A 112,124-nucleotide genomic window follows, 5' to 3' on the forward strand; every position below is an offset into this window, starting at 1 on the left:
GCCGTGAAGGTCATCTTCGGCGAGCCGAACATGTCGGGCATGAAGGTGATGGAATCCATCGTCTTGACGAAGCTGTCGGTCGACAGATTGGTGCCGGTCTTCTGCGCCGCCTGGATGAAGGCATCGATGATCTCGTAGCCGTAGGCGCTGAACACCGTCGGGTCTTCGTTGAACTTGGTCTTGTACTTGTTGGCCCAGAAGCGCACGGGTTGCGACTGGTCGTCGGTGTAGGGGTTCTGCACCGTCATCGTGGCGTAGACACCATCCATCGCCTTGCCGCCCAGCTTGTGGATCAGGTCGGTGTAGGCCGCGCTGGAGCCCAGGAAGATCGGGTTGAAGCCGGTCTTGCGCGATTCGCCCACGGTGCCGATGGTCTCGCGGATGATGGTGCCGAGCACCACGAGGTCGCAGTTCGCGGCCTTGAGCTTGGCGACCTGCGAGCTGAAGTCGGTGGCGCCGCGCTTGAACGAGGTCTTCTCGGCCACTTCCATGCCGATCGTCTTGAGGCCGGCCTCGGCGCCGCGCTCCACTTCCAGGCCGAATTCGTCGTCCTGGTAGATCGAGCAGACCTTCTTCACGCCCTTTTCCTTCACCATCTTCGGCAGTGCCTGGCGGATCTGGTCGTAGTAGGTGGCCGCGAAGGAGTACTTGAGCTTGTGGAAGGGCTCGTACATTTCACGCGCGGCGGTGATCGGCAGGAAGTTGATCACGTTCTTCTCGAACTGCACGGGCATCGCCGCCATGTTCTGCGCCGTGCCGATGTGGCCGGCCATGATGAAGATCTTGTCCTGGTTGACCAGCTTCTGCGCCGCGAGCACGGCCTTCTTCGGGTCGTAGCCCGAGTCCTCGACGAAGAGCTTGAGCTTGCGACCATTGATGCCGCCCTGCTCGTTGATCTCGTCGATGCGCAACTGCATGCCGTTGCGCGACTGCTTGCCGAAGGCCGCCAAAGGGCCTGACAAGTCCTGGATCGTGCCGATGCGGATCTCGTCCTTGGTCACGCCTTGCGGTGCTTGCGCGAACGCGGCGCCGACACCCAGCGCGAGCGAGGCTGCAAGGGCCAATGCTGTCAAAGTCTTCATCACAGTCTCCTTCGGTCAATAAAACAGTTGTGTTTCAACGGGACTCGCGCGGAACCAGTTACTCCGAGCGGGTTCATGCATACATCGCGTCGATGCGCTCGGCGTACTTGGTCTGCACCAGCTTGCGCTTGAGCTTCATCGTCGGCGTGAGCTCCTCGTCTTCCGCGCTGAGCTGCGTCTCCAGCAGGAAGAACTTCTTGATCTGCTCCACGCGCGCGAACTTGGTGTTGACGCGCTCCAGCTCCGACTGGATCAGGTCCAGCACTTCCTTGGCACGCGTCAGGCTCTGGTAGTTGCTGAAGGGCACGTCGTTGTCCTGCGCGAACTTCTCGACGTTCTCCTGGTCGATCATGATGATCACCGTGAGGTAGGGCCGCTTGTCGCCAATGACCACCGCATCGGTGATGTAGGGGCTGAACTTGAGTTCGTTCTCCAGCTCGCTCGGCGTCACGTTCTTGCCGCCGGCCGTGATGATGATGTCCTTCATCCGGTCGGTGATGCGGAAGAAGCCGTCCTCGTCCATCGAGCCCACGTCGCCGGTGTGCAGCCAGCCCTCGGCATCGATGGTCTCCGCGGTCTTCTCGGGCTGGTTGAGGTAGCCCATGAACACGTTCTGCCCGCGCACCAGGATCTCGCCGGTCTGCGGATCGATGCGCACCTCGTTGTAGACGGTCGCCGGCCCGATCGAGCCAGGCTTGATGCGCGTGGCCGGCACGGCCGTCGACGCGCCGCAGGATTCGGTCATGCCCCACACCTCCAGCATGGGCACGCCGAGCGCGAGGTACCACTTGACCAGCTCGGGCGAGATCGGCGCCGCGCCGGTCACGAGGAAGCGTGCGCGGTGGATGCCGATCAGCTTGCGCGCGTTGTCGAGCGCGAGCATGCGGGCGATGCGGAACTTGAACTTGAGCGCGCCGCTGACTTCCTCGCCGGCCAGCACCTTGGCCGCGATGGCCTCGCCGATGCCGATGCTCCACTTGTACGCGGCCTGCTGCAGCGGACTCGCTTCCTTCAGCGCGATCATCACGCCGGAGTAGAACTTCTCCCACACGCGCGGCACGGCGGTGAACACGGTCGGCGCGATCTCGCGCACGTTCTCGGGCACGGTCTCGGGGTTCTCGACGAAGTTGAGGATGGAGCCGGTGTACATCGCGAAGTATTCGCCGCCCATGCGCTCGGCGATGTGGCACAGCGGCAGGAAGCACATGCGCTCGTCGCGCTCGTCCTGCGCGATCAGCGTGTTGTAGCCGCGCGCGGTGAAGACCAGCCCGCCATGGCTGTGCATCGCACCCTTGGGCTTGCCGGTGGTGCCGGAGGTGTAGACCAGGATGGCGAGGTCTTCGGGCTTGCAGGCGGCGACCGCGGTTTCCACGGCGTCGGGGTGCGTCTTCAGGTACTCCCGGCCCAGCGCGCGCAAGGCGTCGAGACTCATCACGTCGGGGTCGTCAAGGTCGCGCAGGCCTTCCATGTCGGCCACGATGATCTTGCGCAGCAGCGGCAGGCCCGACCGCACTTCGAGCGCCTTGTCGAGCTGCTCGTCGTCCTCGACGAAGAGCACGGTGGTGCGCGAGTCCTCGCAGAGGTAGTGCACCTGCGACGCCGCATCGGTCGGATAGATGCCGTTGGCCACGCCGCCACAGCTCAGCACGGCCAGGTCGCACAGCACCCACTCGATCACGGTGTTGGACAGGATCGACGCGCACTGTCCCGCCCCGAAGCCGATGGCCATCAGCCCGCCCGCGATCTCCTTCACCGCGGCGGCGGTCTGGTTCCAGCTCCAGCTGCGCCAGATGCCGAGTTGCTTCTGCCGCATCCACACGGTGTCGCCGCGTTGACGCACCGCGTTCCAGAACACGGCGGGAATGGTGTCGCCGGGCACGACGATGTCGAACTTCGGCTGGATGGCGGCGGTGTCCCAGAGTCCTTGCATGGTCCTTATCTCCAGGTCTTCTTTTTCTTCCAGCGCCGCTCGCCGCGCACGCCGTCGTCCTTGAGTCCGAGGTAGAACTCCTTGATGTCGTCCTTCTCGCGCAGCCGTTCGCAGGTGTCTTCCATGACAATGCGGCCGTTCTCCAGCACGTAGCCGTAGTCGGACGCGTTGAGCGCCATGTTGGCGTTCTGCTCGACCAGCAGGATGGTGGTGCCGCGCTCACGATTGATGCGCACGACGATTTCGAAGATTTCCTTGGTGAGCTTGGGCGACAGGCCGAGGCTCGGCTCGTCGAGCAGGATCAGCGCCGGTGCGGCCATGATGGCGCGGGAGATGGCGAGCATCTGCTGCTGGCCACCCGAAAGGAGGCCGGCATCCTGCGTGGCGCGCTCGCGCAGGATCGGGAAGTAGTTGAACACCGTCTCCATGTCGCGCCCCACGCCGTCGCGGTCCTTGCGGGTGTAGGCGCCCATCAGCAGGTTGTCCTTCACCGACAGAAGCGGGAACACTTCGCGCCCCTCGGGCACATGGCTCAGGCCCTGTTGCACGATGAAGGCCGGGTCCTTGGCGGTGATGTTCTGGCCCTTGAACTCGATGCTGCCCTTGCGCGGGTCGATGATGCCGGAGATGGTCTTGAGGATCGTCGTCTTGCCGGCGCCGTTGGAGCCGAGGACGGTGGCGATCTCGCCGGGGCGCACCTTGAGGCTCACGCCGCGGATGGCCTTGATGGGGCCGTAGGCGCTTTCGACGTTGAGCAGTTGGAGGACGGGTTGGTCTTCGCTCATGCTTGTCCTTCACGCTGCGTCGAGACGGCACCATTGGTCAGGTTCGGGGTGCGTCGGCGAGCGGCATGCGGTACGGCGCGTGCGACCCTACTGCACCGGTCGCTACGCGACTCCCCTGCGCTGCTCACGTTTGGCGGGGTCCACATGAACTCGCTTCGCTCAAACAGCATGTGGCCCTGATCCGGCATGCGATGCGCGCCGGGCGCCGCCTCTGTGCCGCCGAGCAGCGCAGCCTTTTGCGGATCAGGGCTGGCGATTGTCTGAGCGAAGCGAGTTCGAGCCAGACCCCGCGAAAGGCGAGCAGCGCAGGGGAGTCGCGAAGCGACCGGCACAGTGAAGGCGCCCGGCGCGCATCGCATGACGGGCGCTCTCACCAGCGAACACGGCAACAACCCAATCACGCCGAAACCCTCCGCAAACTGCTCACATCATCCACAGTCCCCAAATACGCCTCGACCACTTTCGCGTCCGACTGCACCTCGCGCGGCGTCCCCGTCGCGATCTCCTCGCCCTGGTTCATCGCCAGCACGCGATCGGACACCTTCGACACCAGCGACATGTCGTGCTCCACCATCAGCACCGACACGCCCAACTCCTTCTGGATGTCCTGGATCCAGAACGCCATGTCCGCCGTCTCCTCGACGTTCAGCCCCGACGACGGCTCATCGAGCAACAGCAGCTTGGGCTCCGTGCACAGCGCACGCGCCAGCTCCACCACCTTGCGCACGCCATACGGCAGGCCCGCGACCATCGAATCGCGGTGGTGCTGCAAGTCCAGCAAGTCGATCACCTGCTCCGCCTTCTCGCGCGCCGCGATCTCCGCGCGTCGCGTCGCCGGCGTGAAGAACACCTCGCTCCAGAAGCCGGTCTGGCGATGCGTGTGCCGGCCGATCAACAGGTTCTGCAGCACCGTCGCGTACTCGAACAACTCGATGTTCTGGAAGGTGCGCGCAATGCCCAGCGCGGCAATCGAATGCGGCGCCTGCTGCGTCAAGGCCAGCGGCGCGGCCTCGCCATGCCACATGATCTCGCCCGAGGTCGGCGTGTAGATGCGGCTGATCAGGTTGAACACCGTCGTCTTGCCCGCACCGTTGGGTCCGATCAAGGTGAACACCTCGCCACGGCGCACATCGAAGCTCACCTTGTTGACCGCAAGCACGCCGCCGAAGCGCACGCTCAGGTCCCGGGCGGAGAGAAGGATGTCGTTGCTCATCTCAGCCTGTCCGACTTGGTGAACGATTTCTGCCGCTTGAACAACCCGCGCCGATAGAACGGAAAGAGCTGCAACCAGGTCCTGATCTTGAGCCAGCGGCCATAAAGCCCCAGCGGCTCGAACATCACGAACGCGATCAGCACCAGCCCGTAGACCAGCGCCTGCAACCCCGGCGCCTGCCCCACCATCGCCGGCAGGTAGTCCTTGCCCATCGAGATCAGTTGCGGCATCGCGATCAGGAAGATCGCGCCGAGGAAGGCGCCATGCACCGACCCCAGCCCGCCGATCACCACCATCAGCAACAGGTCGATCGACTGGATGATGTTGAACTGATCCGGCGAAATGAAGCTCAGCTTGTGTGCATACAAGCCACCGCCCACGCCCGCGAGCGCGGCCGAGATCGCGAAGGACATCGTCTTGTAGCGCGCCAGGTGGATGCCCATGCTCTGCGCCGAAATCTCCGAGTCGCGGATCGCCACGAAGGCGCGCCCCGTCGGCGAGCGCAGCAGGTTCAGGATGCCCAGCGTGGCCAGCACCGCCACCACCAGGCACAGGTAGTAGAAGCCGTTGCCCGAGCTGAGTTCCAGTCCGAACAGGGTGGCCGACTTCACGTGCAAGCCCGAGTTCCCGCCCGTCACGCTCTCCCACCGCGCAAACACTTCCTCGACGATGAAGCCGAAGGACAGGGTCGCGATGCCGAGGTAGATGCCCTTCACCCGCAGCGCCGGCATCGCCACCACCACGCCCACGCCAGCCGACAGCGCCGCGGCACCCAGCAGTGCGATCGGCAAGGGCACGCCCATGTTGCTCAGGACGGCCTGCGTATATGCACCGGTGCCGAGGAAGGCGGCATGCCCGATCGAGAACTGCCCCGTAAAGCCCGCCAGCAGCATCAGCCCCAGCCCGACGATGCCGTAGATCAGCACGAAGGTCAGTTGCGCCATCCAGTATTCGGGCACCACCCAGGGCGCGAGCAACAGCCCGACGCACAGCAGCCCGTACCAGAAGGTATGCCCGCCATGCTTGGCCAGGGCAACGTCTTGCGCGTAGGAGGTCTTGAAGAGGAACCGCATCAGACTTTCTTCCGCAGCTTTTCGCCGAACAGACCGTTGGGCTTGAACATCAGCATCAGCAACACCACGATGTACGGCGCCGTGTCCTTGAAGCCATCGGGCAGGTAGAAGCCGGAGAACGACTCCACCACGCCGATCACCAACCCGCCGACGATCGCGCCCGGCAGGCTGCCGAAGCCGCCCACCACCGCGGCCGGAAAGGCCTTGAGCCCGATGAAGCCCATGTTCGCGTGCACGAAGGTAATGGGCGCGAGCAGCATGCCCGCGATGGCCGCGACCGCCGCCGCCAGTCCCCACACCAGGCCGTTGAGCCGCTTAACCGGGATGCCCATGTAGTAAGCCGCCAGCTGGTTCTGCGACGAGGCCTGCATCGCGATGCCGAGCTTGCTGTAGCGGAACATCGCGAACAGCAGGCCGCACAGGATCGCCGTCGCCACGATGATCACCATCTGCTCGACGTTGAGCACCAGCGCGCCGAGCTTCCAGATCTCGTCCTTGTACGGAACGGGCAGCGTGTTGGTCTCGGTGCCGATCACCGGCAGCATCGTGATGACGCCGCGCGCCACGTAGGCGATGCCGATGGTCAGCATCACGATCGAGAACTGCGGCTGCCCCAGGATCGGCCGGATCACGACCAGTTCCAGCAGCACGCCGAAGGCGGCCATCGCCACCACCGCCAGCACGGCCGCCATCCAGAAGGGCATGCCCATCATCGAGATGCCGACGAAGGCCGCGAAGGCGCCGAGCATCATCAGCTCGCCCTGCGCGAAGCTCACCGTCTCGGTGGCCTTGTAGATCAGCACGAAGCCGAGCGCGATCAGGCCGTAGATGCAGCCCTGCGCGATGCCGGAGATCAGCAGTTGGATGACTTGCACGAAGTACCTCCCCGCTTCACAGCACGACGCGCCCGGCGTCGTGCAACGCGAGGCGACGTGAACCGGCGAATATGTCGCTCGGACGCAGGCCGTAGACCTGCCGGATCGAATGACTGAAGTGCGTGGAATCGGGATAGCCCGTGTCCAACGCGATGTCGGTCAGCGTGGACGACTCGCGCACATGGCGCAGCAGGCTGCGTGCGCGCTTCCAGGCACGGAACGCGCGGAAGGGAACGCCGGTCTCCTGCTTGAACAGGTGCAGGAAGCGCGAGAAGGAAAGATGCACCAGTGCAGCGCAGGATTCAGCCGATGCGGGGCCGGCCGGGTCGGCATTGATGCGGTCGACGACCTCGCGGATGCGCGCATCGAAGGCGCGCGGCTTCAGCACCGCGCCGAAGAACAAGGTGTCGAAGTCGAAGCTGCTGAAGCATTCGCGACCGGATGCGGCGAGCAGCCGTGCGTGACCGTCGCGCACGCGCTGAACGAAGGCCGGCGCGTCTTCGACCGGTCCGCAATGGTGCATGAACGAAGGCAATGCACCAGCATCGACGGAGTCGGCCTCGATGAGCAGGTTGAGGATCAAGGGACTGGTGCTCTGCACCTGGTGCGGCACCTGTGGCGGCACCACCAGGAGTTCGCCCTCCTGCCATGCACCACCGCCGATGCAAATGCGATTGGGTGGCGCGCCTGCAGGTGTCACATACACCGCATGCCCACCAAAGGTGCGCTCACCGGCGGCGCCAAGAAGGCCCGCATAAAAGACGCGCTGCGTCGTGATCCACATGAGTCGCTCGCCCCTCTTCACAGGTCGTGCGCTGCGGGTTGAGTCCTGCATGCCCTGGTTGCCTCCTGCGTGTGTGGAATCGGTTGGCTGCCGCATGTTGTTGTAGTGATTGCAGTTGCTGCTCTCGCTGCGCCGACCGTTTCGCGATCGGGGCATGGTAGCGGCGCAAATCGACGCGCGCGGTTGATTTGCGCCGGGACTTTCCCCTAAGGGGGCGCCCTAACCAAGCGCTAGGCACGCAAGGCGCGACGCAATTCGGCCGCGCAGAGTGCGACGGCGGCGTTCGCTTCATCGAGCACCTTGCCCATCGTGATGAAGCCGTGGATCTGGCGCTCGAAGCAGACGTACGTTGCGCGATTGCCGGCGGTCGCCAGCGAGTCCGCATAGTCGAGGCCTTCGTCGCGCAAGGGGTCGAAGCCGGCGGTGATCACGAGGGCGGGCGGCAGCTTCGACAGGTCCTTGTGCAGCAGCGGCGACGCGCGCCAGTCGAGGTCCTGCGCCACGTCGGTGATGTAGTGGTCGTGGAAGTAGGTGATGGTGTCGGCCTCGAGCAGGTAGCCCTTGCCATTGGTGGTGTGCGAGGCATGGCCGCGGCGCATGTCGGTGCCGGGGTAGATCAACAGCTGGAAGGCGATCGACAGGTCGCCTGCATCGCGCGCCATGATCGACATCACCGCAGCGAGATTGCCACCCGCGCTGTCGCCGCCGACGGCCAGCCGGCTGGCATCGATGCCGAGCGAAGCCGCTTCCTGGCGGATCCATCGCGTGGCCGCCCACGAGTCGTCGACGGCGGCGGGGAAGCGATGCTCGGGTGCGAGCCGGTAGTCGACCGCGATGACCGCGCAGCCCGAGCCGTTGCTGAGCTCGCGGCACAGCACGTCATGCGTGTCGAGGTCGCCGATGACCCAGCCGCCGCCGTGGTAGTAGACGAGGACGGGGAGCACGTCGCCAGGCTGGCTGCCCATGGGACGATACATGCGCAACGGGATGGCGCCTGCCGGGCCCGGCGCGCTGAGCTCACGGACTTCTGCGACGGCGGACGGTTCAGGTTGGGTGACGGCGCGGCGCTCGCGATAGAAGGCGCGGGCTTCGACGGCCGGCAGCGTGTGCGTGGGAGGTACGTTGCGCGATGCGATGAAGTCGAGCAGGCCGCGGGCTTGGGGGTGGAGCATGAGGTTCCCTTGGGGTCGGTTGGAAACGCTCAGTTTGGGGCGTGGACCGACGTTCGGGTATCAGCAGGCACCCGAATCAATGTGCGCGCAGCGCCGCTGCCGGGTCGCGCAGGCGACATACATTGACCGCAATGCAGATGACACGACCCACCGGGGCGATGGTCGACGCCCGCCCGGTGGACCTTGTTCGAGGCCGCTATCCCGCCACGCGCGGCTTGACGCAAGCCGCAGCCTCGCGCGCCCGGCTGCGCGCCGTGTCCACGTCCTTCGCATGCACCAGCGCCACGCCCATGCGCCGCTTGACGAAGCTCTCCGGCTTGCCGAACAGGCGCACGTCCGCACCTGGCACACGCATCGCCTCGGCCACGCCATCGAACACGATGCCCTTGGCGTCAACGCCGCCATAGATCACTGCGCTCGCACCCGCGCTCTTGAGCGTGGTGTCCACCGGCAATCCCAGGATGGCGCGCGCATGCAGTACGAACTCGTTCTGCCACTGCGTCGCCATCGTCACCATGCCGGTGTCGTGCGGGCGCGGGCTGACCTCGCTGAACCAGACTTCGTCACCCTTGACGAACAACTCGACGCCGAAGAGCCCCTGCCCGCCGAGGTCCGCCGTCACGGCCTGCGCGATCTGCTGCGCCTTTTGCAACGCCAGCGGTGACATCGGATGCGGCTGCCAGCTCTCGACGTAATCGCCGCTCACCTGCAAGTGCCCGATCGGCTCGCAGAACGAGGTCTGCACCTGGCCGTCGGCGCCGAGCGAGCGCACCGTGAGCAGCGTGATCTCGTAGTCGAAGTCGATGAAGCCTTCGACGATCACGCGGCCGTGGCTCACGCGGCCGCCGGCCATGGCGTAGTCCCAGGCCTTCTGCACGTCAGCCGGGCCGTCGATCTTGCTCTGGCCTTTGCCGGAGCTGCTCATGACGGGCTTGACCACGCAGGGGTAGCCGATGCCGCCATCGATCGCGGCCTGCAACTCGGCCAGCGAATCGCAGAACTTGTAGGGGCTGGTCGGCAGGCTCAAGCTTTCCGCGGCCAGGCGGCGGATGCCTTCGCGGTCCATCGTGAGGCGGGCGGCGCGCGCGGTGGGGATCACGCGCACTACGCCGGCGTCTTCCAGTTCCTGCAGCATCGGCGTGGCGATCGCCTCGATCTCGGGCACCACGAGCATCGGCTTTTCCGCCTCGATCAGGGCCTTGAGCGCGGCCGGATCACTCATCGTGATGGTGCGCGCATGGTGCGCCACCTGCTGGCCGGGCGCGTTCTCGTAGCGGTCGACCGCAATGGTCTCGACGCCGAGGCGCTGGAGGGCGATCAGCACCTCCTTGCCGAGTTCGCCGGAGCCGAGGAGCAACACGCGGGTTGCGGAGGGGGAAAGGGGGGTGCCGATCGTCGTCATGGGGACGGACTTTAGTCCACCGCGTGGCACAAAATGGCGGGTTTTGCGGGGTCAGCCCCCGACTCCCCCCTTTCAACAACTCCAGGAGCTTTTCAAATGGCTATTCAAACGGTCGGCATCATCGGCGCCGGCACCATGGGCAACGGCATCGCGCAGGCTTGCGCGGTGGTGGGCGTCAATGTCGTGATGGTCGACGTCGCGCAGGCGGCGGTCGACAAGGGGTTGGCCACGGTCTCGGGCAGCCTCGACCGCCTCATCAAGAAGGAAAAGCTGACCGAGGCGCAGAAGGTGACGGCGCTGGGCCTGATCAAGGGCTCGACCAACTACGAAGACCTCAAGTCCGCACAGCTCGTGATCGAGGCAGCGACCGAGAACCACGCACTCAAGCTCAAGATCCTCAAGCAGGTCGACGAACTGGTTGGACCCGAGGTCATCATCGCGTCGAACACCTCGTCGATCTCGATCACGCAGCTGGCCGCCGCCACCTCGCGCGCCGACCGCTTCATCGGCATGCACTTCTTCAACCCGGTGCCGATGATGGCGCTGGTCGAGATCATCCGCGGCTACCTCACCAGCGATGCGACGCACGACGCGGTGAAGGAACTGGCCGTGAAGCTCGGCAAGTCGCCTATCACGGTGAAGAACGCGCCCGGCTTCGTGGTCAACCGCATCCTGATCCCGATGATCAACGAGGCCTTCTTCGTGCTGTCCGAAGGGATCGCCACCGCGCAGGACATCGACGACGGCATGAAACTCGGCTGCAACCAGCCGATCGGCCCGCTGGCACTCGCCGACATGATCGGCCTGGACGTCTGCCTGGCCGTGATGGAGGTGTACCTCGAACAGTTCGGCGATTCGAAGTACCGTCCGTGCCCGCTGCTCAAGGAGATGGTCGCGGCGGGGCAACTCGGACGCAAGACGAAGCGTGGGGTGTACAGCTACTGAATTCGGACAGCGAACGCAGAAGTCGCAAAGGTTACGCAGAAGTCGCAGAAGGAAAACCAAAATGATTTGTCCGGAAGTCCTCTGCGACTCCTGCAAGACCTCTGCGTTCTGAATTTATTGTCAACGGAGACAACGAGACAATGACCGCCACCCCCACCACCCCGCCCGCGGAAGGCTGCATCGACACCCAGGTGCTCGGCCACGTGCTGCTGATCGGCATCAACCGCCCGGCCAAGCGCAATGGCTGGACGCCGCCGATGTTCAAGCAGCTCGCCGAGGCCTACACGCGGCTCGACGACGACCCCGAACTGCGCGTAGGCGTGCTGCATGCGTTCGGCGACCACTTCACCGCGGGCCTCGACCTGCCGGCCGTGGCCGAGTACATGCGGCGCGGTGAGAAGGCCATTCCGGCGGGCCTGGTGGAACCGCACGACTTCGGGCTGCCGGACTACCGCCGGCGCACCAAGCCGATGGTGGTCGCGGTCAAGGGCATCTGCTTCACGGTCGGCATCGAACTGATGCTGGGCGCGGACATCGTGGTCGCGGCCGACAACTGCCGCTTCTCGCAGCTGGAAGTGCAGCGCGGCATCATGGCCACGGGCGGCGCCACGCTGCGCATGGCCGAGCGCGCAGGTGTCGGCAACGCGATGCTGCACCTGCTGACCGCCGACGAGTTCGACAGCGCCGAAGCCTATCGCCTCAACTTCGTGCAGAAGGTGGTGCCGGCCGGGCAGGAACTCGATGCGGCGCTGGCGATCGCGCAACGCATCGCGGCGCAGGCGCCGCTGGCGGTGGTCGCGACGCGGCTCAACATCATCAAGGCGGTGGAGCATGGACCGCTGGCGGCGGTGGCCGAGTTCATCGAGACGCAGAAACGCCTGTCGAACAGCGAGGATGCGGCCGAAGGCATCCGTTCTTTCGTGGAGCGCCGGCCGTCGCGGTTCACCGGGCGATAGGCGGCCTGCGCAACGGCGTTGCGGCGGGCGCCGCATCGGAATGCAGGGCGTTCCGCATCGGTGGGGGCGCCGCCAGGCCAGTGCTGACAGGAAACGTTGGCTGACAAATGGGACCCGTGCCTAGAATGCCCCTCTGTGCCACCGAGGAGCCGCCGTGATCACGTTGTCGCCCGCCTTTCGCGCATTCGCAGCCTTGTGCATCACTTGCCTGGTCTCGGCTTGCTCTTCGCTGCCCGGCAAGGTTGAGCGCACTCCCACCACGGCGCTCACGCAAACGGCAGACACCCGTCTCGGCCAGGCCCTGCGCCAGCGCGTCGCGGCGCATCCGAACCAGTCCGGCATCCACGGGCTGCCGGTCGCGCAGGACGCCTTCGCGGCCCGCATCGCACTGGCGCGCGCGGCGCAGCGCAGCCTCGACATGCAGTACTACATCTGGCATGCGGACACCACTGGCCAGCTGCTCTGGGAGGCCGTGTGGGAGGCCGCCGAACGCGGCGTGCGTGTTCGCATGCTGATCGACGATGCCAACACGAAGGGGCTCGACCCGACGCTGGCCGCCCTCGATGCACACCCCAACATCGAGGTTCGCCTCTACAACCCCTTCGCCAACCGCAAGGCGCGCCTGGCCGACTTCGCCTTCGACTTCACGCGCGTCAACCACCGCATGCACAACAAGTCCTTCACGGCCGACAACCAGGCGGCGATCGTGGGCGGGCGCAACATCGGCGACGAGTACTTCGGCGCCAACACGCAGGTCGGCTTCCAGGACCTGGACGTGCTGGCGATCGGCGCGGTGGTACCGGAGGTGTCGAGCGAATTCGACCTGTTCTGGAACAGCCCCTCCGCCTATCCCGCGGCCAGCGTGATCCCGCCATCCGATGCCGGTGGGCCGGCGCTGCTGCGCGCGGGCTGGCAGAAGGTGCACGAGAGCGAAGAGGCGAAGCGCTACGTGGACGTTGTCCAACGGACGCCGCTCGTGTCGCAGATCGCACAGGACCGCATCCCCTTCGAATGGACCACGGCTCGCGTCATCAACGACGACCCCGCCAAGACGCTGTCGACCTCCGACCGCACCGAGTTCCAGCTTCTGCCGCAGCTCGAGAAGGCCATGGGCCGGCCCGATCGACAGCTTGACCTGGTCTCGCCCTATTTCGTTCCGGGCAAGGAAGGCACGGAAGGCCTGACGACGCTGGCCAAGCGTGGCGTCAAGGTGCGCGTGCTGACCAATTCGCTCTCGGCGACCGATGTGTCGCCGGTGCATGCCGGCTACACGAAGTACCGCAAGGACCTGCTCAAGGCCGGCGTCATCCTCTATGAACTCAAGCCCGGCGCCGCCCTGCCCTCGGTGAAGGACAACGAGGACGTGCCGCGCGGGCTTCCGGGCAGCGGCAGCGGCACGACCAAGGCGGCGGCGCTGCATGCCAAGACCTTCTCGAAGGACCGCAACCGCATCTTTGTCGGCTCCTTCAACCTCGACCCGCGCTCGGCGCGCCTGAACACCGAGATGGGCATGGTGATCGACAGCCCCGTGCTGGCCAATGCGCTGTCCAGCAAGCTCGACGGCCTGTTGCCCAACGAGGCTTACGAGGTTCGTCTTCTGCCCGACGGCGACAGCCTGGAATGGGTGGAACGCGGCGCGCAGGGCGAGACGCGCTACACGACCGAGCCGGGCTCCACCGCGATGCGCCGCGGCTGGGTCGACTTCCTGCGGATCCTGCCGATCGAGTGGATGTTATGACCCACCCCCGAAGCGCCTGCGGCGCCTCCCCCTTCAAGGGGGCGCACCCAGCGGCCCGGCAAAGCCGGTTCCGCGGGTGCTCACGAAAGAGACTCCGCTGAAGCCACGCGGGCAAGACCCAGCGCGCATATCCGCCCTCCCTGCGTGGTTTTCCAATTAAATTGCACGCAATTCAATTGGACCCTAGAATTCAGCCCATGCGCAACGCCCCCACCACCGACGAGATGCTCAAGCTGGACAACCAGCTCTGCTTCGCGGTCTATTCGGCGTCGCTGGCCATGACGCGGCTCTACAAACCGCTGCTCGACAAGCTGCACCTCACCTACCCGCAATACCTCGTCATGCTGGCGCTCTGGGAGCAAGACGGCTTGATGGTGTCGGAGCTGGGCACACAACTCTCACTCGATTCCGGCACGCTCACGCCCCTGCTCAAGCGGCTGGAAGCCAATGGACTCGTCACGCGGCTGCGCGACGTGGCGGACGAGCGGCGCGTGCACATCACGCTGACCGCCGCCGGTCGCAAGCTCAAGGCCAAGGCCGCGAGCGTGCCCGCCTGCCTGATGGCCGCGAGCGAGTGCTCGATCGACGAACTGGTCGGGCTCACGCGCCAGCTCCAGACATTGCGGGACCGCATCAAGGCCGCAGCATAGAGGTACTCAAGGATTTCTCACCCGCTTCGCCAGAGAAGCATTTTTTTTCACCAACCCAAGGAACGAAAGACATGACCACCGCACTCGACAAGGTTCTCTACACCGCTGAAGCCCACACCACCGGCGGCCGCGACGGCGCAGGCAAATCCAGCGACGGCGCCATCGACGTCAAGCTGAGCTCGCCCGGTTCGGGCAAGGCCGGCACCAACCCCGAGCAGCTCTTCGCCGTCGGCTACGCCGCCTGCTTCATCGGCGCCATGAAGGCCGTCGGCCCGAAGGTCAGCGTCAAGGTGCCGGACGACGTGGCGATTGACTCCAAGGTCTCGCTCGGCCCGATCAACGGCGGCGCCGCCTACGGCATCGCGGTCACGCTGGCCATCACGCTGCCGGGCCTGGACGACGCGCAGAAGAAGCTGCTGGTCGAGACCGCACACAAGGTCTGCCCCTATTCGAACGCCACCCGTGGCAACATTGACGTGAATCTCGAAATCGTCTGATCCAGCGCTGCGGGTTTGCATTCGAGCGCAGGACAAGGCGGGGCGCCGCAGACAGTGCTGTACCACGGCAAGGCGCACCAACGCAGTCATGCGTTCGAATGCGAAGCCGCAGGATTTCGATGCCCCGGTCGTCGCCCTCGAGACGCCCGGGGCTTTTTTTCGTGCGCTTGCAACTCGCCTGCGCTATGGTTCGGGCCATCGCGGAGACCACTTCATCATGACCACCACCCTGCTCGCCCGCAAGGACGCCCTGCCCACCGCCCGCCTGCGCACCAGCGCGGACGTGCCCCTGGCCCCCGGGCAGGTGCGCGTGCGCATCGACACCTTCGCGCTCACGGCCAACAACATCACCTACGCCGCCTTCGGCGCGGCGATGAGCTACTGGAACTTCTTCCCGAGCGGCGAAGAGGGCTGGGGCGTGATCCCGGTCTGGGGCTTCGGCACCGTGGTGCAGTCGCTGAACCCGGGCGTGGCGGTGGGCGAGCGCCTGTACGGCTACTTCCCGATGGCCGACCAGGTGGTGCTCCAGGCCGACCGTCTCAAGCCCGACAGCTTCGTCGACGCCGCACCGCATCGCGCCGAACTGCACGCCGTCTACAACCGCTACATGCGCTGCGGCGCCGACCCGATCTACACGGCGGACACCGAGGACGTGCAGGCACTCCTGCGACCGCTGTTCACCACCTCCTGGTTGATCGACGATTTCCTGGCGGAGAACGATTTCTTCGGCGCCGACACGGTGCTGCTGTCCAGCGCATCGAGCAAGACCGCCTACGGCACCGCCTTCATGCTGGCGCAGCGCGAAGGCATCGAGGTGATCGGCCTGACCTCGCCCGGCAACAAGCTGTTCTGCGAAAGCCTGGGCTGCTACAGCCGCGTGGTGGGCTACGACGAGCTGGACCAGATCCCGACCGACGCCGCCTGCGTGTACGTCGACTTCGCGGGCAACGCGGCTTTCCGGCTGGAGGTCCACACGCGTTTCGTCAACCTGAAATTCAGCAGTTCGATCGGCGGCACGCATGTGGAGCAACTCGGCGGTGCGAAGAATCTCCCGGGGCCGAAGGCGACGCTGTTCTTCGCACCCGCACAGATCAAGAAGCGCAGCGAGGACTGGGGCGCGGCGGAACTCAACCGCAAGTTGCTGGAGGCCTGGCATGCCTTCACGGCGCAGGTGACCGACGAGGCCGGGCCCTGGCTGGTGGCGGACCACCATCGCGGGCCGGAGGCCGTGCATGCGGCCTACCTGGAGGTGCTGGGCGGCAAGAGCCACCCGCGCGTGGGTCACATGCTATCGATGATCAAACCGGCCTGACCCAGCCTTAGACCGGCGGCGACCTGAAGTCGAAGACCTTCTGCAGCTCGATCCACTTGCTGCCCTTCGGCGTCCACGGCGTAGGCGCCTGGAACTTCCACATCAACGCCTCCCACTCGACCAGCACCGGATCGGACTCGCTCGCGGCCTGCATGCGCGCCGCGTCGTAGACCGCGTCGTCGGTGTGCATCACCATGACCATGCGCGTGCCGAGCCGGTAGATCTTCATCTCCGTCACGCCGTGGCGCCGCAGGTGCGCCTGCACCTCGGGCCACACCGCGCGGTGATGCGCCTCGTACTCGGCGATCAGCGCCGGATCGTCTTTCAGGTCGAGTGCGAGGACGTGCTGCATGCGGATCGCTGATCAGTCGTACAGGACAGCCGCGATCTTCGGATCCGCGATGTTGCTCTTGTCGTACCAGTAGAAGCCCGTGTCGATCACCTTCGGCAGCGTCTCGCCCTTGAGCGCCTTCACCGCCGCCTCGACCGTCTTGTAGCCGATGCCCACCGGGTTCTGCGTGATCGCGCCGGCCATGGTGCCGTCCTTGATCGCGTCCTTCTGCTGCTTGCCCGAGTCGTAGCCGACGATCACGATCTTTCGCTTGGTCTCCTTGGCCGCATTCACCACGCCGATGGCCGAGCCCTCGTTCGCGCCGAACATGCCTTTCAAGTTGGGCGAGGCCTGCAGGATCGACTTGGCGATCTCGGTCGACTTGAGCTGGTCGCCGCCGCCGTACTGCACGCTGACGATCTTGATGTTCGGGTAGGTCGACTTCACGCGCTCGAGGAAGCCGTCGCGCCGGTCCACGCCGGTGCGGCTGGTCTGGTCGTGCACCACCAGCGCGACCTCGCCGGACTTGCCGATCAGTTCCGCCATCTTGTCGGCGGCGAGCGCGGCAGCCGCCTTGTTGTCCGTCGTCGCGGTGGTCACGGGGATGTCGCTGTCCACGCCCGAGTCGAAGGCCACCACCGGGATCTTCGCGGCCTGCGCCTTCTTCAAGAGCGGGATCGCGGCCTTGCTGTCGAGCGCGGCAAAGCCCAGCGCCTGCGGCTTCTTGGCGAGCGCGGCGGACAGCATGTCGATCTGCTTGTCGACCATGGCCTCGGTCTCGGGGCCTTCGAAGGTCACCTTGACCTTGTAGTCCTTCGCGGCCTGGTCGGCACCCTGCTTCACCGCTTGCCAGAACTGGTGCTGGAAGCCCTTGGAAATCAGCGGGATGTAGGTCTCTTGTGCGAATGCGATGCCACTCAGGCCCAGCGATGCCACCAGCACCGCGGCGATGTTCACTGCTCTTCTCTTCATGCTTCGTGTCTCCAGGTGATGAAAGAAAACGCGCCGGCTATTGCTTCTTCCGGCGCAGGATGTCCATGTACACAGCGAGGATGATGATGACGCCGGTGACGACGGTTTGCCACTCCTGCGCGACCGACATGATGCGCAGCCCGTTGGTCAGCACGCTCATGATGAACGCACCGATGATGGTTCCGATGATCGTGCCCGTGCCCCCGCTCAGCGAGGTCCCGCCGATCACCACCGCCGCGATCGCATCCAGCTCGTAGCCCTGCCCCAGCGCCGGCTGCGCCGAGTTGAGTCGCGAGGCGATCAGGAGGCCGGCGATGCCGCAGATCGCGCCGCTCACCGAATACACCACGATCTTCCAGAAGTCCACGTTCACGCCCGACAGCCGCACCGCCTCCTCGTTGCTGCCCAGCGCGAAGGTGTAGCGCCCGAGCACGCTCTTGTTCAGAACGATGCTCGCCACGATGGCCACGATGAACAGGATCAGCACCGCATTCGGAATCGGCAGCGCCGGGATGAGGTCACCGATCAGCGACTCCTGCGAGATGTAGGTGAAGCCCGGCGTGTCGTTGAAGTAGATCGGCTTGGTACCCGAGATGACCAGCGACAGGCCCTTCAACAGCATCATCATCCCGAGCGTGGCGATGAAGGGCGGCACCTTGAGCTTGGCGATCAGCACGCCCGACACGAAGCCGCACAGCGCGCCGAAGAAGATCGCCGCCGCGATGCCCAGCCACAGCGGCAGCCCCCAGTACGTGAGCACCACGCCGGCCATCACCGCGCAGAAGGTCATCATCGTGCCCACCGACAGGTCGATGCCGCCCGTCACGATCACGAAGGTGCAGGCAATCGCCAGCACGCCATTGACGGCCGTGGCCTGCAGGATCGCGACCATGTTGTCGGTCTGCATGAAGTTCGACGAGGCGAAGCTGAAGAAGATCATCAGCACCAGCAGGCTCGCGAACGCCAGCAGCTTCTGGCGTGTGGCGGGGCGGAACAGGCGCGCGGCGATGCCGGACGTAGACGCGGCGGGTGTCGTCGATACGGTGGTGGTTGAGTTGGCCATGAGGGCGCTTCAAGCGGTGGTGGTCGCGCTTTCGCGCAAGGTGGCCAAGTGCATGATCTTTTCCTGTGTTGCCTCGTGGGCCTTCAGCTCGCCGGTGATGCGGCCCTCGCACATCACCAGGATGCGGTGGCTCATGCGCAGCACCTCGGGCAGCTCCGAGGAGATCATCACGATGGCCTTGCCTTGCGCGGCCAGCGCATTCAGCAGCTTGTAGATCTCGCTCTTGGCGCCGACGTCGATGCCGCGCGTGGGCTCGTCGAAGAACAGGATGTCGCAATCGCGCAGCAGCCACTTGGCAATCACGATCTTCTGCTGGTTGCCGCCCGACAGCAGCCGCACCAGTTGCTGCGCCGACGGTGTCTTGATGCTGAGCTGCCGGATGTAGTCCACCGCGGTCTTCTCGATCGCCGCCTGGTCCAGGAACATGCCGGCCCGGGTGAAGCGCTTCAGGCTCGACAGCACCACGTTGGTCTCGACATCCAGGCCCGTCGCCAGGCCGAAGTGCTTGCGGTCTTCCGAGAGATAGCCGATACCGTGGCCCACCGCGTCCTGCGGCGAGCGGATGCTCACGCGCTTTCCATGGATCTCGATCTCGCCCGCCTCGATGGGGTCCGCGCCGAACACCGCGCGTGCTACTTCCGTGCGTCCGGCGCCCATGAGCCCGGCAAAGCCGAGGATCTCGCCCTTGCGCAGCGTGAAGCCCACGTCCTTGATGACCGCGCCGCGCCGCAGTCCCTTGACCGTCAGCACCACCGGGTGGGCCGAGGTATCCGGAATGTCCGGCGCCTCCTGGTTCAGCTCGCGCCCCACCATCATGCTGATGATCGACTGCATCGGCGTGCTGGCCATCGGCACGGTCGCGATGTACTGCCCGTCGCGCATGACCGTCACGCGGTCGGCGATCTGGCGCAGCTCGTCCATCTTGTGCGAGATGTAGACCACACCAACACCCTCGGCCTGCAACTGCCGCACGACGCGGAACAGTTCCTCGATCTCCGCGTTGTTGAGCGCGGCCGTGGGCTCGTCCATGATCAGCACGCGCGAGTCGAAGGACAGTGCCTTGGCAATCTCCACCATCTGCTGCTTCGCCACCGTGAGGTCGCCGACCAGCGTGCGAGGGTCGAGCTTGAGGTGCAGGCGCTGGAAGATCGTGTCGGCCTTGGCATTGAGCGCATCCTCGTCGAGGAACATGCCGAAGCGCCCGCGCGGCTCGCGGCCGATGAAGATGTTCTGCGCGGCGCTCAGGTGGTTCATCAGATTGAGTTCCTGATGCACGATGCCGATGCCCAAGGCTTGGGCCGCACGCGGGCTGTCGATGTCGACCGCTTGGCCGTCGACGAGGATCTCGCCTTCGTCCTTTTGGTAGACGCCGGCCAGCACTTTCATGAGCGTCGACTTGCCCGCGCCGTTCTCGCCCATGAGCGCATGCACTTCGCCTGGCAGCAGCTCGAATTGCGCACGGTCGAGCGCGCGCACGCCGGGGAAGGACTTGCTGAGGTTGCGGATGACGACGATGGGCGTCATGGGGGAAGCTCCGCACTGGACGCTGCGGCGCGAGCGCCTTCGCACGGCCGCATCTCCAGGCCGTAGAAGCGTGCGGCGGTGTCGTGCCAGACGCTGGCTTGTTCGTCGGGCGACAGTTCACCGATCAGGCTGTTGGCCACGCCGATCCAGTTGGCATAGTCGCTCGCCAAATTGAGCACGGGCCAGTCGCTGCCCCATAGGAGGCGGGTGGGTCCGAAGCATTCGAGCAGGTGGTCCCACACGGGCCGCAACTGCGCCGCCCCAGCCGAATCGGGCGCCTCGGTGAGCAGGCCGGAGAACTTGCAGACGACCTGGGAATGCGCGGCCAATTCGGCCATCTGGCGGCGCCATGGGCCAGCCCAATCGACATCCCAGCCTGCGCGAAGTTGCGGCTTGGCCGCATGATCGATGACCACGGGCAAGTCGGGCCAAGACTGCACGAAGCGCAGCAACGCGCCCAGGTGCTGCGGCTTCACCAGCGCGTCGAACCGCAGGCCCAGTCGCTGCATCGTGCGCACGGTGTCCGCATGCGGCGCATGGGCGATCCATTCGGTGTCGGCAAGGTCCTGCAGCATCGGCCGCACGCCCTTCAAGTGCAGATGCCGCTCGACCCAACGCGCCAGCGTCGTCGAAGATTCCGCAAGGCTCACGTCGACCCAGCCCACCACGCCGCCGATGAAGGGCGTCGATTCGGCCAAGCCCAACATGAACTCGGTCTCCGCCTCGCTCTCGGCGGCTTGCACCAGCACGGTCTGCTCGACGTGATGGGCCTGCAGGGTGGCTTGCAGGTCCGCCGGCATGAAGTCCCGGTACAACGGCGCAATGCCGGGGTCGTCCGCACGCAGCCATCCATAGTCGCCCCTTGAAGGTCGCCAGAAGTGCTGATGCGCGTCAATCCGCTGGATCGTCATGGCCGGCAAATTATTGAGGAACCCTCCTCGGCGCGGTGGGCCGATGCGCTAGGACTTACCCGCGCCGGTACGTCGGTACGGTTGGTTCGTGGTCGGCGGCGACAATCGGCCCCATGTCTGCATCCCACGCGCTCGCGCACCCCTACGAGTCACTCACGCCCGACGTGGTGCTCGACGCCCTCGCGACGCTTGACCTGCACGGCGACGGCCGCCTGCAGGCGCTCAGTTCCTACGAGAACCGCGTCTATCAAATCCACCTGGAAGACCGCAGCGTGGTGGTCGCCAAGTTCTACCGGCCCGGCCGCTGGAGCGAGGCGCAGATCAGGGAGGAGCATGGCTTCTCCGCGGAACTCACGGCGGCCGAAGTCCCCGCGGTGGCGCCTCTGGAACTCAAGGGCGGGACGCTGCACGAGCACGCGGGCTTTTCATTCAGCGTCAGCCCGTACCGCGGCGGCCGGCCACCGGAGCTGGACGATTTCGAAGTGCTCGAATGGGTCGGCCGCTTCCTCGCGCGCATCCACACGGTGGGCGCCAAGATGCCATTCGTGGCACGGCCCGCGCTGGACCTGAAAAGCTTCGGCACCGCCTCGCGCGACTGGCTGCTCAAGCACGACAAGGTTCCGCTCGACGTGCAGGGCCTGTGGGAGAAGCACTGCACCGAGGCACTCGACATGATCGCCAAGACCGCGCTCGCAACGGATGCCAAGGGCGCCTTCGGCAACGAGTTCAAGAGCCTGCGCCTGCACGGCGACTGCCACCCCGGCAACATCCTCTGGACTCCCACCGACCGCCCCGACGGCGGCCCGCATTTCGTCGACCTCGACGACGCACGCACCGGCTTCGCGGTGCAGGACCTGTGGATGCTGCTCTCCGGCGATCGCGGCCAGCGCACCGGCCAGCTCAGCGGCCTGCTGGAAGGCTACGAACAGTTCCGCGAATTCGACCGGCGCGAACTGGCACTCATCGAACCCCTGCGCACCTTGCGCCTCATCCACTACAGCGCCTGGCTCGCGCGCCGCTGGGAAGACCCGATCTTCCCGATCAACTTCCCGTGGTTCGGCAGCAGCGACTACTGGATGGGCCAGGTGCAGATGCTGCAGGACCAGTGCGAGGCGATGGCGGAGGAGCCGCTCTACGCCTGATCACCCCGCAATCGGCAGCTGCGTCGTCGACAGCACCTGCTTCAACGCCATGAAGGTCCGCACCTGCCGCACGCCCGGCAGGTAGAGCAGTTGCTCGGCATGCAGGCGGTTGTAGCTGTCGTTGTCGCGCGTGCGCACCAGCATGAAGTAATCGAACTCGCCGGTGACGCAATGGCACTCGAGGCAGCCCGACACCTTCTGCACGGCCTTCTCGAACGCGGCGAAGGACTCGGGCGTCGAGCGGTCCAGCACCACGCCGATCATCACCAGCGTGCCGGCGTCCAGCGCAATGGGGTCGAGCAGTGCCACCACCTTCTTGATCAAGCCCATCGACTTGAGCCGCTCGACGCGTCGCAGGCAAGCAGGCGCACTCAGGTTGACCTTGGCAGCGAGCGCAACGTTCGACACCGAGGCGTCGCGTTGCAGGGCGCGGAGGATGGCGCGATCGGTGCGGTCGAGTTCACCCTTGGCTTGCAATTTTGTTGCGCGCATTCCAGTTCTTTCAAAATAACAGGCTGCTGATCTGACTTTTCATCAAGTCCAGTATCGCCAACCGCCCCATCTTTGCAACCATCGATCAGCCGATTCTTCCTACGATTCCTCCCACGTCTTCAACAAGGAATCGCCAAGTGAACCTGCAAAAATTCCCGCGCCATCCCCTGACCTTCGGCCCCACGCCGATCCAGCCCCTGCGGCGGCTCAGCGCCCATCTCGGCGGCAAGGTCGAGCTCTATGCCAAGCGCGAGGACTGCAACAGCGGCCTCGCCTTCGGCGGCAACAAGACCCGCAAGCTGGAGTACCTGATTCCGGAGGCGCTCGAAGGCGGGTACGACACGCTGGTGTCGATCGGCGGCATCCAGTCGAACCAGACGCGCCAGGTCGCAGCGGTGGCCGCACACCTGGGCCTCAAGTGCGTGCTGGTGCAGGAGAACTGGGTCAACTATTCCGATGCGGTGTACGACCGGGTCGGCAACATCGAGATGTCGCGCATCCTGGGCGCGGACGTGCGCCTCGATGCCGCCGGCTTCGACATCGGCATCCGCAAGAGCTGGGAAGACGCGATGGAGAGCGTGCGCAAGGCGGGCGGCAAGCCGTTCCCGATCCCGGCCGGCTGCTCGGAACATCCGAAGGGCGGCCTCGGCTTCGTGGGCTTCGCCGAGGAAGTGCGCCAGCAGGAAGCCGAACTGGGCTTCAAGTTCGACTACATCGTGGTCTGCTCGGTGACGGGCAGTACGCAGGCCGGCATGGTGGTGGGCTTTGCGGCCGATGGACGGGCCGATCGCGTGATCGGCATCGATGCGTCCGCCAAGCCGGAGAAGACGCACGACCAGATCCTGCGCATCGCGCGCAACACGGCCAGCCTGGTCGAACTCGGGCGCGAGATCGCCGACACCGACGTGGTGCTCGACGATCGATTCGGCGGCCCGGAGTACGGGCTGCCGAACGAGGGAACGCTGGAGGCGATCCGCCTGTGCGCGCGCATGGAAGGCATGCTCACCGACCCCGTGTACGAGGGCAAGTCGATGCACGGAATGATCGAGAAGGTGCGACTTGGCGAGTTCCCAGCAGGCTCCAGGGTGCTCTACGCGCACCTCGGCGGCGTGCCGGCGCTCAATGCCTACAGCTTCATCTTCCGCAACGGCTGAAGCGATCGCAATGGGGTGGCGACAGCGAGGTCAGCGCCCCTCCTTCACCGCCTGCAGGAAGTTCCGCACCACCGCGTTGTCCGGCCCGCTGCGCCACACGCAATACGCATCCGACCCGGCCACATCCTCCTCCAATGGCCGGAACACCGCGCCGCGCAAGGCCGCATGCTGCAACGCGCTCGGCACCAGCGCGACCCCCATGCCCTGCGAAACCAGCGACACCACCGACAGCCAATGCCGCACCTCGTGCCGAACCTCGGGCCGGAAGCCCGCGCCCGCGCAGATCGACAGGATGCGCTCGTGGTAGTCCGGCGAAGCCTCCCGCGAAAACAGCACGAAGGGCTCGTCGCGCAGGCTCGCCAGGCCCACTGTGCGGCGCCGCGCCAGCCGATGCGAGGCCGGCACGCACACCATGAAGGGCTCCGACAGCAGCAGCACCTGCTGCAACTCCGCCGGCATGCGGCTCGTGTGGACGAACCCGACGTCCATGCGGTCGTGCATCAGCTCGGTGATCTGCTGCCCTGAATTCAGCTCCGACAGCGACACGCGCACCGCAGGATGCGCCGCCTGGAAGCTGGCCAGTGCCTGCGGCAAGCCCCGGTACAGCATCGCGCCGACAAAGCCGATGCGCAGGCGCCCCGCCGATCCCTTCGACACGTCGCGCGCCTCGAGCGCCGCCTCCTCGGCCTGGCGCAGCAGGGTCTGCGCCGACGCACGCAGCGCATCGCCCGCCGGCGTGAGCCGCACCTCCTTGCTGTTGCGCTCGAACAGCCGCGCGCCCACCGACTCCTCCAGCTGCCGGATGGCCACGCTCAACGGCGGCTGCGAGATCGACAGCCGCCGCGCGGCACGCCCGAAGTGCAGCTCCTCGGCCAGCACCGTGAAGTAACGCAGGTGGCGCAATTCCATCGATAGCCCAATCAAATCAGACAAGTCAAATTCGATATTAGACAGATATCGTCGCCGCGCCAACAATCCGCGCCAGACAAGGAGACAAAGCATGGCCCCCACCGCTACAGCAGCCGCCCATCCCGTGCCCGACCGCCACGGCCAGAACCTCTTCACCACCGACACCGAACTGCACAGGCTGCTCGCGCTCTACCTGCCGCCAGACCTGCTGCGCCACATGCAGCCGCACTTCCAGCGCCTCGGCGCACTGGCCGGCGGCCCGCTCGACGAACTCGCGCATACGGCCGACACGAATCCGCCCACGCTGTCGCTGCGCACGCGCGCCGGCATCGACCAGCAGCGCATCAACAAGCACCCTGCCTACGTCGAGATGGAGCGCCTCGCGCTGAGCGAATTCGGCCTGGCCGCGATGTCGCACCGCGACGAGACGATGGGCTGGAAGGGCCGCATGCCGCCACTCGTCAAGTACGTGCTGACCTACCTGTTCGTGCAGGCCGAGTTCGGCCTGTGCTGCCCGGTCTCGATGACCGATTCGCTCGCACGCACGCTGAAGAAATTCGGCAGCCCAGAACTGGTCGAACGCTTCCTGCCGCGCTTCCAGTCGCTGGACTTCGATGAACTGGCGCAAGGCGCGATGTTCATGACCGAGCAGGCGGCCGGCTCCGACATCGCGGCCACGCAGACCAGCGCCACGCAGGACGACGAAGGCCGGTGGCGCCTCAGCGGCGACAAGTGGTTCTGCTCCAACCCCGATGCCGATTTCGCAATGGTGCTGGCGCGCGTCGAGGGCTCGGCTGCCGGCATGAAGGGCGTGTCGCTGTTCCTGCTGCCGCGCGAACTCGAGGACGGCACGCACAACCATTACCGCATCATCCGCCTCAAGGACAAGCTCGGCACGCGCTCGATGGCCAGCGGCGAGATCCGGCTCGAAGGCGCCATCGCCTACCTCGTCGGCGAGCAGGGCCGCGGCTTCGTGCAGATGGCCGACATGGTCAACAACTCGCGCCTGTCGAACGGCGTGCGCGCCGCCGGCCTGATGCGCCGCGCCTGCGCGGAAGCGGAGTACATCGCCAGCGAGCGCCGCGCCTTCGGCAAGCGCCTGGCCGACATGCCGCTGATGCAGAAGCAGTTGCAGAAGCTGCGCCTGCCGGCCGAGCAGGCCCGCACGATGGTGTTCCAGACGGCGCAGGCGCTGATGCGCTCCGACGGCGGCGAAGCGGCTGCGTATCCGCTGCTGCGCATCCTCACGCCGCTCATCAAGTTCCGCGCCTGCCGCGATGCGCGCAAGGTCACCGGCGATGCGATGGAAGTGCGCGGCGGCTGCGGCTACATCGAGGAATGGGCCGACCCGCGGCTCGTACGCGACGCGCACCTGGGCTCGATCTGGGAAGGCACCAGCAACATCGTCGCGCTCGACGTGATCCGCGCCGTGACGCGCGAGAACTCGCTGCCCGCCTTGCAGGCGCACTTCGGCGCGCTGCTCGACGATGCGCCGCTGACGCCTGCCTTCACGAAGGCGCTGCGCGACGCGCTGGACCGAGCCTGCGCCCTCACCGCCAGCGCTTCGGCCGCGGCGAAAGACGGCGACGTGATCGCACGCCAGGCCGCCTCCGCCCTGTACCACTGCGCCAGCGCCATCGCGATGGCGTGGGAGGGCGCACGCGGCGGCTCGGCCCAACGCATCGAGTGGGCGCAACTCGTGCTGCTGCACCGCGTGCTGCCGCGCGACCCGCTCGCGCCGACGGGCATCCCTGCCGACTGGACCGCTTCCGCCCCCATCGCCGCCACCGTCCCCGCCTGACGACCGCACACCAAAGAGAGACAAGACATGAAACTGATCCAGACCCTCGCCATCGCGCTGGCCTTCACAACCGCCCTGCCGCTCGCAACGACGGCCCATGCCGACGGCTTCCCCGACAAGCCCATCATGCTGGTCATCCCCTTCCCGCCCGGCGGCCCGACCGATGCCATGGCGCGCACCCTCGCCGCCGAGATGAAGGACCGCCTCGGCCAGCCCATGATCGTGGAGAACCGCGCCGGCGCCGGCGGCAACATCGGCGCCGAATACGTCTCGCGCGCCGCACCCGATGGGCAGACCCTGCTGTTCGGCACCTCGGGCCCGCTGGCCATCAATTCGAGCCTCTACCGCAAGGTCAACTACGACCCCGTCAAGAGCTTCGCGCCCGTCATCCAGGTCGGCCACCTGCCGAACATCCTGGTCGTGAACCCGAGCGTGCCGGCGAAGAACGTGAAGGAGCTGATCGCCTATGCCAAGGCCAATCCGGGCAAACTGAGCTATGCGTCATCGGGCAACGGCGCCTCGTCGCACCTGGCCGGCGTGATGTTCAACACCCTGGCAGGCGTCGACCTGCAACACATCCCGTACAAGGGCACCGGCCCGGCGCTGACCGACCTGCTCGGCGGCCAGGTCAGCATGAGCTTCACCGACGTGCTCACCGCCCTGCCCTACGTCAAGTCCGGCAAGCTGCGCGCGCTCGGCGTGACGACGGCCACGCGCTCGCAGGCCTTGCCCGATGTGCCGACCGTCGCCGAGCAGGGCGTGCCCGGCTACGACGTGAGCGTGTTCTTCGGCATCGTCGCACCGGCCGGCACGCCGCCCGATCGCATCGCCAAGCTCAACAAGGCTTTCGTCGAAGTGCTGGCCACGCCCAAGGTCAAGGAGCTCTTCGCATCGCAGGGGCTGGAACCTGCACCGTCGCACGCGCCGGATCAACTCGGCAAATTCATCGGCTTGCAGATGACGAAGTGGGCCGGAGTGGTCAAGCAGTCCGGCGCCCAATTGGACTGAGCGCGCAATGAACACCATCCCCAACACCGGCGCGCTCGCGGGCATCCGCGTGCTCGACATCTCGCGCATCCTCGGCGGCCCCTACTGCGGCCAGATCCTCGGCGACCACGGTGCCGACGTGCTCAAGGTCGAGCCGCCGCAGGGCGACGACACGCGCACCTGGGGCCCGCCCTTCCGCGACGGCGTGGCCTCGTACTACCACGGGCTCAACCGCAACAAGCGCACGATGGCACTGGACCTCGGCAGCGAGGAAGGCCGCGACGCCTTGCTGGCCCTGGTGGCCGAAGCCGATGTGCTGATCGAGAACTTCAAGACCGGCACGATGGAGCGCTGGGGCATCGGCTACGACGAGTTGTCGAAGCGCTTTCCCGGACTGATCTGGTGCCGCGTCTCGGGCTTCGGCGCGGATGGTCCGCTCGGCGCGCTGCCGGGCTACGACGCGGCGGTGCAGGCCATGACCGGCATCATGAGTGTCAACGGCGAGGCCTCCGGCGATGCGCTGCGTGTGGGCCTGCCGGTAGTGGACATGGTGACGGGGCTCAATGCCGTGATCGGCGTGCTGCTCGCACTGCAGGAGCGCCAACGCAGCGGTCGCGGCCAGTTCGTGGAAGCGGCCCTGTACGACAGCGGCCTCTCCCTGCTGCACCCGCATGCCGCCAACTGGTTCATGGACGGCCGCAAGCCCAAGCGCACCGGCAATGCCCACCCGAACATCTACCCCTACGACGCACTCAACACCGGCACCGACCCGATTTTCCTGGCCGTCGGCAATGACCGCCAGTTCGCGAGCTTCTGCCGCGTCGTCGGCGTGGCCGGACTCGCCGAGGACCCGCGCTACCGCGACGCCGGCGCACGCTCGGTCAATCGCGTCGCGCTGAAGCAGGAACTCGAAACCGCGCTGGCCTCCTTCGACGGCCGCACGCTGGTCGATGAACTGATGGCCGCAGGCGTGCCCGCCGCGCCGGTGCTGCCGGTCGATGCCGCGCTCGAGCATCCGCACACGGTGCACCGCGAGATGGTCGTCGAGATGCCCGGCGGCTATCGCGGCATCGGCGCGCCGGTGAAGCTGAGCCGCACGCCGGCCAGCTATCGCCATGAACCGCTGACGCCGGGGGATGGCTTCCTGGTGACGCCCGGCATCGCCGACTGATCGCCCAGTCCTACGCCGGCGCGACGCGCCTCATCGCGGCAAAGGTCGCGGGTGCTTGCATCGGGGCGCTTCGGCGTCGAACTTTTCCATGAACGAAAAGGAGTAAATTCCGCCTCGACGAGGAACATACCTCGCAACTTCAGGGAATCCACCATGTCAATTGCCATCGCGGCGCGCACGGCGCTGGTGCTCGAAACCAACAACCTGAGAGGCGGCCCCGGCATGGAGTTGGTCTCCGCCAGCCTGCAGCGGCTCATCTTGCTGCTGGGTCAGCAGACGCTCCCACTCACCGCTCTTGGCCAAGTCGTCATCACGCACGACGGACTCCCACCCCACATCTGCAAGAGCATCGAGCGGCTCGCGCACCGGCGCATCGACTTCGTCGAGATCGACCCCGACACCGGCTACTACGACGCCAAGAACGTCGGCTTCGAACTCACCGATGCGTCGCGCTGCGACTACGTGGCCTTCGCCGATGCCGACTGCCTGCCGGCGGCCGACTGGCTCGAGCGCCTGCTCGATCCGCTCGACGGTCCCGACGGTCCCTGCGTCGTGGCCGGCCGCACCAGCTACGACAACAGCCTGACCGGCATCGCGCTGACCACGCTCGACTTCATGTACTTCCCGAGCCCGCTGCGCCCCGGCGGCACGCGCAACTTCTACGCGAACAACGTGGTGTTCCGGCGCGACGTGTTCGAGCGCTACAGCTACCAGGCGCTGGACGGCGTCTACCGCGCCCATTGCCAGGTGCTGGGCCTGCGGCTGCAGGCGGCGGGCGTGCCGGTCTTCTATGAGCCCCGCGCCCACACGCAGCATCGCCTGCCGGACACGCGCCGCGAATGGTTCAAGCTGCGCTGGCTGCGCGGGCAGGACAGCCACGGCCTGACGCCGCTGCTGGTCAAGACCTACATGCCCGCGCCGATGCAATGGCTGGCCCGCAGCGGCCCCATCGGCCCGCTGTGCGTGCTGGCGTCACGGCTGGTGTTCAGCCTGCGTGCCATCAACCACCAGGACCTGCCGCGCGTGCGCGGCCTGCGCTGGCTGGGCACGGCCTTCCTCGTCATGGCCTATTCGGCGATCGACATGACCGGCGCGCTGTTCCGCGGCCTCGGCGTGCACACGCTCGGCCATACCAAGGCGGACGCGCAGGCCCTCTCGTACCACCGCTGAACCCGCGCCAGCGAGTTCGACCTTGCGCCAGGACTCGATGTCATCAGGGAGCGATGGGATTCCCGGGTGAACCCAGTGCAGCGGTGCCAATCACCGGACCGTTGACCGGTACGGTCCGCGGGTCGTGAAGCAGGACGCTCTTGCCGACCCCGATGCCAACGCCGGCACCGCCGGCCCCCACACCCACGCCAGCGCCGGCACTCGCAAAGACCTGACCCAGGTGGTTGAGGCTGACGCCGGCGCCCAACGGGCCCCAGCCGGTGCTGACGCCAATGACCGGACCGCCCGGCCCGACGCCGAGGTTCAACGAGACGCCCGGCACGATCGGCACGCCGATGCCGGCGCCCACGGCACAACCGCCCAGCACGAGGCCGGCGAGGAGCAGCGTGCCGCCAGCGGCAAGCCGCCGCAAGGATCGGATGAGGGGGCTCTGTGGTGAGCTGGCAGGTGTCAAGATGCTCCTCGGTAAAACCGCAAAAGTGCCTCGTCGCGACAGCTCAACAATCAATCTACGCTTCCGTGCAAAGCGCAGCGAGCACGGAAAGATTCAGCACCGCCCCTGAAGGCGTGAAGATTCCGTAGCGAGGGCGCCGAGGTCGGGTTCGCGGCGCGGAACCGCACTCCCGTGCGGTGAGCACCGCGGACCCGAGATCGGCGTCCGCAGTAGGAAGATTCGCGCCTTCAGACCAGGAGCGCGTTGACGCGGCGTACATAGGCAGCCGGATCTTGCGGCAGCCCACCCTCGGCCAGCAAGGCCTGGTCGAACAGGATGTTGGCCAGGTCGTCGAAATGTGCCGAGCTTTCGAGCTTTTTCACCAGCGGATGCTCGGCGTTGACTTCGAGCACCGGCTTCAGCTCTGGCGCGGGCTGGCCGGCCTGCTTGAGCATGCGCGCGAGTTGCGTGCTCATGCCGCCGTCCTTCACCACCAGGCAGGCCGGCGAGTCGACGAGGCGGGTGGTGACGCGCACGTCTTCGGCCTTGTCCTTGAGAGCTTCCTTGAGACGCTCGAGCACGGGCTTGAAGGTCTCGGCGGCGACTTCGGCGGCCTTCTTTTCTTCCTCGTCTTGCAACGTGCCGAGGTCGACCGCACCCTTGGCCACGCTTTGCAGCGGCGTGCCGTCGAACTCGTGCAGGTAGCTCAGCGCCCATTCGTCGACGCGGTCGGTCATCAGCAGCACCTCGATGCCCTTCTTCTTGAAGAGCTCGAGCTGCGGGCTGTTCTTCGCGGCGGCGAGCGTGTCGGCCGTGATGTAGTAGATCGCTTCCTGGCCTTCCTTCATGCGGGCCTTGTAGTCGGCCAGGCCTACGCTCACGGTGTCGCTGGTGCTCGACGCGAAGCGCAGCAGCTTGGCGATGCGGTCGCGGTTGCCGAAGTCCTCGCCCAGGCCTTCCTTCAGCACGGCGCCGAACTCGGCGTAGAACTTGGCGTACTTGCCGGCGTCCTCGCTGTTGGTTTCGGCGGCGGCTTCTTCCTTCTTGTCGACGACGTCGGTGACTTCATCGCTCGAAGCGGCCGGTGCGGCTGCGGCCGCGGCCTTGTTCGCCATGTCCTCCAGCATCGCCAGCACACGCTTGGTGCTGCCTTCGCGGATCGCCTTCACGTCGCGGCTTTCCTGCAGCAGTTCGCGGCTCACGTTGAGCGGCAGGTCGGCCGAGTCGATCACGCCCTTGACGAAGCGCAGGTAGCTCGGCAGCAGCGCCTCCGCATCGTCCATGATGAAGACGCGCTTGACGTAGAGCTTGAGGCCCGCGCTCTTGTCGCGGTTCCACAGGTCCATCGGCGCCTTCGACGGGATGAACAGCAGCTGCGTGTATTCGGTGCTGCCTTCGACGCGGTTGTGGCTCCAGGCCAGCGGCGCCTCGTAGTCGTGGCTGATGGTCTTGTAGAACTCGCTGTACTGCTCGGGCGTAATGTCCTTCTTGGCGCGGGTCCAGAGCGCGCTGGCCTTGTTGACCGGCTCCCATTCGCCGGTCTTCACCATGTCGCCGGGCTGGTCGTTCTCGCCTTCTTTCCATTCCTCTTTTTCCATGAGGATGGGCAGCGAGATGTGGTCGGAATACTTGCCGATGACCTGCTTGAGCTTCCAGGCGTTGAGGTAGTCGTCGGCATCCTCACGCAGGTGCAGCGTGACGCTGGTGCCGCGTTGCGGGCGCTCGATGGTTTCGACTTCGAAGTCACCGGCACCACCGCTGACCCAACGCACGCCCTCGCCCGCCACCATGCCGGCGCGGCGCGATTCGACGGTGATCTTGTCGGCCACGATGAAGCCCGAATAGAAGCCCACGCCAAACTGGCCGATGAGCTGTGCGTCGGCTTTCTGGTCGCCGCTGAGCTTGCTCATGAAGTCCTTGGTGCCGCTCTTGGCGATGGTGCCGAGGTTGTCGATGGCTTCCTGCTTGCTGAGGCCGATGCCGTTGTCGGCGATGGTCAGCGTGCGGGCGGCCTTGTCGAAAGTGACGCGCACTTCGAGGTTAGGGGCGTCTTCGTACAGGCCGCCGTCGTTGATGGCTTCGAAGCGCAGCTTGTCGCACGCGTCCGACGCATTCGAGATCAGCTCGCGCAGGAAGATTTCCTTGTTGGAGTAGAGCGAGTGGGTGACGAGGTGAAGCAGCTGGGCGACTTCGGCCTGGAACGGGAGTTTGGTGCTGGCGCTGGTCATGGGAGAAAAAACGGGGTTTGGAATGGTCAATAGCCGGCGTGGAGCCGGCCCGGACCTCAGTTGGTCACGGGTCCGGCATTTTCAACTGTCGCAAGGCCGCGAACATGTAATCCAAATCACCGACATCCGGGAAATCGCGCTGCGCCGGTGCCACGGCATATCGTGATTTATTGATCGATGTGGGCAATTGGCCGCGCAGCCCAGCCACTTTTTATGGACGGTGACATACATTTGTCGCCCAGAGGACCTGTCACCCTCTATTCACTTTTGTAGCCAACAGGGACGGATCATGAAAAAGTATTACATCGCTCCGGTGATTGCTTCGCTCGCGACGCCGCTCGCTGCGATCGCCGAGTCGGAGCAAGTCACTCCCATCGGCGCCCAGACCGCGGCCACGGCCAGCGCCAAGCTCGATTTCCAGATCACCATACCGCGCGTGCTGTTCCTGCAGGTCGGCTCAGGCAGCAACCTGGCCAACAACACGAAGGTCGATCTCATCGACTTCACGGTTCCGGTGGGCAACGTCGGTGATGGCTCGGTGGTGGCGGCGAGCGCCGCAAGCGGCGACCTCGGCACCGGCGCGGTGACGGTGCGCCTCATGGCCAATGGCGCCAGCACGGTCTCGCTGAACTCCAACGTCACACAGTTGAACAATGGCTCGGGCAGCAACGTGGGCTGGAACCGCATCGCGGTCGCCTCGGCGCCGCTCACCACGGGCATGACGGCCGGCTACAACAACACCGGCATCACCCATCCCGCGTTTGCGGCAAGCAACACCGGCGATGGGCAGCCCACCAATATCGCGGCCGTCAACGGCACGGTGCGCGAAGAAGGCAAATGGACCTTCACCTACCGCAACCAGGACATCCTGGCGGCAGGCACCTACGGCGGCGTCAACACCAAGGGCGGCCGCGTGATCTACACCGCCACCATGCCCTGAGCGCTTGACGCGCAGCAGCCATGCGCTCCCATGCGCGGTGGCGGCCGTGGGCCGGGCTTGTTGCCGGCTCGGCCGCCTTGACGGCGTCGGCCCATGCCGAATCGAACTATGTCACTGCCCTGATCGGTTCCATGAGCGCGACCGCGCATCTGGATTTCGTCGTGACGATTCCGCGCGTGCTGTACCTGCGCGTGGGCACCGGCACCGACGACGCGAGCGCAGGCGCGGTCGACCTCGTCAGCTTCACGGTGCCGGCCGGGTCGATGGGCAACGGCACGCCGGTCGTCGCGACGGGCGGCGACCTGGGCGCGGGCGCCGTGACCGTGCGGGTGCGCGGCAACGGCGGCGACATTACGCTCAATTCGAACACCAGCGGCCCACTGCACAACGGCATCGCGGCCCGGCAGATCGGCTGGAACCGCATCACGGTGACGCCAGCGCCGCTGCCAACGACGACGAACGGATTCACCAACGGCGTCATCACGCACCCGGCCTTCAATGGTGCTGGCGGACCGGGGTCGGCCGTGCTGCTGACCAGCGCGGGCAACCGGGTCCAGCGGGAGGGCAAGTGGACCTACGGCTATGCCAATGTCGATGTGCTTGCCGCAGGCACTTATGGCGGCGCTGGCGTCAACAACGGGCGCGTGACCTACACGGCTGTCATGCCGTAGCTGCCGGAGACCCACCATGCCACTTCATCGACCTGTCGCCGGCCTGTCGGCCACCGCGCTGCTGGGCTTGGCCGTGCTGTTGGCTTGCAGCGAGGCGTATGCATTCGAAGCGGTCATCTCGGTCGGCCTGCGGGCGCTCTACCTGCAGGTGGGCGCCGGCGCGTTCACCAGCCCCTACGACAGCGGCGGTACGCCCGGCGACAACGCCTTCACCAACACCGTGAGGGCCACCATCGCCGCGGGCGCCGTCGGCACGGGGCCCCGGACGATGAGCACCGACAGCACCGTCAACAACAGCCCGCTCGACAACGCCGCACGTTGCAACTCCAGCGCCGGCGAGGTCTATGTGGGCGGGTTCTATCGCACACACGGCCTGCTGACGGGCAACACAGCGACGCTGAGCGTCAGCACGCCGGCCAACCTGAGCGGCCCTGGGGGCGCGACCCTCCCGTTCAGCACGATCTCATGGGTCTCCGGCGGCGACAACAACGGTGCCTCGTCGATCCAGAGCGGCACCTTTGGCGGCACCCAGACCATCGCATCGATCCCCCGCAACACCTGGTTCGAGAACTGCCTGACGTTCAGCTACGCCAACAACCAGATGGTGCCGGCGGGCAGCTACACGGGCCGGGCCACCTACCAGTTGTACGCGCCATGAGACGGTCGATGGTCCGCGCCGTGTTCATGCGCTCCCTGGCCCTTGCCCTGGCTTGCGCGGGCGCACAGGCCGCGACCTTTCGCGTGAACGACACCGGCACCGTGGTCAGCCAGCCCGTCACGCCGATGCACTGGCGGCAACTGGTGCCTTCGCGCCATGCGGACCACACGGTGGAAGGCCGGCTCGACGTCGCGCTGCGGCTGAATCTCTCGGCATGGGTCAACCGGCCGGCGCGCATCTACATGGTGCTGGCGCCGACCGAGGGGCAACGCCTCACAGCCACCTGGCGCACCCAGGGTCGCTTGCTGCCGGGCGCCTTGCGCGGCGGCGATCGCACCGTGGTGTTCGACGGCCTGGTGCGCGACGCATTCCTGAGCGAGACCCTGGCACTCGACCTCGTGGCCGACGGCCGCCTGTTGACGCGCATGCAGTCGCTTCATTTCCATTTCGAGATCGAGGTTTCGCCGTGAGCGCCCGTCCGCACTCCTTCACGCCTTCCGTCGCAATGCGGTCCTTGCTGCTGTCATGGGGCCTTGGCCTGGCCTGCCCTGCGGCCCTGGCGCAGTTCGCGCTGGCCGTGTCGCCACCGCGCTTCGAGATCCGTGCGGAGCCGGGCAAGCCGACGCGCCAGGTGATCGAGTTGTCGCAGGTGGATGCCAGGCCAGGCACCTACCGCGTGCGCACGGCGGACTGGGTGTTGCGACCCGATGCATCGGTCGATTTCAGCGACGATCTGGCGCAAGGCAGCTGCCGCCCGTGGGTGGCCATCGAGCGCAGGGAGGTCGTGGTGTCGCCGGGGCGGCCCCATCGCTTTCGCATCGAGGTCACGCCGCCGTTGGACACGCCGCCGTCGGAGTGCCGCCTCGCGGTCCTGATCGAGGGCAAGGAGCAGGCGGCGGGGCCGGGCATGCCGATCGGCCTTGCAGGACGCATCGGCGTGATCGTCTACGTGGCCGTGGGCCAGGTGCAGCCGGCGCTCGCAATCGTCGGCAGCGCGGTGCAACAAATCAACGGCCAGCGCATGCCTGTTCTCAAGGTGCGCAATGACGGCAGCGCGCATGGACGCCTGGCCGGCTTCCTGGGCGGCACTGACGCCAGCGGCACCGCGCTCGAGTTCACCGCAGCCAGCGCACCCATCCTGCCGGGCGAAACGCGAGATATTGCGCTCACCGCGACGCGCGCCGGCAATGCGGATGCACAGGTGCAGGTGCGCTTTCCGGTGACGGTGCGGGGCACGCTCGAATGGGGTGAGTCGGGGTCGATGCCCGTCGACGAGCGCTTCGGCCCATGATGCCGCGCTGGCCCTGGGTCGCGCTGGGCCTGCTCGGTACAGGCAGCCACGCCTCCGAGGCCGTGCGCGCTCCCTATGAAGACCGCGTGCTGGACGAGGTGCCGCAGGCCGTCGAGGAGGCGGAGCCCGTCACGCCGGACACAGGCTGGCGACGCGGCGGCAGCATGGAACTGCAGTCGCTGCGGCAAGGCGGACTGAACCGCATCCGCAACGAGACGCTGCAGCTCGACGGCTACCTCGACACGCCCAACCACGGCACCTTCTCCGCCGACCTGAACATCAATCGCTATCGCAACCGGATCACCGGCGACCCACTGGCGGGCCGCACCGGCAACCCCTACAGCCTCTCGTACCGCGACGGCAGCACCGGCCGCATCGACCAGCGCGCAATGCCCTTGGGCAACGACTGGTTCGCCAGCAACAGCATCGGCGACATCAACAGCGCCGCCACGCCCCTGTCGCGCGGCATGGGCCGCGTCTACCTGGCTTCGCTGCCGATCGAAGGCCTGTCCTCGAGCCTGGAACAGGGCAACCGCACGCTGCTCAATGTGTCGGCCGGGCGGCTGGGTTTCTTCGAGGGCCTGGATTCGCAGGGCTTCGCGCTCGGACGCGGCCGTGCAATGACCTTCGGGGCGCAGCAGCGCATCGGTGGGGATGACAGCCTGCTCGGCATCGGACGCAGCGACGCGGCCTTGCAGTGGGTGGAGACGCGCGATGCCAACCTGAACGGCCTGCCCGGCTTCGCGCAGGACACGCGCTCGTTCTGGGGCGCCGTGTCGTGGCAGGGACAGGCGCCCTGGGCCGAGTCGATCGGGCAAGGAATCGGCCCGGTGCAGGAGCGTCCGGGCGGCCTGCGGGTGCAGGCCGCCTATGCGCACAGCACGGGCCGGCCCTCGGACAGCCACTCGCTTGCGCCAAGGGATTCGGCCAGCGGCTTGTGGCTCGACGCATCATGGCGCGGCGATTGGATACAGCAGGGCGTGAGCGTCTTCCACTTCGACCCGGCGCTGCGCTGGGGCAGCAGCCCGATCGCGGCCGACCTGCGCGGCGCTTCCTGGCGCGGCGACATGTCCACGCGCCAATGGCAACTGAGCGCCAATGCCGAAGCGAGCGAGAGCGTGAGCGGAATGCAGGGGCGGTCGGTGTTCGGCAACCTGTACGGGCGCTACCGATTCGACTCGCGCGATGCCCTGGCGCTCACGCTGGCGGCACGCAGCGGCAGGCAGGCTGCTCAATCCTTGCAACTGAACTGGGAGCACATCTCGCCGCAATGGGGCCAGAGCCAGTGGCGCGCCGACTTCGCGCATGGCGAGCGCCAACGCCTCGCGCGCGTCGGGGTGGACCACCAGTGGCCGGTCGGCGAATCGAGCTCGCTCTCGACCACGCTGGCCTTCGAACAGTCGCGGCAATTCGGCCTTTCGACGCATTCGGTGATCTGGGGCGTGCTCGGCAGCCTGCCTTTCCTCGCCGGCGGCCGCCTCGACCTGAGCGCGCGCGGAAGCCACGGCATCGGCGACAGCCCCAGCCGCTACCTCAATGCCAACGCGCGGGTGATGTGGCCGCTGGGCGCGGGCTGGTCGCTGATCGCGCAATACACGGCGGCGCGCGGGAGGGAACCGTTCAACCCGGCCGTGGTGTCGGCGCTCACGACCGCAATGCAGGCGCCGGTCTACATGACGCCATCGAACCGCTCGATGCAGGTCGCGCTGCGCTGGGAGGCCAGTGCCGGCGTCAACCTCGCGCCGATCGGCGGCGCCGCGGGCGTGGGATCGGGCCGGCTCGAAGGCCATGTGTTCTTCGACCAGGACGGCAACGGCCAGCGCGAGGCCGGCGAAGGCGGCGTGCCCAACGTGACGGTGACGCTGGACCGCAGATACGTGGCGCGCACCGACGCGCAGGGCTACTACGCGTTTCCGGCCGTGGCCGCTGGCAGCTACCGGATCGAGGTGGTGCCCGACAACGTGCCGCTGCCCTGGGCCGTGGCGTCGCGCGACGGGGTCGTCGCGCAGGTCCATGTGCGCAGCACCGCGGTGGCGGATTTCGCGGTGCAGCGGGAAAGGTAGCCCCTGGTCAGGCTGAGGTGAGGTTGAGGGGGCAAGCTGTCTGCGTTGACTCACAACTTTCTTTCAGGGAACCCCATGAACTTTCATCCTGCCCGGGCACTGCTCGCAAGTTCCTGCCTCCTCCTCGCCGCCTTCACCGCGCAAGCGCAGGCACCCTCCGCCGCACCGACACCGCCGGCAACCGTGAACAAGGCCGCGATGGCGCCCGGCACCGGCACCCCGGCCAAGGCAGCCCACGCCGACAAGACCGCGTCCATGCCGCAGGCCCCGGGCGGCGGCGCGGGCAAGGTATGGGCCAATGACGAGACCAAGGTCTACCACTGCATGGGCGACAAGTACTACGGCAAGACCAAGAAGGGCGAGTACCTGAGCGAAGCGGACGCCAAGGCGAAGGGCATGCACGCATCGCACAACAAGGCCTGCGCCGCCTGATCGCTCGAGCCGCGTCGGCTCTCGGCGTCAGCGCGGTTGCGACTCCACCTCGGTCGTCCACTTGTCAATCAGCCGCTTGCGCTCGGCCGCCTTGCCGTACTTCTCGAAGTCGTACTTGATGAGCTTGACGCCGTCGGATGAGGGGATGCGCGGGTCGGGCTTGAAGGTCTTGTTGGCGGGGGTCTGGAAGCTGCCGGCCTTGGCGCCGATGGACTGCCCCGCCGGGCTCATCAACCAGTCGTAGTACTTGACGGCATTGGCCTTGTTGCGCGCGCCTTTCACCAGCGCGATGCCGCCGATCTCGTAGCCCGCGCCTTCGCAGGGGGACGCGGTCTTCACCGGGAATTTGTCGTAGCGCCACCTCTCGAAGCCAAACAGGAAGCTCACGCCGATCGCCACTTCGCCCTTGGCCACGTTGGGCGCCTGCGCCTGGCCGCTGCGGGTGTAGCTGGTCACGTTCTTGTGCAGCTTCTTCATGTAGTCGAAGGCGGCGTCCTCGCCCATCAACTGCACCAGGCCCGCGATGATGGTGTAGGCGGTGCCGCTGGTCGCAGGATGCGAGATCTCGATCTCGCCCTTGTACTCGGGCTTGATCAGGTCGGCCCAGCACTTCGGCTCGGGCAGTTTCTTTTTCTTCAGCACGTCGGTGTTGAAGCCGAAGCCGATGGTGCTGGTGTAGAAGCCGCCGACCTGGTTGCCGCTCATGGCGTACTGGCGCACGGACCAGTCGAACAGGTCGTTCAGGTAGGCCGGCCTGTAGGCATCGAGCAGGCCCTGCTCGGCCGCCTGCAGAAAGGGGTCGCCGGTACCGCCCCACCAGATGTCGGTCTTGGGGTTGGCCGCCTCGGCGCGAAGCTGCGCCCCGATCTCGCCGGTGCCCTTGTGGGCCTGGTTGACCTTGATGCCGGTGGCGCGCGTGAACTCGGTCGCGGCGGCCTCGCACCAGCCTGCATCGGTGCTGCACAGCGCATTGACGCTGCCCTGCTGCGCCCACGAATTCATGCAAAGGACGGCCACTCCGACAGTCACCGCCGAGCGGATGGCGATGGCCCTGATTGCGATGGGAGACATGCGGTAACCCCGTGAAAAGAGATGAAACCGCAGGATAGCCGCGCTTGCGCGGGAAAGCGGATGGATTCGTGAACAGGTTCCGCGCCGACGCTGCCCACAGGTCGTAAGCCCTCGCCAAAGCGGCGAGATCGCTTCCACAATCCGCCCCGCCCGACACCGTTCGGGCGTTTTTTCGACCTCACAACAAGGACTTCAGGGATATGGAACACAGCACTTTCAAGAAGTGGTCAGCCGAGTTCGCCGGTACCTTCTGGCTTGTCTTCGGCGGCTGCGGCAGCGCAGTCCTCGCGGCCGCCTTTCCTCAACTGGGCATCGGCTTTCTCGGCGTGTCGCTGGCCTTCGGGCTGACCGTGTTGACCGGCGCCTATGCCTTCGGCCCGATCTCGGGCGGGCACTTCAACCCCGCCGTGTCGGTGGGCCTCGTGATCGGTGGTCGCTTCCGTGCATCGGAACTCGCGGGCTATGTCATCTCGCAGGTGTTGGGCGCCATCGCGGCGGCCGGCGTGCTCTACGTGATCGCCACCGGCAAGGCCGGCGCGGACGTTGGCGGCTTCGCGACCAACGGCTTCGGCGAGCATTCGCCGGGCAAGTTCAACATGACCGCGGCGCTCGTCACCGAGATCGTGCTGACGGCCATCTTCCTGATGGTGATCCTCGGCTCCACCGCCAAGCGCGCAGCCGCCGGCTTCGGCGGCATGGCCATCGGCCTGTGCCTGACGCTGATCCACCTGGTGTCGATCCCCGTGACCAACACCTCGGTGAACCCAGCGCGCAGCACCGGCGTCGCGCTGTTCGGCCCCGGCTATGCGATGTCGGAGTTGTGGCTGTTCTGGGTGGCGCCGATCATCGGCGCCATCCTGGGTGCGTTGATCTACAACGTGCTGCTCAAGGAAGACTGAAGCCTTCAGCCGCCCGAGCCCGGCAGCCGGTGGGCCATCGTTTCCCCGACGGATTCGCTGCCGGTGGTGTGCGCGGCGGTGACCGCCGCCTTGTAGGCATCGTCGGCCGACATGCTGGAGTTCATCGCCGGTGCGGCGGTCGACTGGCCGATGGCCTCGCTGCTGCCGCCGGCATGGGACGTGGCGATGGCTTCGCGCCGCACGTCATCGGGATTCACCGTCGAATTCATCGCTCGGGGGCTGGTGGACTGCCCGATGGCCTCGGTGCCACTGGCCTCGCGTTCGTCCTGAACCTGCGCCTGCGCAAAGGCGGATGCCGCACCGAGTGCGGCAATGGCGGTGATGGCGGCAGTCACGACGTGACGGAAGTTTGCTTGCATGGTGGGATGTCTCCTGGAAAGCTTCACTCTAGGCAGGCAGAGTGAGCGCCCCATGAGCAAAGTCTTAGGCGGGCGTGAGCAGATGCACCCGCGCGATGAGTCCTCGCGTGCCCTCGCCATCCTCCAACCGATCCCGCAATTCGATGCGCAGGCCCTGACGTGCCGCCGCGGCCCGCGCGATCGCCAGCCCCAGCCCGCTGCCGCCGGGCGGCGTGCCCGGCACCCGGAAGAATCGATCGAACACCTGGTCACGCCATTCGGGCGCGATGCCGGGGCCATCGTCGACCACGTCCACCACGGCGCGGCCCTCGATCGCATGCAGGCGCACATCCACCGCGCCGCCTTCGGGCGTGTGGCGCAAGGCGTTGTCCACGAGGTTGTCGAACACGCTGTGCAGGTCTGCCGGCGACGCATCGAGCACCGGCGCGATGCGGCCCTCGAAGCCGACATCGACGCTGCGCTGGTCGGCCAGCATCATGCGCTGGCCCAGGCTCTCGCGCAGCAGCGCCGCCACGTCCACCGGCTTGCGTGCCTCGTCGACCGCCCCTTCCTGGCGCGACAGGTGCAACAGTTGCTCGATCAGGTGCTGCGCGCGGGTGACGCCAGCCTCCAACTGCGCAAAGCGCTCGCTCGCCTCTCCCGGCGGCACATGGCCGCGCAGGTTCTCGAGCTGAAGGCCGATGGCGGCCATCGGCGTGCGCAGTTCATGCGCGGCGTCCTGAACGAAGCGGCGCTGCGAGACGAAGGCGTTGCGCAGCCGCGCGAGCAGGCTGTTGAAGGCGGCGACCAGCGGTCCGATCTCGTCGGGCACGCGTGCCAGCGACAGCTCGGCCATGCTGCGCTCGTCTTGCGCGGCCACCTCTCGCGCGACCCCGCGCAGCGCGCGCGAGGTGGCGCTGACGATGAGCCACAGCATCAGCAAGGTGGCCGGCAGCATCAGCGCCAGCGGCAGGCTTTCATACAGCGTGCGCCTTGCGATGCGCTTTTGCCGGAAGGCTTCGCTCTGGAGCACCTGCACGCGCGGACGCTCTGACTGTTCCGCGTCAGCAGGCACCGTGAAGACGCGCCAGTGCTGCGCCTCGCCCGGCCCGGAGCGCACCTCGGCGAAGCCCGGCGCCTGCTGCAGCGGGACGGCAGCCACCGGATAGGCGCTCGCGAGCGGCATGGCGCCGTCGGCCGACCACTCCTGCACGACGATGGCGCCGTGCACCTGCACGTCGGTGGCATCCAGCGACTGCAAGGGCCCCGGCTTGCGATTGCCGGCACGCGACTCGGCCACCAGCCGCATCTGGTCATCCATGAAGGTGTGCACCATCCGCCCATAGGCGCCCAGGGAGAACCAGGCGGTGGCGGCCGCGGCGATCACATGCAGCGTGATGAGCCACAGCAAGAGGCGCGTGCGCAACGAGCGCGGGCGCCAGCGGCTCGCGTTCATTGCCAAACCTCCGCGCTGCGCGCTGCGGTGCGAGCTTGCTTGAGGCGGCCCGGCGCGGCGCCCCCGGGCCCCCACGCTCGGCACTTCGTGTCCTCGCTGCCCCCCAAGGGGGTGTGAGCTTGCTTGGGGCGGCCCGGCGCGGCGCTCATGCGGGCACTGCGACGCGCCAGCCCAGCCCTCGCACGTTGCGGATCGCGTCCGGCCCGATCTTGCGGCGCATGCCGTGGATCAGCACGTCGACGGCATTGCTGGTGACTTCCTCGCCCCAGCCGTAGATGCGGTTCTCCAGTTGCTCGCGCGACAGGATGGCGCCAGGCCGTTCGAGCAGCGCATGCAGCAACGCGAACTCGCGTGCGGTGAGCATCTCGCGCACGCCGTTCTGCAGCACCTCGCGCGTGGTCAGGTCGAGCTGGAGCGCACCGATCCCGATCAGCGAATGAGCAGCCCCGTCGCGCCGCCGCACGATGGCACGCATGCGGGCCAGCAACTCGCGGAAGGCAAAGGGCTTCAGCAGGTAGTCGTCCGCCCCGAGGTCAAGCACGTGGATGCGGTCCTCGATGTCGCCACGCGCGGTGAGCACCAGCACCGGCGTGGCATCACCGCTCTCGCGGGCGCGGCGCAGCACTTCCGTGCCGTCCCTGCCGGGCAGCCCGAGGTCGAGCAGCACACAGGTGTAGTCGCCATCGTCCAGCGCGCTTTGCGCCAGCGGTCCGTCCCGCACCCAGTCGACCGACCAGCCCGCGCCTTCGAGGGCCTGGCGCAAGCTGCGCCCGATCATTTCGTCGTCTTCCACCAGCAATGCGCGCACGGATGTCCTCGGTCTGCAAAAACCCAGGCGGGAGGCTACGCCTGAATTGTTAGGCGTGCATGAGGAGGGGTCAGAACTTTTCGTGCGGGCCCAGATAGCGCCACTGGCCGGCCGGCAGGTTGCCAAGCACCACGCGGCCGATGCGGATGCGCTTCAAGCCGACCACCTTCAGGCCGACCTGCTCGCACATGCGGCGGATCTGACGCTTCTTGCCTTCGGTGAGCACGAAGCGCAGCTGCTCGGGGTTCTGCCAGTCGACGCGCGCGGGCTTCAGCGGCTGGCCGTCGAGGCTCAGGCCGTGGCGCAGGCGCGCGAGTTGCGCGGGCGGAAACACCTTCTGCACGTCGGTCGCGATGTCGCCCTTGTCACCGGGGCCGCTGCCGGGGGGCGACCAGGTCACGCGCACCAGGTATTCCTTCTCGATGCCGGAGTCCTCGCCGATCAGCTGGCGCGCCACGCGGCCGTCCTGCGTCAGCACCAGCAGGCCGACCGAATCGATGTCGAGCCGGCCGGCCGGCGCCAGGCCGCGCAGCTGCGGCGGCGAGAAGCGATTCGTGCTCGGATCCTCGCGCCAGTGGGTGCGCGGGTTGATCAGCATCACCGCGGGCTCGTGGCCGTCCTCGGCCTGGCCGCTGACGTAGCCCATCGGCTTGTGCAGCAGGATGGTGACTTGCGTGGCCTGGTGGCCATGCGCCTTCCTGTCGACCTCGACGCGGTCCTCCGGCGTGACCTTCACGCCCATCAGCGCGACCTGGCCGTTGACCTTGACCCAGCCCTGCTCGATCCAGAGATCGGCCTCACGGCGCGAGCACAGGCCCAGCTCGGCCATGCGCTTGTTGAGGCGCACGGCGCCGGGGGCGGACGAGGATGGGGCGTCGGTCATGGTGGTGGCGATTATCCCGAAGCGCGCCAGGGCGCCCCAGTGTTGGCCGACGCGTGCTGCCTTGACATTCCTACACACGGCCTGCCGCGCCGTCGCACGCTGGGCTTTCGTTCAACGCGGAGTCAGGAGCCAACCATGCCAAGAGGTGACAAGTCCTCCTACACGGACAAGCAGAAGCGCCAGGCCGAGCACATCGAAAAGGGCTACGAGCAGCGCGGCGTCAGCGAAGACGAGGCCGAGCGCCGCGCCTGGGCCACGGTGAACAAGGAAACCGGCGGCGGCAAGAAGAGCGGCTCCGGGCGCGGCAAGCCTGAGAACCATGCGCCCTCGCGCAAGGGTGGCCGGCTGGGCGGCGCGGCCTCGGCATCACGCAGTGCAGCGGAGCGCTCGGCCTCGGCGAAGAAAGCCGCCGCGACGCGCAAGCGCCACGCGGCCGCGCGCCAGCAATAGCTTGCGCCTGTGCGGCAACGGGCCGCGTCAAGCCCGCAAGGAAGCCGGGGGTTGCTCCGCCGCAAGGAGCGCCCTGCGCATTGCCTCCACATCCACGCGCTCCAGGTAGCGCGGAATATTGCGCCAGAGCGTGTGGTAGCCATAGCCGCCGCGGAACATCTCGTGGCGCGCCGCATACTTGCTCCAGCCCTGCACCACCATGCGATAGAGCGCGATGACCACGCCGGTGCGATCTGCGCCATGCCAGCAGTGGACCAGCACGGGGCCCTTCTTCTCGGCTTCGCGGATCTCGATGAGCGCTTGCAACACCTCGTCGTCGTTGATCGACCAGGTGTCGATGCGTACGCGCCGGCGCTCGATGCCGGGATGGTCGCGAAACGCCCGCTCGTCGCTGTTGAAGGAGCGGAAGCTCAGCACCGTGCGAATGCCCAGCGCCTCAATCGTGGGCACGTCCTCGCGGCGCGGCTGGCCGCTGCGATAGAGCGTGGGCGTGACGCGGTGCAGGTTCTCCGGCGCCACGCTCGGCAGTTGGCCATGCAGCCGCTCGGCCCAGTGTCCGGGCCGCTCTTCGAGCACGGCGTAGTGCCGACGCGAACGGCGCTTCATTGCCGGGCGCTCCCACCACGGCGATGCAGCAACCAGAGGATGAGCGCGGCACCACCCAACCCGATCCAGTAGTCCACCGGCGCACCGAACAGCCAGTGCGGATGCCAGACGGCATGCCCCGGATCGAACTTGGCCCAGCCATAGGCCGGATTGGCCACGAACCAGACGAAGTCCTCGACCATCCAGAAGGTCATGACCCCGGCCAGTGCGAGCGCGGCATCGCGCCAACTCCACCGGCCGTTGAAGGCCAAGGGCGAGAAGAACACCAATGCCATGAAGGAGAACACCCAGGCGTGATAGCCGGTCATCGCGCGGCCACCCCAGAAGATGTCGAGCAGCCAGTGCTTCTCGACGCGCCAGGTGGGCAGGTTGGCGGCCCAGCCCGCGCTGCCTTCGATCTGGATTTCCACGTTGGCGAAGAAAAACGCCATCAGGAGTACCCACGCGAGGTACCCCGCAGTCCGACGAACGCTCATGCCTACCAGCAGTTCGCCTGGGTCAGTTCATTGCCGGCCAGGTCGTTGTTGGTCTTGGTGCCATCGGCCTTGATGCGGAATTCGAGGCAGGCGGTGTCGGCGGTTTGCCGGGTCCCTGTCTTGGGCTTTGCCTTGGCGAGGTATCCCGTGGCATCGGTGACCACCGTGAGCTGGTAGAAGGCCGACCCGCTCGAGTTGATATCCAACGGCCAAGTCGACCCGGCGCCGTAGCCGAGCGTCGGCGGATCGAGTGTGTATGAATTGGTATTGCTGAACACGCGTTCCTCCCTTGCTGCCAGATCCAACAACGCATTCTTGGCGTCGGCCCTGCGCGACTTGAGGATGTACGACTGATAGGACGGATAGGCGATGGCGCTCAGAATCCCGATCACGGCCACTACGATCATCAGTTCGATCAGCGTGAAGCCTCGCACATGCTTGCGTCGCGACACCCGGCCGGCTTGACAAGAAAAAGTGGCCTTGATCATAGCGGCGTCCTCGCGTTGCATGGGTTTGCTGAAGTCCTGCGTTGTCGACGACAGCACATCAGCGCAGCTTGATCCAGGTTTGCCTACCATCGCCGCCAAAATACCTGAGCAGTTGCGGCTCAGGCGGCGTGGTGCCATCGCTTCTTTGTGTGAGCAGGTACTTCTGCTTACCAACGCTCACGATCGACGGCGAACCGACGCCGCTCAGGCCTATGCCGGCCACGATCTGGCCCGTGGGCGAAACGAAGTTGTCCGTGGCCGTGAAGTACGACTGTGCTGGCGGACCGCCGGTGACCGGGTCGATCGCCATCGTGAATCCCGAAGCCGGCTGCTGGTCGCAACTCAATGCCTGGTTCACCGCCGGCAACGTGGTGTTGACCACGAACAGGCCGTCGGAAATCACGGGGTTGTAGACGATCTGTTCGTTGGTGCCGGGCAACTCCACTGACCATCCGAACTTGTTATTGCCGCTGGTGCATGCGGTAGAGCCAGCCCAGCAAATTGGCGTCCGGGTCACCGTACGAGCCCCGGAAATCAGGCCATTAGAGTAAGTGGTGTCAGTAACCACGGTCTGCGACTGAAGCGTCGACAAGCTCACCGTCTGCGGCGCAACGAGGCTGGCGAGTTGTAGCGATCCCTTGGCGTTCCAGTTGGCCATGTCCCAGTCCCAGACACCAAGCATGTACTGCGTGCCAGTGGTGGGCGTGGCGGCGGAGGTCAGGGTTTGCGGAAAGATCTGACCCGTACCGAAGGTCAGCAACATACGCGGCGCGGTCGAGCCCGCAAGCACCGTGACGCCCGTGATCTGAGAGGTGATCGGCCGCCCTCCTGTGGAAAAGATCGGCGTCGAGCGGACGCTCCATGCGCTCGCCGTCGCGCTCGTGAGATCGAAGCGCCAGACATTGCCGAACACATCGCCCGCGTACACGTAGTCGGCCACATGGTCGCTGTCCAGGTCGGCCGAATTCACATACGAAATTCCGTTTCGGGCAGTGACCGTCGCACCGGAGGTTGTCGGGCCCGAGCCGGTGCCGGCCGGCAGGTAGCGGAAGGTCTTGGCGCCGGACGTCTGGTTGACCGTCATGATGAAGATGCCGGCGCCGCCGGTCTTGCTGTTGAGGCCGTTGCCGAAGATGACCGCCCAGTTGCCGTCATGCAGGCGCCGGATGATCGGGGTGCCATAGGTGCTCCCCAGGCTGTCCTTGCAGTTCACCGCCGGCACAGCGGGGGTGCTGCCGCTGGCGGGGACGGCGGCGGTGTCGGTCGTGCAAGTCAGGGTGCTCGAACTCCATTCGCCCAGCACAAGATTCGCCGCATTGGCCTCCGTGAAGTTGGCTGCGGTGGGCGTTGTGATATCGAGCGCGTAGATCGCGCCGTTGGCGATGCTGGTTTTGTCACCGATCACTCCGCCCGCATTGCCACCCGCGCCGAGTCCGCCCACGAGCCAGGTATGCCACTGGCCGCCGTAGTACAGGTCGCCGGTGCCGGGCGTGGCGTCGACGAAGGCGTTGTGGGCATATTGCGGCGATGAAAAATCGAGTGCCGACGTGGTGGAGTGAATGGTGTTGAGGACCGTCGCCGGCATGTAGGCAAGCAGTTCCTTGCCATCGTTGAAGGCCGTGGCGTCGAAAGTACCGCTGGCGGAGTAAGCCCCCGCGCGGAAACCATGCAGCAGGCCAGCGTTGCTGCCCACGTAGACCATGTTGGTCCGGGTCGCGTTGGCGGTCGCGAAGGCGGCATAGCTTGAGCCCTCGGGCATGGAGGTCAAGGGCGCCAGCAGGTCTTTCCAGGCGCCCTTGAACGGGGATTGCGGCGGCCCGACCCAGGTCGGACTCGAGTTGATGATGTCACCCAGCACGCTGTCGCGTGCGCGGTAGAGGCCGGTGCCGCTGGAAGTCCGCTCGTTGCTGCGGTCCCCGCGCAGGTAATTGAGGCGATTCGCATTGGCAGTGGCGTCGCCCGCGGTCAAAAGTGCCTTCTGACCGCCCGTGCCGCCGCCCAGGCTGTTCCACTGAAACGGGATGCCGACCGAGTTGTTGGAGGTGAGGATGGTGCGCGCCGAGGAGCCTTGTGCGGTGGTCGCGACGCCGGTGCTGGAACAGGCGCCACCCGTGAGAACGCAACTGGCATCCCAGTTGGCCGTCGGACTGATCGACAGAGCCTTGGTAGTGGAGTCGACAAGCAGGTTCTTCGCGGTGAGTTGCCCCCACCAGTTCACCGGGTGGTAGAACGCCAGGTAGATCTGCGACCCCACCTGCACTTGCGCCGACTGCTGGATGTTGATGCCGACGGAGCTAGCGGCCACGTTGACCGGCGCTGCCTTGAAGCAGACTATTTCGTGAACATTGCTGCCACCACCTGTGCCGGAGCTGAAGCCGAAGCGGAATTTGGACGGCAGCGGACCGTTCGACGCCGTGATCTGCTGCTTGTCGATGACGGTCTGCGCGGCGCCGCCGTCATAGCTGTAGCGGAGGCTGAGAAGGCCGTCCTGCGTGATCTTCAAGCCATACGTGATGGCCTTCGCGTCGCCCCGCCTCGGGTTCGCGGCGCCCTGCTGGCTGAAGATGGGGGACTGCACCGTGAGCGCGCTGGTCGCTATGAGCGGGTAGTCCAGCACCGTTTCAGTGGTCTGGCTCAGGGTCGGGATCCGATTGCCGTTGCGATCCCTGATGGTGCCGCTGCTGTAGTTCCAGAGGTACCCGGTGCGGCAGGTATTGCCGACGGCGATCTGCTGGAAGGTCGCGCTCAGGCTTGACGGGTAGTAGCTCGGGTACTGGCTGTTGAGCCAGGTCCAGTTGATATTGCCCGCACCCCGAAGGCTGACCCGGCCCGGCGCCGGACCCGGGCCGCTGGCGGTGTTGTCCAGCGGGTTGGGGAAGTTGCCGAATTCATCGATGCCCAGGCCCACATAAGCGCCCTGCAGGCCGTCATTATTGGGCTTGCCGTTGGCGCAGCTGTAGCCCAGGCTGCCGCCGAAGGCTCCGGTCTTGGTGTTGGCATCCACGCTCGTGACCAGGTCCCCGTTGACCAGGAAGAAGGCGATCCCGTCCGCGCCCGAGGCCTGCCCCCCCGGATTCACATAGCCATTGCCGCCATAGGTGACCGTCTTGAAGGTCACCTCGACGCCCTGGTTCGACGGAAAGTCGAACTTCGAATAGATGGCACCGGTCTGGTCGTTACCGTTGAAGCCGCCCAACTGGGTGTCGCCGTTAGTCAGGCGCAGCGCGCCGCTTCCGACCGGATCACCCGTCGTGCCGAGGCGCCCGGTGACGCCACCCACCAATGTCTCGCCCGCGTAGTACGGCAGCCCGACGCACTTGGGAATCGTGCCAGTGCCGTTGCCGGCGGTCAGGCAGGCTCCGGCAAGGCTTTGCCAAGGATACTGCGACGAGGCGCCGGTCAAGGTGTCGCTGATGACTGTCTGGGCCTGCGTGGTCAGCGCCCACCACCCCAGTGCGGGCAGCGCTATGAGTCGAAGGAAGTGTCTGAAAGTCATGGGATGGCGTTTCGGGTTAACAGCGGGTGTCGAAAGGGGGATAGCACCCATCCGACTTCGCATAGACGCTTTGCACCACGCTGACAGTGGACTCACGCCCGCCGTAGCCGACGGCTGTCACCTGGAACAGCCTCTTGCCGTACGCCTGTCCCAGCAGCGCGATGTGCAGGGCCGGACTCTTGGCATAGTTGACGTCGCTGACGGTGCCCTTGGTCGAATCGGTATTGATGTTGCCGGTGGCGGCTACCGGCATCTGTGGCGGCTTGTAGGTGATGCTGCTGCTCCAGGGAAGCGTCGCCGGAGTCAGCAGCTTGCTGTTGGCGCCGATGCAGACCCGCATGTTCAGCGGGTCGTTTCCATCGTACGTTCCGCTGCAGGATCCATCGAAGATCACATCCGTGTTGTTGTCCTTGTTCTGGCGGCTGAGCCAATCCTCGCCATAGCGCAAAGCGCTCTCGGCCGCTTGCAACGAGCGCTGCTTTTCCAGTGTGTTGCCGGCGATAGACTCTTGCGTGCCGAAGCTCCGGTACATGCTCACCGCCACCAGAGAAACGATGACCAGGATGAGCAGGCTGGTCAGCAATGCCACACCGCGTTGCACGCGGCGCCGTGTGACTGGAGTGTGTTGTTTCATTTCTTGTTCATCAAGTTGATGACCTGGACGACGGTGGCGGTTCCAGCCGAGCCGTCGGCGTTTCTCCGCGCGAATTGGAGCGTGACCCGTGCGGTGTAGACGCGACCCCAGAGCTTTGGACTCGCTGCCTCAATGCCGGAGGCCGGCATGTAGGTGTCGAGCGTTCCATCGTCATTGGTGTCGACGCCGTAACGGACGCTGAAGCCACTCACGTTGGTTGCCAACGCCACTGGCGCGTTCGCGCCCGTGCCGTCGTCCAGCGTGCATGTGAGCTCGTTGTTTGCGTTCAGGCGAAAGGTATTGACCGTGACGGCGCTGGTGCCCCCGCTGTAGGTGCCCCCCTGACAGTTCATCAGGCCGTCACCGCTCGCACGCTGGTAACGCACCGTGACGGAATCAGACGCTGCGCCCGTGCCGGTGCCAGTCGTTCCGGTGATGACCTGCTCTTTCGCAAATGTGTAGCTGGAGCCGTCAGCGCGGGTTACCGTAGGCGGATCGTCGAAGACGACGTTGCGCAAGGTATTCAGCGGGTCGACGAAATAGCCGGCCGACTGGATGGTGGTCGTCAGCATGGTGAGCGCAAGGCGCTGGCTGTCCTGCAACTGCGCAAGGTCGTCCTGCGCATTGAAGGTGTTCTTCATGTTCAGGTAAACGTTGAGCACGGCCGCGAGCAGGAACAGCGCGATGGCGATGGCCACCATCAGTTCGACCAGCGTAAAGCCGGCTTGTTGGACGGCGCGCAGGATGTGTCGGCTTCGCATGGACGTCGCCTCAAGGTTCGATATAGAGGGTGAACGACCGCCCGCCGCTCGTGCCAAAGCCGGTGCCCGCCGCCGTCTTCGTGGAATTGATGTACCTGTCGTTCCACTGGATCGTGAGGACGCAACTCACGGGCGTCGTCGTGGTGCGAGTCGAGCAATTGACGAGCGAAGTCGCCCCGGGGAGCAGGGCGTTGAGGTTGAATGCCCAGAGGCCGACTTCGCGCGTTGCGATTTGCTGCGGGGTGCACATGCTCTCGATCGTCGGCTTTGTAGCCGACTCGCAATTGTTCGGCCCCGCCGTCGTCAATACCCCGGTGGCGTCCGTTACGGTGGCGCCATTGGTGCTGAAGGTTCTCGCCACCACGCCCTCGCCCCAGAATTCCCTGCCGCCGTGCATCGCCGCCGCCAGGCTGTTCGCCTGCATCGCCACGATCGAGCGGCTGCTGGCCGTCTGCGTGCTGGAAATGGCCAGCGCCTGCATCTTGGCAAAGCCGAAGATGCCGATGGTGAGCAGCAGCACGGCGACCATCACCTCCAGCAGGGTGAAGCCGCGTTGCGCGAGTCGCGGACGACGCGGATGCGGCAGTGCCATGTGCATCATGGGCAGGTCCCAGTGAAAACCTGCTGCCGCCCGGCCAGGTTCAAGAGCACGCAGCGCGTGGCCTTGGCATTGACCGGACTGGTGTTGAGCGTCAGTCGCGCCGAGCCGCCCGGCAGGTTCAAGGCGAATCCATCGCGGCTGTAAGTGATCACGGCCAGGCCGCCGGTGGCGGTGAAGGTGTCGGTGTTGCTCCACTTCGCCTGCCTGCGAATGACCGTCTCTCCGGTGTCGACGGTGATGTTCGACGCATCGCCGTTGTTAAAGACCAGCCAGCCGTTCTGCCAGGCCGCGTCCGGGTTGGTCCCGTTGCAAACCGCGGAATTGGTGGCCGAGACCGCGCACACGGTCACGTTTTCTCCGCGACGGATCGCTTCGGCCCGCGCGAACTGCAAATCGCCGACGAAGGCATTGACCTCCGTGGCCACGCGGTTGCGCTGGGTCAGGTCAATGAAGGACGGCGCCGCGACGGTCGCGAGGATCGCGAGAACCGCGAGGACCACCATCAATTCGACGGCGGTCACGCCGCGCAGGTGGCGCGCTTCACGGGCGTTTGTCTGGAAGGTCGTGCGACGGGAGGCAACGACGCGGATCGGGCAATTCATCGATCAGGTACAGGTTGCTGGCGTTCTTCACCTGTGGCCTCCCTGGCCTGCTTTCCGCCCTGCACGAGGGCGAAAAGTAAGCCGATAGATTGCACTTTTTGAAGCCGCTTGAGTGAGTGCGCACGCACTTTCTCCGACAAACGGCACCCTGACGAGGATGGGCGGCGTGACTACAACTTCAGGGGTAGAGCACGCGGTCGAGCACGCGGCGCGCTGCGTCGGGCTTGCCCAACCGATGGCTGATCCCCGCCATGCGGGCGAGTTGTTCCGGTGCACCCATGAGGCGCGCGATCTTGTATTCGAGGCCGATGGTGTCGTAGGCCAGCCAGGCCGCGCCCTCCTCCATCAGGAAGCCGGCGTTGTGCTCCTCCTGGCCGGGAATCGGCGACACCAGCAGCATCGGCTTGCCGAGTGCGAGGCATTCGGAGATGGTCAGGCCGCCGGGCTTGGTGACCACCAAGTCGGCCGCGGCCATGAGCCGTTCCATCTCGTGGGTGAAGCCGATAGCGACCAGCCTTCCGGCCGCGCGCTGGCCCAGGCGCTTCAGAGCTTCATGCGCGGCTTCGTTGCGGCCGGCGACGGCGATGACCTGGAAGTCGCAGCCCGGTCCCTGGAGCGCCAGCACGCGCTCGACCATGCTCGGCAGGTCGCCCACGCCGGCGCCACCCGAGACCATGAGGATCACCTTGCGCGCCGGATCGAGGCCCAGCCGCGTGACGCTGGCGTCGCGCGCCAGCTCGGGCGCATCAGGCTGCGAGAACGCCGGCATGACCGGGATGCCGGTGACATGGATGCGATCGCTTGCGAGGCCACGTGCCCGCATGCGCACCGCCACTTCATCGGTGGCGGCGAGGTAGCCGGCCATGCCCGGCACGATCCACATGTTGTGCAGGTCGTAGTCGGTGACCTGCAGCCAGACCGGGCAGTCGATCCGGCCCTTGTTCTGCTCGCGCATCAGCAGTTCGGCGGGCAGGAAGTGGGTGCAGATGATCGCCTTGGGATCGACCCGGTGCACCTCGCGCAGCAGCGCGCCGGCGCTCACGCGCTCGATGCCACGGCGCAGGCGCTGCGATGTGGCGCTGTGCGGCGTGGTGTCGGTCAACTGGTGCAGGTAGGACCAGACCTCGGGCGCGCGGTTGACGAGCTTGATATACCAGTCGGTATAAATCCTGCGGAAGCCGCTGGGGAAGTGGGCCATGGCATCGATGTGGGTCGCGCCGCAGGGCGGTGTCATCGCTTGCGCGGTGGCGGCGAGTGCCTGGGCGGCGCGGACGTGGCCGTTGCCGGCGCTGACGCTGAGGATGAGGAGTTGCTGGGGTGTCATGGGCGTTGAAGTGGATCTTGACCGGCCGGCTTGTCGTGGGCTGCACCTCGATCGTGCCACGAGGCCGCTCGCACCCGCCCTAGTCGCATTGCAGTCCGTGCTCCCGCTGGAAGGCCTTGGCTTGCGCGGGCGGCTCCTTCGTGAGCAGAGCGCAGCCGGTGTAGTTGCCCAGCATGCGCCCCCTGTTCTCGTCGCGGAAGACCCAGTCGACCACCTGCGCACGCGAGAACTCGAAGCGCTCGCCGTTGTAGTACTTCTTGACCAGGCGCGGCTCGTTGGACAGCGTGCCCTCGAAGCCCTGGGCGGTGGGGAGAAAGTCGCCGACCCAGAAGTACTCCGTGTTCTTCTTGTCCGACACGGCGACCTTGAGCGCGAAGCCGGTGGTGCCGGGCGGCGGCGCGCTGGCGATGCGCAGGAAGTTGTCGAGGGTCGCCTTCGCCTGGTCCATGGCCCGGCGCATGGCGGGCTCGTTGGCGGCCATGTGCTTCACTTCATCGCGCTTGGCGCGCTCCGACAGGGACTGGGCCGCCTGGGCTGGCGCGTGGGCGGCGAGAAGGAAGGAAATCGCGGAAACAACGAGGGCGGCGGCGCGCATGGCATCAGGCTGGCAATGGATCGGTGAAATCGAAAGGCCGCGGCCCGCAGGCCCCGGTCGGTCGAAAGGTACCCGACATGAGGCGCGCGCCGACTTGCGCAAACTCGCCGATCGCAAGGATTGCACGAATGCGGAAAGTGAGACGACGGTGGCCACGGGGCGGGCGCACTGTCGAAGGCCGGATCAACAGCCGGGACGCAAATGTCGCGAAGGTTTCGCGAAGGTTGAAAGAACGAAAACCATACCTGGCCTCGACGAGGTGTCCCGCTTCGCCGGCTCCTACACCACCAGCCTGTAGCCCACCGCCGTCTCGGTCAACAGGTGCCGCGGCTGCGCCGGGTCGGCTTCCAGTTTCTGGCGCAAGTGCCCCATGTAGATGCGCAGGTAGTGGCTCTGTTCCGAGTGCGATGGACCCCACACCTCGCGCAACAGTTGCCGCTGCGTGAGCACGCGGCCGGGGTTTGCGGCGAGCGTGGCGAGCAGGCGGTATTCGGTGGGCGTGAGGTGCACTTCCTGGCCGGCGCGGCGCACGATGCGGGCGGCGCGGTCCAGTTCGATCTCGCCGAAGCGGAAGGTGGATTCGGGCTCGTCGCCACCACCGGTGGCGGCACGCGGGCGGCGCAGGTTGGCCCGTACGCGCGCGAGCAGTTCGCCCGAGCCAAAGGGCTTCGTGAGGTAGTCGTCCGCGCCGGCATCGAGCGCCTCGATCTTGTCGGTCTCGTCGGTGCGCGCAGAGAGCACGATGATCGGTACCGCCGACCAGCCGCGCACGTCGCGGATCAGCGTGACGCCATCGCCATCGGGCAAGCCGAGGTCGAGCACCAGCAGGTCGGGCTGGCGTGTGCCTGCCGCGGCGAGCCCGTCGCGCAGGTTGCCCGCCTCATGCACCTGCCAGCCCTCGGCCTCCAGCGCGCCACGCACGAAGCGACGGATCTGTGGCTCGTCTTCGATCACGATGGCGGTAGGTTGGGTCATGGCGTCGGGAGATCCGAAGGGCGCGAAGATGCACAGGAAGGGACGGGAAAGAATACATGGAAGTCCTGTCTTCTTTCGCGTCCCTCGCGGAAGCTTCACGCCCCCCTGGGCTACAGCACCTTGGTGATCGCGGCGATGAAGCGGGGCTTGTTCGGCGAGAGGGTCTTGCCGTCGGTGCCGGTGACTTCGTAGCTGCCCTCGTGGTTCGCGCCCTGGACCATGCCTTGCACGGACAGGCCGCTGCCTAGGTCATAGGCCAGGCCCACGCTGTAGTCGAGGTAGTTCGTGTAGCCCAGGCTGCGGATGTCCGGGGACATGAAGGTGTAGCCGACGCCGGCGTTCAGCGTGAGCCGGGTCACGACTTCCTTCGAGTACGTCAGGTTCAGGTAGCCCGTACCCGCGCCTTTCAGCCCCGAGCCGGCCTTGTTGCCGGCATAGTTGAAGTAGTCGTCCGACACGGTACCCGAGTACTTTGCCTTGAAGGTGCCGGCCACTTCGCTGGTGTAGCCCACAGAGCCGTAGAACTCGACGGTGTTGCCGGCGGTGTTGCCCGGATAGAGGTAGCTCCACATGCCGACGTCGAGGTCGAGCACGCCGGCCTTGAACTTGTAGCCGCCGTAAATGTCGCTCTCGATGCTGTTGCCCTTGAGCCAGTTCACGCTGGAGTTCCAGTTGCCGACGTAGAAGCCGCTGTCGCCGAAGGCGTAGTCGAAGCCACCCTGGATGGCGGGCTTGAAGCCCGAGGTCTTGAAGGTGCCGTCGTTGCGGCCGATCTGGTCCTGGTCCTGGCCGCGGAACTTGTAGTTGGTGGTGAGCGTGACGTTGCCCGTCAGCTTGGGCGCGGGCGCCGGTTCCGCTGTGGGCGCGGCGGCCGGCGTCTCCGTCTGCGCGATGGCAGAAGCCGGGACGGACAGGGCGGCGGCCAAGGCGGTCATGGCAGAGAAGGACAACGTTTTCACGAGAGCGTTTTGCATGAATTGGAAGCGCATTGAAAAGGAGCGCAGAGCGTAGGTGCGGGGGCGTAAAAGTCCCGTAAAAAACATCGACGCGCGCATAAAAGATTTGTGCGCATCGAAGGCACCAACGCTGTGCGGCTTGCTGTTGTTTGGCAATATGCGCAGCCTCGACAACGGTTCACATCCCTATGCTCATCAATTGCGTTGCATATGAAGACGGCATCAAGCTGGCGGACATCCAGGTCGATGAGATCCACGACTACGCCACACTGCCGGGTTGCTTTGTCTGGGTCGCGTTGCACGACCCGTCGCCCGAGGAACTCAACCGGCTGCAACCGGAATTCGGCTTGCATCCTCTGGCGGTCGAGGATGCGCATCAAGGACACACGCGGCCCAAGGTGGAGGAGTACGGCGAGTCCCTTTTCGTCGTGCTCCACTTGCTGGAGGCCGAGGCGGAGCAACCCTCCATGCTGCAGGTCGGGGAGGTGGACATCTTCGTCGGCCCGAACTACATCGTCTCGGTCCGCAATCGAAGCGAGCATGGTTTTGCCGACGTGCGCGAGCGTTGCGAGCGCGAGCCCGAGTTGCTGCGCAATGGCCCCGGCTTCGTGCTCTATGCGCTGATGGACGCGGTGGTCGACCGCTACTTTCCGATCATCGAGACGCTTGAGGCGGAGTTGGAAAGCATCGAGCAGCAGATCTTCACGCAGAAGGCGGCGCGTGCCAGCATCGAGCGGCTGTATGGTTTGAAGCAGCGCCTCACAGTGCTCAAGCACGCGGTCGCGCCCTTGCTCGAAGGGGCAGGCAAGCTGCATGGCGGGCGCGTGCCGCAGATCTGTGCCGGCACGCAGGAGTACTTCCGCGACGTGGTGGATCACCTGAACCGCATCAACAACACGATCGACGCGATCCGCGATTCCATCAGCGTGGCGATTCAGGTCAACCTCTCGATGGTGACGATCGACGATGGCGAAGTGGTCAAGCGCCTGGCATCGTGGGCCAGCATCTTTGCGGTGTGCACCGCGTTCGCCGGCATCTGGGGGATGAACTTCGAGGCGATGCCGGAGTTGAAGTGGCGGTACGGCTACCCGGCGGCCTTGCTGCTCATCAGCAGTATCTGCGGCTACTTGTATTACCGGTTCCGCCGCGCCGGCTGGCTCTGACGTCCTGACGCGCAATGCGTTCCCCGCCTGGGGCGAGGGGCGCATTTTTTACGCTTTCTTTACGGCGCCCTTCTCAGTCTCTGCACCGTTTTTACGCCCGGATTTCCAGAATCACAGCCTTCTCTGAGTATCAGGAGTGTGATGGATGGACATCGTATGGGTCGCCGCCACGGCGGCATGTTGGATCGTGATGTGCTGGGCCGTGGTCGGCCTGCACAAGCTCGAATCGCCCCGGAAGGAACGCTCATGATCGGCCTCGAAGCGCTCTACGGATTCGCGGGCCTGGTCACCGTGATCCTCTTCGCGTACCTGGTGTTCGCGCTGATCTGCGCGGAGGAGTTCTGAGATGAGCACCTCCGCCTGGGGCCTGTTGGCCCTTTTCCTCGTCGTGCTCGGCGTGCTGGCATGGCCGCTTGGTCGCTATCTGGCGGCGTTGTGCGAAGGGCACCTGCCGCGCTGGATTCTGCGCATCGAAGCGCCGCTCTACAGGATCGCCGGCGTGAAGCCGGATGAAGCGATGCACTGGAAGCTCTACGCTTTCGCACTGCTCGCATTCAATGCGGTGGGTGCGCTGGCCGTCTACGGACTGCAACGCCTGCAGGGCCTGCTGCCATTCAACCCCGCTGGCATGGCGGCCGTGTCCCCGGACTCGTCCTTCAACACCGCGGTGAGCTTCGTGACCAACACCAACTGGCAGGGCTATGCGGGTGAGTCGACGATGAGCTATCTGACGCAGATGCTCGGCCTCTCGGTGCAGAACTTCTTCTCGGCCGCCACCGGCATCGCCGTCGCTTTCGCGCTGGCGCGCGGTTTTGCGGCGCGCCGCACCGACGGCAAGGGTTTCGTCGGCAACTTCTGGGTCGACATGACACGCATCACCGCGTGGCTGCTGCTGCCGATCTCGTTCGTGATCGCCGTCTTCTTTGTCGGCCAGGGCGTGATCCAGAACTTCGACGCCTACAAGGAAGTCACCACGATCGAGGTGAATGCCTACCAAGCGCCCAAACTGGATGCGCAGGGCCAACCGCTCAAGGACGCGCAGGGCAACGCGGTCACCGAGGATGCCAAGACCAACACGCAGACGCTGGCCATGGGGCCAGTCGCGTCGCAGGAAGCCATCAAGATGCTGGGCACCAACGGTGGCGGCTTCTTCAATGCCAACTCGGCACATCCCTACGAGAACCCGACGGCGCTGTCGAACTTCGTCCAGATGCTGGCGATCTTCCTGATCCCGGCCGCCCTGTGCTTTGCGTTCGGGCGCCTGGTGGGCGACCAGCGGCAAGGCTGGGCCATCTTGGCCGCGATGACGGTGATGTTCGTCGTGGCGGTGATCGCGGGCACGCCCGCCGAGCAGGCCGGCAATCCATTGCTCACGCCACTTGGTGTGGATCAAGGCGCCTCGGCGCTGCAGGCCGGCGGCAACATGGAAGGCAAGGAACTGCGCTTCGGCATCACTGCCTCGTCGTTGTTCGCGGCCATCACGACGGCCGCCTCGTGCGGCGCCGTCAACGGCATGCACGACTCCTTCACGCCGCTGGGCGGCATGGTGCCGCTGGTGCTGATGCAACTGGGCGAAGTGGTTTTCGGCGGCGTGGGCACGGGCCTCTACAGCATGCTGATCTTCGCGATCCTGGCGGTGTTCATCGCGGGGCTGATGATCGGCCGCACGCCGGAATACCTGGGCAAGAAGATCGAGGTCTACGAGATGAAGCTCACCTCGATCGCGATCCTGGTCACGCCGATCCTGGTGCTGGCCGGCACGGCCATCGCGGTGATTGCGGATGCGGGCAAGGCGGGCATCGCCAATCCGGGTGCGCATGGCTTCTCGGAAATCCTTTATGCGCTGACCTCGGCCGGCAACAACAACGGCAGTGCCTTTGCGGGGCTGTCGGCCAACACGCCCTTCTACAACGCGCTGCTGGCGGTCGTGATGTGGTTCGGCCGCTTCGGCGTGATCGTGCCGGTGCTGGCGATCGCGGGTGCGCTTGCTGCCAAGAAGCGCCTGCCGGTCACCGCCGGGACCATGCCCACGCATGGGCCGCTGTTCGTCACGCTGTTGATCGGAACGGTGCTGCTGGTGGGCTTGCTCAACTACGTGCCGGCATTGGCCTTGGGTCCGATCGTCGAGCACCTGATGCTGTGGAAATGAAGCACCGCTTCATTGGGAACAACTGATATGCAAACCAAAACCTCCCTGTCGCTGTTCGACGCGACACTTCTGCGACCCGCGCTGTGGGCTTCGGTCACCAAGCTGAGCCCGCGCGTGCAATGGCGCAATCCGGTGATGTTCATCGTCTACATCGGCAGCATCCTCACCTCCGCGCTGTGGTTGCATTCGATGAGCTTCCCGGGCGACACCGGGATGTCGCCGGCCTTCGTGCTGGCGGTGTCGATCTGGCTGTGGTTCACGGTGCTGTTCGCCAACTTTGCCGAGGCGCTGGCCGAAGGCCGCAGCAAGGCGCAGGCCGCGTCGCTGCGCGGGCTGCGCAAGGACACCTGGGCCAAGAAGCTGGAAGAACCCTTCCACGGCGCCAAGTGGCTGCCGCAACAGGCGCTCGACCTGCGCAAGGACAACGTCGTGCTGGTCGAAGCCAACGACGTCATCCCGCTTGACGGCGAAGTGATCGAAGGCGTGGCCTCGGTTGACGAAAGCGCGATCACCGGCGAATCCGCTCCCGTGGTGCGCGAAGCCGGTGGCGACTTCTCGGCCGTGACCGGCGGCACGCGCGTGCTGTCGGACTGGCTGGTGGTGCGCATCACGGTCAATCCCGGCGAGTCCTTCCTGGACCGCATGATCAGCATGGTCGAGGCGGCCAAGCGCCAGAAGACGCCCAACGAGATCGCGCTGACCATCCTGCTGGTGGCGCTGACGATCGTGTTCCTGGTCGTCACCGCCACGCTGCTGCCCTACTCCGTGTTCAGCGTGAGCGTGGCGGGTGCGGGCACGGTCGTGTCGCTCACGGCGCTAGTGGCGCTGCTGGTGTGCCTGATCCCCACCACCATCGGCGGCCTGCTGTCGGCCATCGGCGTGGCCGGCATGAGCCGCATGATGCAGGCCAACGTGATCGCTACATCGGGCCGCGCGGTGGAAGCTGCGGGCGACGTGGACGTGCTGCTGCTCGACAAGACCGGCACCATCACGCACGGCAACCGCCAGGCCAGCGCCATGCTGCCGGCGCCCGGCGTCACGGCCGAGCGCCTGGCGCGCGCGGCCTTGCTGGCCTCACTGGCCGACGAGACGCCCGAGGGCCGCAGCATCGTCGAACTCGCACGCCGCGGCGGCGCCGACGACAGCGCGGTCGAGGGCACGCATTTCGTGCCATTCACGGCGCAGACGCGCATGAGCGGCGTCGACCTGCCGGCCGCGCCGAACAGCCTTGACGTGGCGCCCATCATGCTGCGCAAGGGCGCGGTCGATGCGGTGCGCAAGCACGTCGAAGCGCTGGGCGGCAGCCTGCCGCCGCAGATGGCGCGCGCAGCCGAGGAAGTGGCTCGCCGCGGCAGCACGCCGCTGGCCGTCGCGGAAGGCCAGCGCGTGCTGGGCATCGTCGAGCTCAAGGACATCGTCAAGGTCGGCATCAAGGAACGCTTTGCCGAACTGCGCCGCATGGGCATCAAGACGGTGATGATCACCGGCGACAACAAGCTCACGGCAGCGGCCATCGCGGCCGAAGCCGGGGTCGACGACTTCCTGGCAGAGGCGACGCCCGAGGACAAGCTGGCCCTGATCCGCAAGTACCAGGCCGACGGCAGCCTCATCGCGATGACTGGCGACGGCACCAACGATGCGCCTGCACTTGCGCAGGCCGACGTGGCCGTGGCAATGGGCAGCGGCACGCAGGCCGCGAAGGAAGCCGGCAACATGGTCGACCTCGACTCCAACCCGACCAAGCTGCTCGAAGTGGTGGAAACGGGCAAGGCCTTGCTGATGACGCGCGGCTCGCTCACCACCTTCTCGATCGCGAACGACGTGGCGAAGTACTTCGCCATCATCCCGGCGATCTTCGTGTCGACCTACCCGCAGCTGGGCGCGCTCAACGTGATGAAGCTCGCCAGCCCGTCGTCGGCCATCCTGTCGGCGGTGATCTTCAATGCGCTGGTGATCGTGTTCCTGATCCCGCTTGCATTGAAGGGCGTGCGCTACCGTCCGATCGGCGCGGCCTCGCTGCTGCGCCGCAACCTGGCCATCTACGGGCTGGGCGGCCTCATCGTGCCCTTCATCGGCATCAAGCTCATCGACTGGCTGCTGGTCGCGGTCGGTCTTGTCTGAGGATCTTTCACCATGAATCAAATTGTTCGCCCTGCCCTCGTGCTGTTCGTGCTGCTCAGCGCGCTCACCGGGTTTCTCTATCCCCTGGCCGTGACCGGCACCGCGAAAGCGGTGTTCCCGGAGCAGGCGGCCGGCAGCCTCATCGTGCGCGATGGCAAGGCGGTCGGTTCGACCCTGATCGGCCAGAACTTCAGCGACCCGGCCCACTTCTGGGGCCGGCCGTCGGCGACTGCGCCGATGGCGTACAACGCGGGCGCCTCGGGCGGCTCCAACCAGGGGCCGCTGAACCCGGCCCTGGTCGACGCCGTCAAGGGCCGCGTCGAAGCATTGCGCGCGGCCGATCCGGGCAACACCGTGCCGGTGCCGGTCGACCTCGTCACCGCGTCGGCCAGCGGGCTCGATCCGCACATCAGCGTGGCCGCGGCGCGCTACCAGGCGGCACGCGTGGCACGCGAGCACAAGCTGCCGGTCGATCGCGTCGAGCAGTTGATCAACGAGCAGACCGAGCGTCCGTTACTCGGCTTCCTCGGCGAGGCTCGCGTGAACGTGCTGGCGCTCAACATCGCGCTGGATGCGCTGGCGCCAGCGCCTTGAAGCGTTGCGATGTTCATAGACGTTCTCCATGCGCTGTGCGCGCTCGCCGTGGTATTCCTGCCGATGGGCATGGCCTGGTTCATCGTGCGGTGGACGACACGGGGTCAGCGCCGCGCGAGGAAATCTCGGGTCGGGCCGGGTGTCGACCCATTCAAGGAAGCACCAGTATCGAAGGGACGCCGACATCGGCATCACCATCGGCGCCCTTCGCGTCTCTAAGCTCCTAGACTCCGGCCGATGAACGATTCCTTCCGCCCCGACCCTGACGCGTTGCTCGCGCAACTGCGCGCAGAGGGCGAGCGGGCGCAGCGCGGCAAGCTGCGCATCTACTTCGGCGCGAATGCCGGCGTGGGCAAGACCTGGGCGATGCTCAGTGCGGCCCGGCGCGAACGCGCGGCCGGGCGCGACGTGCTGATCGGCGTGGTCGAGACGCACGGCCGCAGCGAAACCGCGGCGCTTCTGACAGGCCTGGACACGCTGCCGCTGCGCGAGGTGCCGTACCGCGGCCGCAAGCTCGCCGAGTTCGATCTCGACGCTGCCCTGGCGCGCAAGCCCGCCGTGCTGCTGGTGGATGAACTCGCCCACACCAACGCCCCCGGCTCACGCCATGCCAAGCGCTGGCAGGATGTGCAGGAACTGCTGGCCGCGGGCATTGACGTCTGGTCGGCCATCAACGTCCAGCATCTCGAGAGCCTGAATGGAACGGTGGGCGCCATCACCGGCGTGCGCGTGCATGAAACCGTGCCGGACACCGTGCTCGACGACGCCGACGAAGTGGTGCTGGTCGACGTCACGCCTGACGAACTCACGGCGCGGCTCGCGGCCGGCAAGGTCTATCTGCCGCAGCAGGCCGAGCGCGCGGCGCAGAACTTCTTCCGCAAGGGCAACCTCATCGCCCTGCGCGAGATCGCATTGCGGCGCACGGCCGAACACGTCGAGGACGACGTGCGCGGCTGGCGCGTCGAGCAGTCGGGGCCGCAAGGCGACGCGGGCCCGCCGGCCTGGAACACCTCGGGCGCCATCCTCGCCTGCGTCGGGCCGCACGAGGGCGCGGGCCAGACGGTGCGTGCGGCGGCACGGATGGCCGGCCAACTCAACGTGCGCTGGCATGCGGCCTATGTCGAGACACCGCGCCTGCAACGCCTGGACGCGACCCAGCGCGACCGCATCCTGGCGATGCTCAAGCTGGCCGAGGAACTCGGCGCGGAGACCGCCGTGCTCACGGGTGACGACGTGGCGGCGCAACTCGCCGCGCAGGCGCAACGGCTCAATTGCGCCACGCTGGTGGTGGGGCGCGCCGAGCCCGCTTCCGGATGGCGGCGCTGGTGGCCCTCGGCCGTCCTGACGCGCGAGCTGGCGCGCCAGGCACCCGGCATCGACATCGTCGAAGTCGCCCGTGCGGACAAGTCCCGCCGCCTCGCGCAGGCACGCCCTGCGCGGCGGGACGATGGCGGTGCGGAAGACGTCGGTCGCTCGCATGCGGGATGGCCCGGCTACGCATGGGCTGCCGGCATCAGCGTGGCGATCACGCTGCTGGCCATGCCGCTGGCCGGCGTGCTGGAGCTCACCAACATCGTGATGCTGTTCCTGCTGGGCGTGGTGGGCGTGGCCATGCGTCTGGGTCGCGGCCCGGCGGCCCTTGCCGCTGTGTTGAACGTGGCCGGATTCGACTTCTTCTTCGTCTCCCCGCGCATGTCCTTCGCGGTCAGCGACGTGCAGTACCTGGTGACCTTCGCGGTCATGCTGGGCGTCGGCCTGCTGGTGGGGCAGCTCACCGCGGGACTGCGCTTCGCGGCCGGCGTGTCGACCAGCCGCGAGCGGCGCGCGCAGTCCTTGTTCGAGCTGACGCGCGAACTGTCGGCCGCGCTGGAAAGCGCGCAGGTGGCCACGCTCGGCGCGGCCGCGGTGCAGGGCCACTTTGGCGGCCACGCCGTGGTGCTGGTCACCGATGCCAGCGACCGCCTGGTGATGCCCGAAGCGCCGCCGCCCGGCTTCGATCGATCCGTGGCCGACTGGGCCTTCCGGCACGGACAAGCCGCCGGCCTCGCGACATCGACGCTCGCGGCCCAGCCGTGGCACTACGTTCCGCTGAAGGCGCCGATGCGCGTGCGGGGCGTGCTGGCACTGGAGCCAGCCCAGCAGCGCTGGCTGCTGATTCCCGAGCAGGCCCAGCAACTCGACACGCTCGCGCGCCAGATCGCCATTGCGCTGGAACGGGTGCACTACGTCGAGGTGGCGCAGCAGGCGGTCGTCGAGATGGAGTCGGAGCGGCTGCGCAATGCGCTGCTCGGCGCGATCTCGCACGACGTGCGCACGCCCTTGACCGCGCTCATCGCGCTGGCCGAATCGCTGCAGGCGCTGCCCGAGGCCGCAGGCCAGATGGGCGAGACGGCGCGTGCCATCGTCGCGCAGGCGCACCAACTGCATGCGCTGGTCAGCAACCTGCTGGACATGGCACGCCTGGAAAGCGGCATCGCAGGCGGCGCCGTCAACCTGCGGCGCGACTGGCAGTCGGTGGAAGAGGTCGTGGGATCGGCCATCCGCGCGGCGCGGCCTGCGTTGGCAGATGCGCTGGTGCAGACGCAGTTGCCCGCGGAACTGCCGCTTGTCGAATTCGATGCGGTGCTGATCGAGCGCGTGCTGGTCAACCTGCTGGAGAACGCGGCCAAGTACGGCAAGCCCCCCGTGGTGGTGGCGGCCCATGTCACGCCCAGGAGTCTGGTGATGAGCGTGCGCGACCATGGTCCGGGGCTGCCCGCTGCCATGCAAGGCCGCGAGCAGGATCTGTTCGAAAAATTCACGCGTGGGCAGGCCGAATCGGTCACACCGGGCGTCGGGCTGGGCCTGGCGATCTGCAAGGCGGTGGTGAACGCGCATGGCGGCGAGATCGCCGCGCGCAATGCCATGGGCGGCGGCGCGGAATTCACGGTGACGCTGCCGCGTCGCGATGCGCCGTTGCCTGTCGACGAAGCCAACAAATAGCGGAGGACTTCTCCATGCCAAGTCGCGTTGCCATCGCAGCGCGTCTGGCCGATCGGTTCTGCTGCCGGGCGGCGAGCGCGCCGCAACAGGCGCCATGCGCCATCGGGTTTGCGGACCTCGCGCCACGCGAGTACTGTGCGGTCTGCCTTCGTGTCTTCGATGCCTGGATCACTCCAACAAGCCCACGACCATGACCGACTCCACCCCACCCGACCTCAAGGCCGGCGTCCCGCTCGAACACATCGCCGATGGCGCGATGCTCCCCGGGCAGATCGACGGCGAAGACGCGCTGCTGCTGCGCCAGGGCGATGCCTTCTACGCCATCGGCGCGCAGTGCACGCACTACCACGCGGCGCTTGCCGACGGCCTGCTCTGCGGGCACGTGCTGCACTGTCCGATGCATCACGCGCAGTTCGACATCCGCAGCGGCGCGTCGCTGTGCGCGCCGGCCTTCGACGACCTGCCCTGCTGGCGCGTCGAGCAAGCCGGCGGGCGCGTGTTCGCGCGCGAGCGCATCGTCGCGGCGCCGCGTTCGCGCAAGACGAGCGACGCGCCGCTGGACGACGTGGTCATCGTCGGCGGCGGCGCGGCCGGACTGGCCGCCGCCGACAAGCTGCGGCGCGAAGGCTACGAGGGCCGCCTGACGATGCTCAGCGCCGACGGCGATCCGCCCTGCGACCGGCCGAACCTGTCGAAGGACTTCCTCGCCGGCACGGCGGAGCCCGACTGGATTCCGCTGAAGCCCGACGACTGGTACCGCGAGCAGCGCATCGACCTGCGGCTGAACACGCGCGTCGAGACGATCGACGTGACCGCACGCAAGCTGCGCGTGGCCGGCGGCGAATCCATGCCCTTCGGCGCGCTGCTGCTCGCCACCGGCGCCGATCCGGTTCAGCTTGAAGTTCCGAGCGCAGCGCCGGGGCAGGTGCTGAGCCTGCGCAGCTTCGCCGACAGCCGAGCGATCGTGGCGCAGGCTGCAACGGCCCGCTCCGCGCTGGTGATCGGCGCGAGCTTCATCGGCCTGGAGGTTGCCGCATCACTGCGCACGCGCGGCCTGGAGGTGCACGTCGTGGCGCCGGACGCGGTGCCGATGCAGCGTGTGCTGGGGCCGGAGCTCGGCGCCTTGGTGCGCGACCTGCATGCCTCGCACGGCGTGAACTTTCATCTGGGCACGAAGGTGACGCGCGTGGATGGCCGGCGCGCCACACTGGCAGACGGCACGGTGGTCGAGGCCGACCTGGTCGTCGCAGGCGTCGGCGTGCGGCCGTCCGTCGCGCTGGCCGAACAGGCCGGGCTCGCGATGGATCGCGGCATCAGCGTTGACGCGTACCTGCAGACCAGCGCACCGTGCATCTACGCGGCCGGCGACATCGCGCGGTGGCCCGATCCGCATTCGGGCGAAAGCATCCGCGTCGAACACTGGACGCTTGCGGAACGCCAGGGCCAAGTCGCCGCGTTGAACATGCTCGGCCGGCAACAGCGCTTCGACATCAGTCCGTTCTTCTGGAGCCAGCATTACGACCTGACGCTGCAGTACGTGGGGCATGCGGAGCGGTGGGATGCGATCGAGATCGATGGCTCGCTGGAGGCGCGGGATTGCACCGTGCGCTATCGGCTGAGCGGGCGGGTGCTGGCTGTCGTGACGATCGGGCGCGACCTGGACAACCTGCGTGCGGAGCGCGAGCTGGAAGGCGATGTGGCAGCCGGACAGCCTGTGCCGGTCGGCACGCCGGGTGCCTGACCTGCGACACGCCGATCGAGCAACGCACTCAACCCGCGATCATGTCTTCGACCTTGAGCGATCCCATTCGCTGGAGGATCAGGTCGTGCAAGGTCTGCGCCGCGATGGAAAGGCTGCCCTCCCGCCGTTGAACCAGATGGATCGTGCGGCTCAAGCCTCGTGCCGAGAGCAGGCGGGTCACCAGCGATTTGCGCTGGAAGTGAAACAGCGTGAGCGTGGGCACGACACTGATGCCGACGCCCGCTTCGATCAGGCCCGTGACCGTCGCCAGGTGTTCCACTTCGAAGACGGTGTTCAGCCGCAGCGGATGCAATGCGGCATCCAGCGCCTGGCGCACGCTGCTGTTCCGCGTCATCTGGATGAAGGGATAGGGGGCGAGTTGTTTGGGGGACAGGCGGTCTTCCTTCGCCAGCGGGTGATCGGTCCGGCACACCAGGTGGAAGCGGTCCGTGCACAACTTCATGCTTCGCAAGTCGGGCGCCGAGCTGGACTGGCCCCCGCTGGCGGAGAGGGCAAAGTCGGCTTCGTGATTGCGAACACGCGCAATGCACGCATCCGACAGCGCGTCATGCAACTCCACGGTGATGCCCGGCCATGCGCGCATGAACTCCGCCAGGATCTCGGGCAACCAACCGGCCGCGAGCGAAGGCAAGGCGGCAACGCTCACGCGCCCCTTGCGCCGCTCCACGCGATCCGCAAAGTCACCGATCAGGTCCTGCATGTCATCGAGCAGGCGCCTCGCCGAGCTTTCGAACTGCAGGCCTTCGGGTGTCAGTTGCACGCTTCGCGTGTCGCGGTCGAACAGTCGCGCGCCCACCGTGTCCTCGAGCGTCCGGATCAGCGTGCTGAAGGCCGGCTGCGACAGGTGACACCGCTGCGCCGCCCGCGTGAAGTTGCGCTGGTCGGCCAGCGCCGCGAACGCCCGAAGCTGCCGGGTCGAGAGATCAGCGATGGGCATGGTTATTTGAATTTTGGATGAACTGATTCGAACTTTCAATTTTACCGATAGAACCCTTGTCCGTACATTCGCCCCACAAGAGACGAACCACCCATGAATTCATCGACTGTTCCTTTGTTGATTGGCTGCGCGGCCGGCTTCTCCGGCGACCGCACCGACGCGGCTGGCCCTGTGGTCGACACATTGATCGAGCGGCTTTCCGCGGGCCTGCACGGGCAGCGCGCCTTTCTCATCTTCGAGACGCTGGCCGAACGCACGCTGGCACTGGCGCAGTTGCGACGCCGCGCGGATCCGGAGGCAGGGTACGAGCCCTTGCTCGACGAGATGTTGCGTCCGGTGTTGCTGCGCTGCCTGGCCAACGGCATCCGCATCGTCAGCAATTTCGGCGCCGCCAACCCGCGTGCGGCGGCTCGGCATATCGCGCGGATCGCGCAGGAACTCGGCGCGGCGGCACCACGCATCGCGGTCGTCGAGGGCGATGACCTGTCGGCGCCCGCCCAGCGCGCATCGCTGCGCGAGCAACTCGGCCCGCAACTCGATGGGCTGCGCATCGTCAGCGCCAACGCCTACATCGGCGCGGAACCCATCGCAGCGGCGCTCGACGCCGGCGCGCAGATCGTCGTCTGCGGCCGGGTCGCGGATCCATCGCTGACGGTCGGCCCCGCCATGTCGCATTTCGGTTGGCGCGCCAACGAGTGGGAAAAGCTCGGCCGCGCCACCATGGCGGGTCACATGCTTGAATGTGGCGCACAGGTGTGCGGCGGGTATTTCGCGGACCCGGGCTTCAAGGACGTCCCGGGGCTGGACAACGTCGGCTTTCCGATCGCGGAGATCGACGCCGATGGGCAATGCGTCATTGGCAAGTCGCAAGGCACCGGCGGCCTTGTGAGCGAAGCGACGGTCAAGGAGCAGCTGCTCTACGAAGTGCATGACCCAGCGGCCTACCTCACGCCGGATGTCATTGCCGACATCGAGGAGGCGCAGGTGAATGAAGTGGGCGCCGACCGCGTCGCGCTCACTGGCGTGCGCGGCCATGCACGACCGACGCATTACAAGGTCAATGTCTGCCACGAGGGCGGCTGGCTCGCCGAGGGCGAGATTTCGTATGCAGGCCCCCGTGCGGAGTCGCGGGCGCGCCTGGCGGCCGATGTCTTGCGCAGCCGCCTGAAGGACTTGAAGCTGCGCGTCGACCTGATCGGCGCCCTCAGCATCCTCGGCGATGACGCGGGTCGTACGCTGGCAGCCACGGCAGACAGTGGTGCGCGCGACGTTCGCCTGCGCGTCGCTGCCACGCACGATGACCGCGCCCAGGCCGAGCGCCTGGGCCGGGAAGTGATGGCGCTCTACACCTGCGGCCCGGCCGGAGGCGGCGGTGTTCGCAGCACGCTCACGCCGCGGCTCAACACGATCTCCTGCCTGCTTCCGCGCGAAGCGGTGCCGGTGCATTTCGAAATGGTGTCGCCATGAGTTCGATCACGGTTCCTCTCTATCGCGCCGCGCATGGCCGCACCGGTGACAAGGGCGATCGCTCCAACATCAGCGTCATCGCCTGGCATCCGGACCTGTTCCCCTTGCTCGTCGAGCAGGTCACGCCGGAAGCCGTGGCCCTGCAGTTTCGTCATCGGGCGCCGAGCCACGTGCAGCGCTTCGTACTGCCCAGGCTGCACGCGATGAACTTCGTGCTCGACGCGGTGCTCGACGGCGGCGTGAACGATGCGCTGAACCTCGACACGCACGGCAAGTCGCTGTCCTTCCTGCTGCTCGACATGCCGATCGACGTGCCTCCCGCCTTGCAACATCTGCTGGCCGGTCCGGCCGAATCCTGATCCCCCTTTGACATCCATCACCTTCCGGAGACAACACAGATGAACCGAATCCACTCCATCGCGCTCGCGGCAGCCGCTGCCTTCGCCGTGGTGCCCCAATTGGCACAGGCCGAGAGCTTCCCCGACAAGCCCATCACCTTCGTCGTTCCCTTTGCCGCCGGAACGGCCACCGACCAGATCGCACGTGCCATCGGCAACGGTGTTGCGGCCGAAACGAAGCAGGCCGTGGTCATCGACAACAAGGCCGGCGCCAGCGGCTTCATTGCCTCGCAGCAAGTGGCCAAGGCGGCGCCGGACGGCTACACGGTGCTCATCACGACCAACACCACGCATGCTGCCAACGAGCACCTGTTCAAGAAGTTGCCTTATGACCCGGTGAAGGACTTCGCGCCGATCACCGCGCTCGGCAAGGGCGGCCAGATCATGGTGGTCAACCCATCGTTCCCCGCAAAGACGGTGGCCGAGTTCGTTGCGTTGGCGAAGAAGGAGCCGGGCAAGTACAGCTTCGGCAGCGGCAGTTCGTCGAGCCGGATGGCGGGCGAGTTGCTGCAACAGATGGCGGACATCAAGCTGCTGCATGTGCCCTACAAGAGCAACACGCTGGCCGTCACCGACCTGCTCGGCGGCCAGATCAACATGATGATCACCGACACCGCCACCGGCCTGCCGCAGGTGAAGGCCGGCAAGCTTCGTGCACTGGGCATGTCGAGCAGCAGCCGCTCGCCGCTCGCACCCGATGTCCCGACCATCGCCGAGGCCGGCGTCAAGGGCTACGAGATGGGCTACTGGTTCGCCGCCTATGCGCCCGCCAAGACCCCACCCGCCGTGGTCAAGCGCCTCAACGAATTGCTGGTCAAGGCCGCGAAGAGCGAAGCCGCCAAGACTGCCTTCTACGAGCCCACCGGGACAGAAGTCTTCACCACGTCGCCAGAGGAAATGGCGAAGTTCCAGGCCGGCGAATCCCAGAAGTGGGGCCGCATCGTGAAGGCCGCCGGGATCGAGGCGGAGTAGACAGGGAAGGGGTCAGGAGGGCGATCAGTGCCAGATCGCCCTGAGCACCTGCGCGAGCCGCGCGCCGGCCTTGGCGATCTCCTGGCGCTGGACATCCGCCTTCAGCTTTGAATAACCGGCCGGCAGCTGGACGGCGTGGTGATGATGGGCATCCTCGGCGGCGTAGGTGATGCCATCGAACGCGACCTTCCCCTTGGTCAGCGTTTCAGTCGCCCATGCCGTTGACCAGCCCGACAGGTCTCCCGCAGTCACGGGAACGGCCCGCGCGAGCTTCATCATGTCCGCCGGAGGTGGCTGCGACGCCAGGCTCGAGGGCACCGAATCCCATTCGGCATGGAGCTTCCTCGAGCCGATGTACAGGTCGTTGCCGCCGTGCGTTTCGGTCTTTGCATCGAAGGTGCCCTCGTCCGGATCCACCACCTTGCCCGTCGCGTCTACGTAGACGGAGACCACATGCAGCGGTTGGTGGATGTCGCCGACGTAGTGCGACAGCAGGCGCAACGCTTCCTTCTTGCTCGCGATGTTGAAGGGTGGCGGACACGGCTCGCCCTGGAGCACTGCGATGGTCGCCGCAATGGCCGCGACGACGTCCTGGTCGGCGGTTCCAACCAGCCCCTTCTTGTAGGTCGCGCGTTGCACGGCGACGTCGGTGTAGTGGTACTGCTTGTGGCAGGCCTCGGTGTTGTGCTGCGAGGTGCAGTTGCCCACGTTGCGGCGCACGAAGGCTTCCATCTGCTGCTCGCTCGCCGGGTTCTCGTAGATGGCGCAATCGGCGAATCCGGTCTTGACGTACTTGAAGGTCGTCGGACTCACGGCCTTGGCGCAATCGGCCCAGACCGCGGAGGTGCGCAGCGTGTTCCCGAGGATCTTGCGGACCTCCTTCGCGGTTGGCGTTCCCGCGATCAACGCATCTGCGATTGCGCCCACGGCCATGTGGCCATCGGGCCCGTAGGCGAATGCGCTCCCGCATGCGACGGCGCAACCGAAGGCCAGGGCGCACAGTCTCTTTGACATGGGATCTCCTTGAGATGCGTGACGAGCATCGAGCCTAGCCGCTTCCATCTTGCGATGGCGCCCCCACGCCGAAGGAGGAACCACGCTGCAAGGCCTTGGCGCATGCCGAAACCCCAAGACAGGGCAAGCGAGCATTGCAGTCACTTCTGTTCTTCCTTATAACAATCTATAACAATTCACTTCCCTCGCGGAGACTCGATGGACGATGTGGCATCCCGCGCCGAGCCCTTGCTCAGCGTGCGTGGTTTGACTGTGCGCTTCGGCGGCATCGTCGCGCTCGACGCGGTCGGCTTCGATGTCGCGCGTGGCCATGTCTGCGGGCTGATCGGCCCCAACGGTGCCGGCAAGACCACCCTCTTCAACTGCCTCAGCCGCCTGTACCGCTACCAGGAAGGCGACATCCTCTTCGAGGGCCGCTCGATCACGAACCTGCCGACGCATGGCATCGCGGGCCTGGGCATCGGCCGCACCTTCCAGAACCTCGCGATGTTCCGCACGCTGTCCGTGCTTCAGAACGTCATGGTGGGCGGCCACTCGCGTTCGTCCGCTGGCTTCCTTGCCAGCGCGCTGCAACTGCCGCAGGTGAAGGCCGAGGAGCGCCAGCAGCGCGAGCGCGCCGAGGAGATCATGGTTTTCCTCGCGCTTACGCCCGTCGCGGCACGGCCGGTGGGCACGCTGCCCTTCGCGACGCAGAAGCGCGTCGAACTCGGCCGGGCGCTGGCCGCCAACCCCAAGCTGCTGCTGCTCGACGAGCCGGCCGCCGGCCTCAACCACGAGGAACTCGACGACCTCGCGCGGCTGATCCGCGAGATCCGCGACCGCCTCGGCGTCACGGTGCTGCTGGTCGAACACCACATGGGACTGGTGATGGGCGTGTCCGACCGCATCGTCGCGCTGAACTTCGGCCGCAAGATCGCCGACGGCACCCCGGCCCAGGTCCGCGACGACCCGGCCGTCATCGAGGCCTACCTCGGCGCACCGGCGGAGAAGCGACATGCAGAGCCTGCTTGAAGCACGCGGCCTCACCGCGACCTACGGCGCGACGCAGGTGCTGCACGGCATCGACTTCACCGTGGAGCAAGGCCGCATCACCGCCTTGCTCGGTGCCAACGGCGCGGGCAAGACCACCACCCTGCGCGCGATCTGCCAGATGATGGTGCGCACCGGCGGCACGCTGTCCTTCGAGGGACGGTCGCTGGCGGGCCTCGGCACCGAGGATGTGGTCCGCCTAGGCGTGGCGCATGTGCCCGATGGCCGCGGCACCTTCACTGCCCTCACGGTCGAGGAGAACCTGCGCCTGGGCGCCTACCTGCGGCGCGACAAGGCCGGCGTGGCGCAGGACATGGACCGCATCTACGCGCGCTTTCCGCGCCTGCGCGAGCGGCGCATGCAGCAGGCTGGCACGCTGTCCGGTGGCGAGCAACAGATGCTCGCCATCTCGCGCGCGCTGATGCTCCGGCCCAAGCTGCTGCTGCTCGACGAACCCTCCTTCGGCCTGGCACCGCTGATCGTGCGCGAGATCTTCTCGATCATGCGGCGCATCAACGCGGAGGACGGCGTCAGCATCCTGCTGGTCGAGCAGAACGCGACGCAGGCGCTGGAACTGGCCGATGCGGTGGTGCTGCTGGAAACCGGCCGCGTCGCGATCGCCGGACGGGCCGACGACATCCGGCGTGACGAGGCGCTGCGCCGCGCCTACCTGGGGTACTGATGGACGCACTGCTGCATCAAATCTTCTCCGGCCTGGCGACAGGATGCATCTACGGCTCGATCGGGCTGGCGCTGGTGATGATCTACCAGGCCACGCACCACATCAATTTCGCGCAGGGCGAGATCGCGACCTTCTCGACCTTCATCGCCTGGTCGCTGCTGCAGAAGGGCTGGCCGTACTGGGTGGTGTTCGTCGTCACGGTCGCCCTCTCCTTCACCGGCGGGCTGGCGATCCAGCGGCTGATCGTGCGGCCGGTGGAGCGGGCGCCGGTGCTGACCAACGTGATTGTGTTCATCGGCCTGCTGGTGATCTTCAACTCGCTCTCCGGCTGGATCTTCGACCACACGATCAAGGCCTTCCCAAGCCCCTTTGCGCAGGACTCGGCACTGGCCACGCGCTTCTTCTCTGCGCATGAACTCGGCACGGTGGGCGTGATGCTGTGCGTGCTGCTGGGACTGTGGGCCTTCTTCCGCTTCACGCCGATCGGCCTCGCGATGCGTGCGGCGGCGCAGAATCCGGAGTCGGCCCGGCTCGTTGGCATCCGCGTGTCGTGGATGCTGGCAATGGGCTGGGGCCTGGCGTCGGCCATCGGTGCGGTGGCCGGCATGATGATCGCTCCGACCGTGTTCCTGGACCCGAACATGATGACCGGCATCCTGATCTACGGCTTTGCGGCGGCGCTGCTTGGCGGCATCGACAACCCCGCCGGCGCGGTGGCCGGCGGCTTCATCGTCGGCGTGCTGGAGAACCTGCTCGGCGCCTACGTGATCGGCACGGAATTGAAGCTCACCGTCGCGCTGCTGCTGATCGTCGGCACGCTGACGCTGTTCCCCAATGGCCTGTTCGGCCGCAACGTGGTGACGCGCGTATGAACGACCGCCAGAAAAAGCTCGCGTGGATTTTCGGGGCGCTGCTGGTGGTGGCGCTCTGCGTGCTGCCCTTCATGGTCAAGAACTACCGGGTGTTCCAGTTCAACCTGGTGCTGGTCTACGCGATCGCGATCCTCGGGCTGAACATCCTGACCGGCTTCAACGGGCAGATCTCGCTCGGCCATGGCGCTTTCTTCGCGATGGGCGGGTATGCGGCGGCGATCATGATGGATCGCTTCGGCCTGCCCTACTGGTCGACGCTGCCGGTGGCGGGTGTGCTGTGCTTCTGCATCGGCTTTCTCATGGGCTTTCCGGCGTTGCGGCTGGGCGGGCATTACCTCGCGCTGGCCACCTATGCCTTCGCGCTGGCGGTGCCGCAGTTGCTGAAGTGGAAGTTCATCGAGCACTGGACCGGTGGCGTGCAGGGCATCGTGCTGAGCAAGCCGGAGCCGCCGTTCACGTTCCGCTTTTTGGGTCAGCCGCTGAACGCCGACCGCTGGCTGTTCTTCTTCACCTGCGCGGTGACGGCGATCATGTTCCTGCTCGCGTACAACCTGCTGCGCGGGCGGACGGGTCGCGCGCTGATCGCGATCCGGGACCATCCGATCGCGGCGACGGCGATGGGCATCAACCTGCCGATCGTGAAGTCGACGGCCTTCGGCATCTCGGCCGCCTACACCGGCGTGGCGGGTGCGCTCGGCGCGATCTGCGTGGCCTTCGTCGCGCCCGACAGTTTCTCCGTGCTGCTGTCGATCACGCTGCTGGTCGGGCTGGTCGTCGGCGGACTGGCATCGATCCCGGGCGCGTTCTTCGGCGCGCTGTTCATCCAGTTCGTGCCGAACGTGGCCGACGAGCTGTCGAAGTCGGCGCCGTGGGCGATCTACGGCGTGCTGCTCATCGGGATGATGTACCTGATGCCCACCGGCGCGATGGGCTTGCTCAAGGGTGCGTGGGCACGCTTGCGGCCGGCAGCCGCGCCCGACACGAAATCCCCCAACCCGGCTCTGACCCCCAGGAGACATCCGACATGAAGCTCATGAAAGCGTGGACCCTTTCCTTCGCATTCGGCCTCGCCGCCGCAATGCTTGGCACGACGGCGATGGCGCAGAAGAAGTACGACCCCGGCGCCGACGACAAGGAGATCAAGATCGGCCAGATCGGCCCCTACTCCGGGCCCGCGTCCGCCTACGGCACCATCGGCAAGACCATCGGTGCCTACTTCGACAAGGTCAATGCCGAGGGCGGCATCAACGGCCGCAAGATCAAGTACCTGCCGCTCGACGATGGCTACAACCCGGCCAAGACCGTCGAGATGGCGCGCAAGCTGGTCGAGGAAGAGGAAGTGCTGCTGGTCTTCAACCCGCTCGGCACCGCGACCAACACCGCGATCCGCAAGTACCTCAACGACAAGAAGGTGCCTCAGCTCTTCGTCGCGACCGGCGCGACCAAGTTCGGCGACCCGAAGAGCTTCCCCTACACGATGGGCTGGCAGCCGCCCTATGCGGCCGAGGCGCGCATCTACGCGCAACATTTGCTCGAGTCCCAGCCGAACGCGAAGGTCGCGGTGCTCTACCAGAACGACGACTTCGGCAAGGACTACGTGCAGGGCTTCGAGGAAGGCCTGGGCGACAAGGCCAAGGCGATGATCGTCTCCAAGCTGAGCTACGAGGTCACCGACCCGACCATCGACAGCCAGATGCTGAGCATGAAGTCGTCCGGCGCGACCGTGTTCTTCAACATCACGACACCGAAGTTCGCGGCCATGGCCATCAAGAAGGCCGCGGAGATCGGCTGGAAGCCGACCCACTACCTGACCAACGTGTCGATCTCGGTCAGCTCGGTGATGGAGCCGGCCGGCCTGCAGAACGGCGCGGGCATCCTGACCGCGCTGTACGGCAAGGACCCGACCGATCCGCAATGGGCCAACGACGCCGGCATGAAGGACTGGCTTGCCTTCATGAAGAAGTACTACCCGGCCGGCAGCCTGACCGATGCCAACAGCGTCTACGGCTACGGCGTGGCACAGACCATGGTGCAGGTGCTCAAGCAATGCGGCGACAACCTCACGCACGAGAACGTGATGAAGCAGGCGGCCAACCTGGACATCACGCTGCCGATGTCACTGCCGGGCATCAACATCAAGACCGGGCCGGATGACTTCTATCCGATCGAGCGGGAGCAACTGGCGAAGTTCGATGGGAAGACTTGGGTGTTGTTTGGGAAGGTTTACGGGCGGTGAGAGCAACGGCCGATCTGGCCATTCGCCCTCGCCCTTCAAGCGCAGGGCGCCCGCTCCTCAGGCCGCCTTGCGCAGGAACCCCTGGTTTGCACCATTGCGATTCGGCGCAAACCCATTGGCCTGGAGCGTCTCGTCCGCCGTCTCGTAGAAGACCCCGATCTTCATGATCTCGCGCGCCTGCTGCGCGGTCGCGATCGGACGGCCGAACTCACCGGCGATGCGCACCAGTTGCCTGATCTGCTCGACCGAACTCATCTTGCCCGTGCGGGTCTGGTTCCAGAGCACATCCTCGATGCCGCAGCGCACGTGCAGGCCCAGGGCCATGCCGATCATGTTCACCGGCAGCACGTTCAACACCGAACTCTCCACCGTGATCACCGCGCCGTCCGGCGCCGCCCGCAGGAAATTGGCCAGGTTGTAGATGTTGGCCTGGTCCATGCCGCCGCTGATCGCCACCCAGTTCATCACCAGCGGCCCCTTGTAGATGCCGCGGCGGATCATCCGCTCGATCGTCTCGAAGCTGTTGATGTTGTAGCACTGGAACTCGCTCTGGATGCCGGCGGCCGTCAGCCGGCGGATGTGCTCCTCGACCCAGCTGGGATTCGCGGGCACGATCATGTCCTTGTAGGTCGCGTGGAGGTGCGGGAAGCCGCGCGAGACGCCCTTGAAGTCGTCCAGGCCCGCATGCTCCGTCACGTTCATCTGCGTGGTGTTGACGGTCACCGTCACCTGGTCGGGCCTCGGCGTGAGTTCCGCCAGCATGTGCCGCGTGTCGTCGCTGAGCCACTTGGCGGCCTGGCCTTCGGACTCCGGCGCGAAGCTGATGGAGCCGCCGACCTGGATGACCATCTCCGGCACCCGCGCACGCACCCCGGCGATGAGTTCGTTGAACATGGACAGGCGCTTGCTGCCCCTGCCATCGGGTTCGCGCACGTGCAGGTGCAGCACGGTGGCACCGGCTTCGTAGCAGTCCACCGCCTTCTGGATCTGCTCCTCCATGGTGATGGGGATGTCTTCCGGGAAATCCGAGGGAATCCAGCCCGGCGCATAGGGGGCGGCCGTGATGATCAGGGGTTGTTGGTTCTCGGGATACAGGTGTCCGTCGAGGAAGTTCATGGTGATGGGTCTCCGGGTTGAACTGTGAGTCGGGAAAAGGCTTACTCAGGGCTGATCTGGAGTTGCAGCCGCTTGATGATTTCCTGGTTGTGGGTCGAGGTCAGGGCCAGGGTCTGGCGAAGCTGGTCCAACGAAGCTTCTTGCGGAAAGTCCATGCCCTGCGCCATCAGCGCGGCACGGTACATGTCCGAGCGCACGACCTTGGCCATCTCGCCCTGGATGCGATCCACGACCGGCTTGGGCGTGCTGCTCAGGACGAAGACGCCGACGCTGGCATGCGGAAGCACGAAGTCCGGCAGGCCCAGTTCACCGAAGCTCGGCACGTTGGGAAGATGCTGCGAGCGGGTCGACGATGCGACGGCGAGCGCCTTCAGCTTGCCGCTCTTGACGAAGGGCACGACGTTGCTCACCACCTCGAAGGTCAGCTGCACCTGGTTGCCCATCAGGTCCACCATCGCGGGTGCGGAGCCCTTGTAGGGAACCACGAGCATGTCGTTCCCGCTCTTCTCACGGAGCATCTCGCCGAGCAGGTTGGAGCGTGTGCCGACGCTGAGGTTCGCGACGCTGATGGACTTGGGATTGCGCCTCGCGTAGTCCAGCACTTCATTGACCTTGCTCGGTGAAAAGCTCGCGTTGGCCACCAGCACATGAACCATGCTGCTGGCTTCCGCGACATAGGTGAAGGTCTTGAGGACGTCGTAGGGCGTCTTGACCGTCAGCGGTATGTCGGTCAGTACGCTCGACGGCCCCACCATCCAGGTGTAGCCGTCGGCAGGCGCGCTCATCAGCGCCCGCTCGGCCACCACGGCCGAGCCACCGGGCTTGTTGTCCACCAGCACGGTCTGGCCCAGGTTCACGCGCAATTGCTCGGCGAGCAGCCGGGCCACCGCATCGGAAATGCCGCCGGCAGGCGCGGGGACGATCAGGCGGATGGGCTTGTCCGGCCATTGCTGTGCCAGCGATGGCGTGACTGCCGCGAACCAGCACATCGCAATGATCGCGAAGCGTCGCAGTCTCAAGAAATTTGAAAGCATGGTCGCTCACCTCAAATGACGAAGATGGAGGAGCCTGTGGTCTTGCGAGCCTCGAGGTCCCGGTGTGCCTGCACTGCGTCCTGCAATGCATAGCGCTGGTTGATCTCGATGCGGATGCGGCCCGCGGCCACATGCCCGAACAGTTCATCGACCAGTTCCGCCTTCTCGACCGGATCCGCGATGTAGTCGGCCAGGCCCGGCCGGGTCAGGTACAGCGACCCCTTGCGCGCCAGGATCTGCGGATCGAAGGGCGGGATCTTTCCGGACGCGGTGCCCACGCAGACCAACAGGCCACGGCGCTTGAGCGAGTCCAGAGAGGCCATGAAGGTGTCCTTGCCAACGCTGTCGAAGACCACCGAAACGCCGACCCCGTTCGTCAGTTCACGCACGCGGCTCGCGACATCCTCGTGGCTATAGTTGATCGTGTGATCGCAGCCATGGGCGCGCGCCGTCTCGGCCTTGGCATCGGTCGACACGGTGCCGATCACGGTCAGCCCGAGCAGCTTCGCCCACTGCGAAACGATCAGGCCGACGCCGCCTGCCGCGGCATGCAGCAGCACCGCGTCGCCCGGCTTGAACGGGTAGATCCGGCGGACCAGGTAGGCCGCGGACAAGCCTCGCATCGTCATGGCCGCGGCGACCTCGCAACTGATGGCCTCCGGCAGCTTGATCAGCAATGCGGCGGAAATCAGCCGCTCGGTGCTGTAGGCGCCGAGCGTGTTGATGAAGCCGGTATAGGTCACGCGATCGCCGACCGCCAGATGGCTCACGCCAGCACCGACCGCCTCGATCACGCCGGCCCCTTCGTTGCCGATGCCGCTGGGAAGCGGGACCGGATAGGTGCCGCCGCGGAAGTACGTGTCGGCGAAATTCAGGCCCACCGCCACGTGGCGGACGCGGACCTCGCCAGGATCCGGTTCGCCGACGTCGACCTCTTCTGCGCGAAGGACCTCGGGCCCGCCGGTTTCGTGGAACTTGATGGCTGTTGCCATGGGGCTATCTCCTTTGATTGACAGGTGTCTGCAGGGCTGCGAATTCAGTACGGCACGTCGCCCACGATGGCCGTGCGTTCCATCTTTCGATCGCATGGCGGGTAGTCCATCACGGCATAGTGCTGGGTCGACCGGTTGTCCCAGAAGGCCACGCTGTTCTTCTTCCAGCGGAAGCGGACCTGGTATTCGGGGATGAAGGCCTGGCTGACCAGGTAGTTGAGCAACTGGCTGGCGCCCGGCGACTTGTCCAGGCCGCAGCGCACATTGGCCGGCGTATTGAAATCGGTGAAGTGCGTCGTGAAGCTGCCGTTGACGAACAGCACCTTCTCGCCGGTTTCCGGATGGGTGCGAACGACCGGGTGCTCGGCATCCGGGTACTGCGCCTTCAACGCATGGCGCTTCTCGATCGGCATCGCCGCGCCGAAGCTCTGCTCGATGCCGTGGCGCGCATGCAGGGGCGCGATCTTCGCCTTGATGTCCTCGGGCAACTGGCGATAGGCCAGGGCCATGTCGACCCACATCGTGTCGCCACCCACGGGTGGGCATTCGATGCATCGCAGCACGCAGCCCATCGGCGGCTTGTCGCGCCATGTCGCATCGGTGTGCCAGGAATTCTCGTGGTGTTCCGGCGGGCTCGCGGCGGTCTTGTAGATCTGCACGAGCCCCGGATGGTCGGGGTGGCTGCCCACCACGGGGTGGTCCTCCAGTTCGCCGAAGTGGCGCGCAAATGCGACGTGCTGGGCCCGCGTGATGTCCTGGTCGCGGAAGAACACGACGCGGTGCCTGAGCAGCAGCGCACGGATCTCCGCCGCCAGCGACTTGTCTTCCGCGGCCGCGCCCAGGTTGACGTTGCCGAGCTCGGCGCCGATTGTGCAAGTGAGCGGCTCGACACGGATCGAGTTGCCCAGCGAACTGGCGCGGACCACTGCGGGTGCCGCATCGAGGATGAGGGTCATGTTGCGTCTCCTGAAAGCGTGTGCGCTGTTGATGCCGGCCAGTGTCGTGACGCGCGCGGCATCGCGCTTGACATTCGACGACACGCACTTATCCTCGTGCGCCAGATTCCATTCGGTATGTCGCGATGTCCCTGCTTGTCCGGTCTGCGTGCCTCACCAACTACAGCGAGGTCGCCCGGGCCGGCGGGCTGGACCCGGTGCGCATGCTCTCCGAGGCAGGTTTGCACCCCGGCGTCTTGCAGGACGCGGACCTCATGATTCCGGTCGAGCGCGTGGGTCAATTGCTCCAGGCATCTGCAGCCAAATCGGGCAACGAAAGCTTCGGCCTGTGCATGGCGGAGTCACGCATGTTGTCCAACCTTGGCGCCGTGGGCATGCTGATCCGCGACCAGGCCACCTTGCGCGATTCGCTGGATGTGCTGGTGCGCTACCAGTCGCTGCTCAACGGTTCGCTGTCTCTGATGATCGAGGAGTCGGCCGGCGTGGTCGTGATCCGCGAGGACGTGCGGGCCGGCAACGCGAAGCAGTTCACGCGGCAGCGAATCGAACTGGCACTCGGCGTGATGGTGCGCTTGATGCGCCAGTTCCTGGGCGAGCATTGGCAGCCGCGACGCGTGTGCTTCGAGCACCAGGCACCGCGCGACGCCAGCACGCATCACCGCCTGTTCGGCCCGCGCGTCGACTTCGACTATTCGATCAACTGCGTCGTCTGCACGAAGTCCGATCTCGATGCGCGCAACCCTTCGGCCGATCCGGCGATGGCCCGCTACGCGCAGCAATTGCTGGACACCTCCGCCAGGCTGCAAGGGGAAACGATGCTCAAGGACGTGCGGCGCGCGATCCTCCTGCTGATGCCGAGCGGGCGCTGCACGATCGAGCAGGTGGCCGACCACCTGGGCCTCGTGAGCCGCACGATCCAGCGCCGCCTGGATGAACAAGGAGAGACCTTCTCGTCCATGGTCAACGAGATCCGCAAGGAGCTCGTGCAGCGGCATGTGATCGAGAGCGATCGGCCGTTGACCGAGGTTGCCATGCTGCTCGGCTTCTCGGCGCCGAGCGCGCTCTCGCGCTGGTACCACACCCAGTACGGTTGCAGCGCGAAGCAGAGCCGGGCGCAACGCGGCGCCTTGCGCAAGGGCCGTTGACTCCCTCTGCGCCGCGCGCGAGCGCAGGCATGAAATGAAAAGTCCGTGTCATCCACGGTCAAGCTGACGGCGACCCCGATCCATAAAGTCTGGCCTTCGCTCAACGCAGCAAGGACAACGACTTCATGGCCCACGCTCCCGCAAGAATTCCCGCGACCTTCGCCGCCCTCTTCGTTGCCGGCGGCGCGTGGGCCCAGTCCTCCGTCACCGTGTTCGGCGTCCTCGACGCCACCGTCAGCAGCTATTCGAACAAGTCCGAAACGCCGCTCGGCCTGAGCGTGACGACCAGCAGCACGGTGCAGAACAGTTCGGGCTACGCGGGCAGCCGACTGGGCTTTCGGGGCACGGAGGATCTCGGTGGCGGCATCGCGGCCGGCTTCTGGCTGGAGGCCGGATTGGCCAACGACACCGGCGGCGGCTTCGCGCCCGGTGGGGTGATCGCCTTCAACCGCCGTTCGACAGTCAGCCTGTCCGGCACCCTGGGCGAAATCCGCGTCGGCAGGGACTACACGCCGACGTTCTGGAACGATGCCGTCTTCGATCCGTTCACCTCCAACGGCGTCGGCATCAACCTGATTGCGACCGCGAGCGGCTTCAACACACCCGGCCAGGCCGCCAACGGATTCCAGGCCAACCCGGCCTACGTTCGCGCCTCCAACTCGGTGGGCTACTTCCTGCCGCCGAACCTGGGCGGCTTCTACGGCCAGGTCATGTACGCCTTCAACGAGGCCATCAAGTACGAACCGGGCGTTACGACCCCGAACGTGGCCAACAGCCAGCGTGCGGGCCGCTACGTCGGTGGTCGATTCGGCTATGCCAAGGGCGGCCTGGACATTGCCCTCGCGGCTGCGCGAAGCACGATCGGCGACCAGTTCGCGCAGGGCACGACCACCTCGCTCGACATCTGGAACCTGGGCGCCTCCTACGACTTCGGCGTCGCGAAGCTGATGGCCGAGTACTCGCACAACAAGCTGCGGATCGATTCCTCGGCCGCTCCGGTCAGCACCGCGCCTCCCGGCGCCAACGGCGCGCTGGTGGGCATTCATGTGCCGGTCGGACCCGGCCTGATCCGCGCCGTCTACACGCAGGTGAAATACAACAACGTCGCTGCGCTGGCCCAGGTCGTTCCTGGCCTGTCCCGTGATCCGAAGTCCGAGAAGTTCGCCCTCGGCTACGTGCACAACCTGTCCGCGCGCACGGCGCTGTACGCGACCGCGGCGCGCATCAACAACAAGAACGGCGCCGACCTGACGGTGGGTGGTCCGAGCTTCTACACCAAGCCGGTCAACGGCTCGACGCCGGTGCCGCAGTCATCCACCGGCTACGACATCGGCATCCGGCACCTGTTCTGAATCGACGCTTCGCTGCAAGCACATCTCCCATGACTGCATTGACCCTGTCCTGCTGGCCCGCTCTGGGTCGCGAGCTGTTCCCTGGCGTCCTCGCCAGTGCCGTCGTGGCCGCGGCGGCCACGTTCCTGTCGCAGCACTACGGCGCGCCCGTCATGCTCTTCGCATTGCTGCTCGGCATGGCCATGAACTTCCTGTCCGCCGACGGCCCCTGCATCGCGGGCATCGAGTGGACGGCGCGGCAGGTGCTGCGCATCGGCGTGGCGCTGCTGGGCCTGCGCATCACCACTGGCCAGATCGCGGCCATGGGCTGGCATCCGGTGCTGATGGTGGTGGCATCGGTGGCGCTCACCATCGGCCTGGGCATCGGGCTGGCCAGGCTGATGGGGTATCGAAGCTTCTTCGGCCTGCTCACCGGCGGCGCGGTCGCGATCTGCGGCGCCTCGGCGGCCATGGCGCTTTCCGCGGCCATGCCGAACCATGCCCTGCGGGAGCGCGCCACCCTGTTCACGGTGATCAGCGTCAGCGCGCAGTCGACGCTGGCCATAATCGTGTATCCGATGATCGTGCGCGCGCTGGGCCTCGACCCTGTGCAGGCCGGGATCTTCCTCGGCGGCACGATCCACGACGTGGCCCAGGTCGTCGGTGCCGGCTACGGCATGTCCACCGCCACGGGCGATGCCGCCACCTTCGTGAAGCTGCTGCGCGTCGCGATGCTGCTGCCGGTGATCGCGTTCGCGGGTGTGCTGGCGCGAAGCCATCGAGTTGGCGCTGTCGAAGGCAAGCGCCCGCCGCTGTTGCCATTGTTCGCGTTGGCCTTTGCGGTACTGGTCGCCGTCAACAGCACGGGCTGGGTGCCCAAGGCGGTCACGCAAGCGGGTGTGGACCTTTCGCAATGGTGCCTCGTGACGGCGATCGCCGCGATCGGCATGAAGACCCGATTGAAGGACCTTGCAACGGTGGGATGGATGCCGATCGCCCTGATGGTTGGCGAGACGATATTCCTCGCTGCGTTCGTGGCCGCATGGCTGCATTGGGGCGGCGCGGCACTCGGGTGAGCCTCGCGCGCTTGAAGTTCAGCCGCGCTCCACACCATGAGTCCAGCCCGGCATGTTGACGTAGTACCGCACGGCCCGACCCATGCCGATGGACCACATCTGACCCGCTTCCACCATGGCGGCCAGGTCACGTGTTGCCGTGGGCTTGGATGCCTTGGTGATCTTCATGTACTTCTCGGCATTCATGCCGCCGTCGAAGCCTCCATCGCCATCGTCGAGGAGCCGTTGCAGGACCATGCGCTGCCTGTCGTTGACGCGCGCGCCATGCTGATCCCAGAAGCGCCGCTTGGCGATCGCCTGGTCGATGACCGTGCTTGTGTGCGTGCACGCGGCCGAGAACTGCCGAGCCAGCCATTGCACCCAGGCTGACACATCGACGTCGCCGCGCTGTGCCTGGTTGAGCGAGTCGTAGTAGTCCTTCCGGGATGACAGCAGTTGGCGCGACAGGCTGTAGAGCCGCACCGGCTTGCGCTGGTGTTGTGCGATGGCCATGTCCATGATGGCCCTGCCAATGCGGCCATTGCCGTCCTCGAACGGGTGGATGGTTTCGAACCACAGGTGCGCGACCGCGGCCCGCGCCACCCCGTCGAGTGTCCCGCCAGCGGCCGGCGCCGTGTCGGCGAACCAGGCAAGGAATCGATCCATTTCCGCGCGCACGGTGCGCGAAGGAGGCGCCACGTAGTAGATCGTCTCGCGGCCCAACTTGCCGCCCACGATCTGCATGGGCTCTTCGTGATCCCGATACCGCCCGACCGCGATTCGCTGGATCCCGGATGTACCGCCCGGGAACAAGGCCGATTGCCAGCGGCAGAGCCGGTCCTCGTCGAGCGGCAGGTCGAACCGAGTGGTCGCGTCATTGACCACCTCGACGAGGCCATCGACATGGCGGTTCGATGGCCCTGTGGATCCCATACCCAGTCTGCGCATCACCGAGGACCTGACGGCATCAACGGACAGTGCCTCGCCCTCGATGGCGGCCGTGGCGATGACCTCGCCCGAAAAGACGTCGAGCGCCACATCGCTGGTGGTCCCCAGCCCCAGCGCGGCGGCCTTGCCCTCGATCTCGCCAAGCATGCGGTGCGCATCCGTCAGTTCCTGGCCGACGGTGGCCATATCGAAATGGAGCTCAGGCCAACCTGGCTTCTGCCATATGTAGGGGGTGCGCTTTGGGCTCATGAGCCGATGGTATGTCAATTCGGCTCATATCATGAGCCGTAAATTGGCAATTGCGGCTCATGTTCTCGCGCGTTCGAAGAGGCCGTTCGGGCTCCGCTTGGACAGGAACCCGCGCCCTCGCCTCACCGCTGCGTCTTGTCCTTCGCGTTCTGCGCCTCGATGCGTTCCCGCGCGGCCATCCAGTCCGCATCGCTCCACTGCCGCAGTTCGTAGAAGTTGCCCCCCGTCGCCGCGGCCTGTCCGCCGTCCATCATGATCGACTGCCCGGTGAGCCAGTCGCATTGCCCCGGCGCCATCAGGAAGGCGGCCAGGTTCTGCAACTCGCTCATCTCGCCGACGCGGCCCATCGGGTTGGTCTTCTTGCTGCGCGCGCCGGGCTCCTCGCCGGGGTTCAGGCGCTTGCTCATACCCTCGGTCGGGATCTCGCCGGGGCCGACCGCGTTGAGGCGGATGCCGTAGCGCGCCCACTCCAGCGCCAGCGACTTCGTCATGACCTCGATGCCGGCCTTGCTCATGGCCGAGGGCACGACGTAGGGGCTGCCGTTGTCGACCCAGGTCACGATGATGCTCATCACGCTGCGGAACGGGCTGCCCGGCTTCCATTCGCCCGACTTGGCCTGCGCCACCCAGCGCTTGCCGACGGCCTGCGTCACGTAGAAGCTGCCGTGGAAGACGATGTTGGCAATGGCATCGAAGGCGCGCGGCGACAGTGCCTCGGTCGGCGAGACGAAGTTGCCGGCCGCGTTGTTGATGAGCCCTGTGAGCCCGCCGCTGGCGAACAGCGCCTCGACCATCTCGTCCACCGCCTGCGCATTGCGGATGTCGACGCCGAAGGTGTCGATGCGCCGATCCGGAAACTGTTTGCGCCACTCGGCCGCCGTCTCCTCCACCACCGACTGTCGCCGGCCGCAGATGGCCACGTCCGCGCCGAGGCTCAGGAAGCGCTCGGCCATCGATTTGCCGAGCCCGGTGCCGCCGCCGGTCACGAGGATGCGCTGGCCCGACATGAGGGTGGGTTGGAACATGGTTGCTGTCTCCTTTTCTTGCGTTGGTTAGTCGATCATTCAATCGGGGACGAAGTTGGCCTGGAACTTGACCTCGTCCTCCGGGAGTTCCAACGTCACGAGCTGCCCCATCTTGCCGTCCGACAGGCGGCACGCGGCAAACAGGCTGTACTTGCCCTTGAGGTAGTAGCTCGGCAGGTCGATCAATGCATACGGATGCGGCACGAAGACCTGGTGCGGGAACACCGTGCGGTGCACGTTCCGCGGCGACGGAAAGAGCTTGTAGTCGGCGGTGTCGAAGGATCTGGCGACGGCCATGGCGGGTTCCCTGTGTTCGTAGGTTCGGTTGCGGCTCAGCCTTGCCTGAACTGCTTGCGCAGGAGCGCGCGGTGGCGGGCGATGTGTGCCATCTGCGGCTCGGCGATGGTGCCGCCCAGGTCGACGCCATCGCCGTTGAGCACGTCGTTGGCATAGGCCATGGCGCGGTTCACGACCTCGGCCTCGCTAACGCCCTGCTGGGCAGCCAGGTCGAGCGCCACGCGCTTCATGGCGCGCTGCGAGAGCAGCCACATGGCGCCGAAGGCATCCCAGGCGGCTGCCGCTTCCTTGAACTTGTCGCGCTCAGCGAGGATTTCATTGAGCGGCTTGGCGAGCAATTCGTTCAGTTTGGCGAGTTGCTCGGCCATCGCGTCGTGCTGGGCCTGTGCGGCCAGCAGGGCGTCTCCGGCGTCCGCGAGGGGGGCGCCGGCCGTGGAGGGCTTGTCGGATGGAGGCATGGTTGGCTGGAGCGGCCGGTGAATTCGGCCGGGCAGCCATTGTGGCGCGACGCCGCGGAGGTGCAGCGCCCTGGCACGGAAGCGGCCTACTTGAGCTGGGCCATGAACGTGGTTGGCGTGCCGAATGAAGTCTGGCCGGCGCCGGAGTTGGCCAGGTCTTCGTCCGTACCCTTGCGCATCGAGAAGACAAAGGTACAAGCCACCAGCGTGACGGTGACGAGCAAGGTCCACCAGCCAAACGAGTAGATGAGTCCGACAGTCAGCAAGGGCGCGAGCAGGAGGGCGAAGGTTCTCAGCATGGGCTTTTGCGGTTGTCTATGACGAAAGCATTATCCGTTACAAACAATACAAAATGTTAATGACTGTGGTTTTCCCTTAGCATGTCCACCCACAGCGAGGCCGCACTCACCCGCGCAAGACGCCTACCCCTCGATCAGATGTCGATAGGCCTCGCGCGTGGCCGGCGACACCGATTCGAGCGCGAGCTGATACGAGGTCTGGTGCCGGGCCATCATCCGTGCCGAAGCGACGATCTTCGACTTGCAGAACCAGTGGCAGGTGTGCTGCATGAGGAACAGCTCCGCCGACATCATGAAGGCCTTGGCCTTGGGCGGCTGGTCGAGCGTGTTGGCCGCGGCGTCGGCAATGCCCTTCGCATGGATGGCAAAGGCCTTGCGCACGTCAAAGGTGGCGGCCGGGAACAGCGTGTTGGCCAGCGGCAAGGCCAGCGGGATCTTGCTCACGCGGGCGTCTGCCTCGCTGACCCGCGCGAAGCCCGTGGCAAAGCGGGTGAACTGCGCGGAGAGGTCCAGTTCGGTCGTGCTCAGCATGCTCCAGATCTGGGCCTGGCGCTCGGCGTTGGGCTCGCCGAGGCAGCGCATGTAGCCGTCGGTCAGCTTCTCCATGAGCTTCTCGATCTCGTAGTTGCCGAGGTGGCTGCCCAGCAGCGCGATGCGCTGGCGCTGGTCGCGTGACTTGAGGACGAAGGCGACGACTCCGAGGAAGGCGAGGAGGATGAAGGTTTCCATGTTCAGGACTTGACTCTCTTCGCTGTCTTGGATGAGGGTGCCAATCGCGGAACGGCCGCGCTCAATTGCCGAAGCTCGCGGCGCAGTTCGCTTTCCAACTCCTGTTCCGTAGGCAAGTGCAACTGGTATCGGCTCGTGAAGATGTTCCGCTCCTGTTGCTCGCCCAGGGTGTACCTCACGACTGCGTCGTTCTTGTCGGGGCACAGTATCAAGCCCAATGTTGGGTTGTCCCCTTCGGTTCTCCGCTCTCCGTCGTAGAAATTGACGCAGAACTGGATCTGGCCGAGGTCTCCGTGCGTGAGCTTTCCCACTTTCAGGTCGATAAGCGCCTGCTCCAGTGCGGATTCGACCAACCGAGGAGATTCCGGCAGTCCGAGGAATTCGATCACAAGCGGGTCTTTCAGTGCGTCGAGCAAGCCGGGCTCCCATTCGCCCTCCACATCCGATTTCCGAGACAGCGTCTCGGAATTTGAGTCTGGGAGCAAGACCGGTGGGAGAGACGAATTCCGAGACGCCGTCACGGAAATCAGCCGCGGATAGTCGATGTAGAACTGACGAAACACCTCCAGGTTATCAACCGAGTAGCCGCGACCGAACTCCATGTTCAATCTCGCCGAGAGATCGGACAGGATCTTCGCGCCATAGCCGGCGCGGCGCTGCCCCCTCTGTTCCTCTTCAACAATCTCCCGCCCGATCAGCCAATTGGCGGCGACTTGCGAGGTATTGACCGTCCGCGCCACGTTGAATCGCGCGACATCAAGGATCTCGCGCACCCGCGCATACAGCGGGACGGCAGTTGCGGTGGCATTCTTTCGAGGTGGGGTGCGGCTGAGGCTGGTTGCCAATCTTGTGTTCTCTCGGTGGCTGCGCGCGATTATCGGGTCAGGGCTGCTGCGAACCACGTCCGTTCGCCACCTTCCCGATACGCAGCGCCGGCAGGTCCAGCACACGAATGCCGCCGTACTCCACCCGCAGCGCGCCCTGCCCTTCCAGCGTCCGCAGCGCCTGGTTCACGCGCTGGCGCGACAGGCCGATGAGGTAGGCCAGCTCCTGCTGCGTGATGCGCAGCAACTGGCCCACGCCCGGGAACAGCACCGGGTTGAACAGCGCCGCCAGGTTGCGGGCCACGCGCGCATCGGGGTCGTTGAGCCGGTCGGCCTCGCGCGCCGCGATGAACTGGCCGAGCCGCTCGTTGAGCTGGTTCATCACGAATCGGTTGAAGCCGATCGAATGGTCCAGCAGCCAGTGGAAGTCGTCGACAGGCAGGCCGGCCACGAGGCTGCGGCGCAGGGCCTGGATGTTGTAGCGGTAGGGCTCGCGCTTGAGCGCCGTGCCTTCGCCGAACCAGCCACCGGGCGGGAGCCCGCTGTAGGTCAGCGAGGTGCCATCGGCGTTGTCGTTGCTCATCTTGAGCAAGCCCTCGACCACGCCGAACCAGAAGGTCGGTGCACGACCGATGCGGCAGACCAGATCGCCGGGCTCGGCCTCGGCGACGGCGATGGCGGACTCGGCGCGCTTGCGCTCGACCGTCGAGAGCGTGTGTAGCCAGGGGATGTTGGCCAGCTCGTCGGCGGTGGCCGGTCGCGCGCGATCGCGGATGGAATTTCCGGCGGGTGAAGTCATGAGCTAAGGCGCCACTCATGCGGCATCGGGAAACTCCGGGGAGTAGTGTCCCTAGGATTGTCGTTGGAACGACAAGCTGGCGTCAAAGTGCGTCCTACGATCCGGCGCACCGTGACCCTCCCCCCACTCCCTGCCGACACCTTCCCGCGACTGCTGGCCGCGCACGCGGCACGGCAGCCGGACGCGCCTGCCGTGCGCGAGAAGGACCTGGGCATCTGGCAGACCTGGACCTGGTCCGGCGTGGCGAAGGAAGTGCGCGAGATCGCCTGCGGGTTGGCGAGCCTGGGCTTCCGGCCCTTCGACAACCTGGCCATCGTCGGCGCGAATCGGCCGCACCTGTACATGGCCGTCATCGCGGCGCAGAGCCTGCGCGGCGTGCCGGTGCCGCTGTACCAGGACGCGGTGGCGGGCGAGATGGTGTTCATGCTGCAGGACGCTTCCATCGACTTCGTGATCGCGGAAGACCAGGAGCAGGTCGACAAACTGCTCGAATGCCGCGACCTGCTGACTGCGGACGGACACCAGGGACTGCGCCACATCATCTACGACGACCCGAAAGGCCTGCGCCATTACGACCAGCCGGGCGTCATCAGCTACGACCAGTTGCGCGAACTGGGCCGCGCCTTCGATGCCGCGAATGGCGGCCACTTCGATGCGGCCGTGGCCAGCGGCGTGGCCTCCGACGTGGCCGTGATCCTCTACACCTCCGGCACCACTGGCCGCCCCAAGGGCGTGTGCCAGACGCATGCGAGCTTCATCGCGGCAGGACATGGCGGCGTGGCCAGTGACAGGCTCGGCCCCGGCGACAACATCATGAGCTACCTGCCGATGGCCTGGGTCGGCGACCACTTGTTCTCGGTGGCGCAATGGCTGGTCGGCGGCTTCACGCTGAACTGCCCCGAGTCGGCCGAAACGGTGATGAACGACATGCGCGAGATCGGCCCGAGCTACTACTTCGGCCCGCCGCGCACCTTCGAAGGGCTGCTCACGGCGGTGTCGATCCGCATGGAAGACGCGGCTGCGCCCAAGCGCTGGCTGTATGCGAAGTTCATGGCGCTGGCGCAGCGCGTGGGCGCGGACATCCTCAATGGCGCGCCGGTGGGCATTGGCGATCGCTTCATGTATGCGATCGGCAATGCGCTGGTGTATGGGCCGCTGCGCAACGTGCTGGGCATGAGCCGCATCCGCGTGGCCTACACGGCCGGCGCGGCAATCGGGCCGGACCTGTTCCGCTTCTATCGCTCGATCGGCGTGAATCTCAAGCAGTTCTACGGGCAGACCGAGACCTGCGCGTATGTCTGCCTGCAGCAGGACGGCAAGGTCAAGCTGCAGACCGTCGGCACCGCGGCGCCCGGCATGGAACTGCGCATCGCCGACAACGGCGAGGTGCTGGTGCGCGGCGTGTCGGTGCTCAAGGAGTACTACAAGCGGCCCGACGCGACGGCCGAGGTGCTGGACGCCGACGGCTACTTCCACACCGGCGACGCGGGCGTGCTGGATGCCGAAGGACACCTGCGCATCATCGACCGTGCCAAGGACGTGGGCCGCATGAAGACCGGCGCGATCTTTGCGCCCAACTACATCGAGAACAAGCTCAAGTTCTTTCCGCAGATCAAGGAAGCCGTGTGCTTTGGCAACGGGCGCGACGAGGTCTGCGCCTTCGTCAACATCGACTTCGAGGCCGTGGGCAATTGGGCGGAGCGGCGTGGGCTGCCCTACGGCGGCTACGTCGACCTGGCCGGCAAGCCCGAGGTGCTGGCGCTGATCGCCGAGTGCGTCAGCAAGGTCAACGCCGACCTCGCCGCCGAGGAAGGCATGGCCGACACGCAGGTCGCACGCTTCCTGGTGCTGCACAAGGAACTGGATCCGGACGACGACGAGATGACGCGCACGCGCAAGGTGCGGCGCGGTTACGTCGCGGAGAAGTACGCGGTGCTGGTGGATGCGCTGTATGACGGCAAGGCGGAGCAGTTCATCGAGACGCAAGTGAAGTTCGAGGACGGGCGCACGGGCGTTGTCAGCGCGACGCTGAAGATCGTCGAGGCGAAGCGCTTTGGTGCTGTCCGGGAGGCCGCATGAATTACGGGATCGGACAGCCGGACGCATTCCTGGGGACTGTCCATGGCTAGGAAGACCGGCGACGTCATCCTCGACGTACAGAACATCACGCTGGGCTTCGGGGGCGTGAAGGCGCTCACGGACATCAGCTTCAACGTGCGCGAGCACGAGGTGCGGGCCATCATCGGACCGAATGGGGCGGGCAAGAGTTCGATGCTCAATTGCATCAACGGCGTGTACCAGCCGCAGCAGGGCTCGATCACCTTCCGGGGCAAGACCTTCAAGCACATGAATTCGCGGCAGGTGGCGGAGATGGGGGTGGCACGCACCTTCCAGAACCTGGCGCTGTTCAAGGGCATGAGCGTGCTCGACAACATCATGTCGGGGCGCAACCTGAAGATGAAGTGCGGGCTGCTCGCGCAGGCGCTGCGCTGGGGGCCGGCGGAGCGCGAGGAGTTGCAGCACCGCGAATTCGTCGAGCACATCATCGACTTCCTCGAAATCCAGGCGCATCGCAAGACGCCTGTCGGTCGCCTGCCCTATGGACTGCAGAAGCGCGTGGACCTGGGCCGCGCACTGGCCATGGAGCCGCAGGTGCTGCTGCTCGACGAACCGATGGCCGGCATGAACGTGGAAGAGAAGCAGGACATGAGCCGCTTCATCCTCGATGTGAACGACGAGTTCGGCGCGACCATCGTGCTGATCGAACACGACATGGGGGTGGTGATGGACATCAGCGACCGCGTCGTGGTGCTGGACTATGGCAAGAAGATTGGCGATGGCACGCCGGATGAAGTGCGGGCGAATCCCGAGGTGATCCGGGCTTATCTGGGGACGGAGCATTGACATGGGCTTCTTCCTCGAAACCCTGTTCGGCGGCCTCATGGCCGGCATGCTCTACGCCCTCGTCGCATTGGGCTTCGTGCTCATCTTCAAGGCCTCCGGCGTCTTCAACTTCGCACAAGGCGCGATGGTGCTCTTCGCCGCATTGGCGATGGCGCGCTTCGCCGAGTGGATCCCGCAGTGGCTCGGCTTCAACAGCGCCCTCCTCGCCAACCTGCTCGCCTTCATCGCCGCCGCGCTGTGCATGGTCGTCGTCGCGTGGCTGGTCGAGCGGTTGGCATTGAGGCGCCTCGTCAACCAGGAAGGCATCACGCTGCTGATGGCCACGCTGGGCATCGCCAACATCCTCGACAGCGCGGGCCAACTGCTCTTCGGCAGCGCCACCTACAAGATCGACATCGGCATGCCCAAGGACCCGATGATCGTGCTGGAGAACGTATTCCAGGGCGGCCTGCTGCTCAGCAAGGAAGACCTCTATGCGGCGGTGCTCGCGGCGGCGCTGGTGACGATGCTCACGCTGTTCTTCCAGAAGACCGCCACCGGCCGCGCGCTGCGTGCCGTCGCGGACGACCACCAGGCCGCGCAATCCATCGGCATTCCGCTGGCGCGCATCTGGGTCATCGTGTGGTCGATCGGCGGTTTCGTGGCATTGGTCGCGGGCGTGATCTGGGGCAGCAAGCTGGGCGTGCAGTACTCGATCTCGCTGGTGGCGCTGAAGGCGTTTCCGGTGGTGATCCTGGGTGGGCTGACCTCGGTGCCGGGGGCGATCCTGGGCGGGCTGATCATCGGTGTGGGCGAGAAGCTGTCGGAGATATACCTCGGGCCGTACCTGGGTGGTGGTATTGAGAACTGGTTTGCCTATGTGCTTGCACTGGCCGTATTGCTGGTGAGACCTCAAGGGCTCTTCGGCGACAAGATCATCGATCGCGTGTAAGGAAGCCCGTCGATGTTCTACAGAGAAAACGGCCAATTCAAGAGCAGCTACAGCGCCGACCTCGCGCTGTTCCCGGTCGCGCAGGACCGCTGGGCCATGCTCGCGCTCGCGGCGATCGCCTTCATCGCGCTGCCGATGTTCGCCAGCGACTACGCCTTCCGCGCGATCTTCATCCCCTTCCTGATCCTCTCGCTCGCGGCCATCGGGCTCAACATCCTGGTCGGCTACTGTGGCCAGATCTCGCTGGGCACTGGCGCCTTCATGGCCGTCGGCGCCTATGCGGCCTACAACCTGCAGGTACGCATCGACGGCATGCCGCTGATCATCGCGCTGATCGGCGGCGGTTTGTGCGCGACCGTGTTCGGCGTGCTGTTCGGCATTCCGAGCCTGCGAATCCGCGGGCTGTACCTGGCGGTGGCGACTTTGGCCGCGCAGTTCTTCGTCGACTGGTTCACCAACCGCGTGAAGTGGGTCACCAACGATTCGTCATCGGGCTCGGTCAGCGTGCGCACCTTGCAGATGCTGGGCTTCGAGTTCACGACGCCGATGCAGAAGTACCTGCTGTGCCTCACGCTGGTCGTGGTCTTCGGGCTGCTGGCCAAGAACCTGGTGCGCGGCGCCATCGGCCGTGAATGGATGGCGATGCGCGACATGGACGTGGCAGCGGCCGTGATCGGCATCCGGCCTGTGTATGCCAAGTTGTCGGCCTTTGCGGTGAGCAGCTTCATCGTCGGCGTGGCGGGGGCGCTGTGGGGCTTCGTGCACCTCGGGGCTTGGGAGCCCTCGGCTTTCAGCATCGACAAGTCGCTGCAACTGCTGTTCATGATCATCATTGGCGGGCTGGGCTCGATCGCGGGCAGCTTCTTCGGTGCGGCCTTCGTGGTGCTGCTGCCGCTGTTCCTCAATTACGTGCCGCACTGGCTGGGCCTCTCGATCTCCACGGGCACCGCGTCGCACCTGGAGCACATGATCTTCGGCGCGCTGATCGTGTTCTTCCTCATCGTCGAGCCGCATGGATTGGCGCGGCTCTGGTCTACGGGTCGGCAGAAGCTGCGACTCTGGCCCTTCCCACACTAGCTTTCACTCGCACGTTCCGCATTTCAATCAAGAAGGAGACAAGCATGCAACTCAGGAATCTCGCCCGCGCTGCCGCACTCGCCGCTGCCGGGTTGTCGATGGTCACGGCCAGCACGCTCGCCCAGGCCCAGGCAGCAGAGCAGTTCATTCCGCTGCTGGTCTACCGCACCGGCCAGTTCGCACCGCTGGGCATTCCATGGGCCGATGGCAAGCAGGACTACTTGAAGCTCATCAACGCACGCGACGGCGGCGTCAACGGCGTGAAGCTCGCGTTTGAAGAATGCGAGACGGCCTACGACGCGGCCAAGGGCGTGGAGTGCTATGAGCGGCTCAAGGGCAAGGGCACGGGCGCCTCGGGCTTCGACACGCAATCGACCGGCATCACCTTCGCCGTCACCGACAAGGCATTCGTCGACAAGGTGTCGGTGGAGACGGCCGGCTATGGCCTGTCGCAGTCGGTGGACGGCACGGTGTTCGAATGGAACTTCCCGCTGATGGGCACCTACTGGACCGCCACCGACGTGATGCTGCAGGACATCGCGAAGAAGGAAAAGGGCAGCCTCAAGGGCAAGAAGATCGCACTGGTCTATCACGACTCGCCCTATGGCAAGGAGCCGATCCCACTGCTGCAGAAGCGCGCGGCGGCCGAGGGCTTCGAGGTGCAGCTCTACCCTGTCACGCCGCCCGGCGTCGAGCAGAAGTCGACCTGGCTGCAGATCCGCCAGGCCCGGCCCGACTACGTGCTGTTCTGGTCCGCCGGCGTGATGACGCCGGCCGGCATCCGCGAGGCGCAGGCCAGCGGCTATCCGCGCGAGAAGATCTACGGCATCTGGTGGGCCGGCTCGGACCATGACGTGAAGGACATCGGCGACGGCGCCAAGGGCTACAACGCCATCACGCTGCAGAACAGTGCGGCCAAGGACAAGGTGCTCGACGACATCAAGAAGTTCGTCCACGACAAGGGCCAGGGCACCGGCCCGGCCAATGGAGTCGGCAGCATCGCCTACAACCGCGGCATCATGATCTCGATGCTGCAGGTGGAGGCCATCCGCGCGGCGCAGGAGAAGTACGGCAAGGGCAAGTCGCTCACGTCGGAACAGGTGCGCTGGGGCTTCGAGAACCTGGACCTCACGGCCGACAAGCTGAAGGCGCTGGGCTTCGGCGAAATGATGCGGCCAGTGAAGACCTCGTGTGCCAACCACATGGGCAACGACTGGGCCAAGATCATCCAGTGGGACGGCGGCAAGTGGAACATCACCTCCGACTGGTACCAGTCCGACAAGACGCACATCAATGCGCTGGTGAAGGAGTTCGCGGAGAAGTACGCGAAGGACAAGAACGTCAAGGCCCGCACCTGCTGAACATGTCCGCCAGCAAGCCCTTCCTCGATGTCAACGGCATCGAGGTCATCTACAACCACGTGATCCTCGTGCTGAAGGGCGTGTCGCTGGTCGTGCCCGAGGGCGGGATCGTGGCGCTGCTCGGCGGCAACGGTGCGGGCAAGACGACCACGCTGCGCGCCGTGAGCAACCTGCTCGCGGGCGAGCGTGGCGCGGTGACCAAGGGCACGATCGAGCTGCGCGGCGAGCGCATCGAGGCGCTGTCGCCGGCCGAACTGGTGCGGCGCGGGCTGGTGCAGGTGATGGAGGGGCGGCACTGCTTCGCGCACCTGACCATCGAGGAGAACCTCATGACCGGCGCCTACACGCGCAGCGACGGCAAGGCCGCCGTCGCCGCGACGCTGGAGAAGGTCTACGCGTACTTTCCGCGGCTGAAGACGCGGCGCACGTCGCAAGCGGCCTACACATCCGGTGGGGAGCAGCAGATGTGCGCCATCGGCCGCGCGCTGATGGCCAACCCGAGCATGGTGCTGCTGGACGAGCCGTCGATGGGCCTCGCGCCGCAGATCGTCGACGAGGTCTTCGGCATCGTGAAGGACCTCAACGACAAGGAACGCGTGACCTTCCTGCTCGCCGAGCAGAACACCAACATGGCGCTGCGCTATGCCGACTACGGCTACATCCTGGAGAGCGGCCGCATCGTCATGGATGGCAAGGCCAGCGACCTGGCGAACAACGAGGACGTCAAGGAGTTCTACCTCGGCGTCGGCGGTGCGGAGCGCAAGAGCTTTCGCGATGTGAAGAGCTACAAGCGCAGGAAGCGCTGGCTGGCCTGACTCTCAGCCTCCGAGGCGACACACAAAAATGTCCGAACACTACGACGCACTGGAGTTGCGCGACCCTGCGCAGCGCGAAGCCGATTTGCTCATGGCCTTGCCGCGCCAGATCGCGCATGCGCAAGCCGCGGCGCCCGCGTTCGCGGAGATCCTGCGCGGTGTCGATGCCAGCGCAGTGCGCAGCCGCGAGGCGTTGGCGAAGTTGCCGGTCACGCGCAAGTCCGAACTGCTGGAACGCCAGAAGGCCCAACGTGCGAATGATCCGCTCGGCGGCTTCAGCGCCATCGCGCGCGGGCCGTCGATGCGGCGGGTGTTCGCAAGCCCCGGCACCATCTACGAGCCCGAAGGCGTCGCGCCCGACTACTGGCGTACCGCGCGCTCGCTCCATGCCGCGGGCTTTCGCAGCGGCGACCTGATCCACAACAGCTTCAGCTACCACATGACCCCGGCCGGCGCGATCCTCGAAAGCGGCGCGCATGCGCTGGGCTGCACCGTGTTCCCTGGCGGCACCGGCCAGACCGAGCAACAGTTGGAAGCCATGGCTGAGTTGAAGCCCGACGGCTATGTCGGCACGCCGAGCTTCCTCAAGATCCTGGTCGAGAAGGCCTCGGCGATCGACCTCCAACTGCCGAGCCTGACCAAGGCGCTGGTCTCCGGCGAAGCCTTTCCGCCGAGCCTGCGCGACTGGCTGGCGGAGCGCGGCATCCGCGCCGTGCAAAGCTACGCGACCGCCGACCTGGGCCTCATTGCCTACGAGACCTCTGCGCATGAAGGGCTGGTGCTGGATGAAGGCGTGCTGGTCGAGATCGTGCGGCCCGGCACGGGTGACCCGTTGCCCGACGGCGAGGTCGGTGAAGTTGTCGTGACGACCTTCAACCGCGACTATCCGCTGGTGCGCTTCGGCACCGGCGACCTGTCGGCCGTGCTCGCCGGCCAATGCCCCACCGGGCGGACCAACACGCGCATCAAGGGCTGGCTCGGGCGCGCCGACCAAACGACGAAGGTGCGCGGGATGTTCGTGCATCCGGGGCAGGTGGCGGAGGTGGTGAAGCGCTTTCCGGAGGTCGCGCGCGCGCGCCTCGTGGTGGAAGGCGAGATGGCGCAGGACCGGATGACGCTGAAGGTGGAAGCACCGGCAACCGAAGGCTTGTCCGAACGCATCGCGGAGGCCGTGCGCGAGGTGACCAAACTGCGAAGCGATGTGCTCTGTGTTCCCGCGGGCAGCCTGCCGAACGATGGCAAGGTGATCGAGGACGCACGCAGCTACCGGTAATCGTATTCTTGGGTGTCACCCCTCAAAGAACGACCCATGAAAATCACCATTGAAACCGTCGTCCGCGCGCCCATCGACAAGGTCTGGGCGGCCTGGACCACCCCCGCCGACATCGTGCAGTGGAACGCTGCATCCGACGACTGGCACACCACGAAGGCATCCGTCGACCTGTGTGTCGGCGGGGCCTTTTCCTCCCGCATGGAGGCCAAGGACGGCAGCATGGGCTTCGACTTCGCCGGCGTCTACACCCAGGTGGTGCCGAATGCGCTGATCGAATCGTCCTTCGGCGACCGCACGCTGCGGGTGGAGTTCGTGCCGGGCGTCGACGGCGTGACCGTGCGCGAAACCTTCGACGCCGAAAAGACGCATTCCGTCGAGCAGCAGCGCGGCGGATGGCAATCGATCCTGGACAGGTTTGCGCGGCATGTCGAGGGCAAGGGTTGACGGTGCAATTTCAAGCCTGGTGAATCGATGACGCGCTTTCGAAAGGAGCAAGCATGGAAACGCAAGAACTTCATCGCGGGCGACTCATCGATCACATCCAGTTGGTCGTGCGCGACCTCCCGGCTTCACAGGCCTTCTACGCCGCGATCTTCGAGGTCCTGGACATTCCCATGGGCGGCACGGGCGATGGCTTCTTCTGGGCGGACGAGTTGTTCGTCTCGACGGCTGACAGCCAGGCGGCGCAAGGGGCGCTGACCGGACGCCACCATCTGGCTTTCCAGGCGCAGGACCGGGCCATGGTGGATGCGTTCCACAAGGCGGCGCTGGCGCACGGGGGCAAGGACAACGGTGCGCCCGGCGAGCGTGCCTACCACCCGGGCTACTACGCCGCCTTCGTGCTTGATCCGGACGGCAACAACATCGAGGCCGTGTTCCATGGCGAGGCCAGGCGCAGCGCGCGGTCTGTCCAGATCAACTTCTGATGATGGACGGCAACCACGGCGGCGTTCCATGCGAACAGCGGTGGTGCACCGGTCCGTTCCTCAGGTAGTCGTGGCCGTGTCCCCGTCAACGATGCAGGCCCTCCGCGCCCTTGCCGCCGTCGCCATACTCGCCGCGATCACTGCGTGCGCGTCACAACCAACAACGTGCAAACGGGGTGAACAGAGCGCAATCCAGGACACGCTTTACTTCGGCGCCGCCAAGCCCGACGGTACCGTCACGGCCGCCGAATGGTCCACCTTCCTCGCAACCATCGTCACGCCACGCTTCCCCCAAGGACTCACGGTCTCGCAGGCTTCGGGCCAATGGCGTGGTGCGGACGGGTCGATCGTCCAGGAATCGACCCGCGTCCTGCAACTCGTGCATCCGGACGACGCGCCGAGCGAGCAGTCGGTGGCCGAAATCTCTGCCGCCTACAAGTCCCGGTTCCAACAGGAAGCCGTTCTTCGCGTGCGGACGCGCACTTGCATCTCGTTCTAGTCCGGATCACAGCAACCCGCAGTCGCGCAGTTCCCGGTCCAGCCGCGCCGCCCCCACGAACAGGCAGGCCTGCAACCCGACCCGAACCGCGCCTTCGACATTGGCTTCGACATCGTCGATGAACAGCACCTGCTCAGGCTGCACACCAAACCGCTCGATGCTGCGCAGATAAGCCCCAGCCTCCGGCTTGGTCGCCCCGACCATCGCCGACGTGACGATCAACCCATTCTTGAAGTGCCGCCCGATGTCAGGGCACAGCGTCTCGATGTCCTCCGCCAGCATCGGCGAGTTGTTCGTCAGCCCCGCGATCCGGCAGCGCCGCTTCACGCGCTCGACCAGCGCGAGAACCTGCGGGTCCGGCGTCATCCCCGCGCGGCGCGCGGCCAGCCAATCGACGCGCGTCACCGCGTGGCCCAGCCGCCTGGACATCTCCCGCAGGTAGGCCACCGGATCGACGTCCCCGCGGTCCGATCGCGTCTCCAGCCCCGAGCCCCAGACCGCCTCGCGCACGAACTCCGCCGTGTGCCCGGTCAGCGCGCCCAGCGCGGCCTGGAACACCGCGCGGTCGTACTGGCAGAGCACGCCGTCGATGTCGAACAGGACCAGGTGCGGGCGGTTGCGCATGTCCGACCCATAGCAAATATCAGGCCCCGCCGCGCCGGTAAGCGCCCGGCGCACTCCCCGTCCAGCCCTTGAACGCCCGCTGGAACGCCGCGCTGTCAGCGAAGCCGAGCTCGAAGGCCAGCGTCGCCAGCGGCACCGCGCTGGCGTTGAGCCGCACGATGGCCGTGTCTCGCCGCAACTCGTCCTTCAGCGACTGGAAGGTGGTGCCTTCGCCGGCCAGCCGGCGTTGCAGCGTCGAGCTCGACATGTGCAGCGCCTCGGCCGTCGCGACGAGGTCCGGCCATGCCGGCTGCGCATGCTGCAGATGGCCGCGAACGCGCGCGCTCAGCAGGTCGTCCGCGCGCCTCGGCACGATGACGTGCGTGCGAGCATCGGCCAGGAAGGCGCGCAGCGCGGCCTCGTCGCGTCGCACGGGACGCTGCAGCCACTTCGCGTCGAACCAGAAGGCCGAGCGGCTGCAATCGAACTGCAGCGGCGCCGGAAAGATCTTGCCGTAACTGCCCGCATACGGCGGGCTGGCAAAGGCGAAGTCGAAGCGCGCCACGGGCAACTGGCCACCGACCAGCCAGGCCAGCACGCGCCAGATCACGCGCAACAGCAATTCGTGCAGGAAGGTTGGACATGCGGCTGTCGCGGGGCTGAAGCGAAGCGCCACGCCGGCCAACTCGCCGTCGCGGACCGGTTCGAGCATCACATCGTCCTGCAGCAAACGGAAGGTGTTCGCGCAACGGCGCGTTGCGACTTCCAGCGTCGCCGCGCTGATCGCCGAGCGGGCCATCAACGCCAGGCTGCCTTGCTTCATCGGACGAGAAAGAAAGCCGAGGCATTCGTCATCGAAGCGCTCGATCAGCAGCTGGAACAGCGCCACGTACTGCTCTGCCGTCACACGAGCGCTGGGCTCCTGCAACAGGGCCGGTGCGATACCGGCTTCTTCGAGCAAAGGGTCGCTCGGCAACCCACGCGCCTGCACGCCGGACACCATGCCCCGGACAAAAGCGATCGGGATCGTGACGGGCGGTCGCAGCATCAGGCGCGCATCGGCATGAGCGGGTTCGGTTTGAGGTCTTTTGCCATCGGATCGATGCAAAGCGCAATCGCTCGCGAGGCCGCCGATTTCTACCATGGGGCTCCGCACAACAGGCCACGGATTTCCCGAAGAAGGCCCCGAGGAGACAAGCCGCATGTACTTCACCCAAGGCCTGCACCGCGCCGTGCAGCAACACCCCGACCGCATCGCCGTGCGCTTCGCCGGCCGCGAGCGCAGCTTCCGCGAATTCGCCGACCGCGTCGCGCGGCTGGCCGGCGCATTGCAGAAGCTCGGCATGCAGCCCGGCGACCGCGTCGCAATGTTGTCGCTCAACTCCGACCGCTACCTCGAATACCAGATGGCCGTGCCCTGGGGCGGCGGCGTGCTCAACCCCTGCAACATCCGCTGGTCCGCACCGGAGATCCTCTATTCGCTGAACGACTCGGGCTCGATCATCCTGCTGGTCGACGCGACCTTCGCGTCGCTGGTCGAGCCCTTCCGCCGCGATGCCACGACGCTGCGTTCGGTGGTCTATTGCGGCGATGGCGAAGCCCCCGCCGGCATGCTCGACTACGAAACCCTGCTGCGCGATGCCACGCCGGTCCCCGACGCCGTGCGCCGAGGCGAAGACCTGGCCGGCATCTTCTACACCGGCGGCACCACCGGCTTCCCCAAGGGCGTGATGCTGAGCCACACCAACCTCTGCAGTTCCGGCCTGGCCCTGCGCGCGGAAGGGCTGGCCTCGCCCGGTGGCACCTACCTGCATGCCGCGCCGATGTTCCACCTGGCCGACATGGGCATCGCGACGCCGCACTGGATCGAGGGCAACACGCATTCGATCATCCCGATGTTCAACCCCGAACACGTGCTCGACACCATCCAGCGCGACCGGGTCACGCACACGCTGCTGGTACCGACGATGATCCAGATGCTGGTCGACCATCCGGCCATGCAGAAGCCGCGTGACCTGTCGTCGCTGGAAGGCATCGCCTATGGCGCATCGCCGATCTCCGAAGCGGTGCTGGAACGCGCGATGGCCGCGCTGCCGAATGTGGAGTTCACGCAGGCCTACGGCATGACCGAGCTGTCGCCGGTGGCCACCGTCAACCCGGCCTGGTACCACACGCCCGAGGCGCGCCATCTCGGCAAGCTGCGCTCCGCGGGGCGGGCCAGCCACTGCATGGAAGTGCGCATCGTCGACCCCTTCGGCGACGAGGTGCCGCTGGGCACGGTCGGCGAAGTCGTGGTGCGCGGGCCGAACGTGATGCAGGGCTACTGGAACAAGCCCGAGCTCACCGCCGCCGCGCTGCGCGACGGCTGGATGCACACCGGTGACGGCGCCTGGATGGATGCGGACGGCTTCATCTTCATCGCGGACCGGTTGAAGGACATGATCGTGAGCGGCGGGGAGAACGTCTACTCGGCCGAGGTCGAGAACGCCCTGGCGCAACACCCCGCCGTCGCGGCCTGCGCCGTCATCGGCATCCCCAGCGACAAGTGGGGCGAGGCTGTGCATGCGGTGGTGGTGCGCAAGCCGCAGCAGGAGGTCGACTGCGAGGCGCTGATCGCGCATTGCAAGGCGCTGATCGCGGGCTACAAGTGCCCACGCAGCGTGGACTTCGTCGAGGCGCTGCCGCTGTCGGGGGCGGGCAAAGTGTTGAAGACCAAGTTGCGCGAGCCGTTCTGGCAAGGGCGCGAAAGAGCAGTCGCTTGAACCCATTTTTCAGGAGCTACCCATGACCCAGGATGTCTACGTTGCCGGTGTCGGCATGATCCCTTTCACCAAGCCGGGCGCAAGCGAGCCCTATCCGCAGATGGCCGCGAAGGCCACGCGCGCGGCGCTGGCCGACGCGGGCATCGGCTACGAGCTGGTGCAACAGGCCTACGTCGGCTATGTCTACGCAGACTCGACCGCAGGCCAGGCCGCGCTCTACGACGTCGGCATGAGCGGCATCCCGATCGTCAACGTCAACAACAACTGCTCAACCGGTTCGACGGCGCTGTTCCTCGCGCGGCAGGCGGTGGCCAGCGGCGCGGCTGAATGCGTGCTGGCGCTGGGCTTCGAGCAGATGATGCCGGGCGCCCTGGGCGCCGTCTTCAAGGACCGTCCGACACCCTTCGAGCGCTTCGACAACGCAGCGAACGAACTCGTCGACGAGCCTCAGATTCCGCTGGCGCTGCGCTACTTCGGCGGCGCGGGGCTGGCGCACATGAAGGAGTACGGCACCAAGCTCTCCACCTTCGCGAAGGTCCGCGCCAAGGCCAGCCGGCATGCGGCCAACAACCCGCTCGCGCTGTTCCGCAACGTGGTGACGGAAGAAGAAGTGATGAACACGCCGGTGATGTGGCCCGGCGTGATGACGCGGCTCATGGCCTGCCCGCCGACCTGCGGTGCGGCGGCGGCGATTGTCTGCTCCGCCGACTTCGCGCAACGCCATGGCCTGGACCGCAGCGTGCGCATCAAGGCGCAAGCGATGACCACCGACAAGCCGATCAGCTTCGAGGCACGCGACATGCGCGAGGTCGTCGGCTTCGGCATGGCGCAGGAAGCGGCGCGGCAGGTCTATGAAGCCGCGGGCATCGGTCCGCAGGATGTGGACGTGGTCGAGCTGCATGACTGCTTCGCGCAGAACGAACTGCTCAGCTACGAGGCGCTGGGCCTCTGCCCGGTCGGCGGCGCGGAACAGTTCATCTGCGATGGCGACAACAGCTATGGCGGCAAGGTGGTGACGAACCCTTCCGGCGGCTTGCTGAGCAAGGGCCATCCGCTGGGTGCGACCGGCCTCGCGCAGTGCACCGAGCTGGTCCAGCAACTGCGCGGTACCGCCGACAAGCGCCAGGTGGAAGGCGCACGGCTTGCGCTGCAACACAACCTCGGCCTGGGCGGCGCCTGCGTCGTCACGCTCTACGAACGCGTCTGAAAGGGACAGGGAATGATCGACAAGAAATGGATCGGCCACCAGTTGCCCGCCTCGGTGTTGCCCATCGAGCGCAGTCGCCTGCAGTTCTTCGCCAAGGCCATCGGCGAGACCGACCCCGTCTACACCGATGCCGAAGCCGCACGCGCGGCCGGCTATCCCGACCTGCCCGCGCCGCCCACCTTCCTCTTCGCGGCCGAACTCGACTCCGGCGCCTCCAACCAGCTGCTGACCGACCTGCAGATTCCGCTGGCCAAGCTGTTGCATGGCGAGCAGGGCTTCAGCTACCACCGGCCGGCTTGCGTCGGCGACGTGGTCACGGTGCGCTCGACCATCGACGACATCTACGACAAGAAGAACGGCGCGCTCGAGTTCGTCGTGAAGACCTCGCGCGCGACCAACCAGCGCGATGAGCTGGTAGCGGAGCTGCGCACCGTGATCGTCTGCAGGAACTGACCATGACCCATCCCACCTTCGACACCGTCAACGTCGGCGACGAGTTGCCCGTCGTTCAACTGCCGCCCGTCAACCGCACCGCGCTGGCCCTCTTCGCCGGCGCCTCGGGCGACCACAACCCGATCCACATCGACACCGACTTCGCGCGCCGCTCCGGCATGCCCGACGTGTTCGCGCAAGGCATGCTCGGCATGGCCTGGCTGGGACGCGTCGTCACCGGCTGGGCGCCGCAGAGCCGGCTGCGCAAGTTCGAGGCGCGCTTCCAGGGGATCACGCACCTGGGCAATGCGATGCGCTGCAGCGGGCGCGTGGTCGAGAAGCTGGCCGACCACCGCGGCGAGCGCTGCGTGCGCATCGAGGTGCTGAGCGCCAACCAGTACGGCCAGACCAAGATCGCGGGCGAGGCCATCGTCGCCTTGCAATAGGCCCACCCCCGCAGCGCCTTCGGCGCACCCCCTCAAGGGGGCGCACCCTGCGGCCCGGCAAAGCCGGTTCCGCGGGTGCCCACGAACAGGCATTGATCGCCCTGAACTGAAACGAAACCCGAACTGAGACACAACACATGACACGCAAGCTCGAAGGCAAGGTCGCCCTCATCACCGGCTCGGGCCGCGGCATCGGCCGCGCGATCGCGCTCAAGCTCGCCAGCGAAGGCGCGCGCATCGTCGTCAACGACCTGGACATCGAACCCGCCAGCGAGGCGGTGCAGGCCATCAAGGACATCGGTGGCGAGGCCGTGGCCTGTCCCGGCAACGTCACCGCATCCGACTTCGCCGAGCGCTTCGTCGCCACCGCCGTGAGCGAATTCAAGGGCCTCGACATCGTCATCAACAACGCCGGCTACACCTGGGACAACGTGGTGCAGAAGATGACTGACGAGCAGTGGTACGCGATGATCGACTGCCACCTCACTGCGCCCTTTCGCATCCTGCGCGCGGTGCAGCCGGTGATCCGCGCACTCAGCAAGGCCGACACCGAGGCCGGCCGGCGCGTGGTGCGCAAGGTGGTCAACATCTCGTCGATGGCGGGGCTCTTCGGCAACGCGGGCCAGACCAACTACTCAGCCGCCAAGGCCGGCGTGGTCGGCATGACGCAGACGCTGGCCAAGGAATGGGGCCGCATGAACGTTACCGTCAACAGCGTGGCCTACGGGCTGATCAAGACGCGGCTCACCGGCAACGCGGCGGAAGCAGGCACCGCCAACATCGACGGTCGCGAGATCAAGGTCGGCGTCAACCCGGGGCTCATGGCGATGATGGAGCAGACCATTCCGCTCGGCCGCGGCGGCACGCCGGACGAAGCTGCCGGCGCGGTCTACATGCTGTGCATCCCGGAGTCCGACTACGTGAGCGGCCATACGCTGGTGTGCAGCGGCGGCCTGACCGGTTTCTAGGCGATGAGCGCTCACGTCCGCACCACGCTGGAAGACGGCGTTGCCACGCTCACGCTGGATCGGCCGCAAGCGCTCAATGCGCTGAGTCCGGCCTTGATCATCGACTTGGCCAGCGCGCTGCAAGCGAGCGCCGAGGACGAAGCCACGCGCGCCATCGTGCTGACTGGCGCGGGACGCGCGTTCTCCGCGGGCGGCGACATCGGCTGGTTCGGCGAAGTGCTCGCCGGTGGCCGTGCGCATGCGCGGTCCGAAATCGCGGGCTACATGGAGAGCGAGGGTAATCCGCTGACGCTGGCCATCGCCGACTGCCGTGTTCCCGTGGTGTGCGCCGTCAACGGCCCCTGCGTCGGTGGCGCGGTCGGCATCGCGCTCGCGGCGGATGTGGTGATCGCCGCGCGCTCGTCCTACTTCCTCGTGCCGCAAGTGCCGCAACTCGGCGCCGTGCCGGACCTCGGCGCCACCTGGATGCTGGCCCGCCTGCTCGGCCGCAGCCGCGCGCTCGGCATCGCCCTGCTGGGCGACCGCATCGAGGCCGCGCAAGCCGAGCAGTGGGGCTTGATCTGGCGCTGCTTCGATGACGCGGCCCTCGCCGAGCAGGCGCACGCCACCGCACATCGCCTGGGCAGCGCGTCGGCCGCAGCCGTCCGCGACACGCGACGGCTCATCGATGAAGCGCCCACCCAAACGCTCGCCCGCCAACTCGACCAGGAGTGCGAAGCCCAGCGCGCGCATGTGGGCGCCGACTATTTCAACGCAGCGTGCACGCGCTTCCTGGCCCGCACAGCTCGCAACTGATGCACCTCACGCAACGCCCACCTTCGATGTGACACAGACACGCTGCACTGCAGCGTTTACTTCCCTCACCCGCGCCCTCAGAATTCGCTCTCCCCAAACAGGAGAGCGCTCATGGATCTCGGACTCAAGGGCAAGCGCGCCGTCATCACCGGCGGCAGCCGGGGCATCGGCCGGGCCGTCGCCGAATGCTTCGCGGACGAGGGCGCGCACACGTCGATCTGCGCGCGCAAGGCCGAGGAGGTGCAGGCAACAGTTGCCAGCCTGAAGGCCAAGGGCGTCAACGCCTTCGGCCGGGCGGTCGACGTGGCCGACGCCTCAGCCCTGAGCGCCTGGATCACCGCCACCGGCGGCGAGCTCGGCGGCATCGACGCACTGGTCTGCAACGTCAGCGCACTCGCCGTGGGCGACAGCGCAGAGACCTGGGACAAGTCCTTCCGCACGGACATGATGCACACGGTCAACGCCGTGGCCGCAGCCGTGCCCTTTCTCGAGAAGTCCGACAGCGCCTCGATCGTGCTGATCTCCAGCGTCTCCGGCTTCGAGGTCGACTTCGCCGCCGGCTCCTACGGCGCGATGAAGGCGGCGCTGATCCACTATGCCAAGGGCCTGAGCCGTCAGCTCGTCGCCAAGGGCATCCGCGTCAACTGCGTATCGCCCGGCAACACCTACTTCGACGGCGGCATCTGGCAGACCATCGAGAAGAACATGCCCGACCTCTATGCCTCCACGCTCAAGGTCAACCCGACCGGTAAGTTCGGCACGCCGGACGAAGTGGCCAAGGGCGTGGTCTTCATCTCCAGTCCCGCCGCCAGCCGCATCTCCGGCACCAACCTCGTGATCGACGGCGCGCTCACCGTGGCCGTGTAGCAAGGAGCACGAACCCATGGGCCACACGATCCACAAGGACCACATCCACCACGGCTGGAACAACGCCTTCGCGCCGGTACTGAAGATCGCGCCGGGCGAGAGCATCGAGTTCGAGACGCTCGACGCATCCTCCGGCCAGTTGAACAAGACCTCCACCGCCGCCGACCTGGAGAAGCTCGACCTCGGCCGCGTCAACCCGGTCACCGGCCCGGTCTACATCGATGGCGCGAAGCCCGGCGATGCGCTCAAGGTCACGGTGTTGTCGCTCAAGCCTTCGGGCTGGGGCTGGACCGGCAACATCCCTGGCTTCGGCCTGCTCACCGACCAGTTCCCGAACGCCCGCCTGCACCACTGGAACTACGACCCCGGCCTCACGCCCGCGATGTACGGCCCGGGCGGCCGCGTGCCGCTGCGCCCCTTCACCGGCACCATCGGCGTCGCGCCCGCGGAGCCCGGCCTGCACAGCATCATTCCGCCGCGCAACGTCGGCGGCAACATGGACGCACGCGACATCGCCGAAGGCTGCGAGCTCTACCTGCCGATCGAGGTCGAGGGCGCGATCTTCTCGGTCGGCGACACCCATGCCGCGCAGGGCGACGGCGAGGTCTGCGGCACCGCCATCGAAAGTCCGATCGACGTGGCGCTCAAGTTCGAGCTCATCAAGGGCGCCAACCTGCGCATGCCGCGCTACGTCACGCGCGGCCCGGTCACAGATCACTTCGACAAGAAGGGCTACGAGGTCACGACCGGCATCGGCCCCGACCTCATGGCAGGTGCGCGCATGGCCGTCTCCGAGATGGTCGAGCTGCTCAGCAAGCGCTACGGCTACGAGCCCATCGACGCCTACATGCTCTGCAGCGTGTGCGCCGACCTGCGCATCAGCTCCATCGTCGACGTGCCCAACTGGGTCGTCTCCTTCTATTTCCCCCGGATCGTGCTGGAGTAGCCGCGTCGCGCGCACGACAGACCCAAGGGCATTCCCGCTGAAGCGATTTCTCCATGCTGGGTTAGGGTTCGCAGGCGCGCCGGGAGGCTCGCAGCCCGGCGGCGAACTACAACATCACATCGGAGAAATCGATGAAGTATTTGCACGTATGGAGCGTGGCCGCCGCGGCGACCCTGTTGACGGCTTGCGGTGGCGGCGACAGCGGCCCCAGCTTCGTGATCCCGCCCGTCAGCATCTCGACCGTCAGCACTGGTACGCTGGTCGAGCCGCAGGCCACGGTGACGACGCTTACCAAGGCCCAGATCGACGCGGGCACCAAGGCCAGCGGTCTGCAGGCCCTGAGCGGCTTGGCGCAGTGCGACGTCACCGTGGTCGCGCTCAACTACACCACGCTCGGCGCGAAGGGCGAGTCCACCAACGCATCAGGCGTGCTGCTGATGCCCGCCGGTTCCTGCGCCAGCACCCCCGCGCCGCTGGTGGCCTATGCCAGGGGCACCGAGGTGCTGAAGACTCGCGCGCTGGCAAATCCGGCCGATCCGGAGACGCAATTGCTCACTGCCATGTACGCCGCGCAAGGCTACGTGGTGGTGGCCACGGACTACCTCGGCTATGCGAAGTCGCAGTACGCGTTCCATCCCTACCTGCATGCCGACTCGGAGGCACGCTCGGTGCTCGACGCCGTCCGCGCTGGCCGCCGGGCGGTCACGAACCTGCAGGGCGTCCTCAACGGCAAGGTCATGTTCACCGGCTACTCGCAGGGCGGCCACGCCTCCATGGCGGCGCACCGCGCGGCCGAACGCGACTACCCGCTCGAGTTCAACGTGGTCGCGGGCGCCCACCTCGCCGGCCCGTACAACCTCTCCGGCGCGACCAAGCTCGGTATTGCGCCGTTGGGCTACCAGTACTTCGTGCCCTTCCAGGTCACGTCGTACCAGAAGGTGTACGGCGACGTCTATGCCAAGCCCAGCGATGCCTTCAAGGCGCCCTACGACAGCTACATCGAGAACCTGCTGCCGAGCGCCACGCTCAACTACACCACGCTGGTGACCACCGGCGCGCTGCCCGGCGCCAATGGGGAATCACCGGCGCAAGTGCGCGACCTGCTGTTCCAGCCGGCCTTCCTGAGCGACGCGCAGACGAACGCGAACAACCCGCTCTACCTCGACGCAAAGAAGAACGACCTGCTCGGCTGGAGCCCGCGCGCGCGCACCCTGCTCTGCGGCGGCGCCGGCGACCCGACAGTGCCACCGGCCGTTCACCAGGCCCCGATGAAAGCGGACTTCGATGCACGCGGCGTGACGACGGTGACTTCGGTCGACGTCGATCCGCAGATCCAGGCGACCTACGGTCCGGGTGGCGTGGCGCCGACGGACCCGTCCTCGGCCGCCTTCCGGACCTACTACGGCTCCTATCACGGCACATACGAGCCGCCCTTCTGCAGCGCCGCCGCGCGTCAGTTGTTCAACGCGCTGAAGTAGTCGACGACGCGATCAGCGCGCGCCGACCACGCGCGCGATCCACGCGAGGAGGACGGCGAACACCTCCTCGCGGTTGGTTTCATTCAAGGTCTCGTGGCGCGCGCCGCCGAACACGTGGCAGGACACGTCGCGCAGCCCCGCCTCGCGATAGCGTTCGACCAATGGATAGAACCACTGGGCCTTGTTGCTGACCGGATCCTGGTCGCCGGTGAACAGGTACACCGGCAGATCCGGCCGGATGCGCGACTGCATCGCCGCCGGTGCCAGGTCGGCCAGCCCCGCGAACATCGAGCCCATGCCTTCGGCCGTGACGGTGAAGCCGCACAGCGGATCGGCGATGTAGGCATCCACCTGGGCCGGGTCGCGGCTGAGCCAGTCGAAGGGCGTGCGCACGTCGGGCAAGGCGGCATTCATGTCCTCCAGCTTGAAGCCGCTTTGCAGCGCGGCGCCCAGCAGGTCCAGCGCACTCGTCCCCGAAAGCACCGCGCCGGAGAGCAGGTCGCTGTGCTGCACCAGGAAGTACTGCGTCGCGAAGGAACCCATGCTGTGGCCGATGAGGATCAGCGGCAGGCCCGCATGCGCCGCGCGTGCATGGCGGCTGAGTTGCGCCATGTCCTCCACCAACCCGCCGAAGCCGCGCGGCCCGAATTCGCCCAGTTCGCCAAGCGCCTGCGCACCCTTGCCATGGCCGCGATGCTCGTTCGCATAGACCACGTAGCCGGCCTGCACCAGCGCATCGCAGAGGGGGCGGTAGCGCAGCGAATGCTCGCCCATGCCATGCGCCAGTTGCACCACGGCGCGCGGCGTTCCGCTGCCCAGCCAGCGGTGCGCCTCGATGAGATGGCCGTCGTTGGCGGTGAGGTCGAAGTGCGTCTCGGTGCTGCGCGTCATGCGGTCTGTCTCCTTTTTTGTGGACGGCCATCCTAAGACGAACTTTCAGATCGCGCCCACCCTCCCCGTCACCGGCAGCACGATCCCGGTGATGTAGCTGGCGCACACCGGCGAGGCCAGGAACACATAGGCCGGCGACAGTTCCTCGGGCTGCGCCACCCGCTTGAACACCGTGTCGCGGCCGAACTTCTTCACGTCATCAGCCTCCTTGTCGGCCGGGTTCAGCGGCGTCCACACCGGCCCTGGCGCCACGGCGTTGACGCGGATGCCCTTGTCGATGAGGTTCTGCGCCAGCGCCTTGGTGAAGGCATGGATCGCGCCCTTGGTGGCGGAGTAGTCGAGCAGCTTGCTGCTGCCGGCCAGGCCGGTGACCGAGCCGGTGTTGATGATCGAGCTGCCGTTCTTGAGGTGCGGCACGGCCGCCCGTGCCATGCGCATGTAGCCGCCGACGTTGGTCTGCAGCGTGAGGTCGATGCGCTCGTCGCTCAGGTCCTCGATACTGCCGGCATGCATCTGGAAGGCGGCGTTGTTGACCAGCGCGTCGAGGCGGCCGAAGGCCTTCAGCGTGCGCTGCACCGCGCGCTCGCAGAAGGCGCTGCGCCGCACGTCGCCAGCAATGAGTACGCAGCGCCGGCCTTCCGCTTCCACGGCGGCGCGGGTCTGCTCGGCATCGGCCTTCTCGCTGAGGTAGACCACCGCCACGTCCGCGCCCTCGCGCGCGAACAGCACGGCCACCGCGCGGCCGATGCCCGAATCGCCGCCAGTCACGATCGCCGCCAAGCCTTCGAGCTTGCCGCTTCCCACGTAGTGTGGCGCCTGGTAGCGCGGTTGCAGTTTCATGCCGGCTTCGCCGCCCGGCTTCCGGAGCTTTTCCGGCGGCAGGCGGCTCGGCTGTACGCGCGTTCCAGCCTGAACGGCCTTGCTGCTTTTTTTGGCGGCGGGCGTCGCGCGGTCACGGGCATCCTGCTTGCGCTGGATGGCGGCATGCTTGCGCACCAGCGCGGCCCGCGCCTTGGCGGGAGTGGGGGTTGAACTTGCCATGGCCGTGTCCTTCGTGCGATGCGGATTTGGCAGGATGTTCGGCACACCCATGCGTCCGGCCTGTCGTCCA

At 66.3% G+C, this 112,124-nt stretch carries 110 protein-coding genes and 1 pseudogene (1 of these 111 running past the window's edge); 58 read left to right on the forward strand and 53 right to left on the reverse strand.

Going from position 1 to position 112,124, the window contains the following annotated elements; genetic code table 11:
• The 9 genes from WKW79_RS09745 to purT all read right to left on the reverse strand — a co-directional run.
• On the reverse strand, positions 1-1,082 hold the 5' portion of the coding sequence (locus WKW79_RS09745; protein ID WP_340334940.1) for an ABC transporter substrate-binding protein. 85 nt of this gene lie to the left of the window's left edge; the window shows 1,082 of its 1,167 coding nt (coding positions 1-1,082); it begins with the start codon at positions 1,080-1,082; the stop codon falls past the left edge of the window.
• A gap of 73 nt (positions 1,083-1,155) precedes the next feature.
• A complete protein-coding gene (locus WKW79_RS09750) occupies positions 1,156-3,012 on the reverse strand; it encodes an AMP-dependent synthetase/ligase (protein ID WP_340334941.1) in 1,857 nt (618 codons plus the stop codon).
• 5 nt (positions 3,013-3,017) lie between these two features.
• Positions 3,018-3,797, reverse strand: a complete 780-nt coding sequence (locus WKW79_RS09755) for an ABC transporter ATP-binding protein (RefSeq protein WP_218510981.1) — start codon at positions 3,795-3,797, stop codon at positions 3,018-3,020.
• Positions 3,798-4,194: 397 nt separating this feature from the next.
• Positions 4,195-5,010 carry an ABC transporter ATP-binding protein gene (locus WKW79_RS09760; RefSeq protein ID WP_340334942.1) on the reverse strand — a complete coding sequence of 272 codons (816 nt, stop codon included), beginning with the start codon at positions 5,008-5,010 and terminating at the stop codon, positions 4,195-4,197.
• Complete coding sequence (locus WKW79_RS09765) at positions 5,007-6,083, reverse strand: branched-chain amino acid ABC transporter permease (RefSeq protein ID WP_340334943.1); 1,077 nt, start codon at positions 6,081-6,083, stop codon at positions 5,007-5,009. Before WKW79_RS09765 ends, WKW79_RS09760 begins: the two co-directional genes overlap by 4 nt.
• Entirely contained in the window at positions 6,083-6,958 is an 876-nt protein-coding gene (locus WKW79_RS09770) for a branched-chain amino acid ABC transporter permease (protein WP_340334944.1), read from the reverse strand. The genes WKW79_RS09765 and WKW79_RS09770 overlap by 1 nt, the downstream gene beginning before the upstream one ends.
• A gap of 16 nt (positions 6,959-6,974) precedes the next feature.
• The gene (locus WKW79_RS09775; RefSeq protein WP_340334945.1) at positions 6,975-7,793 is read right to left on the reverse strand and encodes a helix-turn-helix domain-containing protein; all 819 of its coding nucleotides are present in this window, start codon (positions 7,791-7,793) and stop codon (positions 6,975-6,977) included.
• A 179-nt stretch (positions 7,794-7,972) separates the two neighbouring features.
• Entirely contained in the window at positions 7,973-8,914 is a 942-nt protein-coding gene (locus WKW79_RS09780) for an alpha/beta hydrolase (RefSeq protein ID WP_340334946.1), read from the reverse strand.
• A 196-nt stretch (positions 8,915-9,110) separates the two neighbouring features.
• Entirely contained in the window at positions 9,111-10,316 is a 1,206-nt protein-coding gene (gene purT / locus WKW79_RS09785) for a formate-dependent phosphoribosylglycinamide formyltransferase (protein ID WP_340334947.1), read from the reverse strand.
• A gap of 96 nt (positions 10,317-10,412) precedes the next feature.
• Here purT and WKW79_RS09790 point away from each other — a divergent pair, with 96 nt between their 5' ends.
• The 6 genes from WKW79_RS09790 (at position 10,413) to WKW79_RS09815 (ending at position 16,414) form a co-directional block, all read left to right on the forward strand.
• Positions 10,413-11,261, forward strand: coding sequence for a 3-hydroxybutyryl-CoA dehydrogenase (locus WKW79_RS09790; protein WP_340334948.1), 849 nt, complete (start codon positions 10,413-10,415; stop codon positions 11,259-11,261).
• Between the two features lie 140 nt (positions 11,262-11,401).
• A complete protein-coding gene (locus WKW79_RS09795) occupies positions 11,402-12,217 on the forward strand; it encodes a crotonase/enoyl-CoA hydratase family protein (protein WP_340334949.1) in 816 nt (271 codons plus the stop codon).
• 154 nt (positions 12,218-12,371) lie between these two features.
• Positions 12,372-13,955, forward strand: coding sequence for a phospholipase D family protein (locus WKW79_RS09800; protein ID WP_340334951.1), 1,584 nt, complete (start codon positions 12,372-12,374; stop codon positions 13,953-13,955).
• Positions 13,956-14,152: 197 nt separating this feature from the next.
• The gene (locus WKW79_RS09805; protein ID WP_340334952.1) at positions 14,153-14,605 is read left to right on the forward strand and encodes a MarR family winged helix-turn-helix transcriptional regulator; all 453 of its coding nucleotides are present in this window, start codon (positions 14,153-14,155) and stop codon (positions 14,603-14,605) included.
• A gap of 71 nt (positions 14,606-14,676) precedes the next feature.
• A complete protein-coding gene (locus WKW79_RS09810; protein ID WP_340334953.1) occupies positions 14,677-15,102 on the forward strand; it encodes an organic hydroperoxide resistance protein in 426 nt (141 codons plus the stop codon).
• A 214-nt stretch (positions 15,103-15,316) separates the two neighbouring features.
• Positions 15,317-16,414, forward strand: a complete 1,098-nt coding sequence (locus WKW79_RS09815) for a DUF2855 family protein (RefSeq protein WP_340335181.1) — start codon at positions 15,317-15,319, stop codon at positions 16,412-16,414.
• A 7-nt stretch (positions 16,415-16,421) separates the two neighbouring features.
• Here WKW79_RS09815 and WKW79_RS09820 read toward each other — a convergent pair whose 3' ends face one another.
• Genes WKW79_RS09820 through WKW79_RS09840 form a run of 5 tightly spaced genes read right to left on the reverse strand, consistent with a single transcriptional unit; the run spans position 16,422 to position 21,215 of the window.
• Entirely contained in the window at positions 16,422-16,766 is a 345-nt protein-coding gene (locus WKW79_RS09820) for an L-rhamnose mutarotase (protein WP_340334955.1), read from the reverse strand.
• Between the two features lie 12 nt (positions 16,767-16,778).
• Complete coding sequence (locus WKW79_RS09825; protein ID WP_340334956.1) at positions 16,779-17,717, reverse strand: ABC transporter substrate-binding protein; 939 nt, start codon at positions 17,715-17,717, stop codon at positions 16,779-16,781.
• 37 nt (positions 17,718-17,754) lie between these two features.
• The gene (locus tag WKW79_RS09830) at positions 17,755-18,780 is read right to left on the reverse strand and encodes an ABC transporter permease (protein ID WP_340334957.1); all 1,026 of its coding nucleotides are present in this window, start codon (positions 18,778-18,780) and stop codon (positions 17,755-17,757) included.
• A gap of 9 nt (positions 18,781-18,789) precedes the next feature.
• Complete coding sequence (locus tag WKW79_RS09835) at positions 18,790-20,304, reverse strand: sugar ABC transporter ATP-binding protein (RefSeq protein WP_340334958.1); 1,515 nt, start codon at positions 20,302-20,304, stop codon at positions 18,790-18,792.
• Positions 20,301-21,215 (reverse strand): amidohydrolase family protein, encoded by a 915-nt coding sequence (locus tag WKW79_RS09840; protein ID WP_340334959.1) that lies wholly within the window; start codon positions 21,213-21,215, stop codon positions 20,301-20,303. The genes WKW79_RS09835 and WKW79_RS09840 overlap by 4 nt, the downstream gene beginning before the upstream one ends.
• A gap of 113 nt (positions 21,216-21,328) precedes the next feature.
• On the opposite strand from WKW79_RS09840, the gene WKW79_RS09845 reads away from it, so the two are divergent.
• Positions 21,329-22,357: a serine/threonine protein kinase gene (locus WKW79_RS09845; RefSeq protein ID WP_340334960.1), complete on the forward strand. Its 1,029-nt coding sequence runs from the start codon at positions 21,329-21,331 to the stop codon at positions 22,355-22,357.
• On the opposite strand, the gene WKW79_RS09850 is transcribed toward WKW79_RS09845, so the two are convergent.
• Entirely contained in the window at positions 22,358-22,849 is a 492-nt protein-coding gene (locus WKW79_RS09850; RefSeq protein WP_340334961.1) for an Lrp/AsnC family transcriptional regulator, read from the reverse strand.
• A gap of 137 nt (positions 22,850-22,986) precedes the next feature.
• Between WKW79_RS09850 and WKW79_RS09855 the strand changes: the two genes are divergently transcribed.
• A complete protein-coding gene (locus tag WKW79_RS09855) occupies positions 22,987-24,003 on the forward strand; it encodes a 1-aminocyclopropane-1-carboxylate deaminase (protein WP_340334962.1) in 1,017 nt (338 codons plus the stop codon).
• A 30-nt stretch (positions 24,004-24,033) separates the two neighbouring features.
• Here WKW79_RS09855 and WKW79_RS09860 read toward each other — a convergent pair whose 3' ends face one another.
• The gene (locus WKW79_RS09860) at positions 24,034-24,912 is read right to left on the reverse strand and encodes a LysR family transcriptional regulator (protein WP_340335182.1); all 879 of its coding nucleotides are present in this window, start codon (positions 24,910-24,912) and stop codon (positions 24,034-24,036) included.
• Positions 24,913-25,003: 91 nt separating this feature from the next.
• Here WKW79_RS09860 and WKW79_RS09865 point away from each other — a divergent pair, with 91 nt between their 5' ends.
• The 4 genes from WKW79_RS09865 to WKW79_RS09880 all read left to right on the forward strand — a co-directional run bounded on the left by WKW79_RS09865 (position 25,004) and on the right by WKW79_RS09880 (position 30,041).
• Positions 25,004-26,713, forward strand: a complete 1,710-nt coding sequence (locus WKW79_RS09865; protein WP_340334963.1) for an acyl-CoA dehydrogenase family protein — start codon at positions 25,004-25,006, stop codon at positions 26,711-26,713.
• A 27-nt stretch (positions 26,714-26,740) separates the two neighbouring features.
• A complete protein-coding gene (locus WKW79_RS09870) occupies positions 26,741-27,721 on the forward strand; it encodes a Bug family tripartite tricarboxylate transporter substrate binding protein (RefSeq protein WP_340334964.1) in 981 nt (326 codons plus the stop codon).
• 7 nt (positions 27,722-27,728) lie between these two features.
• Positions 27,729-28,871 (forward strand): CaiB/BaiF CoA transferase family protein, encoded by a 1,143-nt coding sequence (locus tag WKW79_RS09875; protein WP_340334965.1) that lies wholly within the window; start codon positions 27,729-27,731, stop codon positions 28,869-28,871.
• Between the two features lie 153 nt (positions 28,872-29,024).
• Positions 29,025-30,041, forward strand: a complete 1,017-nt coding sequence (locus WKW79_RS09880; RefSeq protein ID WP_340334966.1) for a glycosyltransferase family 2 protein — start codon at positions 29,025-29,027, stop codon at positions 30,039-30,041.
• 43 nt (positions 30,042-30,084) lie between these two features.
• Here the strand turns inward: WKW79_RS09880 and WKW79_RS09885 are convergent, their stop codons facing one another.
• Positions 30,085-30,495: a hypothetical protein gene (locus WKW79_RS09885; protein WP_340334967.1), complete on the reverse strand. Its 411-nt coding sequence runs from the start codon at positions 30,493-30,495 to the stop codon at positions 30,085-30,087.
• 227 nt (positions 30,496-30,722) lie between these two features.
• Positions 30,723-32,702, reverse strand: coding sequence for a molecular chaperone HtpG (gene htpG, locus WKW79_RS09890; protein WP_340334968.1), 1,980 nt, complete (start codon positions 32,700-32,702; stop codon positions 30,723-30,725).
• A gap of 289 nt (positions 32,703-32,991) precedes the next feature.
• On the opposite strand from htpG, the gene WKW79_RS09895 reads away from it, so the two are divergent.
• The 7 genes and pseudogenes from WKW79_RS09895 to WKW79_RS09925 form a co-directional block, all read left to right on the forward strand.
• The gene (locus tag WKW79_RS09895) at positions 32,992-33,642 is read left to right on the forward strand and encodes a hypothetical protein (RefSeq protein WP_340334969.1); all 651 of its coding nucleotides are present in this window, start codon (positions 32,992-32,994) and stop codon (positions 33,640-33,642) included.
• Positions 33,643-33,662: 20 nt separating this feature from the next.
• Entirely contained in the window at positions 33,663-34,313 is a 651-nt protein-coding gene (locus tag WKW79_RS09900) for a hypothetical protein (protein ID WP_340334970.1), read from the forward strand.
• A 16-nt stretch (positions 34,314-34,329) separates the two neighbouring features.
• On the forward strand, positions 34,330-34,971 hold the full coding sequence (locus WKW79_RS09905) for a hypothetical protein (RefSeq protein ID WP_340334971.1): 642 nt from the start codon (positions 34,330-34,332) through the stop codon (positions 34,969-34,971).
• 8 nt (positions 34,972-34,979) lie between these two features.
• A complete protein-coding gene (locus WKW79_RS09910) occupies positions 34,980-35,441 on the forward strand; it encodes a hypothetical protein (RefSeq protein ID WP_340334972.1) in 462 nt (153 codons plus the stop codon).
• Positions 35,438-36,262: a hypothetical protein gene (locus WKW79_RS09915; protein WP_340334973.1), complete on the forward strand. Its 825-nt coding sequence runs from the start codon at positions 35,438-35,440 to the stop codon at positions 36,260-36,262. The genes WKW79_RS09910 and WKW79_RS09915 overlap by 4 nt, the downstream gene beginning before the upstream one ends.
• Positions 36,259-38,325 (forward strand): SdrD B-like domain-containing protein, encoded by a 2,067-nt coding sequence (locus WKW79_RS09920; protein ID WP_340334974.1) that lies wholly within the window; start codon positions 36,259-36,261, stop codon positions 38,323-38,325. Before WKW79_RS09915 ends, WKW79_RS09920 begins: the two co-directional genes overlap by 4 nt.
• A 126-nt stretch (positions 38,326-38,451) precedes the next feature.
• Positions 38,452-38,757 (forward strand): annotated as a pseudogene (locus WKW79_RS09925) (DUF3761 domain-containing protein); the annotation flags it as partial.
• 27 nt (positions 38,758-38,784) lie between these two features.
• On the opposite strand, the gene WKW79_RS09930 reads toward WKW79_RS09925, so the two are convergent.
• Positions 38,785-39,759 carry an ABC transporter substrate-binding protein gene (locus WKW79_RS09930; RefSeq protein ID WP_422823865.1) on the reverse strand — a complete coding sequence of 325 codons (975 nt, stop codon included), beginning with the start codon at positions 39,757-39,759 and terminating at the stop codon, positions 38,785-38,787.
• A 269-nt stretch (positions 39,760-40,028) separates the two neighbouring features.
• Between WKW79_RS09930 and aqpZ the strand changes: the two genes are divergently transcribed.
• Entirely contained in the window at positions 40,029-40,727 is a 699-nt protein-coding gene (aqpZ, locus tag WKW79_RS09935; RefSeq protein WP_340334976.1) for an aquaporin Z, read from the forward strand.
• A 5-nt stretch (positions 40,728-40,732) separates the two neighbouring features.
• On the opposite strand, the gene WKW79_RS09940 is transcribed toward aqpZ, so the two are convergent.
• The 4 genes from WKW79_RS09940 to WKW79_RS09955 all read right to left on the reverse strand — a co-directional run bounded on the left by WKW79_RS09940 (position 40,733) and on the right by WKW79_RS09955 (position 44,233).
• Positions 40,733-41,107, reverse strand: a complete 375-nt coding sequence (locus WKW79_RS09940; protein WP_340334977.1) for a hypothetical protein — start codon at positions 41,105-41,107, stop codon at positions 40,733-40,735.
• Between the two features lie 64 nt (positions 41,108-41,171).
• A complete protein-coding gene (locus WKW79_RS09945) occupies positions 41,172-42,542 on the reverse strand; it encodes a sensor histidine kinase (protein WP_340334978.1) in 1,371 nt (456 codons plus the stop codon).
• A gap of 145 nt (positions 42,543-42,687) precedes the next feature.
• A complete protein-coding gene (locus tag WKW79_RS09950; RefSeq protein ID WP_340334979.1) occupies positions 42,688-43,350 on the reverse strand; it encodes a response regulator in 663 nt (220 codons plus the stop codon).
• 70 nt (positions 43,351-43,420) lie between these two features.
• Positions 43,421-44,233 carry a pseudouridine synthase gene (locus WKW79_RS09955; RefSeq protein WP_340334980.1) on the reverse strand — a complete coding sequence of 271 codons (813 nt, stop codon included), beginning with the start codon at positions 44,231-44,233 and terminating at the stop codon, positions 43,421-43,423.
• Positions 44,234-44,368: 135 nt separating this feature from the next.
• Between WKW79_RS09955 and WKW79_RS09960 the strand changes: the two genes are divergently transcribed.
• Positions 44,369-44,683, forward strand: a complete 315-nt coding sequence (locus WKW79_RS09960; protein ID WP_340334981.1) for a plasmid stabilization protein — start codon at positions 44,369-44,371, stop codon at positions 44,681-44,683.
• A gap of 27 nt (positions 44,684-44,710) precedes the next feature.
• Here the strand turns inward: WKW79_RS09960 and WKW79_RS09965 are convergent, their stop codons facing one another.
• The 12 genes from WKW79_RS09965 to WKW79_RS10020 form a co-directional block, all read right to left on the reverse strand.
• Positions 44,711-45,289, reverse strand: a complete 579-nt coding sequence (locus WKW79_RS09965) for a tyrosine-protein phosphatase (protein WP_340334982.1) — start codon at positions 45,287-45,289, stop codon at positions 44,711-44,713.
• Entirely contained in the window at positions 45,286-45,720 is a 435-nt protein-coding gene (locus tag WKW79_RS09970) for a hypothetical protein (RefSeq protein WP_340334983.1), read from the reverse strand. Before WKW79_RS09970 ends, WKW79_RS09965 begins: the two co-directional genes overlap by 4 nt.
• Before the next feature lie 47 nt (positions 45,721-45,767).
• Entirely contained in the window at positions 45,768-46,253 is a 486-nt protein-coding gene (locus WKW79_RS09975; protein ID WP_340334984.1) for a type IV pilin protein, read from the reverse strand.
• 58 nt (positions 46,254-46,311) lie between these two features.
• On the reverse strand, positions 46,312-49,749 hold the full coding sequence (locus WKW79_RS09980; RefSeq protein ID WP_340334985.1) for a pilus assembly protein: 3,438 nt from the start codon (positions 49,747-49,749) through the stop codon (positions 46,312-46,314).
• Between the two features lie 16 nt (positions 49,750-49,765).
• Positions 49,766-50,338 carry a pilus assembly PilX family protein gene (locus WKW79_RS09985; protein ID WP_340334986.1) on the reverse strand — a complete coding sequence of 191 codons (573 nt, stop codon included), beginning with the start codon at positions 50,336-50,338 and terminating at the stop codon, positions 49,766-49,768.
• A 41-nt stretch (positions 50,339-50,379) separates the two neighbouring features.
• Entirely contained in the window at positions 50,380-51,144 is a 765-nt protein-coding gene (locus WKW79_RS09990) for a PilW family protein (protein WP_340334987.1), read from the reverse strand.
• Positions 51,145-51,154: 10 nt separating this feature from the next.
• Positions 51,155-51,736 carry a type IV pilus modification protein PilV gene (gene pilV, locus WKW79_RS09995; protein ID WP_340334988.1) on the reverse strand — a complete coding sequence of 194 codons (582 nt, stop codon included), beginning with the start codon at positions 51,734-51,736 and terminating at the stop codon, positions 51,155-51,157.
• A 5-nt stretch (positions 51,737-51,741) separates the two neighbouring features.
• Positions 51,742-52,347, reverse strand: coding sequence for a GspH/FimT family pseudopilin (locus WKW79_RS10000; protein WP_340334989.1), 606 nt, complete (start codon positions 52,345-52,347; stop codon positions 51,742-51,744).
• 178 nt (positions 52,348-52,525) lie between these two features.
• Complete coding sequence (locus WKW79_RS10005; RefSeq protein ID WP_340334990.1) at positions 52,526-53,671, reverse strand: MGDG synthase family glycosyltransferase; 1,146 nt, start codon at positions 53,669-53,671, stop codon at positions 52,526-52,528.
• 79 nt (positions 53,672-53,750) lie between these two features.
• Positions 53,751-54,266, reverse strand: coding sequence for a YegJ family protein (locus WKW79_RS10010; protein ID WP_340334991.1), 516 nt, complete (start codon positions 54,264-54,266; stop codon positions 53,751-53,753).
• Positions 54,267-54,545: 279 nt separating this feature from the next.
• A complete protein-coding gene (gene kdpE / locus WKW79_RS10015) occupies positions 54,546-55,241 on the reverse strand; it encodes a two-component system response regulator KdpE (RefSeq protein WP_340334992.1) in 696 nt (231 codons plus the stop codon).
• 110 nt (positions 55,242-55,351) lie between these two features.
• Complete coding sequence (locus WKW79_RS10020; protein WP_422823866.1) at positions 55,352-56,176, reverse strand: TorF family putative porin; 825 nt, start codon at positions 56,174-56,176, stop codon at positions 55,352-55,354.
• A gap of 209 nt (positions 56,177-56,385) precedes the next feature.
• On the opposite strand from WKW79_RS10020, the gene corA reads away from it, so the two are divergent.
• The 7 genes from corA to WKW79_RS10055 all read left to right on the forward strand — a co-directional run bounded on the left by corA (position 56,386) and on the right by WKW79_RS10055 (position 66,947).
• Complete coding sequence (gene corA, locus WKW79_RS10025; RefSeq protein WP_340334994.1) at positions 56,386-57,360, forward strand: magnesium/cobalt transporter CorA; 975 nt, start codon at positions 56,386-56,388, stop codon at positions 57,358-57,360.
• A 246-nt stretch (positions 57,361-57,606) separates the two neighbouring features.
• On the forward strand, positions 57,607-57,705 hold the full coding sequence (kdpF, locus tag WKW79_RS10030; protein ID WP_340334995.1) for a K(+)-transporting ATPase subunit F: 99 nt from the start codon (positions 57,607-57,609) through the stop codon (positions 57,703-57,705).
• 1 nt (position 57,706) lies between these two features.
• Positions 57,707-59,509 carry a potassium-transporting ATPase subunit KdpA gene (gene kdpA / locus WKW79_RS10035; RefSeq protein WP_340334996.1) on the forward strand — a complete coding sequence of 601 codons (1,803 nt, stop codon included), beginning with the start codon at positions 57,707-57,709 and terminating at the stop codon, positions 59,507-59,509.
• Between the two features lie 27 nt (positions 59,510-59,536).
• Entirely contained in the window at positions 59,537-61,630 is a 2,094-nt protein-coding gene (kdpB, locus tag WKW79_RS10040; protein ID WP_340334997.1) for a potassium-transporting ATPase subunit KdpB, read from the forward strand.
• A gap of 12 nt (positions 61,631-61,642) precedes the next feature.
• A complete protein-coding gene (kdpC, locus tag WKW79_RS10045) occupies positions 61,643-62,224 on the forward strand; it encodes a potassium-transporting ATPase subunit KdpC (protein ID WP_340334998.1) in 582 nt (193 codons plus the stop codon).
• A 237-nt stretch (positions 62,225-62,461) separates the two neighbouring features.
• Positions 62,462-65,206 carry a DUF4118 domain-containing protein gene (locus tag WKW79_RS10050; RefSeq protein WP_340334999.1) on the forward strand — a complete coding sequence of 915 codons (2,745 nt, stop codon included), beginning with the start codon at positions 62,462-62,464 and terminating at the stop codon, positions 65,204-65,206.
• A 190-nt stretch (positions 65,207-65,396) separates the two neighbouring features.
• A complete protein-coding gene (locus WKW79_RS10055) occupies positions 65,397-66,947 on the forward strand; it encodes an FAD-dependent oxidoreductase (RefSeq protein ID WP_340335000.1) in 1,551 nt (516 codons plus the stop codon).
• 28 nt (positions 66,948-66,975) lie between these two features.
• Here WKW79_RS10055 and WKW79_RS10060 read toward each other — a convergent pair whose 3' ends face one another.
• Positions 66,976-67,905, reverse strand: a complete 930-nt coding sequence (locus tag WKW79_RS10060) for a LysR family transcriptional regulator (protein ID WP_340335001.1) — start codon at positions 67,903-67,905, stop codon at positions 66,976-66,978.
• Between the two features lie 93 nt (positions 67,906-67,998).
• Here WKW79_RS10060 and WKW79_RS10065 point away from each other — a divergent pair, with 93 nt between their 5' ends.
• Genes WKW79_RS10065 through WKW79_RS10075 form a run of 3 tightly spaced genes read left to right on the forward strand, consistent with a single transcriptional unit; the run spans position 67,999 to position 70,742 of the window.
• Positions 67,999-69,372 carry an acyclic terpene utilization AtuA family protein gene (locus tag WKW79_RS10065; RefSeq protein WP_340335002.1) on the forward strand — a complete coding sequence of 458 codons (1,374 nt, stop codon included), beginning with the start codon at positions 67,999-68,001 and terminating at the stop codon, positions 69,370-69,372.
• A complete protein-coding gene (locus tag WKW79_RS10070; RefSeq protein WP_340335003.1) occupies positions 69,369-69,731 on the forward strand; it encodes an AtuA-related protein in 363 nt (120 codons plus the stop codon). Before WKW79_RS10065 ends, WKW79_RS10070 begins: the two co-directional genes overlap by 4 nt.
• A gap of 39 nt (positions 69,732-69,770) precedes the next feature.
• On the forward strand, positions 69,771-70,742 hold the full coding sequence (locus WKW79_RS10075) for a Bug family tripartite tricarboxylate transporter substrate binding protein (RefSeq protein ID WP_340335004.1): 972 nt from the start codon (positions 69,771-69,773) through the stop codon (positions 70,740-70,742).
• Positions 70,743-70,766: 24 nt separating this feature from the next.
• On the opposite strand, the gene WKW79_RS10080 is transcribed toward WKW79_RS10075, so the two are convergent.
• The gene (locus WKW79_RS10080) at positions 70,767-71,756 is read right to left on the reverse strand and encodes a S1/P1 nuclease (RefSeq protein WP_340335005.1); all 990 of its coding nucleotides are present in this window, start codon (positions 71,754-71,756) and stop codon (positions 70,767-70,769) included.
• Between the two features lie 198 nt (positions 71,757-71,954).
• Here WKW79_RS10080 and WKW79_RS10085 point away from each other — a divergent pair, with 198 nt between their 5' ends.
• Genes WKW79_RS10085 through WKW79_RS10105 form a run of 5 tightly spaced genes read left to right on the forward strand, consistent with a single transcriptional unit; the run spans position 71,955 to position 76,575 of the window.
• Positions 71,955-72,767: an ABC transporter ATP-binding protein gene (locus WKW79_RS10085; RefSeq protein ID WP_340335006.1), complete on the forward strand. Its 813-nt coding sequence runs from the start codon at positions 71,955-71,957 to the stop codon at positions 72,765-72,767.
• Complete coding sequence (locus WKW79_RS10090; RefSeq protein ID WP_340335007.1) at positions 72,751-73,467, forward strand: ABC transporter ATP-binding protein; 717 nt, start codon at positions 72,751-72,753, stop codon at positions 73,465-73,467. The genes WKW79_RS10085 and WKW79_RS10090 overlap by 17 nt, the downstream gene beginning before the upstream one ends.
• A complete protein-coding gene (locus tag WKW79_RS10095) occupies positions 73,467-74,339 on the forward strand; it encodes a branched-chain amino acid ABC transporter permease (protein ID WP_340335008.1) in 873 nt (290 codons plus the stop codon). The genes WKW79_RS10090 and WKW79_RS10095 overlap by 1 nt, the downstream gene beginning before the upstream one ends.
• Positions 74,336-75,367, forward strand: coding sequence for a branched-chain amino acid ABC transporter permease (locus tag WKW79_RS10100; protein ID WP_340335009.1), 1,032 nt, complete (start codon positions 74,336-74,338; stop codon positions 75,365-75,367). Before WKW79_RS10095 ends, WKW79_RS10100 begins: the two co-directional genes overlap by 4 nt.
• Positions 75,364-76,575 (forward strand): ABC transporter substrate-binding protein, encoded by a 1,212-nt coding sequence (locus WKW79_RS10105; RefSeq protein WP_422823858.1) that lies wholly within the window; start codon positions 75,364-75,366, stop codon positions 76,573-76,575. Before WKW79_RS10100 ends, WKW79_RS10105 begins: the two co-directional genes overlap by 4 nt.
• Positions 76,576-76,632: 57 nt before the next feature.
• On the opposite strand, the gene WKW79_RS10110 is transcribed toward WKW79_RS10105, so the two are convergent.
• The 4 genes from WKW79_RS10110 to WKW79_RS10125 are packed head-to-tail and all read right to left on the reverse strand — an operon-like array spanning position 76,633 to position 80,613.
• Entirely contained in the window at positions 76,633-77,691 is a 1,059-nt protein-coding gene (locus WKW79_RS10110) for a beta-keto acid cleavage family enzyme (protein WP_340335010.1), read from the reverse strand.
• 41 nt (positions 77,692-77,732) lie between these two features.
• Complete coding sequence (locus tag WKW79_RS10115) at positions 77,733-78,725, reverse strand: Bug family tripartite tricarboxylate transporter substrate binding protein (RefSeq protein WP_340335011.1); 993 nt, start codon at positions 78,723-78,725, stop codon at positions 77,733-77,735.
• An 11-nt stretch (positions 78,726-78,736) separates the two neighbouring features.
• On the reverse strand, positions 78,737-79,717 hold the full coding sequence (locus WKW79_RS10120) for a quinone oxidoreductase family protein (RefSeq protein ID WP_340335012.1): 981 nt from the start codon (positions 79,715-79,717) through the stop codon (positions 78,737-78,739).
• Positions 79,718-79,761: 44 nt separating this feature from the next.
• The gene (locus WKW79_RS10125; RefSeq protein WP_340335184.1) at positions 79,762-80,613 is read right to left on the reverse strand and encodes a TauD/TfdA dioxygenase family protein; all 852 of its coding nucleotides are present in this window, start codon (positions 80,611-80,613) and stop codon (positions 79,762-79,764) included.
• A gap of 185 nt (positions 80,614-80,798) precedes the next feature.
• Here WKW79_RS10125 and WKW79_RS10130 point away from each other — a divergent pair, with 185 nt between their 5' ends.
• The 3 genes from WKW79_RS10130 (at position 80,799) to WKW79_RS10140 (ending at position 84,225) form a co-directional block, all read left to right on the forward strand.
• Entirely contained in the window at positions 80,799-81,818 is a 1,020-nt protein-coding gene (locus tag WKW79_RS10130; protein WP_340335013.1) for an AraC family transcriptional regulator, read from the forward strand.
• A gap of 125 nt (positions 81,819-81,943) precedes the next feature.
• Entirely contained in the window at positions 81,944-83,170 is a 1,227-nt protein-coding gene (locus WKW79_RS10135; protein WP_340335014.1) for a porin, read from the forward strand.
• 29 nt (positions 83,171-83,199) lie between these two features.
• Positions 83,200-84,225 (forward strand): YeiH family protein, encoded by a 1,026-nt coding sequence (locus WKW79_RS10140; protein WP_340335015.1) that lies wholly within the window; start codon positions 83,200-83,202, stop codon positions 84,223-84,225.
• 18 nt (positions 84,226-84,243) lie between these two features.
• Here WKW79_RS10140 and WKW79_RS10145 read toward each other — a convergent pair whose 3' ends face one another.
• The 8 genes from WKW79_RS10145 to WKW79_RS10180 all read right to left on the reverse strand — a co-directional run bounded on the left by WKW79_RS10145 (position 84,244) and on the right by WKW79_RS10180 (position 89,832).
• The gene (locus tag WKW79_RS10145; protein ID WP_340335016.1) at positions 84,244-85,401 is read right to left on the reverse strand and encodes a Fic family protein; all 1,158 of its coding nucleotides are present in this window, start codon (positions 85,399-85,401) and stop codon (positions 84,244-84,246) included.
• 122 nt (positions 85,402-85,523) lie between these two features.
• A complete protein-coding gene (locus tag WKW79_RS10150) occupies positions 85,524-86,426 on the reverse strand; it encodes an SDR family oxidoreductase (protein ID WP_340335017.1) in 903 nt (300 codons plus the stop codon).
• A gap of 39 nt (positions 86,427-86,465) precedes the next feature.
• Positions 86,466-86,723, reverse strand: coding sequence for a hypothetical protein (locus tag WKW79_RS10155; RefSeq protein WP_340335018.1), 258 nt, complete (start codon positions 86,721-86,723; stop codon positions 86,466-86,468).
• Positions 86,724-86,758: 35 nt separating this feature from the next.
• The gene (locus WKW79_RS10160) at positions 86,759-87,181 is read right to left on the reverse strand and encodes a hypothetical protein (RefSeq protein WP_340335019.1); all 423 of its coding nucleotides are present in this window, start codon (positions 87,179-87,181) and stop codon (positions 86,759-86,761) included.
• An 86-nt stretch (positions 87,182-87,267) separates the two neighbouring features.
• On the reverse strand, positions 87,268-87,480 hold the full coding sequence (locus WKW79_RS10165; protein WP_340335020.1) for a hypothetical protein: 213 nt from the start codon (positions 87,478-87,480) through the stop codon (positions 87,268-87,270).
• A gap of 123 nt (positions 87,481-87,603) precedes the next feature.
• Complete coding sequence (locus WKW79_RS10170) at positions 87,604-88,209, reverse strand: hypothetical protein (protein WP_340335021.1); 606 nt, start codon at positions 88,207-88,209, stop codon at positions 87,604-87,606.
• A gap of 2 nt (positions 88,210-88,211) precedes the next feature.
• A complete protein-coding gene (locus WKW79_RS10175) occupies positions 88,212-89,054 on the reverse strand; it encodes a PDDEXK nuclease domain-containing protein (RefSeq protein WP_340335022.1) in 843 nt (280 codons plus the stop codon).
• A 37-nt stretch (positions 89,055-89,091) separates the two neighbouring features.
• On the reverse strand, positions 89,092-89,832 hold the full coding sequence (locus WKW79_RS10180; protein WP_340335023.1) for a Crp/Fnr family transcriptional regulator: 741 nt from the start codon (positions 89,830-89,832) through the stop codon (positions 89,092-89,094).
• A gap of 111 nt (positions 89,833-89,943) precedes the next feature.
• On the opposite strand from WKW79_RS10180, the gene WKW79_RS10185 reads away from it, so the two are divergent.
• From WKW79_RS10185 to WKW79_RS10230, 10 genes are all read left to right on the forward strand, one after another.
• Positions 89,944-91,911, forward strand: coding sequence for an AMP-dependent synthetase/ligase (locus tag WKW79_RS10185; RefSeq protein WP_340335024.1), 1,968 nt, complete (start codon positions 89,944-89,946; stop codon positions 91,909-91,911).
• Positions 91,912-91,953: 42 nt separating this feature from the next.
• Positions 91,954-92,736: an ABC transporter ATP-binding protein gene (locus WKW79_RS10190; RefSeq protein ID WP_340335025.1), complete on the forward strand. Its 783-nt coding sequence runs from the start codon at positions 91,954-91,956 to the stop codon at positions 92,734-92,736.
• A gap of 1 nt (position 92,737) precedes the next feature.
• The gene (locus WKW79_RS10195) at positions 92,738-93,667 is read left to right on the forward strand and encodes a branched-chain amino acid ABC transporter permease (protein ID WP_340335026.1); all 930 of its coding nucleotides are present in this window, start codon (positions 92,738-92,740) and stop codon (positions 93,665-93,667) included.
• A 12-nt stretch (positions 93,668-93,679) separates the two neighbouring features.
• Positions 93,680-94,744, forward strand: coding sequence for a branched-chain amino acid ABC transporter permease (locus WKW79_RS10200; RefSeq protein WP_340335027.1), 1,065 nt, complete (start codon positions 93,680-93,682; stop codon positions 94,742-94,744).
• 44 nt (positions 94,745-94,788) lie between these two features.
• Positions 94,789-96,105 (forward strand): ABC transporter substrate-binding protein, encoded by a 1,317-nt coding sequence (locus tag WKW79_RS10205; protein ID WP_340335028.1) that lies wholly within the window; start codon positions 94,789-94,791, stop codon positions 96,103-96,105.
• Between the two features lie 2 nt (positions 96,106-96,107).
• Positions 96,108-96,920 carry an ABC transporter ATP-binding protein gene (locus tag WKW79_RS10210; RefSeq protein WP_340335029.1) on the forward strand — a complete coding sequence of 271 codons (813 nt, stop codon included), beginning with the start codon at positions 96,108-96,110 and terminating at the stop codon, positions 96,918-96,920.
• A 28-nt stretch (positions 96,921-96,948) separates the two neighbouring features.
• Complete coding sequence (locus WKW79_RS10215) at positions 96,949-98,193, forward strand: phenylacetate--CoA ligase family protein (RefSeq protein ID WP_340335030.1); 1,245 nt, start codon at positions 96,949-96,951, stop codon at positions 98,191-98,193.
• Positions 98,194-98,229: 36 nt separating this feature from the next.
• The gene (locus WKW79_RS10220) at positions 98,230-98,637 is read left to right on the forward strand and encodes an SRPBCC family protein (protein ID WP_340335031.1); all 408 of its coding nucleotides are present in this window, start codon (positions 98,230-98,232) and stop codon (positions 98,635-98,637) included.
• Between the two features lie 53 nt (positions 98,638-98,690).
• The gene (locus tag WKW79_RS10225) at positions 98,691-99,119 is read left to right on the forward strand and encodes a VOC family protein (RefSeq protein ID WP_340335032.1); all 429 of its coding nucleotides are present in this window, start codon (positions 98,691-98,693) and stop codon (positions 99,117-99,119) included.
• Positions 99,120-99,210: 91 nt separating this feature from the next.
• Positions 99,211-99,618, forward strand: coding sequence for a DUF3574 domain-containing protein (locus WKW79_RS10230; protein WP_340335033.1), 408 nt, complete (start codon positions 99,211-99,213; stop codon positions 99,616-99,618).
• A 6-nt stretch (positions 99,619-99,624) separates the two neighbouring features.
• On the opposite strand, the gene WKW79_RS10235 is transcribed toward WKW79_RS10230, so the two are convergent.
• Together WKW79_RS10235 and WKW79_RS10240 are read right to left on the reverse strand one after the other, a co-directional pair.
• Complete coding sequence (locus WKW79_RS10235; protein ID WP_340335034.1) at positions 99,625-100,242, reverse strand: HAD family hydrolase; 618 nt, start codon at positions 100,240-100,242, stop codon at positions 99,625-99,627.
• A gap of 19 nt (positions 100,243-100,261) precedes the next feature.
• Positions 100,262-101,269 carry an AraC family transcriptional regulator gene (locus WKW79_RS10240; RefSeq protein ID WP_340335035.1) on the reverse strand — a complete coding sequence of 336 codons (1,008 nt, stop codon included), beginning with the start codon at positions 101,267-101,269 and terminating at the stop codon, positions 100,262-100,264.
• Between the two features lie 154 nt (positions 101,270-101,423).
• Here WKW79_RS10240 and WKW79_RS10245 point away from each other — a divergent pair, with 154 nt between their 5' ends.
• From WKW79_RS10245 to WKW79_RS10285, 9 genes are all read left to right on the forward strand, one after another.
• Complete coding sequence (locus WKW79_RS10245; RefSeq protein ID WP_340335036.1) at positions 101,424-102,983, forward strand: long-chain-fatty-acid--CoA ligase; 1,560 nt, start codon at positions 101,424-101,426, stop codon at positions 102,981-102,983.
• A 22-nt stretch (positions 102,984-103,005) separates the two neighbouring features.
• Positions 103,006-104,190, forward strand: a complete 1,185-nt coding sequence (locus WKW79_RS10250) for a lipid-transfer protein (protein ID WP_340335037.1) — start codon at positions 103,006-103,008, stop codon at positions 104,188-104,190.
• Positions 104,191-104,202: 12 nt separating this feature from the next.
• Positions 104,203-104,643, forward strand: a complete 441-nt coding sequence (locus WKW79_RS10255) for a MaoC family dehydratase N-terminal domain-containing protein (protein WP_340335038.1) — start codon at positions 104,203-104,205, stop codon at positions 104,641-104,643.
• A gap of 2 nt (positions 104,644-104,645) precedes the next feature.
• Complete coding sequence (locus WKW79_RS10260; protein WP_340335039.1) at positions 104,646-105,068, forward strand: MaoC family dehydratase; 423 nt, start codon at positions 104,646-104,648, stop codon at positions 105,066-105,068.
• A gap of 137 nt (positions 105,069-105,205) precedes the next feature.
• Positions 105,206-106,036 (forward strand): SDR family NAD(P)-dependent oxidoreductase, encoded by an 831-nt coding sequence (locus WKW79_RS10265; RefSeq protein WP_340335040.1) that lies wholly within the window; start codon positions 105,206-105,208, stop codon positions 106,034-106,036.
• A gap of 3 nt (positions 106,037-106,039) precedes the next feature.
• On the forward strand, positions 106,040-106,831 hold the full coding sequence (locus WKW79_RS10270) for an enoyl-CoA hydratase/isomerase family protein (RefSeq protein ID WP_340335041.1): 792 nt from the start codon (positions 106,040-106,042) through the stop codon (positions 106,829-106,831).
• 111 nt (positions 106,832-106,942) lie between these two features.
• Entirely contained in the window at positions 106,943-107,698 is a 756-nt protein-coding gene (locus WKW79_RS10275) for an SDR family NAD(P)-dependent oxidoreductase (protein ID WP_340335042.1), read from the forward strand.
• Positions 107,699-107,714: 16 nt separating this feature from the next.
• Entirely contained in the window at positions 107,715-108,644 is a 930-nt protein-coding gene (locus WKW79_RS10280) for an acetamidase/formamidase family protein (protein WP_340335043.1), read from the forward strand.
• Positions 108,645-108,775: 131 nt separating this feature from the next.
• Complete coding sequence (locus tag WKW79_RS10285; protein ID WP_340335044.1) at positions 108,776-110,122, forward strand: alpha/beta hydrolase family protein; 1,347 nt, start codon at positions 108,776-108,778, stop codon at positions 110,120-110,122.
• Between the two features lie 12 nt (positions 110,123-110,134).
• Here WKW79_RS10285 and WKW79_RS10290 read toward each other — a convergent pair whose 3' ends face one another.
• Entirely contained in the window at positions 110,135-111,013 is an 879-nt protein-coding gene (locus WKW79_RS10290; RefSeq protein ID WP_340335045.1) for an alpha/beta fold hydrolase, read from the reverse strand.
• A gap of 45 nt (positions 111,014-111,058) precedes the next feature.
• Positions 111,059-112,054, reverse strand: coding sequence for an SDR family oxidoreductase (locus WKW79_RS10295; protein WP_340335046.1), 996 nt, complete (start codon positions 112,052-112,054; stop codon positions 111,059-111,061).
• Positions 112,055-112,124 lie beyond the last annotated feature (70 nt).

Source organism: Variovorax robiniae (genome assembly GCF_037889955.1).
Taxonomy (GTDB): domain Bacteria; phylum Pseudomonadota; class Gammaproteobacteria; order Burkholderiales; family Burkholderiaceae_C; genus Variovorax; species Variovorax robiniae.

What these genes read in the sequence shown, in the direction of transcription:
- WKW79_RS09750 (WP_340334941.1), bottom strand. Translation starts at nt 3,012, where the DNA reads ATGCAAGGACTCTGGGACACCGCCGCCATCCAGCCGAAGTTCGACATC.
- WKW79_RS09755 (WP_218510981.1), bottom strand. Translation starts at nt 3,797, where the DNA reads ATGAGCGAAGACCAACCCGTCCTCCAACTGCTCAACGTCGAAAGCGCC.
- WKW79_RS09760 (WP_340334942.1), bottom strand. Translation starts at nt 5,010, where the DNA reads ATGAGCAACGACATCCTTCTCTCCGCCCGGGACCTGAGCGTGCGCTTC.
- WKW79_RS09765 (WP_340334943.1), bottom strand. Translation starts at nt 6,083, where the DNA reads ATGCGGTTCCTCTTCAAGACCTCCTACGCGCAAGACGTTGCCCTGGCC.
- WKW79_RS09775 (WP_340334945.1), bottom strand. Translation starts at nt 7,793, where the DNA reads ATGCAGGACTCAACCCGCAGCGCACGACCTGTGAAGAGGGGCGAGCGA.
- WKW79_RS09780 (WP_340334946.1), bottom strand. Translation starts at nt 8,914, where the DNA reads ATGCTCCACCCCCAAGCCCGCGGCCTGCTCGACTTCATCGCATCGCGC.
- purT (WP_340334947.1), bottom strand. Translation starts at nt 10,316, where the DNA reads ATGACGACGATCGGCACCCCCCTTTCCCCCTCCGCAACCCGCGTGTTG.
- WKW79_RS09790 (WP_340334948.1), top strand. Translation starts at nt 10,413, where the DNA reads ATGGCTATTCAAACGGTCGGCATCATCGGCGCCGGCACCATGGGCAAC.
- WKW79_RS09795 (WP_340334949.1), top strand. Translation starts at nt 11,402, where the DNA reads ATGACCGCCACCCCCACCACCCCGCCCGCGGAAGGCTGCATCGACACC.
- WKW79_RS09805 (WP_340334952.1), top strand. Translation starts at nt 14,153, where the DNA reads ATGCGCAACGCCCCCACCACCGACGAGATGCTCAAGCTGGACAACCAG.
- WKW79_RS09810 (WP_340334953.1), top strand. Translation starts at nt 14,677, where the DNA reads ATGACCACCGCACTCGACAAGGTTCTCTACACCGCTGAAGCCCACACC.
- WKW79_RS09820 (WP_340334955.1), bottom strand. Translation starts at nt 16,766, where the DNA reads ATGCAGCACGTCCTCGCACTCGACCTGAAAGACGATCCGGCGCTGATC.
- WKW79_RS09825 (WP_340334956.1), bottom strand. Translation starts at nt 17,717, where the DNA reads ATGAAGAGAAGAGCAGTGAACATCGCCGCGGTGCTGGTGGCATCGCTG.
- WKW79_RS09830 (WP_340334957.1), bottom strand. Translation starts at nt 18,780, where the DNA reads ATGGCCAACTCAACCACCACCGTATCGACGACACCCGCCGCGTCTACG.
- WKW79_RS09835 (WP_340334958.1), bottom strand. Translation starts at nt 20,304, where the DNA reads ATGACGCCCATCGTCGTCATCCGCAACCTCAGCAAGTCCTTCCCCGGC.
- WKW79_RS09840 (WP_340334959.1), bottom strand. Translation starts at nt 21,215, where the DNA reads ATGACGATCCAGCGGATTGACGCGCATCAGCACTTCTGGCGACCTTCA.
- WKW79_RS09845 (WP_340334960.1), top strand. Translation starts at nt 21,329, where the DNA reads ATGTCTGCATCCCACGCGCTCGCGCACCCCTACGAGTCACTCACGCCC.
- WKW79_RS09850 (WP_340334961.1), bottom strand. Translation starts at nt 22,849, where the DNA reads ATGCGCGCAACAAAATTGCAAGCCAAGGGTGAACTCGACCGCACCGAT.
- WKW79_RS09860 (WP_340335182.1), bottom strand. Translation starts at nt 24,912, where the DNA reads ATGGAATTGCGCCACCTGCGTTACTTCACGGTGCTGGCCGAGGAGCTG.
- WKW79_RS09865 (WP_340334963.1), top strand. Translation starts at nt 25,004, where the DNA reads ATGGCCCCCACCGCTACAGCAGCCGCCCATCCCGTGCCCGACCGCCAC.
- WKW79_RS09870 (WP_340334964.1), top strand. Translation starts at nt 26,741, where the DNA reads ATGAAACTGATCCAGACCCTCGCCATCGCGCTGGCCTTCACAACCGCC.
- WKW79_RS09875 (WP_340334965.1), top strand. Translation starts at nt 27,729, where the DNA reads ATGAACACCATCCCCAACACCGGCGCGCTCGCGGGCATCCGCGTGCTC.
- WKW79_RS09880 (WP_340334966.1), top strand. Translation starts at nt 29,025, where the DNA reads ATGTCAATTGCCATCGCGGCGCGCACGGCGCTGGTGCTCGAAACCAAC.
- htpG (WP_340334968.1), bottom strand. Translation starts at nt 32,702, where the DNA reads ATGACCAGCGCCAGCACCAAACTCCCGTTCCAGGCCGAAGTCGCCCAG.
- WKW79_RS09895 (WP_340334969.1), top strand. Translation starts at nt 32,992, where the DNA reads ATGAAAAAGTATTACATCGCTCCGGTGATTGCTTCGCTCGCGACGCCG.
- WKW79_RS09900 (WP_340334970.1), top strand. Translation starts at nt 33,663, where the DNA reads ATGCGCTCCCATGCGCGGTGGCGGCCGTGGGCCGGGCTTGTTGCCGGC.
- WKW79_RS09905 (WP_340334971.1), top strand. Translation starts at nt 34,330, where the DNA reads ATGCCACTTCATCGACCTGTCGCCGGCCTGTCGGCCACCGCGCTGCTG.
- WKW79_RS09910 (WP_340334972.1), top strand. Translation starts at nt 34,980, where the DNA reads ATGGTCCGCGCCGTGTTCATGCGCTCCCTGGCCCTTGCCCTGGCTTGC.
- WKW79_RS09920 (WP_340334974.1), top strand. Translation starts at nt 36,259, where the DNA reads ATGATGCCGCGCTGGCCCTGGGTCGCGCTGGGCCTGCTCGGTACAGGC.
- WKW79_RS09930 (WP_422823865.1), bottom strand. Translation starts at nt 39,759, where the DNA reads ATGAATTCGTGGGCGCAGCAGGGCAGCGTCAATGCGCTGTGCAGCACC.
- aqpZ (WP_340334976.1), top strand. Translation starts at nt 40,029, where the DNA reads ATGGAACACAGCACTTTCAAGAAGTGGTCAGCCGAGTTCGCCGGTACC.
- WKW79_RS09940 (WP_340334977.1), bottom strand. Translation starts at nt 41,107, where the DNA reads ATGCAAGCAAACTTCCGTCACGTCGTGACTGCCGCCATCACCGCCATT.
- WKW79_RS09945 (WP_340334978.1), bottom strand. Translation starts at nt 42,542, where the DNA reads ATGAACGCGAGCCGCTGGCGCCCGCGCTCGTTGCGCACGCGCCTCTTG.
- WKW79_RS09955 (WP_340334980.1), bottom strand. Translation starts at nt 44,233, where the DNA reads ATGACCGACGCCCCATCCTCGTCCGCCCCCGGCGCCGTGCGCCTCAAC.
- WKW79_RS09960 (WP_340334981.1), top strand. Translation starts at nt 44,369, where the DNA reads ATGCCAAGAGGTGACAAGTCCTCCTACACGGACAAGCAGAAGCGCCAG.
- WKW79_RS09965 (WP_340334982.1), bottom strand. Translation starts at nt 45,289, where the DNA reads ATGAAGCGCCGTTCGCGTCGGCACTACGCCGTGCTCGAAGAGCGGCCC.
- WKW79_RS09970 (WP_340334983.1), bottom strand. Translation starts at nt 45,720, where the DNA reads ATGGCGTTTTTCTTCGCCAACGTGGAAATCCAGATCGAAGGCAGCGCG.
- WKW79_RS09975 (WP_340334984.1), bottom strand. Translation starts at nt 46,253, where the DNA reads ATGATCAAGGCCACTTTTTCTTGTCAAGCCGGCCGGGTGTCGCGACGC.
- WKW79_RS09980 (WP_340334985.1), bottom strand. Translation starts at nt 49,749, where the DNA reads ATGACTTTCAGACACTTCCTTCGACTCATAGCGCTGCCCGCACTGGGG.
- WKW79_RS09990 (WP_340334987.1), bottom strand. Translation starts at nt 51,144, where the DNA reads ATGCGAAGCCGACACATCCTGCGCGCCGTCCAACAAGCCGGCTTTACG.
- pilV (WP_340334988.1), bottom strand. Translation starts at nt 51,736, where the DNA reads ATGGCACTGCCGCATCCGCGTCGTCCGCGACTCGCGCAACGCGGCTTC.
- WKW79_RS10000 (WP_340334989.1), bottom strand. Translation starts at nt 52,347, where the DNA reads ATGAATTGCCCGATCCGCGTCGTTGCCTCCCGTCGCACGACCTTCCAG.
- WKW79_RS10005 (WP_340334990.1), bottom strand. Translation starts at nt 53,671, where the DNA reads ATGACACCCCAGCAACTCCTCATCCTCAGCGTCAGCGCCGGCAACGGC.
- WKW79_RS10010 (WP_340334991.1), bottom strand. Translation starts at nt 54,266, where the DNA reads ATGCGCGCCGCCGCCCTCGTTGTTTCCGCGATTTCCTTCCTTCTCGCC.
- kdpE (WP_340334992.1), bottom strand. Translation starts at nt 55,241, where the DNA reads ATGACCCAACCTACCGCCATCGTGATCGAAGACGAGCCACAGATCCGT.
- WKW79_RS10020 (WP_422823866.1), bottom strand. Translation starts at nt 56,176, where the DNA reads ATGACCGCCTTGGCCGCCGCCCTGTCCGTCCCGGCTTCTGCCATCGCG.
- corA (WP_340334994.1), top strand. Translation starts at nt 56,386, where the DNA reads ATGCTCATCAATTGCGTTGCATATGAAGACGGCATCAAGCTGGCGGAC.
- kdpF (WP_340334995.1), top strand. Translation starts at nt 57,607, where the DNA reads ATGATCGGCCTCGAAGCGCTCTACGGATTCGCGGGCCTGGTCACCGTG.
- kdpA (WP_340334996.1), top strand. Translation starts at nt 57,707, where the DNA reads ATGAGCACCTCCGCCTGGGGCCTGTTGGCCCTTTTCCTCGTCGTGCTC.
- kdpB (WP_340334997.1), top strand. Translation starts at nt 59,537, where the DNA reads ATGCAAACCAAAACCTCCCTGTCGCTGTTCGACGCGACACTTCTGCGA.
- kdpC (WP_340334998.1), top strand. Translation starts at nt 61,643, where the DNA reads ATGAATCAAATTGTTCGCCCTGCCCTCGTGCTGTTCGTGCTGCTCAGC.
- WKW79_RS10050 (WP_340334999.1), top strand. Translation starts at nt 62,462, where the DNA reads ATGAACGATTCCTTCCGCCCCGACCCTGACGCGTTGCTCGCGCAACTG.
- WKW79_RS10055 (WP_340335000.1), top strand. Translation starts at nt 65,397, where the DNA reads ATGACCGACTCCACCCCACCCGACCTCAAGGCCGGCGTCCCGCTCGAA.
- WKW79_RS10060 (WP_340335001.1), bottom strand. Translation starts at nt 67,905, where the DNA reads ATGCCCATCGCTGATCTCTCGACCCGGCAGCTTCGGGCGTTCGCGGCG.
- WKW79_RS10065 (WP_340335002.1), top strand. Translation starts at nt 67,999, where the DNA reads ATGAATTCATCGACTGTTCCTTTGTTGATTGGCTGCGCGGCCGGCTTC.
- WKW79_RS10070 (WP_340335003.1), top strand. Translation starts at nt 69,369, where the DNA reads ATGAGTTCGATCACGGTTCCTCTCTATCGCGCCGCGCATGGCCGCACC.
- WKW79_RS10075 (WP_340335004.1), top strand. Translation starts at nt 69,771, where the DNA reads ATGAACCGAATCCACTCCATCGCGCTCGCGGCAGCCGCTGCCTTCGCC.
- WKW79_RS10080 (WP_340335005.1), bottom strand. Translation starts at nt 71,756, where the DNA reads ATGTCAAAGAGACTGTGCGCCCTGGCCTTCGGTTGCGCCGTCGCATGC.
- WKW79_RS10085 (WP_340335006.1), top strand. Translation starts at nt 71,955, where the DNA reads ATGGACGATGTGGCATCCCGCGCCGAGCCCTTGCTCAGCGTGCGTGGT.
- WKW79_RS10090 (WP_340335007.1), top strand. Translation starts at nt 72,751, where the DNA reads ATGCAGAGCCTGCTTGAAGCACGCGGCCTCACCGCGACCTACGGCGCG.
- WKW79_RS10095 (WP_340335008.1), top strand. Translation starts at nt 73,467, where the DNA reads ATGGACGCACTGCTGCATCAAATCTTCTCCGGCCTGGCGACAGGATGC.
- WKW79_RS10100 (WP_340335009.1), top strand. Translation starts at nt 74,336, where the DNA reads ATGAACGACCGCCAGAAAAAGCTCGCGTGGATTTTCGGGGCGCTGCTG.
- WKW79_RS10105 (WP_422823858.1), top strand. Translation starts at nt 75,364, where the DNA reads ATGAAGCTCATGAAAGCGTGGACCCTTTCCTTCGCATTCGGCCTCGCC.
- WKW79_RS10110 (WP_340335010.1), bottom strand. Translation starts at nt 77,691, where the DNA reads ATGAACTTCCTCGACGGACACCTGTATCCCGAGAACCAACAACCCCTG.
- WKW79_RS10115 (WP_340335011.1), bottom strand. Translation starts at nt 78,725, where the DNA reads ATGCTTTCAAATTTCTTGAGACTGCGACGCTTCGCGATCATTGCGATG.
- WKW79_RS10120 (WP_340335012.1), bottom strand. Translation starts at nt 79,717, where the DNA reads ATGGCAACAGCCATCAAGTTCCACGAAACCGGCGGGCCCGAGGTCCTT.
- WKW79_RS10130 (WP_340335013.1), top strand. Translation starts at nt 80,799, where the DNA reads ATGTCCCTGCTTGTCCGGTCTGCGTGCCTCACCAACTACAGCGAGGTC.
- WKW79_RS10135 (WP_340335014.1), top strand. Translation starts at nt 81,944, where the DNA reads ATGGCCCACGCTCCCGCAAGAATTCCCGCGACCTTCGCCGCCCTCTTC.
- WKW79_RS10140 (WP_340335015.1), top strand. Translation starts at nt 83,200, where the DNA reads ATGACTGCATTGACCCTGTCCTGCTGGCCCGCTCTGGGTCGCGAGCTG.
- WKW79_RS10145 (WP_340335016.1), bottom strand. Translation starts at nt 85,401, where the DNA reads ATGAGCCCAAAGCGCACCCCCTACATATGGCAGAAGCCAGGTTGGCCT.
- WKW79_RS10150 (WP_340335017.1), bottom strand. Translation starts at nt 86,426, where the DNA reads ATGTTCCAACCCACCCTCATGTCGGGCCAGCGCATCCTCGTGACCGGC.
- WKW79_RS10155 (WP_340335018.1), bottom strand. Translation starts at nt 86,723, where the DNA reads ATGGCCGTCGCCAGATCCTTCGACACCGCCGACTACAAGCTCTTTCCG.
- WKW79_RS10160 (WP_340335019.1), bottom strand. Translation starts at nt 87,181, where the DNA reads ATGCCTCCATCCGACAAGCCCTCCACGGCCGGCGCCCCCCTCGCGGAC.
- WKW79_RS10165 (WP_340335020.1), bottom strand. Translation starts at nt 87,480, where the DNA reads ATGCTGAGAACCTTCGCCCTCCTGCTCGCGCCCTTGCTGACTGTCGGA.
- WKW79_RS10170 (WP_340335021.1), bottom strand. Translation starts at nt 88,209, where the DNA reads ATGGAAACCTTCATCCTCCTCGCCTTCCTCGGAGTCGTCGCCTTCGTC.
- WKW79_RS10180 (WP_340335023.1), bottom strand. Translation starts at nt 89,832, where the DNA reads ATGACTTCACCCGCCGGAAATTCCATCCGCGATCGCGCGCGACCGGCC.
- WKW79_RS10190 (WP_340335025.1), top strand. Translation starts at nt 91,954, where the DNA reads ATGGCTAGGAAGACCGGCGACGTCATCCTCGACGTACAGAACATCACG.
- WKW79_RS10195 (WP_340335026.1), top strand. Translation starts at nt 92,738, where the DNA reads ATGGGCTTCTTCCTCGAAACCCTGTTCGGCGGCCTCATGGCCGGCATG.
- WKW79_RS10200 (WP_340335027.1), top strand. Translation starts at nt 93,680, where the DNA reads ATGTTCTACAGAGAAAACGGCCAATTCAAGAGCAGCTACAGCGCCGAC.
- WKW79_RS10205 (WP_340335028.1), top strand. Translation starts at nt 94,789, where the DNA reads ATGCAACTCAGGAATCTCGCCCGCGCTGCCGCACTCGCCGCTGCCGGG.
- WKW79_RS10210 (WP_340335029.1), top strand. Translation starts at nt 96,108, where the DNA reads ATGTCCGCCAGCAAGCCCTTCCTCGATGTCAACGGCATCGAGGTCATC.
- WKW79_RS10215 (WP_340335030.1), top strand. Translation starts at nt 96,949, where the DNA reads ATGTCCGAACACTACGACGCACTGGAGTTGCGCGACCCTGCGCAGCGC.
- WKW79_RS10220 (WP_340335031.1), top strand. Translation starts at nt 98,230, where the DNA reads ATGAAAATCACCATTGAAACCGTCGTCCGCGCGCCCATCGACAAGGTC.
- WKW79_RS10225 (WP_340335032.1), top strand. Translation starts at nt 98,691, where the DNA reads ATGGAAACGCAAGAACTTCATCGCGGGCGACTCATCGATCACATCCAG.
- WKW79_RS10230 (WP_340335033.1), top strand. Translation starts at nt 99,211, where the DNA reads ATGCAGGCCCTCCGCGCCCTTGCCGCCGTCGCCATACTCGCCGCGATC.
- WKW79_RS10235 (WP_340335034.1), bottom strand. Translation starts at nt 100,242, where the DNA reads ATGCGCAACCGCCCGCACCTGGTCCTGTTCGACATCGACGGCGTGCTC.
- WKW79_RS10240 (WP_340335035.1), bottom strand. Translation starts at nt 101,269, where the DNA reads ATGCTGCGACCGCCCGTCACGATCCCGATCGCTTTTGTCCGGGGCATG.
- WKW79_RS10245 (WP_340335036.1), top strand. Translation starts at nt 101,424, where the DNA reads ATGTACTTCACCCAAGGCCTGCACCGCGCCGTGCAGCAACACCCCGAC.
- WKW79_RS10250 (WP_340335037.1), top strand. Translation starts at nt 103,006, where the DNA reads ATGACCCAGGATGTCTACGTTGCCGGTGTCGGCATGATCCCTTTCACC.
- WKW79_RS10255 (WP_340335038.1), top strand. Translation starts at nt 104,203, where the DNA reads ATGATCGACAAGAAATGGATCGGCCACCAGTTGCCCGCCTCGGTGTTG.
- WKW79_RS10260 (WP_340335039.1), top strand. Translation starts at nt 104,646, where the DNA reads ATGACCCATCCCACCTTCGACACCGTCAACGTCGGCGACGAGTTGCCC.
- WKW79_RS10265 (WP_340335040.1), top strand. Translation starts at nt 105,206, where the DNA reads ATGACACGCAAGCTCGAAGGCAAGGTCGCCCTCATCACCGGCTCGGGC.
- WKW79_RS10270 (WP_340335041.1), top strand. Translation starts at nt 106,040, where the DNA reads ATGAGCGCTCACGTCCGCACCACGCTGGAAGACGGCGTTGCCACGCTC.
- WKW79_RS10275 (WP_340335042.1), top strand. Translation starts at nt 106,943, where the DNA reads ATGGATCTCGGACTCAAGGGCAAGCGCGCCGTCATCACCGGCGGCAGC.
- WKW79_RS10280 (WP_340335043.1), top strand. Translation starts at nt 107,715, where the DNA reads ATGGGCCACACGATCCACAAGGACCACATCCACCACGGCTGGAACAAC.
- WKW79_RS10285 (WP_340335044.1), top strand. Translation starts at nt 108,776, where the DNA reads ATGAAGTATTTGCACGTATGGAGCGTGGCCGCCGCGGCGACCCTGTTG.
- WKW79_RS10290 (WP_340335045.1), bottom strand. Translation starts at nt 111,013, where the DNA reads ATGACGCGCAGCACCGAGACGCACTTCGACCTCACCGCCAACGACGGC.
- WKW79_RS10295 (WP_340335046.1), bottom strand. Translation starts at nt 112,054, where the DNA reads ATGGCAAGTTCAACCCCCACTCCCGCCAAGGCGCGGGCCGCGCTGGTG.